Source organism: Ralstonia sp. NFACC01, from assembly GCF_900115545.1.
GTDB classification, from domain to species: domain Bacteria; phylum Pseudomonadota; class Gammaproteobacteria; order Burkholderiales; family Burkholderiaceae; genus Ralstonia; species Ralstonia mojiangensis.
Map to the genome: position 1 here is coordinate 626,729 of NZ_FOWV01000002.1, position 98,406 is coordinate 725,134.

The 98,406-nt window shown below is 64.0% G+C and carries 93 protein-coding genes (1 of these 93 running past the window's edge); 59 read left to right on the forward strand and 34 right to left on the reverse strand.

The features are described 5' to 3' along the window. The 5 genes from BM136_RS07505 to BM136_RS07525 form a co-directional block, all read right to left on the reverse strand. Positions 1-1,524: the 5' portion of an LVIVD repeat-containing protein gene (locus tag BM136_RS07505; protein WP_092971244.1), read on the reverse strand. Its footprint begins 291 nt before the window's first position; only the first 1,524 of its 1,815 coding nucleotides appear in the window; the start codon lies at positions 1,522-1,524; its stop codon lies off the left edge, out of view. A 28-nt stretch (positions 1,525-1,552) separates the two neighbouring features. Then, entirely contained in the window at positions 1,553-2,596 is a 1,044-nt protein-coding gene (locus BM136_RS07510; RefSeq protein WP_092971245.1) for a porin, read from the reverse strand. A gap of 240 nt (positions 2,597-2,836) precedes the next feature. Then, the gene (locus BM136_RS07515; RefSeq protein WP_092971246.1) at positions 2,837-3,856 is read right to left on the reverse strand and encodes a porin; all 1,020 of its coding nucleotides are present in this window, start codon (positions 3,854-3,856) and stop codon (positions 2,837-2,839) included. Positions 3,857-3,924: 68 nt separating this feature from the next. Next, on the reverse strand, positions 3,925-4,869 hold the full coding sequence (locus BM136_RS07520) for a 2-hydroxyacid dehydrogenase (RefSeq protein ID WP_254775634.1): 945 nt from the start codon (positions 4,867-4,869) through the stop codon (positions 3,925-3,927). Continuing rightward, positions 4,866-5,276: a VOC family protein gene (locus BM136_RS07525; protein ID WP_092971247.1), complete on the reverse strand. Its 411-nt coding sequence runs from the start codon at positions 5,274-5,276 to the stop codon at positions 4,866-4,868. The genes BM136_RS07520 and BM136_RS07525 overlap by 4 nt, the downstream gene beginning before the upstream one ends. Before the next feature lie 217 nt (positions 5,277-5,493). On the opposite strand from BM136_RS07525, the gene BM136_RS07530 reads away from it, so the two are divergent. Then, a complete protein-coding gene (locus tag BM136_RS07530) occupies positions 5,494-6,441 on the forward strand; it encodes an alpha/beta hydrolase (protein WP_092971248.1) in 948 nt (315 codons plus the stop codon). Between the two features lie 41 nt (positions 6,442-6,482). After that, positions 6,483-7,406, forward strand: a complete 924-nt coding sequence (locus BM136_RS07535; protein ID WP_092971249.1) for a dihydrodipicolinate synthase family protein — start codon at positions 6,483-6,485, stop codon at positions 7,404-7,406. 17 nt (positions 7,407-7,423) lie between these two features. On the opposite strand, the gene BM136_RS07540 is transcribed toward BM136_RS07535, so the two are convergent. Next, entirely contained in the window at positions 7,424-8,083 is a 660-nt protein-coding gene (locus BM136_RS07540) for a GntR family transcriptional regulator (RefSeq protein WP_092971250.1), read from the reverse strand. A gap of 278 nt (positions 8,084-8,361) precedes the next feature. Here BM136_RS07540 and BM136_RS07545 point away from each other — a divergent pair, with 278 nt between their 5' ends. The 17 genes from BM136_RS07545 (at position 8,362) to BM136_RS07625 (ending at position 24,297) form a co-directional block, all read left to right on the forward strand. Continuing rightward, on the forward strand, positions 8,362-9,252 hold the full coding sequence (locus BM136_RS07545) for a fumarylacetoacetate hydrolase family protein (protein ID WP_254775635.1): 891 nt from the start codon (positions 8,362-8,364) through the stop codon (positions 9,250-9,252). A gap of 54 nt (positions 9,253-9,306) precedes the next feature. After that, positions 9,307-10,308: an ABC transporter substrate-binding protein gene (locus BM136_RS07550; protein ID WP_092971252.1), complete on the forward strand. Its 1,002-nt coding sequence runs from the start codon at positions 9,307-9,309 to the stop codon at positions 10,306-10,308. A 67-nt stretch (positions 10,309-10,375) separates the two neighbouring features. After that, positions 10,376-10,966: a VOC family protein gene (locus BM136_RS07555; protein WP_092971253.1), complete on the forward strand. Its 591-nt coding sequence runs from the start codon at positions 10,376-10,378 to the stop codon at positions 10,964-10,966. Next, on the forward strand, positions 10,963-11,706 hold the full coding sequence (locus tag BM136_RS07560) for an ABC transporter permease (protein WP_092971254.1): 744 nt from the start codon (positions 10,963-10,965) through the stop codon (positions 11,704-11,706). The genes BM136_RS07555 and BM136_RS07560 overlap by 4 nt, the downstream gene beginning before the upstream one ends. Then, positions 11,706-12,557: an ABC transporter ATP-binding protein gene (locus BM136_RS07565; RefSeq protein ID WP_092971255.1), complete on the forward strand. Its 852-nt coding sequence runs from the start codon at positions 11,706-11,708 to the stop codon at positions 12,555-12,557. The genes BM136_RS07560 and BM136_RS07565 overlap by 1 nt, the downstream gene beginning before the upstream one ends. 72 nt (positions 12,558-12,629) lie before the next feature. Further along, positions 12,630-13,607 carry a LysR family transcriptional regulator gene (locus BM136_RS07570; RefSeq protein WP_092971256.1) on the forward strand — a complete coding sequence of 326 codons (978 nt, stop codon included), beginning with the start codon at positions 12,630-12,632 and terminating at the stop codon, positions 13,605-13,607. Between the two features lie 127 nt (positions 13,608-13,734). Further along, positions 13,735-15,225: a 2-hydroxymuconic semialdehyde dehydrogenase gene (locus BM136_RS07575; protein ID WP_092971257.1), complete on the forward strand. Its 1,491-nt coding sequence runs from the start codon at positions 13,735-13,737 to the stop codon at positions 15,223-15,225. Continuing rightward, a complete protein-coding gene (locus BM136_RS07580) occupies positions 15,222-16,043 on the forward strand; it encodes a 2-keto-4-pentenoate hydratase (RefSeq protein WP_217649348.1) in 822 nt (273 codons plus the stop codon). Before BM136_RS07575 ends, BM136_RS07580 begins: the two co-directional genes overlap by 4 nt. Next, entirely contained in the window at positions 16,040-16,981 is a 942-nt protein-coding gene (locus BM136_RS07585; RefSeq protein WP_092971258.1) for an acetaldehyde dehydrogenase (acetylating), read from the forward strand. The genes BM136_RS07580 and BM136_RS07585 overlap by 4 nt, the downstream gene beginning before the upstream one ends. Before the next feature lie 13 nt (positions 16,982-16,994). Beyond that, on the forward strand, positions 16,995-18,062 hold the full coding sequence (gene dmpG, locus BM136_RS07590; RefSeq protein ID WP_092971259.1) for a 4-hydroxy-2-oxovalerate aldolase: 1,068 nt from the start codon (positions 16,995-16,997) through the stop codon (positions 18,060-18,062). Further along, positions 18,059-18,823 (forward strand): 2-keto-4-pentenoate hydratase, encoded by a 765-nt coding sequence (locus BM136_RS07595; protein WP_092971260.1) that lies wholly within the window; start codon positions 18,059-18,061, stop codon positions 18,821-18,823. Before dmpG ends, BM136_RS07595 begins: the two co-directional genes overlap by 4 nt. Positions 18,824-18,862: 39 nt before the next feature. After that, on the forward strand, positions 18,863-19,294 hold the full coding sequence (locus BM136_RS07600) for a RidA family protein (RefSeq protein ID WP_045206472.1): 432 nt from the start codon (positions 18,863-18,865) through the stop codon (positions 19,292-19,294). Positions 19,295-19,350: 56 nt separating this feature from the next. Beyond that, the gene (locus tag BM136_RS07605; RefSeq protein WP_092971261.1) at positions 19,351-19,875 is read left to right on the forward strand and encodes a 3-hydroxyanthranilate 3,4-dioxygenase; all 525 of its coding nucleotides are present in this window, start codon (positions 19,351-19,353) and stop codon (positions 19,873-19,875) included. 45 nt (positions 19,876-19,920) lie between these two features. Next, on the forward strand, positions 19,921-20,931 hold the full coding sequence (locus BM136_RS07610) for an amidohydrolase family protein (protein ID WP_092971262.1): 1,011 nt from the start codon (positions 19,921-19,923) through the stop codon (positions 20,929-20,931). A gap of 46 nt (positions 20,932-20,977) precedes the next feature. Then, complete coding sequence (kynU, locus tag BM136_RS07615) at positions 20,978-22,216, forward strand: kynureninase (RefSeq protein ID WP_092971263.1); 1,239 nt, start codon at positions 20,978-20,980, stop codon at positions 22,214-22,216. Positions 22,217-22,299: 83 nt separating this feature from the next. Next, the gene (locus tag BM136_RS07620; protein ID WP_092971264.1) at positions 22,300-23,697 is read left to right on the forward strand and encodes an amino acid permease; all 1,398 of its coding nucleotides are present in this window, start codon (positions 22,300-22,302) and stop codon (positions 23,695-23,697) included. Between the two features lie 54 nt (positions 23,698-23,751). Beyond that, on the forward strand, positions 23,752-24,297 hold the full coding sequence (locus BM136_RS07625; protein WP_092971265.1) for an NADPH-dependent FMN reductase: 546 nt from the start codon (positions 23,752-23,754) through the stop codon (positions 24,295-24,297). A 22-nt stretch (positions 24,298-24,319) separates the two neighbouring features. Here the strand turns inward: BM136_RS07625 and BM136_RS07630 are convergent, their stop codons facing one another. The 3 genes from BM136_RS07630 to BM136_RS07635 are packed head-to-tail and all read right to left on the reverse strand — an operon-like array spanning position 24,320 to position 26,519. Beyond that, the gene (locus tag BM136_RS07630; protein ID WP_092971266.1) at positions 24,320-25,546 is read right to left on the reverse strand and encodes a CynX/NimT family MFS transporter; all 1,227 of its coding nucleotides are present in this window, start codon (positions 25,544-25,546) and stop codon (positions 24,320-24,322) included. Next, entirely contained in the window at positions 25,503-25,604 is a 102-nt protein-coding gene (locus BM136_RS25745; RefSeq protein ID WP_139219359.1) for a hypothetical protein, read from the reverse strand. The genes BM136_RS07630 and BM136_RS25745 overlap by 44 nt, the downstream gene beginning before the upstream one ends. A gap of 36 nt (positions 25,605-25,640) precedes the next feature. Beyond that, positions 25,641-26,519 (reverse strand): Rossmann-like and DUF2520 domain-containing protein, encoded by an 879-nt coding sequence (locus BM136_RS07635; protein WP_092971267.1) that lies wholly within the window; start codon positions 26,517-26,519, stop codon positions 25,641-25,643. Between the two features lie 159 nt (positions 26,520-26,678). On the opposite strand from BM136_RS07635, the gene yddG reads away from it, so the two are divergent. From yddG to BM136_RS07660, 5 genes are all read left to right on the forward strand, one after another. Next, on the forward strand, positions 26,679-27,599 hold the full coding sequence (yddG, locus tag BM136_RS07640) for an aromatic amino acid DMT transporter YddG (protein ID WP_092971268.1): 921 nt from the start codon (positions 26,679-26,681) through the stop codon (positions 27,597-27,599). Between the two features lie 172 nt (positions 27,600-27,771). Then, entirely contained in the window at positions 27,772-27,927 is a 156-nt protein-coding gene (locus tag BM136_RS07645) for a DUF3309 family protein (RefSeq protein ID WP_004634893.1), read from the forward strand. Between the two features lie 141 nt (positions 27,928-28,068). Continuing rightward, on the forward strand, positions 28,069-29,628 hold the full coding sequence (locus BM136_RS07650; RefSeq protein ID WP_092971269.1) for an efflux transporter outer membrane subunit: 1,560 nt from the start codon (positions 28,069-28,071) through the stop codon (positions 29,626-29,628). Further along, the gene (locus tag BM136_RS07655; protein ID WP_092971270.1) at positions 29,625-30,776 is read left to right on the forward strand and encodes an efflux RND transporter periplasmic adaptor subunit; all 1,152 of its coding nucleotides are present in this window, start codon (positions 29,625-29,627) and stop codon (positions 30,774-30,776) included. Before BM136_RS07650 ends, BM136_RS07655 begins: the two co-directional genes overlap by 4 nt. Beyond that, on the forward strand, positions 30,773-33,868 hold the full coding sequence (locus BM136_RS07660; protein ID WP_092971271.1) for an efflux RND transporter permease subunit: 3,096 nt from the start codon (positions 30,773-30,775) through the stop codon (positions 33,866-33,868). The genes BM136_RS07655 and BM136_RS07660 overlap by 4 nt, the downstream gene beginning before the upstream one ends. 54 nt (positions 33,869-33,922) lie before the next feature. On the opposite strand, the gene BM136_RS07665 is transcribed toward BM136_RS07660, so the two are convergent. Next, entirely contained in the window at positions 33,923-35,800 is a 1,878-nt protein-coding gene (locus BM136_RS07665) for an ankyrin repeat domain-containing protein (protein ID WP_254775636.1), read from the reverse strand. Positions 35,801-36,418: 618 nt separating this feature from the next. Next, on the reverse strand, positions 36,419-38,740 hold the full coding sequence (gene metE / locus BM136_RS07670) for a 5-methyltetrahydropteroyltriglutamate--homocysteine S-methyltransferase (RefSeq protein WP_092971273.1): 2,322 nt from the start codon (positions 38,738-38,740) through the stop codon (positions 36,419-36,421). A 124-nt stretch (positions 38,741-38,864) separates the two neighbouring features. Here metE and BM136_RS07675 point away from each other — a divergent pair, with 124 nt between their 5' ends. Beyond that, positions 38,865-39,782: a LysR family transcriptional regulator gene (locus BM136_RS07675; protein ID WP_027680114.1), complete on the forward strand. Its 918-nt coding sequence runs from the start codon at positions 38,865-38,867 to the stop codon at positions 39,780-39,782. Here BM136_RS07675 and BM136_RS07680 read toward each other — a convergent pair whose 3' ends face one another. Continuing rightward, on the reverse strand, positions 39,783-40,703 hold the full coding sequence (locus tag BM136_RS07680) for a LysR family transcriptional regulator (RefSeq protein ID WP_092971274.1): 921 nt from the start codon (positions 40,701-40,703) through the stop codon (positions 39,783-39,785). Between the two features lie 113 nt (positions 40,704-40,816). On the opposite strand from BM136_RS07680, the gene BM136_RS07685 reads away from it, so the two are divergent. Both BM136_RS07685 and BM136_RS07690 read left to right on the forward strand, forming a co-directional pair. After that, on the forward strand, positions 40,817-41,974 hold the full coding sequence (locus BM136_RS07685) for an acyl-CoA dehydrogenase family protein (protein WP_092971275.1): 1,158 nt from the start codon (positions 40,817-40,819) through the stop codon (positions 41,972-41,974). Between the two features lie 104 nt (positions 41,975-42,078). Further along, positions 42,079-42,717 carry an FMN-binding negative transcriptional regulator gene (locus BM136_RS07690; RefSeq protein ID WP_092971369.1) on the forward strand — a complete coding sequence of 213 codons (639 nt, stop codon included), beginning with the start codon at positions 42,079-42,081 and terminating at the stop codon, positions 42,715-42,717. Positions 42,718-42,756: 39 nt separating this feature from the next. On the opposite strand, the gene fahA is transcribed toward BM136_RS07690, so the two are convergent. From fahA to BM136_RS07710, 3 genes are all read right to left on the reverse strand, one after another. Then, positions 42,757-44,028, reverse strand: a complete 1,272-nt coding sequence (gene fahA, locus BM136_RS07695) for a fumarylacetoacetase (protein WP_092971276.1) — start codon at positions 44,026-44,028, stop codon at positions 42,757-42,759. A gap of 305 nt (positions 44,029-44,333) precedes the next feature. Then, a complete protein-coding gene (gene hmgA / locus BM136_RS07705; RefSeq protein ID WP_092971277.1) occupies positions 44,334-45,692 on the reverse strand; it encodes a homogentisate 1,2-dioxygenase in 1,359 nt (452 codons plus the stop codon). A 62-nt stretch (positions 45,693-45,754) separates the two neighbouring features. Then, the gene (locus BM136_RS07710) at positions 45,755-47,155 is read right to left on the reverse strand and encodes an MFS transporter (RefSeq protein ID WP_092971278.1); all 1,401 of its coding nucleotides are present in this window, start codon (positions 47,153-47,155) and stop codon (positions 45,755-45,757) included. Between the two features lie 133 nt (positions 47,156-47,288). On the opposite strand from BM136_RS07710, the gene BM136_RS07715 reads away from it, so the two are divergent. Continuing rightward, positions 47,289-48,206, forward strand: coding sequence for a LysR family transcriptional regulator (locus BM136_RS07715; protein WP_092971279.1), 918 nt, complete (start codon positions 47,289-47,291; stop codon positions 48,204-48,206). Positions 48,207-48,209: 3 nt separating this feature from the next. On the opposite strand, the gene BM136_RS07720 is transcribed toward BM136_RS07715, so the two are convergent. Genes BM136_RS07720 through kdgT form a run of 4 tightly spaced genes read right to left on the reverse strand, consistent with a single transcriptional unit; the run spans position 48,210 to position 51,373 of the window. Further along, positions 48,210-49,058, reverse strand: a complete 849-nt coding sequence (locus tag BM136_RS07720) for an ureidoglycolate lyase (RefSeq protein ID WP_092971280.1) — start codon at positions 49,056-49,058, stop codon at positions 48,210-48,212. A gap of 38 nt (positions 49,059-49,096) precedes the next feature. Beyond that, positions 49,097-49,855 carry an SDR family oxidoreductase gene (locus BM136_RS07725; protein WP_092971281.1) on the reverse strand — a complete coding sequence of 253 codons (759 nt, stop codon included), beginning with the start codon at positions 49,853-49,855 and terminating at the stop codon, positions 49,097-49,099. Then, positions 49,852-50,310 carry a nuclear transport factor 2 family protein gene (locus BM136_RS07730; RefSeq protein ID WP_092971282.1) on the reverse strand — a complete coding sequence of 153 codons (459 nt, stop codon included), beginning with the start codon at positions 50,308-50,310 and terminating at the stop codon, positions 49,852-49,854. The genes BM136_RS07725 and BM136_RS07730 overlap by 4 nt, the downstream gene beginning before the upstream one ends. A gap of 46 nt (positions 50,311-50,356) precedes the next feature. Further along, positions 50,357-51,373 carry a 2-keto-3-deoxygluconate transporter gene (gene kdgT, locus BM136_RS07735; protein WP_092971283.1) on the reverse strand — a complete coding sequence of 339 codons (1,017 nt, stop codon included), beginning with the start codon at positions 51,371-51,373 and terminating at the stop codon, positions 50,357-50,359. Positions 51,374-51,653: 280 nt separating this feature from the next. Here kdgT and kduI point away from each other — a divergent pair, with 280 nt between their 5' ends. From kduI to BM136_RS07755, 4 genes are all read left to right on the forward strand, one after another. Next, positions 51,654-52,490 (forward strand): 5-dehydro-4-deoxy-D-glucuronate isomerase, encoded by an 837-nt coding sequence (gene kduI, locus BM136_RS07740; protein WP_092971284.1) that lies wholly within the window; start codon positions 51,654-51,656, stop codon positions 52,488-52,490. A 4-nt stretch (positions 52,491-52,494) separates the two neighbouring features. Then, the gene (gene kduD / locus BM136_RS07745; protein ID WP_092971285.1) at positions 52,495-53,280 is read left to right on the forward strand and encodes a 2-dehydro-3-deoxy-D-gluconate 5-dehydrogenase KduD; all 786 of its coding nucleotides are present in this window, start codon (positions 52,495-52,497) and stop codon (positions 53,278-53,280) included. Between the two features lie 84 nt (positions 53,281-53,364). Then, entirely contained in the window at positions 53,365-54,204 is an 840-nt protein-coding gene (gene kdgR / locus BM136_RS07750; protein WP_092971286.1) for a DNA-binding transcriptional regulator KdgR, read from the forward strand. A gap of 102 nt (positions 54,205-54,306) precedes the next feature. Then, positions 54,307-55,359, forward strand: a complete 1,053-nt coding sequence (locus tag BM136_RS07755) for an aldo/keto reductase (RefSeq protein ID WP_092971287.1) — start codon at positions 54,307-54,309, stop codon at positions 55,357-55,359. Here the strand turns inward: BM136_RS07755 and prfH are convergent. The 5 genes from prfH to BM136_RS07780 form a co-directional block, all read right to left on the reverse strand. Beyond that, entirely contained in the window at positions 55,356-55,973 is a 618-nt protein-coding gene (gene prfH, locus BM136_RS07760) for a peptide chain release factor H (protein WP_092971370.1), read from the reverse strand. The genes BM136_RS07755 and prfH overlap by 4 nt on opposite strands. Further along, the gene (locus BM136_RS07765) at positions 55,973-57,100 is read right to left on the reverse strand and encodes an RNA ligase RtcB family protein (RefSeq protein WP_092971288.1); all 1,128 of its coding nucleotides are present in this window, start codon (positions 57,098-57,100) and stop codon (positions 55,973-55,975) included. Before BM136_RS07765 ends, prfH begins: the two co-directional genes overlap by 1 nt. Positions 57,101-57,360: 260 nt before the next feature. Continuing rightward, a complete protein-coding gene (locus BM136_RS07770) occupies positions 57,361-57,570 on the reverse strand; it encodes a DUF2783 domain-containing protein (protein ID WP_045206515.1) in 210 nt (69 codons plus the stop codon). 17 nt (positions 57,571-57,587) lie between these two features. Continuing rightward, the gene (locus BM136_RS07775; RefSeq protein ID WP_092971289.1) at positions 57,588-59,267 is read right to left on the reverse strand and encodes an FAD-dependent oxidoreductase; all 1,680 of its coding nucleotides are present in this window, start codon (positions 59,265-59,267) and stop codon (positions 57,588-57,590) included. A 2-nt stretch (positions 59,268-59,269) separates the two neighbouring features. Continuing rightward, complete coding sequence (locus tag BM136_RS07780; protein WP_092971290.1) at positions 59,270-60,229, reverse strand: MBL fold metallo-hydrolase; 960 nt, start codon at positions 60,227-60,229, stop codon at positions 59,270-59,272. Positions 60,230-60,507: 278 nt separating this feature from the next. Here BM136_RS07780 and BM136_RS07785 point away from each other — a divergent pair, with 278 nt between their 5' ends. From BM136_RS07785 to BM136_RS07800, 4 genes are all read left to right on the forward strand, one after another. Then, positions 60,508-61,392, forward strand: a complete 885-nt coding sequence (locus BM136_RS07785) for an IclR family transcriptional regulator (RefSeq protein ID WP_092971291.1) — start codon at positions 60,508-60,510, stop codon at positions 61,390-61,392. Positions 61,393-61,506: 114 nt separating this feature from the next. Next, the gene (locus BM136_RS07790; protein ID WP_092971292.1) at positions 61,507-62,559 is read left to right on the forward strand and encodes a branched-chain amino acid ABC transporter permease; all 1,053 of its coding nucleotides are present in this window, start codon (positions 61,507-61,509) and stop codon (positions 62,557-62,559) included. Between the two features lie 4 nt (positions 62,560-62,563). Beyond that, the gene (locus BM136_RS07795) at positions 62,564-64,390 is read left to right on the forward strand and encodes a branched-chain amino acid ABC transporter ATP-binding protein/permease (protein ID WP_092971293.1); all 1,827 of its coding nucleotides are present in this window, start codon (positions 62,564-62,566) and stop codon (positions 64,388-64,390) included. Positions 64,391-64,401: 11 nt separating this feature from the next. Beyond that, complete coding sequence (locus tag BM136_RS07800) at positions 64,402-65,145, forward strand: ABC transporter ATP-binding protein (protein ID WP_092971294.1); 744 nt, start codon at positions 64,402-64,404, stop codon at positions 65,143-65,145. A gap of 18 nt (positions 65,146-65,163) precedes the next feature. Here the strand turns inward: BM136_RS07800 and BM136_RS07805 are convergent, their stop codons facing one another. Together BM136_RS07805 and BM136_RS07810 are read right to left on the reverse strand one after the other, a co-directional pair. After that, on the reverse strand, positions 65,164-65,505 hold the full coding sequence (locus BM136_RS07805) for a hypothetical protein (protein WP_092971295.1): 342 nt from the start codon (positions 65,503-65,505) through the stop codon (positions 65,164-65,166). Positions 65,506-65,609: 104 nt separating this feature from the next. Further along, positions 65,610-66,119, reverse strand: a complete 510-nt coding sequence (locus tag BM136_RS07810) for a GNAT family N-acetyltransferase (RefSeq protein ID WP_092971296.1) — start codon at positions 66,117-66,119, stop codon at positions 65,610-65,612. Between the two features lie 165 nt (positions 66,120-66,284). Between BM136_RS07810 and BM136_RS07815 the strand changes: the two genes are divergently transcribed. Beyond that, a complete protein-coding gene (locus BM136_RS07815) occupies positions 66,285-67,157 on the forward strand; it encodes a D-amino-acid transaminase (RefSeq protein ID WP_092971297.1) in 873 nt (290 codons plus the stop codon). A gap of 65 nt (positions 67,158-67,222) precedes the next feature. Further along, on the forward strand, positions 67,223-67,777 hold the full coding sequence (locus BM136_RS07820) for a surface-adhesin E family protein (protein WP_092971298.1): 555 nt from the start codon (positions 67,223-67,225) through the stop codon (positions 67,775-67,777). 42 nt (positions 67,778-67,819) lie between these two features. Here the strand turns inward: BM136_RS07820 and BM136_RS07825 are convergent, their stop codons facing one another. The 3 genes from BM136_RS07825 to BM136_RS07835 all read right to left on the reverse strand — a co-directional run bounded on the left by BM136_RS07825 (position 67,820) and on the right by BM136_RS07835 (position 70,168). Then, complete coding sequence (locus tag BM136_RS07825; RefSeq protein WP_254775637.1) at positions 67,820-68,128, reverse strand: hypothetical protein; 309 nt, start codon at positions 68,126-68,128, stop codon at positions 67,820-67,822. Between the two features lie 87 nt (positions 68,129-68,215). Then, positions 68,216-69,166 (reverse strand): alpha/beta fold hydrolase, encoded by a 951-nt coding sequence (locus BM136_RS07830; RefSeq protein WP_092971299.1) that lies wholly within the window; start codon positions 69,164-69,166, stop codon positions 68,216-68,218. A gap of 81 nt (positions 69,167-69,247) precedes the next feature. Continuing rightward, on the reverse strand, positions 69,248-70,168 hold the full coding sequence (locus BM136_RS07835) for a LysR family transcriptional regulator (protein WP_092971300.1): 921 nt from the start codon (positions 70,166-70,168) through the stop codon (positions 69,248-69,250). Between the two features lie 106 nt (positions 70,169-70,274). On the opposite strand from BM136_RS07835, the gene BM136_RS07840 reads away from it, so the two are divergent. The 4 genes from BM136_RS07840 to BM136_RS07855 all read left to right on the forward strand — a co-directional run bounded on the left by BM136_RS07840 (position 70,275) and on the right by BM136_RS07855 (position 78,017). Then, positions 70,275-70,526, forward strand: a complete 252-nt coding sequence (locus tag BM136_RS07840) for a DUF2798 domain-containing protein (protein ID WP_092971301.1) — start codon at positions 70,275-70,277, stop codon at positions 70,524-70,526. Between the two features lie 401 nt (positions 70,527-70,927). After that, complete coding sequence (locus BM136_RS07845; RefSeq protein WP_092971302.1) at positions 70,928-71,911, forward strand: hypothetical protein; 984 nt, start codon at positions 70,928-70,930, stop codon at positions 71,909-71,911. A gap of 79 nt (positions 71,912-71,990) precedes the next feature. After that, positions 71,991-72,458, forward strand: a complete 468-nt coding sequence (locus tag BM136_RS07850) for a GNAT family N-acetyltransferase (protein ID WP_092971303.1) — start codon at positions 71,991-71,993, stop codon at positions 72,456-72,458. Positions 72,459-72,608: 150 nt separating this feature from the next. Continuing rightward, complete coding sequence (locus BM136_RS07855) at positions 72,609-78,017, forward strand: PIG-L family deacetylase (protein ID WP_092971304.1); 5,409 nt, start codon at positions 72,609-72,611, stop codon at positions 78,015-78,017. A gap of 31 nt (positions 78,018-78,048) precedes the next feature. On the opposite strand, the gene BM136_RS07860 is transcribed toward BM136_RS07855, so the two are convergent. After that, on the reverse strand, positions 78,049-78,585 hold the full coding sequence (locus tag BM136_RS07860; protein WP_092971305.1) for a hypothetical protein: 537 nt from the start codon (positions 78,583-78,585) through the stop codon (positions 78,049-78,051). A 293-nt stretch (positions 78,586-78,878) separates the two neighbouring features. Between BM136_RS07860 and BM136_RS07865 the strand changes: the two genes are divergently transcribed. The 14 genes from BM136_RS07865 to BM136_RS07930 all read left to right on the forward strand — a co-directional run bounded on the left by BM136_RS07865 (position 78,879) and on the right by BM136_RS07930 (position 93,017). After that, entirely contained in the window at positions 78,879-79,184 is a 306-nt protein-coding gene (locus BM136_RS07865; protein ID WP_092971372.1) for a recombinase-like helix-turn-helix domain-containing protein, read from the forward strand. Between the two features lie 79 nt (positions 79,185-79,263). Further along, positions 79,264-80,331 carry an aromatic ring-hydroxylating oxygenase subunit alpha gene (locus BM136_RS07870; protein ID WP_024979224.1) on the forward strand — a complete coding sequence of 356 codons (1,068 nt, stop codon included), beginning with the start codon at positions 79,264-79,266 and terminating at the stop codon, positions 80,329-80,331. Further along, complete coding sequence (locus BM136_RS07875; protein WP_092971306.1) at positions 80,324-81,097, forward strand: SDR family oxidoreductase; 774 nt, start codon at positions 80,324-80,326, stop codon at positions 81,095-81,097. Before BM136_RS07870 ends, BM136_RS07875 begins: the two co-directional genes overlap by 8 nt. Positions 81,098-81,129: 32 nt before the next feature. Next, the gene (locus BM136_RS07880) at positions 81,130-81,666 is read left to right on the forward strand and encodes a cupin domain-containing protein (RefSeq protein ID WP_092971307.1); all 537 of its coding nucleotides are present in this window, start codon (positions 81,130-81,132) and stop codon (positions 81,664-81,666) included. A 4-nt stretch (positions 81,667-81,670) separates the two neighbouring features. Continuing rightward, positions 81,671-82,573 carry an alpha/beta fold hydrolase gene (locus tag BM136_RS07885; RefSeq protein ID WP_092971308.1) on the forward strand — a complete coding sequence of 301 codons (903 nt, stop codon included), beginning with the start codon at positions 81,671-81,673 and terminating at the stop codon, positions 82,571-82,573. 12 nt (positions 82,574-82,585) lie between these two features. Further along, positions 82,586-83,413: an IclR family transcriptional regulator gene (locus tag BM136_RS07890; RefSeq protein ID WP_092971309.1), complete on the forward strand. Its 828-nt coding sequence runs from the start codon at positions 82,586-82,588 to the stop codon at positions 83,411-83,413. Between the two features lie 2 nt (positions 83,414-83,415). Next, positions 83,416-84,219, forward strand: coding sequence for an SDR family oxidoreductase (locus tag BM136_RS07895; RefSeq protein WP_092971310.1), 804 nt, complete (start codon positions 83,416-83,418; stop codon positions 84,217-84,219). Further along, positions 84,212-85,939 carry a thiamine pyrophosphate-binding protein gene (locus BM136_RS07900; protein ID WP_092971311.1) on the forward strand — a complete coding sequence of 576 codons (1,728 nt, stop codon included), beginning with the start codon at positions 84,212-84,214 and terminating at the stop codon, positions 85,937-85,939. The genes BM136_RS07895 and BM136_RS07900 overlap by 8 nt, the downstream gene beginning before the upstream one ends. A gap of 32 nt (positions 85,940-85,971) precedes the next feature. Then, positions 85,972-86,775 (forward strand): aspartate dehydrogenase, encoded by an 804-nt coding sequence (locus BM136_RS07905; protein WP_092971312.1) that lies wholly within the window; start codon positions 85,972-85,974, stop codon positions 86,773-86,775. Between the two features lie 16 nt (positions 86,776-86,791). Then, positions 86,792-88,294: an aldehyde dehydrogenase gene (locus BM136_RS07910; protein ID WP_092971313.1), complete on the forward strand. Its 1,503-nt coding sequence runs from the start codon at positions 86,792-86,794 to the stop codon at positions 88,292-88,294. Positions 88,295-88,329: 35 nt separating this feature from the next. Beyond that, entirely contained in the window at positions 88,330-89,292 is a 963-nt protein-coding gene (locus tag BM136_RS07915) for a VOC family protein (RefSeq protein WP_092971314.1), read from the forward strand. Between the two features lie 21 nt (positions 89,293-89,313). Further along, positions 89,314-90,264, forward strand: coding sequence for a PDR/VanB family oxidoreductase (locus BM136_RS07920; protein WP_092971315.1), 951 nt, complete (start codon positions 89,314-89,316; stop codon positions 90,262-90,264). A gap of 177 nt (positions 90,265-90,441) precedes the next feature. After that, positions 90,442-91,542, forward strand: a complete 1,101-nt coding sequence (locus BM136_RS07925; RefSeq protein WP_092971316.1) for a porin — start codon at positions 90,442-90,444, stop codon at positions 91,540-91,542. Positions 91,543-91,613: 71 nt separating this feature from the next. Then, positions 91,614-93,017 carry an MFS transporter gene (locus tag BM136_RS07930; protein ID WP_092971317.1) on the forward strand — a complete coding sequence of 468 codons (1,404 nt, stop codon included), beginning with the start codon at positions 91,614-91,616 and terminating at the stop codon, positions 93,015-93,017. Positions 93,018-93,083: 66 nt separating this feature from the next. Here the strand turns inward: BM136_RS07930 and BM136_RS07935 are convergent, their stop codons facing one another. Further along, a complete protein-coding gene (locus BM136_RS07935) occupies positions 93,084-93,962 on the reverse strand; it encodes a 2-hydroxy-3-oxopropionate reductase (RefSeq protein WP_092971318.1) in 879 nt (292 codons plus the stop codon). Positions 93,963-94,263: 301 nt separating this feature from the next. Between BM136_RS07935 and BM136_RS25680 the strand changes: the two genes are divergently transcribed. Further along, positions 94,264-94,395 (forward strand): hypothetical protein, encoded by a 132-nt coding sequence (locus BM136_RS25680; RefSeq protein ID WP_302848162.1) that lies wholly within the window; start codon positions 94,264-94,266, stop codon positions 94,393-94,395. On the opposite strand, the gene BM136_RS07940 is transcribed toward BM136_RS25680, so the two are convergent. Both BM136_RS07940 and BM136_RS07945 read right to left on the reverse strand, forming a co-directional pair. After that, on the reverse strand, positions 94,396-94,914 hold the full coding sequence (locus tag BM136_RS07940) for a cupin domain-containing protein (protein WP_092971319.1): 519 nt from the start codon (positions 94,912-94,914) through the stop codon (positions 94,396-94,398). It lies immediately after the preceding gene. Positions 94,915-94,931: 17 nt separating this feature from the next. Further along, entirely contained in the window at positions 94,932-96,137 is a 1,206-nt protein-coding gene (locus tag BM136_RS07945; protein WP_092971320.1) for a sterol desaturase family protein, read from the reverse strand. A gap of 300 nt (positions 96,138-96,437) precedes the next feature. On the opposite strand from BM136_RS07945, the gene BM136_RS07950 reads away from it, so the two are divergent. Beyond that, entirely contained in the window at positions 96,438-97,010 is a 573-nt protein-coding gene (locus BM136_RS07950) for a DUF4337 domain-containing protein (protein ID WP_092971321.1), read from the forward strand. A 109-nt stretch (positions 97,011-97,119) separates the two neighbouring features. Then, complete coding sequence (locus BM136_RS07955; RefSeq protein WP_092971322.1) at positions 97,120-97,839, forward strand: hypothetical protein; 720 nt, start codon at positions 97,120-97,122, stop codon at positions 97,837-97,839. Between the two features lie 196 nt (positions 97,840-98,035). Here BM136_RS07955 and BM136_RS25505 read toward each other — a convergent pair. Continuing rightward, positions 98,036-98,406, reverse strand: a 371-nt coding sequence (locus BM136_RS25505) for a hypothetical protein (RefSeq protein WP_217649349.1), incomplete at its 5' end; no start/stop codon positions are given.

Consider the following 98,406-nt stretch of genomic DNA (forward strand, 5'->3'; position numbering starts at 1 on the left):
AGGCTGGCCGATGGCATTGGCACGCTTCGGGCCGTAGTTGCCGCCGCGCTGGCAGAAGCTCGTGAATGGCGCACCCGGCGGAATCTCGGGCTCGGGCAGTTTGGTCGCGATCTTCAGATGCTTCGGGTCGCGCGCATCGACCACGAAGATGTCCTTGTACGGTTCATAGCAATCGCGGTTCATCGGATAGCCATTGGTGAACACGTAGCCCGTGCGCGCGTACTGGCTCACGTCGGCATTGTCGTACTCTGTGCCGGCAAAGCTTGGCGGTGTGTTCACGTTGCTGAGCATCTTCGGATTGGCCGGGTCGGACAGATCGAACGAATACAACCCGAGGCCGCCCATCGCGCCAAAGCCGATCTTGCCGCCCGCTTCCAGTGGCTTGGGCAGGAAGATCGGGTTGCGTGAACCCATCCATGACGTGCGGTTGCCCGCGCGCGGATTCATCAGATACGCCTGTTCGTGCTCAGGGTTGCCCAGGATCTGGCCCGGCACCGCAATTTGCGAGACGAACTTCGGATCGGCCGGGTCCGACATGTCCCACACCTGGTAGCCCGGCGAGTACAGATAGTTCGGATACTCCGTCAGCGCATAGCTGTCGTCCGGCGCGGACGACAGGATCATGTATTTGCCGCCATAGTATTCAGGCGCGTCCAGCGAACCGGAGCCCTGCTGCTGGCCGATCGGCGCGTTGGGATGCTGGTAGTCGGTCGTGCGGGTTGCGATCAGCTTCCATTGGTCCGGCAGCGGCCCGTCCATCTCGAAGACCTTGAAGCCCTTGAGCGAGTTGTAGCTGCGCTGTGCGGCCACCTTGTCAGGCTGGTCGATCTTTTCGGTCATGAGGCCATAGCGGCCGATCTCGAACGAAGCGACGAGCACCGGCTTGCCGAGCTTCTTGCTCCACGCGATGGTGGCGCCGCCCAGATAGTCCTGCACTGTGTTCGGATCGTACTTCTCGCTCGAACCCTTCGGACCCCACACGCCGCCCTTGGAAAATACGACCTTGCCGTTGGCCGGATCGGTCACGTCCATGATGCGCAAGTAGTCGCGGTCGTGGATGTACAGGTAACGCTTGCCCTGAAAGTCGAGGATGTTGTTCCACGCATGAAAGGGCGAGCCGACACCCGGATAGAACGCCAGCACCTTGACGTTCTTTGCGTAGCTCTTCTTGTCCCACGAGGTCATCTCGCCGGGGAAGCGCTTGCCTTCATGTACTTCCGGCGTGGCCTTCGGCCAGATGAACTTACCGGTGGCCGGGTCCATGCCGTAATCCACACCCGCCTTGAGCGGGGCCGGCTTGCGGTCAGGCGTCAGGCGCAGCCAGCCGGCCAGGTATGGGTCTTTCACGTTGGGCATGCCGGGTGTGCCCGAAGGTGCTGCTACCGGTGCCTGGCTGGGGGCTGACTCAGCCGTAGGTGTGGGGCCGGATGCCATCACTTGCGATGATGCCGTGGCCAGAATGAACGCGAGCGTCGCGCCCTGTGTCAGGGCTGTTTTCAGACGCGGATGTCGCGATCGAAGCATGGGGGTTTCTCCTTGGAATGAAGACGGATCAGAATGCGTGGCGGATGCCGATCTGGAAGCCGGTCGGGCTCTGGCCGGCGTTCGGGTAGGCCTGCCACGTCACCGGATACGGGACCGACACGTTGTTCTTCAGCTTGATGTGCGCGACGGTTGCGTACAGGTCGGTCCGCTTGGATAGCCCATAGATGTAGCCCGCTACGAAGCCCACGGCGTTGGAGACTTTCGTGTTGTTGTCGTCGTGGCGGTAGACGGCGCTTGCATAGACGCGGCTGCGGCCGTCGATGTTCCAGCGCGCGCCGAGCTGCGCGTCCCACCCGCGCGAGTTGAACGCAACGTACGGCGGGTAGGCGTAATAGCCGTTGTACGTGTGGAAGATGGCCGTGGGCTCGAAGCCGCCGATCTTGTAGACGGCAGAGAAATAGTTGTCGCGCGACGAGTTGATGCGGCTGCTGTTGAAGATGTCGCGCGTGTACTGCAGCTCGCTCACCGCACCCAGGAACAGGGGGCCGCTGCGGTACTCCAGGCTCGTGCTCAGGAAGCGCCCTGCACGCGTGGTGTCTTCCAGGCCCGTGGCGTACATCGCGCGGCCGGTAAAACCGAAGAAGCTCGGTGTCTTGTACTGGATGGCGTTGTCTACGCGGTACGACGCGTAGAAGAACTCCATGTTGTTGACCATGCTGAAATCAGCCGCCCAGCTCGGGTCGGCATAGCCGGCAATCCAGTACGACGGCGTGAACTGGCGGCCAAGCGTGATCTCGCCCAGTTTGTCGCTCTTCAGACCCACAAAGGATTGGCGAAACTGCGTCGCCTGCTTGCCGTCATCGGCCGAGAACATCGGCTCGATTGTGAACACGGCCCGGTTGCCATCCCCCAGATCCTCAACCCCGCTGATGTTGAAGCGCGAGTTGTTCAAGCCTCCACTCGACATGCGCGTGGTGGTGCCGTTGCCCGAAGAAATCAGGTGCGAGATGTTCAGATCGACGTAGCCGGACAGCCAGACGCGCGAGTCTGCTTGCGCAGCGCTGCTTACGCACAGCAGCATGGCGCCGGCGGCGAGTAGTTTCCTTTTCATTGGGTCTCCGAGTTTTTTGTGTGGTTGCTGCAGGGAGGGCGGCTTGTGCAGCGGCAGATCGTTTTGTCTGCTCGTCGCTTGCGTAGCCGGCTCTAAAGCCCTTCCTGTCTGTGTCGATGCTTTCGTGTATACACAGACGGAAAAAATTATACGTAGAGAATCATTTGGATTTAGAGCTTTATTTTTTTATACAAAACGCTGATTTGGTTATAGCGGGTAGACCCGGATAGCCGATGCGCGTCAGAACAGATGCCGCATGCCGATGGCGTAGGTCATGGCCGTTGCGCTGCCGCTTTGCCGGTCGTAGACGCTGACTGCATAGACATCGGTGCGCTTGGAGAAGGCGTAGTCGAGCCCCGCTGCCGCGGTATTGCGCGTGGTGGCTACGCCGCGCGGCGCCGTGCGGCGTGTGTTTGCCCATTCGCCCAACAGCGACAACTGCGCGGTCAATGGCACGGAAGCACCGACCTCATAGGTATGCGATCCGATGTCCGTGGCGTTTGTGCGCGTGCCCTGGACGGCGCCGTACAACTTCAACCAGGTGAAGTCGTAAGTGGCACCGGCCAGGTAGGCGTCCTGGCTTGGGGCGGCGGCTCCTGCAACGATCCGGTTGCGTTGCACGGTCGCGACGGCGGTGAACGCCGCCGACGTGTAGTGCAGCGACGCAGCAGTGTTGTAGACGCCCGGCGCGCCGGGTTTTCCGCCCAATGCATACACGGCCGTGGCCTTGAGGCCATTCAGGTTGGGGCTGCTGTACTGTATGCCGTCGTTCCAGACCGTGTCTCCTGCGATGGCACCGCCATATGAGGCGACGAACGTCCGCATCACCAGCGGCGAGAACAGGATCGACGCCTGGAACGGGTTGAGGGTTTGCTCACCGAGATACATCAGATTGGTGTGCCGCCCGAAGGTCAGCTTGCCGAATCTGCCTTCCAGACCGACGTAGCTGTTGCGGCCCCAGAACGGGTCGGCCGACGTGCGGCCCATACCGCCGGTGTCGGGTTGGAAGAAACTCTCCAACACGGCGATGGCGCGGGTGCCGCCGCCCAGGTCTTCGGTGGTCTTGACGCCCCAATAAGGTGCGGTCAGGCCGGGTGCTTGCTGCAGGAGCGTTGCGGGTGGGCCACCGCTTCGTTTGGAACTCGCCATGTCGAGCCCAACCAGGCCGTACAGCGTGACAGAGGTCTGCGCCCAGGCGCAGTGCGACACCGACAAGCCAGCCACGCAAAGCGCCAGCGCCGGCAACGAGCGAACGTGCATGAAGATCCCCCAGAAGTTGGGAGTGGGCAGGACGGCGCGGCGCAACTTGTGCTGGCCGCGCCGCGGGGTCAGGCGGTGGGCACAGCCAGTTGCACGCGCTTACGCGCGAAATGCTGCGACAGGCTGGCGAGCAGCGCATCCCGCTGTGCCAGCCAGGAAGCAGGCGAGCGTCCAGCCATGTGCGGCGTGATCAGGACATTGCGATGGCGGAACAACTCGGCTGGCACCTCGGGCTCGTTCTCGATGACGTCGAGCCCTGCGCCGGCAATCTCACCCGCATCCAACGCATCGAGCAGCGCCCGCGTGTCGAGCACTGAGCCGCGCGATACGTTGACGACATAGCCCGAGCTGCCGAGCGCCTGCAGGACCGAGCGATTGATCAGATGCCGTGTCTCGGGCCCACCATTGCAAGCGATGACCAGGAAATCGCTCGCGGCGGCCAAAGCGGCGGGGCTGGCGTAATAGCGGCCCGGCGCGTCGGCTTGCGCGCGGCGGCCGTGATAGCCCACCTTCATCGCAAAGCCGTGCGCGCGCGCTGCAATCAACCGCCCGATACGACCCATGCCGACAATGCCGAGCGAGGCTCCCGCCAACGTTGGCCGAGCCTGGCGCGACTGCTGCCACCGCCCTTGCTGCACGGCTGCGGTGAGCGGTGCATAACCGCGCGCCAACGCCAGCAACATGCCGAAGGCGTGATCAGCAACCGTTTCTGCATTGGTGCCGGGCGCATGCGTCACGACGATGCCACGCCGCGCCGCGGCCTCCACATCAACGTTCTCGTAGCCCGCGCCGAACGCGCAGACGATTTCCAACGCAAGCAACTGCGCCATCTGAACATCAGACAACCCCGTCGAGCCATTGGTGACAACGGCCCGGATCGTCTCAGCACATGGAACATTGGGTGGCATACCGTCTGGGCAGTAGTGCAGCGCGTACTGGCTGCGCAGCGCATCGACTGTCGATTCCGGCAATGCAATCAACGCAAGCACCGCGGGCTGTGCCAGGGCGCTCATGACTGCGAGGGCGCCACTTCCTTCACCGCGCCTTTCCAGCCGTTTTCCGTGATGTCGAAGACTGTGCCGTCCGGCATGCGGTACTTCACCTCGTAGAACACGTTCGGGTCTTTTTCGTGGCGGCCCGTCAGGTAGGTGCCGCCTGCGGCGACGACGCGCGCGGCAGTGTCTTCCACGCTGTCGACCCACATGCCGAAGTGGATCACGCCGCGCACGTCTTTCAGGCCGGCGTAGCCAGGCACGGTCTCGTCCTTGAAGTTGAGCAGCGCGACGTTCATGGTGCCGTCCGTCATGTAAATGCCGCGCATGGCATTGCCTGCGCGGCGCATACCGAAGGCCTTTTCAAAAAACTGGGCAGCGGCTTCCGGATCTTCAACCGAAAGCGCGATGTGGCGGAGTTTGTCCATGAACGTCCTCAAAGCTTGGCGACGTGCGCCGTGATGGAAGGTGGCAGGACTGTGACGCAAGTTCCCTCGAGAATTCACTAGGTATACTACTTATACATTGTGTATACACAAGGATGAATTTATATACCAGAATAGCTTCCAATCGCCGTCCGATGAGGTTGGCGCCAGTGCGCTTCGTCACGAACCCTGTTTTCGGGCGCTATGCAGGAGGCTGTGGATGCAGGTTTTGCAGGAACCGCTGGGCAATCTTTCCGCCGAGCTGAGGCAGCGCTTCGCGCAGATCGGCGCTGTCTGGGGGCGCGACATCAACGCGCATCGCGATCTCGTGATCAATGCATATACGCCGCTGGTGGCCGCTGCCGCCAATGACGCGGCCGATCGCTGTGAAGTCCGGCGCGACGTGCCGTACGGTCCGCATGAGCGGCAACGTCTCGATGTGTTCGTCCATACCGCCGCGCGCTTGACTGGCCACGCCGACGTGGTGGTGTTCGTGCACGGTGGCGCGTTCCTGCGTGGCAGCAAGAGCTTCAATGGGCTGATCTACGACAACGTGTCGCGCTGGTTTGCGCGGCAAGGGTGCGTAGCCGTCAATGTGGAATACCGGCTGGCGCCAGAGGCGCCATACCCCGCCGGGGCGGAAGACGTGGCCGCCGCGCTGGACTGGGTGCGCGCGCATGTCGCAGGGCTTGGCGGCAACCCGCAGCGGGTCTTCCTGGTCGGGCATTCGGCCGGTGGCGCCCATGTCGCCACGTATCTCGCCGATCCGGCATTGGCCGCGCGGCGCACTACCCACGTTGCAGGGGCGGTACTGATCAGCGCCCGCGTGGCAGCCGACGTATTACCCGACAACCCGAACGCCGCCGGCGTGCGCGCGTACTTCGGGGACGACACCTCGCTGTACGCACAGCGCTCACCGCTCACCCACGCACACCACATCGACGTACCGCTGATGGTGGTCGTGGCCGAATACGAGAACCCGTATCTCGATGCCTACGGGGCAGCGTTTTTCGAGCGCATAGCCCAGGCACGCCAACGCACGGGCCGCCCCGCGCAGGCACCGCGCTTCGTGCAGATGCTTCGGCACAACCACACCTCTGTGGTTGCGCATTTCGATTCCGGCGAGACGCTGCTCGGCAACGCGATGCTTGATTTCTTCCGCGCCTGACTGCTGCCGTTCCGCTTCGTTCATCCCCTTAGGAGATCTGCATGTCCGCATTTGGCAAGCCGCGCGTGTTCGCGCCCGTTGTCACGCCGTTCCGCTCAGACCTTGGTGTCGACACGCCGCGCTTTGTCGCGTTTTGCCGCTGGCTGGTCGGGCAGGGTGCGGGCCTGGCCGTGTTCGGCACCAATAGCGAGGCGAGTTCCCTGAGCCTGGCCGAGCGCCGCGCCATGCTCGACGCCGTGTTTGCCGCTGACATCGACCCGACGCAACTGCTGCCCGGCACCGGTGCCTGCGCATTGACGGAAGCGATCGAGTTGACGCGTCATGCTGTGACAGGTCATTGCGCCGGTGTGCTGATGCTGCCGCCGTTCTACTACCAGGGCGTAAGCGACGACGGCCTGTTCGCGTATTACTCCGAGGTCATTCAGGCCGTTGGCTCGGATGCCTTGCGCGTGCTCCTGTATCACATCCCGCAGTTCACGGGCGTGCCGATTTCGCACGCGCTGATCGAGCGGTTGGTTGCCGCTTATCCGAACACCGTAGTCGGCATCAAGGACAGCTCAGGTGATTGGGCGAATACCGAGGCGATGCTCAAGCGCTTTCCCGAATTTGCCGTGTTTCCGGCGTCTGAAGCGCTGCTCGGCAAGGCGCTACCGCTGGGCGCGGCCGGTTGCATTTCGGCCACGGCCAACCTGCAGCCGCATGCGATTGCCCGCCTGCTTGCCGCTACGACGGCTGAAGAGCGAGCGACCTGGGAAGCGGAGGTGACGGCCTTGCGCACCATCGTGCAGGCGCTGCCGATGATCCCAGCGCTCAAGGCCGTGCTGGGCCATCACATGCAGCACGAAGGCTGGAGCCGCGTGCGCCCGCCCTTGACTGCGTTCAGCGCAGAACAGGCGGGGGCGCTGCTGGCGCAGCTCGGTGCATTGGGGTTTTCGATGCCACAGGCCCAGCAGGTGGCGGCATGAGTGTTTTGGACGAAACCTCAGGCGCTCGCGCGGGCGCTGTGCTGCTTCTTCAGGCGGCCGAGCACGACGATCGACAGACGCGCGGTGTGATCGCGCATCGCGTTGTAGGCGCGCTCCGGATCTGCGCTAAGGATGGCGGAGACGATCTCGCGGTGCTCGTCGGTGGCGGCTTCAAAACGTGTGGGCGATGCCGGTTGCGCCGCGCGGAAACCAGCCAGCCGCTGGCGCTGTACCGCAATGATCGACGCCAGCGATTTGCTCTGCGCGCCCTTGCAGATGAGCTCGTGGAATTCACGGTTGAGCTCGAAGTAGAGCGCTTCGTCGCCGCGCGCGATGGCTTCGTTCATGTCGCTCTGGAGCACTTCGAGCTGCTTCTTCTCGACCACGCTCATGCGTTGCGCACTCAGGCGGCAGCACAGGGCTTCCAGCTCGCACATGGCTTCGAGCATGTCGGCCAGTTCTTCGATGCTGAATTGTGCGACCACTACGCCCTTGCGCGGCGTGAGTTCGACCAGTCCACGGACGGCCAGCTCGCGCAGAGCCTCGCGGATGGGCGTGCGCGACGCATTGAAGCGCTCGGCCAGCGCCGCTTCTTCGAGCTTCTGACCCGGCTCAAGCGTGCCGTCGATGATCTCGTCGCACAGCAGTCGATAGATTTTGGAAGAGAGCGTCGTCATCGTGTCAGCGGTGGGGTTGGGCGCAACGGTGGTCTACGCAGACGTGCGTCGCATTATGCGCCAGCAGCCCCGCAGGGCAACCCGATGCGATGCATCGCACGCTGTATCGGCAGTGCCGGCTTGCCTTGGGAGAACCCCACGGTCCGCCGGTTTTTCTGGAATGGGAGTATACGCTAGTTACATGTTGAATACATAGATTGGTATATGTATACAAAACAAATTCACTCATCACGACAGTGAGGACACAAGTGATCAGTTTCGGGATTGCAAGCTATGAAATGAATGGCCGCGTTGCTGCTGGATTGAGCGTGGGCGACGCGCTGTATGACATGCAGACCGTGTTGAAGCAGGCCACGGGAGCCACAACGCCCATAGACGTCGATGCCCTTGTCCGAGACTGGGACAAGAGCGGCGCGGCTGCCGTGCAGCAGTTCGAGGCGGCGGCGCGCGCCGTTGCCGACGGCACCATCACCGCCAAGCCGCTCATTGGCTACCGGCTGCGCGTGCCGTTCACGCCGCGCCGCATCTTTGCCGCTGCCTCCAACTATTACGAGCATGCCCGCGAGATGGGCACCGAGCTGGCCCCGCGCGAGGAAAGCACGCCCTACATGTTCATGAAGGCCGAGACCAGCGTGGTGCCGACGCTGGCCGAGGTACGCATCCCGCCGCACGCGGAGCGGGTCGACTGGGAGGTGGAGCTGGCCGTGGTGATCGGCAAGCCGGGCCGCCAGATTGCCATTGAAGATGCGCTGGACTACGTAGCCGGCTACACCGTGCTGAATGACGTGAGTGCGCGCGATCTGAACCGCCGGACGGACTATCCGTTCAAACACGACTGGTTTCGCGGCAAGAGTTTCGATACCTTCGGGCCGCTGGGGCCATGGCTGGTGCCCCGTGCGTGTATTGCCGAGCCGCAGAACCTGCGCATGCGGCTGACGGTCAACGGCGAGACCATGCAGGACGGCAACACGTCGGAGATGATCTTCAGCGTGGCCGAGCAGATCCACTACCTGTCGTCGATCCTGACGCTGCAGCCGGGCGACGTGATTGCCACCGGCACGCCGACGGGGGTCGGCATGGGCCGCGGCATTTACCTCAAGCCCGGCGATGTGATGGTGGCGTCCATCGACGGGATCGGGTCGATCGAAAATCCGCTGGTGCAGGGATAACGCACTTCGCGCACGGATCACAGTCCTGTCACACCATATCTTGACGGAGGAGACATGCTGGAGCGGTTAAGTGCCCTGGCCCGCGGGCTGGTGTTCGCGGCAGGCTTGGGGGCAGGGATGTTGTCGGCAGCGCATGCGGCAGATGCCGTGCGCGTCAATCTGGCGTGGCTGCCGCAGGGCAGCACGGGCGGCATCCTGGTTGCGCAGGCCAAGGGCTATTACAAGGCGGCCGGTCTGGACGTGACGGTCATGCGTGGCTATGGCGGCCAGCGCACCGTGAACGAGGTCGACGCGGGGCTGTTCGAGTTCGGTTACGGCGACCCCGTGAGCGTGACCCTGAACCGTGCCCACGGTGGCCACACGGTGATGGTGGGCGCGATCAACACGCGCTGGCCGGGTGCCATCTGCTACGTAGAGCGGCCGGGCTTCAAGGTGACCTCGCTCAAGGATCTGACCGGCATGACGCTGGGCGGGGGCGGGGCATCGGCGGTACAGAACATCGTCCCGGCGTGGCTGAAGCAGAACGGCATGGCGCCCGACGCCATCAAGCTGGTGCGGCTGGATCCGGCGGTGATCAACACCGCGCTGCTGCAGAAGCGTATCGATCTGTCTGAATGCTGGGAGGGCGCCAGCCTGGCTGTGCAGGAGGCTTTTGCACAGCGCGCGGGGCAGAAGCTGGGCAAGGTGTTCTACCGCGATTTCGGCCTCGACATGATGGGCAGCGGTATTGTCACCACTGACCGCTACATCGCGCAGCATCCGGATGTGGTCAAGCGCTTTGTCGAAGCGACGTACCGCGGCTACGCCTTCATGCGCGATCAGCCGAAGGCTGCCGCGGATGCGATCGTCGCGCAGCAGCCGCTGCTCGATCGCGCCATCCTGCAGCAGCAGATTGCGGAAACCAACAGCCTGATCTCGGACGAGCCGGACAAGCACAAACTCGGCTGGCTGCGACCCGAACGCATCAACGGGACCATCGATTTCCTGTCGAGAGCGTTTGACCTTCGCGGCAAGGTCAAGCCTGCCGACCTGTACACCAACCGCTTCGTTGAATGAGCGTCCATTGAATTCGGGGCTACGGCCCAACCCGCCCGCCACGTACGGGCACATTGGAGTGAGACAAATGAACAGCTTGCGTCCCAAGCGGCTCGGACACATGGTTTTGATGGTGCGGGACATCCAGCGCTCGGCCAAGTTCTATACGGAAGTCCTGGGCCTGAAGGTGTCGGACTGGATTGGCGATCAAATGGTCTTCCTGCGTGCGGGCTCTGATCACCATGACCTGGCGCTGTCCCAACTGCCGAAGGATTCGCCTGACTTCAACGACCTGCCGCGCTACTCGCGCCCCGGGCTGGAGCATTTCTCCTACCTGATCGACAGCGTTGAGGAGATGGAGCGCTCGGTCAAGGTGCTGCAGGAGCACGGCGTAGAGATCGTGCGTGGCATCGGCCGCCATGGCCCGGGTGACAACTACTTCCTCGTCTTCAAGGACCCTGACGGCAACAACGTCGAGGTCTACTGCAACATGGAGCAGATCGGCGAGCGCGACCCGCGCGAGGCACAGGTGTGGGAGCGCAGCATCGAGTCGTTCGATCAATATCGCTTCGAGCGCTTTGTGGTGCCGCCGCCACCGCACCTTGTGGCACAGAAGTCGGGCGCAGCAGCTCCAAAGGGCGAGTCTGCCGACAAGGATGCCCCCGGAGACAAGTCATGAAGCGCGCGCTGGAAACCGCCGCGTTCTGGATCGTCGTCGGGCTGGTGTGGGAACTTGGCGTGCGCTGGAGCGGCGCGCCCGAGTATGTGTGGCCATCGTTGTCGTCCGTGCTTTCGGCCGGTTGGGAGATGCGCGCGCAGCTAATGAGTGACACCGTTACCACTGCAGGAGAAGTGTTTGCAGGCTTCATGCTCGCGCTGGTGAGTGGGCTTGGGCTGGGGCTGCTGGCCAGCACCTCGGCCATCGCCCGGCGCACGCTATTTCCGCTCGTGACGGCCTTGCAGAGTATGCCGAAGATCGCGCTGGCGCCGTTATTGATCGTCTGGTTCGGCTATGGGTTTGCCTCAAAGCTGGCCGCAGCGGTGTTGTTTGCGTTCTTCCCAATCGTGGTAGCCACGATGGGCGGCTTGGCTGGCGTGCCGCAGAACCTCGACGAGCACTTCCGCGCGCTGGGCGCATCGGCCTCGCGCACGTTCTGGCATCTGCGTCTGCCCGCCGCCATGCCGGCGCTGATGGACGGCCTGAAGATCGCCATGCCGTTGGCGGTGATCGGCGCCATCGTGGGCGAGTTCATTGGTTCGGAATTTGGGCTGGGGCATCTGATCGTGTTCGCAACGTCGAATGCGCAAACGCCCCTGTGCTTTGCGGCGATCCTGATGGTGACGGCGCTGGCGATGGTGTTCTACGCCGCTGTCGATTGGGTCTCGCGTGCTGTCTGGTGGAGAGGAGTCACGGTCTGATGGCAATCGTCAATCTGTCGCGCGCCGTGCCGCGCGAAACCGCAGTGATCGCCGCTGCCAACCCCGCAGCGCAGGACATGACGGCCCGCGTGATGATCGATGTCGACAACGTGGGCAAGCGCTTTGCCGCGCGCGGCGGTGCTGCGGCGTTCAATGCGCTTGAGGACGTCTCGATGCAGGTGCGGCAGCGCGAGTTCGTCTCCATCCTGGGGCCTAGCGGCTGCGGCAAGAGCACGCTGCTGCGTATGGTATCGGGACTGGTGCCTTGTGATGCGGGTGAGATCCGCGTCGACGGCAAGTCGATTGCGGCGCCAGTCCCAGAGATCGGTGTGGTCTTCCAGACCAGCAACATGCTGCCGTGGCTTACGGTGGGTGACAACATCCGCTTGGGCGCCAAGCTGCGCAACCTCCCGAGCGTGAAGACCGAGGCGCGCCTGCCGGGTCTGCTCGATACGCTCGGACTCACGCAGTTTGTCGATCGCTACCCGCACGAGCTGTCGGGTGGCATGCGTCAGCGTGCGGCCATCGGGCAGATCCTGTTGCTCGAGCCGCGTGTGATGTTGATGGACGAGCCATTCGGCGCGTTGGATGCCCTCACGCGCGACAAGCTCAACGTCGAGTTGCTGCGCATCTGGCAACAGAGCACGCTGACGGTGCTGCTGGTCACGCACAGCATCCATGAGGCGGTGTTCCTGTCCGACCGCGTGCTGGTGATGTCGCCACGCCCCGGCCGCGTGCAGCACGATGTGAAGATCGACCTGCCTCGCCCGCGGCAGCCGGACGAGATCAAGCGCGACCCCCGCTACGGCGAATACGTCTCGGAACTGTCTCGCATGATGGGAGTGTTCTGACCTGAGTGTGGGTTCTGAACGGGGCGGGCGACTGCTACGATCGTGCATCGCCCGCCTTGAATGAAAACAGACATGCAAGCCAATCCGCTCAGCGAGATCTCTCTGATCCGCCGGCTGAAACTGAATCAACTGATGATCTTCGAGCGAGTGCTGGAGACGCGCTCGGTCGTGCGTGCCGCCAACGAAATGCGGCTGACGCAGCCCGCAGTGACGAAGGTCATTCACGAATTGGAATCGTGCTTTGACGGGGCGCTGTTCTCGCGCTCCAACCGCGGTGTCGTGCCAACGGAGCTGGGGCTCATGCTCGGCCGGCGCGTGAAGTCGCTCATGGCCGAGTTGCGCTACATGACCGATGAGCTGAATGACTTCCGGCTCGGCACCAGCGGACATGTGATTGTCGGTACGTTGATCTCGGCATCGGCACGGCTGCTGCCGCGTGCCATAGCCATGGTGAAGTCGCGCACGCCCAACGTGCTCGTCACCGTGCGTGAAGGGACGACCGCGCATCTGTTCCCGGCCTTGGCGACAAGCGATCTGGACATCGTCGTCGGCCGCTTGCCCGAGCGGGAGTTGCCGATTGCCAGTGCGTTTCCGCTGACGCACGAAGCGCTGTTCGATGAATCGCTGTGCGCGGTGGTAGGCAAGGGCTATGGCGCTTTGCCGGAGTGTGTGGCGCATCTGTCGGAGCTGGCGGGTTCGCCGTGGATTTTGCCGACACCGGACTCCCCGGCGCGGCTGGCGGCGGAGCATCTGTTCCGCTCCGCAGGCCTGCAGCTGCCGACCGATATTGTCGAGTCGCTCTCGCTGCTGACCAACATTGGCCTGCTGCTGGAGACGCCGCGCATTGCGCTGATGCCGCGCGTGGCAGCAAGGCAGTTTGCCGATGCTGGGTTGGTGAGCATTCTTGACCTGCCGCAAACAGCCGCGTTTGGCACCGTAGGATTTTCGGTGCGCTCAAACAAGGAGCAGAGCGCAGCGTGCGGGGTCTTTATCGAATGTCTGCGAGAAGCCGCGCAAGCAACCACACCCGACGCCGGGAAATTCGCCTGAAACCCAAGCAGGACTAGCCTTGCGCTGGTATTCCGGTTTGGGATACTCAGCGCCGAATGTTTCATTGTTCTTCTTCGCCGCGCATCCCTAGACTCCTGCCAACACCTCAACAAGAGCAGGAGACGTTGTGAACCAGGAACCGGCTGGCGCCGCGCACGCACCGCGGCTTTTACGGCACTACATCGATGGCGAGTTCGTGGCGAGCGCCACCACGTTTGCCGATGTCAGCCCTGTCGACGGCACGCTGGTCGCGCAGGTGTGCGAGGCCGATGCCGCTGCCGTTGATCGGGCCGTGCGCGCCGCACGCACCGCTCAACTCACGGGCTGGCGCGACACCGCCCCCGCCGAGCGCGCCGATTGGTTGCATCGCATTGCCGACGGCATCCAGGCGCGCTTCGACGACTTTGTGGCCGCTGAAGTGGCCGACACCGGCCGCCCGCTCACGCAGGCCCGCACGCTGGACGTGGCACGCGGCATCGCCAACTTCCGCACGTTTGCCGACCTGATCCGCACGGCCAACAGCGAGTTCTTCGAGACGCATACGCCCGACGGCAGCGAGTACATCAACTACGTGCGACGCAAGCCGCTGGGCGTGATCGGCATCATCTCGCCGTGGAACCTGCCGCTGCTGCTCTTTACGTGGAAGGTTGCGCCCGCGCTGGCCATGGGCAATTGCGTCGTCGCCAAGCCGTCGGAAGAGACGCCGGGGTCGGCCACGCTACTGGCGGAGGTCATGCACGACGTTGGCTTGCCGCCGGGCGTGTTCAACCTGATTCACGGCCATGGCCCGAACGCCGCAGGGGAGTTCCTCACACGACATCCGGACATCAGCGCCATCACCTTCACGGGTGAATCGCGCACCGGCAGCGCCATCATGAAGACCGTCGCCGATGGTGTGAAAGAGATCTCGTTTGAGCTGGGCGGCAAGAACGCCGCAGTGGTGTTTGCCGATGCGGATTTCGACGCCGCGGTGGAGGGCGTCGTCAAATCAAGCTTCACCAATGCCGGGCAGGTGTGCCTGTGCAGCGAGCGTGTCTATGTCGAGCGACCGATCTTCGATCGCTTTGTCGCGGCCTTGAAGGAGCGCACTGAGCAACTGTGTGTCGGCGCACCAGACGACCCGGCCACCACCATGGGCCCGCTTATCTCGCGTGGGCATCGGGAGAAGGTCCTGTCCTACTTCCGCTTGGCGGTGGAAGAGGGCGCCACGGTCGTCACGGGCGGCAGCGTACCGCAGTTTGGTGACGCCCGAGACGACGGCGCCTTTGTACAGCCGACCATCTGGACCGGTCTGCCCGACACTGCACGCTGCGTGAAAGAGGAAATCTTCGGCCCGGTGTGCCACATCGCCCCGTTTGACGCAGAGGACGAAGTGATCCGCCGGGTCAACGACAGCGCCTATGGTCTGGCCGCCAGCATCTGGACTACGCAGCTCGCACGCGGCCATCGCGTTGCCAAGCAGATCGAAACCGGCATCGTCTGGATAAACGCCTGGTTCGTGCGCGACCTGCGTACGCCGTTTGGCGGTGCCAAGCTCTCCGGCATTGGCCGCGAGGGTGGGCGGCATTCGCTCGATTTCTACTCCGAGTTGACCAACGTCTGCGTGAGGGTCGCATGAGCACCATCGATATGAACGCGGCCGTCGCGTTGGCGCATCAACTGTGGCAAGCCGAGCAGGACCGCGCCCCACACGCGCCCGTTCGTGACGCGATTGCCGCGCTCGGCGGCGATCCGCTGGAGGCGGCATATGCCGTGCAGCGCGTCAACACGGAACGCAAGCTCGCCAATGGCCGCCGGTTGGTGGGCCGCAAGATCGGTCTGACATCCAAGGCGGTGCAGGCTCAACTGGGCGTCGATCAACCCGATTTCGGCATGCTGTTCGACGACATGGCGATTGCCGATGGCGAAGAGATCGCGCTGTCTCGCACGCTGCAGCCGAAGGTGGAAGCCGAGATCGCACTTGTGCTGGAACACGATCTGCCGCACGAGCGCCACACCATTGCAGACCTCATTCGCGCGACGGCCTACGCGCTGCCCGCCATCGAGATCGTCGGCAGCCGCATTGCCAACTGGGACATCCGCCTGACCGACACGGTGGCCGACAACGCGTCCAGCGGCTTGTTTGTACTCGGCAACCGTCCGGTCAAGCTCGATGCGTTCGACGCCATGCAGTGCGGCATGGTGATGGAGCGTCGCGGCGATCAGGTGAGCGTAGGCGCTGGGGCAGCATGCCTCGGTAACCCGCTGTACGCCGCGCTCTGGCTGGCCAACACCATGACCCGTGTGAATGCACCGCTTCGGGCCGGCGACATCGTGCTCACAGGTGCACTCGGGCCGATGGTGGCTGTCACCCCCGGCGACATCTTTACCGCAGATATCGAAGGCCTCGGCAGTGTGAGCGCTTGTTTTTCCACCCAACCGGATCCCGTGCAATGAAGGGAAAATCCAAGCAGGCCGTCGCCATCATCGGCTCCGGCAATATCGGCACCGATTTGATGATCAAGGTGCTGCGTCACGGTCAGCATCTGGAGATGGGCGCGATGGTCGGCATCGACCCCAACTCTGACGGGCTGGCGCGCGCCTCCCGACTTGGCGTGCCTACCACCTCGGGCGGCATCGAAGGGCTGGTCGCAATGCCCAACTTTGGCGATATTCGGATCGCGTTTGACGCGACCTCCGCCGGCGCGCACGCCCACCACGTAAAGGTGCTGCGCCAGCATGGTGTTCAGGTGATCGACTTGACTCCCGCTGCCATCGGACCTTTCGTCGTGCCAGTGGTGAACCTGTTCGAGCATGTCGAAGCGCCCAATGTGAACATGGTGACCTGCGGTGGCCAGGCAACGATTCCCATCGTGGCTGCGGTCTCGCGGGTTGCTCCTGTGCACTATGCGGAGATTGTTGCCTCCATCGCGAGCCGTTCTGCCGGCCCCGGTACGCGCGCCAACATCGACGAGTTCACGGAGACGACTTCGAAGGCCATCGAAACCGTGGGCGGTGCGGCGCGCGGCAAGGCCATCATCGTGCTGAACCCGGCCGAGCCGCCGTTGATGATGCGCGACACCGTCTACTGCCTCACCGACGAAGATGCAGACACCGCCGCCATTGCAGACTCGATCGAAGCCATGGTGGCGGCCGTCGCCGGCTACGTACCGGGCTATCGGCTCAAACAGGCTGTCCAGTTTGACCGCTACACAGCTGACAGCCTGCTGGCACTCCACGCGAATGACCGCCGCGCAGGGTTGAAGGTGAGCGTCTTCCTGGAGGTGGAAGGTGCCGCGCATTACCTGCCGTCGTACGCGGGCAATCTGGACATCATGACCTCGGCAGCGCTGGCCGCTGCCGAGCAGATCGCGGCAAGCCGCGCAGCAGCCTGACGGAGGATCGGCCATGACCACGATTACCAAGACTGACGCCAAGAAAATCTACGTCTCGGACGTGACGCTGCGCGACGGCATGCACGCGATTCGCCATCAGTACTCGCTCGAACAGGCGGTTGCCATTGCCCAGGCGCTGGATGAGGCGGGTGTCGATAGCATTGAAGTTGCGCACGGCGACGGACTGTCGGGTTCGAGCTTCAACTACGGCTTTGGCGCACACACTGATCTGGAGTGGATCGCCGCCGTTGCCAGCGCCGTCAAACGCGCCCGCGTGGCGACGTTGCTCCTGCCCGGCATCGGCACCGTTCATGATTTGCGCGCCGCTTACGATGCCGGTGCGCGCGTCGTGCGCATCGCCACCCACTGCACCGAGGCGGACATCTCCAGGCAGCACATCGAGTACGCCCGCTCGCTTGGCATGGATACCGTCGGCTTCCTGATGATGTCGCACATGACCACCCCGCAAGCGCTGAGCGTGCAGGCGAAGCTGATGGAAAGCTACGGCGCGCAATGCGTCTATGTGGTGGATTCCGGAGGCGCGCTCAGCATGCGCGATGTGGCCGAGCGCTTCGACGCGCTAAAAGCCGTATTGGACCCCGCGACGCAAACGGGCATGCATGCGCACCACAATCTCTCACTGGGTGTGGCGAACTCCATTGTTGCGCTGGAACACGGCTGTGACCGCGTGGATGCCTCGCTGACGGGCATGGGCGCGGGTGCCGGTAACGCACCGCTGGAAGTGTTCATTGCTGCCGTTGACCGCATGGGCCTGCACCACGGCTGCGACGTGAAGAAGCTGATCGACGCGGCAGAAGACATCGTGCGACCGCTGCAGGAGCGCCCCGTACGGGTCGATCGCGAAACGCTTGCGTTGGGCTACGCCGGTGTGTACTCAAGCTTCCTGCGCCATACCGAAACAGCAGCGGCCAAGTACGGGTTGTCTGCGTTCGACATCATGGTCGAGCTGGGCCGCCGCCGCATGGTGGGCGGTCAGGAAGACATGATCGTCGACGTGGCGCTCGACATGCTGAAGGCCCGCGAGTCCGCGCTGAAGTTGCCGGGCAAGGAGGCCGCATGACCGATCTCAACGCCATTGCCGCGCGTATTGACGATGCAGCACGCTATGCAGAGCCCATTGCCCAGTTGACCGATGACGCGGGTTTTTCGCTGGACGAAGCCTACGAAATCCAGCGTGTGTCGATCGAGCGCCGCATCCATCGCGGTGAAAGCATGGTGGGCGTCAAGCTGGGCTTTACCAGCCGGGCCAAGATGGTGCAGATGGGCGTCGATAGCCTGATCTGGGGCTGGTTGACCGACTGCATGCTTGAAGAAGACGGCGGGCGGGTATCGCTCGATCGCTTCATTCACCCGCGTGTGGAGCCGGAAGTGTGCTTCCTGACCGGTCGTGAGATCGACCGGCCCCTCACATTGCTGGAAGCCGCGAGCTATCTGGAAGCCGTGGCGCCTGCCATGGAGATCATCGATTCGCGCTACCGCAACTTCAAGTTCACGCTGGAAGACGTGGTGGCCGACAACTGCTCGTCTGCGGGGCTCGTCATTGGACCGTGGTCCCGCCGTTTTGACACGCTGCGTAATGCAGGCGTGCTCATGCGTGTGGATGGACATGCCGTGCAGATGGGCTCCACTGCCGCCATTCTGGGTGACCCCCTGCGCTCGGTCGTGCAGGCATCGCGCCTGATCTCGCAGAGCGGCTTGGTGCTGCCGTCCGGCTCGCTCGTCATGGCCGGCGCGGCGACTGCTGCACACACGCTGCCGCGAGGCGCGCACGTGCAGTGCGTGGTCAGCGGACTTGGCACCACGGAATTCACGACCTATTGAGCCATGACCTATTGAGCGCCAACAGCGCACCAGATTGCTATGACCACTGAAACCAATCCGCAAGGACGCCTCGTTGATGGGAAGGCCAAGCCGCGTGGCCGTTTCCCGCACATCACGCGCGCAGGCGATTTCCTGTTCGTCTCAGGCACCAGCTCGCGCCGTCCGGACAACACGATCGCTGGTGCCTCGGCCGACGCGCTGGGCACGACTGAACTCGACATTCGCGAACAGACCCGTGTCGTGATCGAAAACATCCGAGACATCCTGCGCAGCGAAGGCGCAGATCTGTCGAACCTGGTCGAGATCACGTCCTTTCTGGTCAACATGAACGACTTCGCCGGCTACAACGCGGTGTATGGCGAGTACTTTGACGAGACCGGTCCGACGCGTACGACGGTGGCGGTACACCAGTTGCCGCATCCGCATCTGGTGATCGAGATGAAGGCGATTGCTTACGCGCCCAAGCGATAACGCAGGCGGCATCGCAAAGAACGATAACGACAACGCCCGGCAGCAAGGAGCGAGACATGTTGACGTACGGAAAGCCGTTCAACTTCCAGCAATGGATCGATGAACACGGGCACCTGCTCAAGCCGCCTGTCGGCAACCAGCAGGTGTGGCAGGACAGCGATTTCATCGTGACGGTCGTGGGTGGGCCGAACCACCGCACGGACTATCACGACGATCCGTTCGAAGAGTTTTTCTACCAGATGCGCGGCAATGCGTATCTGAACCTCTGGATTGACGGCAAACGCGAGCGCCTCGACTTGAAGGAAGGCGACATCTTCCTGCTGCCCCCGCACGTACGGCACTCGCCGCAACGGCCGGAGGCGGGCAGCGTCTGCCTTGTCATCGAGCGGCAGCGTCCGGCAGGCGCGTTGGATGGTTTCGAGTGGTACTGCGATGCGTGTGGTCATCTCGTGCACCGCGTGGAAGTGCAGCTCAAGAGCATCGTGCGTGATCTGCCGCCGCTGTTCGAAGCGTTCTACGCGTCCGAAGACAAACGTCGTTGCCCGCATTGCGGCCATGTCCACCCGGGCAAGGAAGCCTGACGCTCTGGCGCCCCTTCACAAGCAATCAAGAAATCGCAATAGACGATGACACTTCGAATCGACATGCATTCGCACTTCTTCCCGCCCATCACACGGGAAGAGGCCGCGCGGCTTGATGCAGAGACAGCCCCGTGGCTGCGCATCGATGCCGATGGCGAACGCGGCATGATCATGGCGGGCGACCGCGCCTTTCGCCCCGTTTACCGCGCGCTTTGGGACCCCGCCAAGCGAATCGAAGAGATGGACGCGCTGGGCGTGGACGTGCAACTGGTTTGTGCCACGCCCGTGATGTTTGGCTACGGTTACGACGGCGCTACCGCGCACGACTGGGCCATGCGCATGAATGACCGCGCGCTCGACCTTTGTGCACATGCGCCGCAGCGCCTGAAGGCACTGGCGCAGGTGCCGCTGCAAGACATCGACCTGGCCTGCTGCGAGGCGACGCGAGCACACCGCTCGGGCCATCACGGCGTGCAGATCGGCAATCACCTTGGGCCGCGCGATCTGGACGACGCCCACCTCGTCACGTTCCTGACACACTGCGCGGACGACGGCATCCCTGTGCTCGTGCATCCGTGGGACATGATGACCGACGGCCGCATGAAGAAATGGATGCTGCCTTGGCTGGTTGCCATGCCGGCAGAGACGCAACTGAGTATGGTATCGCTCATCCTTTCCGGCGCGTTCGAGCGGATTCCCAAGTCGCTCAAGCTGTGCTTCGCGCACGGCGGCGGCAGCTTCGCGTTCCTGCTCGGACGCGTGCAGAACGCATGGGAGCAGCGCGACATCGTGCGTGAAGACTGCCCGAATCCACCCGCCTCGTATCTCGACCGCTTCCATGTGGACAGCGCGGTGTTCGACCCGGGTGCCTTGAGCCTGCTTGTCGACACCATGGGCGAAGACCGCGTCTTGCTTGGCTCCGACTACCCGTTCCCGCTGGGTGAGCAAAAGATTGGCGATCTCGTGGCCAACCATGCAGACCTGAACGACGGCGCCAAGGCCAAGATCCTGGGTGGCAATGCCGCGCGCTTCTTCGATTTGCCCGATGCAGCCTGAGCCAGAACGGCCGCACCACGCTCCTTTCAATACACAGTAAGACACCATGACTTTGACGATCACTCGGGACGCGTGCGCCGCATTGGATGCCGCCGATACCCTGGCCCATTGCCGCACGCGCTTCAACCTGCCTGCGGACACGATTTACCTAGACGGCAACTCGCTGGGGGCCATGCCGGCCCATGTGCCGGCACGCATGAAACAGGCGCTGGAGCACGAGTGGGCCCATGGCCTGATCCGCTCGTGGAACGACGCCGACTGGTACCCCGCACCGCGGCGCACTGGCGACAGGATCGCCAAGCTGGTCGGCGCGGGGCAGGGCGAGGTGATCGTGGCCGACTCCACGTCGGTGAACCTGTTCAAGGTACTGGTGGCCGCCACCCGCATGCTGCCGGGGCGTAGGGTGATCCTGGCCGAGCGGACGAATTTCCCGACCGACGTGTACATCGCGAGCAGCGTAGCTGAAATGACCGGTTGCGAACTGCGCTGCGTTGATCCGGACGACGTGCTGGGCGCAATCGACGAGACCGTTGCCATCGTGTCGCTCACGCACGTGAACTACAAGACCGGCAAGCGTTACGACATGGAAGCCGTCACCCGCCGTGCACATGAAGTCGGCGCGCTGATCGTCTGGGACTTGTGCCACACCGCCGGCGCCATGCCCGTGCACCTGAATGCATGCGAAGCCGACTTTGCCGTGGGCTGCGGCTACAAGTACCTGAATGGAGGCCCCGGCGCACCGGCGTTCGTGTTTGTTGCGTCGCGCCACCTGGCGGCAGTCCGTCAACCACTGACGGGCTGGCACGGCCACGCCAAGCCGTTCGAGTTCACGCACGATTACGCGCCACATCCTGCCATCGACCGCATGCTGACGGGCACCGCGCCGCAGCTCGGCGTGATCGCGCTGGAAAGCGCGCTTGAAGCGTTCGACGGTGTGGATCTCGACACGTTGCGCGCGAAGAGCGTTGCGCTGGGCAACCTGTTCATCTCCCTGGCTGATCAGGAACTCGCCGGCCTCGGCTGCGGCCTGGCGTCGCCGCGTGATGCGGATCAGCGCGGCAGTCAGGTTTCGCTCACGCACGAAGCGGGCTACGCAATCATGCAGGCGCTCATCGCGCGCAACGTGATCGGCGACTTCCGGGCGCCCGACATCCTCCGCTTCGGCTTCGCGCCGCTCTATGTTCGCTACGTCGATATCTGGGACACCATCGCCGCGCTCAAGGACATCATCGCGACCGGCGCGTGGAACGCACCTGAATTCCTCGCGCGCAAGTCGGTGACCTGAGCCAACGGCCAGGCACCCCGGCAATCCAACGACAAACAAGCGGCCGCGCTGGCGCGGTGCCGGCCGCAGCAAGGAGACACGCCGTGAAGCTACAACACGGATTCAACGCGATTGTTGAGCGGGAAAAGGGGCTGCACCGAAGCCTGTCCACCGGTCAGCTTTCAATGATCGCCATCGGGGGTGCCATTGGCACGGGCCTGTTCCTGGGCAGCGGCTTCGCCATCGGATTTGCCGGGCCTGGTGTTCTGGTGAGCTACGCGATCGGCGCGCTGATCGCCTTGCTGCTCATGGGCTGCCTGGCCGAAATGACGGTCGCCCATCCGACCTCCGGCTCGTTCGGCGCCTATGCCGAGCACTACATCGCGCCGTGGGCCGGATTTCTGGTGCGCTATGCGTACTGGTCTTCGATCGTGCTGGCGGTGGGCGCGGAGGTGACGGCCATCGCTGTGTACATGAAGTACTGGTTTCCGGGGGTGCCCGGCTGGTATTGGATCGTCGGCTTTTCGGCGGCACTCATCGGCGTCAACGTGGTCAGCGTGAAGATGTTCGGCGCGGTCGAGTATGTGTTTTCGATGCTGAAGATCGTGGCCATCGTCGGTTTCATCCTGCTGGGTGCGTACGTGGTGTTCAACGCGCCGGCAGCGTCGGGCATTGGCTTGGCGAACTACCGGGTGCAGGGCGGCTTCTTTCCGAAGGGGGCGTGGGGCACGTGGGTGGCTGTGATCGTGTCGATCTTCAGTTACCTGAGCATCGAGATGATTGCCGTGGCCGCCGGTGAGGCGCGCGACCCGCACAAGGCGATCACGAGCGCCTTCCGGGCCACCATGATCCGGCTGGTCGTGTTCTATCTGCTGACGCTTGCGCTGATGCTCGCCATCGTGCCGTGGACAGACGCCGGTGCCAACGAAAGCCCGTTCGTGAAAGTGATGGCCGCGACATCGGTGCCTGGCGCTGCCGGCGTCTTCAACTTCGTGATCCTGGTGGCCGCGCTGTCGGCCATGAACAGCCAGCTCTACATCACCACGCGGATGATGTTCAGTCTGTCGCGCGCAGGTTATGCACCCAAGGCGCTGGGCCGTTTGAATGCGAGCGGTGTACCGACGGGGGCGCTACTGCTTTCGGCAGTCGGTATTGCGGTGGCCACCGTGCTCAATGCAATGTACCCGGACAGTGCCTTCCTGCTGATGATGTCGGTGTCGATGTTCGGCGCGATGTTGACATGGCTGATGATCTTCATCACACATCTGTTCTTCCGCCGCCAGCACCGCGGCCAGGTGCTGGCGTTTCGCATGTGGGGGTTCCCGGTAACGTCGCTGGCGGGCGCCGGGCTGATGGCGGCAGCGCTGGTTACCACCTACTTCACGCCCGAGTTCCGGATGACGCTGCTGTGCGGCGTGCCGTTCATGGTTGCGCTCTTGGCGGTGTATGGCGTGTGGTATCGCCGGCAAGCACATGCTAACCAGGCGCTGACCTCTTCTTGATCCGGCGAATGTCCGTTATTCTCGCCAATCCCAACATTGACGGAGTCGCTCTTCATGTCGCTGAATTTTCTCGGCATTGCCGGCAGCCTGCGCCGCAAATCCACCAACCAGGGCCTGCTGCGTGCGGCGTCCACCCGCGTGCCCGCCGGCGTTGAAATGGACGTGGCCGATCTGACGGATATTCCGTTCTACAACGCCGACATTACGGACAAGCCTGCTTCGGTGGTGCGCGTGCTCGAACAGATCGGGCGCGCCGATGCGCTGGTGCTGGCCTGCCCTGAATACAACTACTCGCTGGCGCCGGCGCTGAAGAACATTCTTGACTGGGCCTCGCGCGAACCCAACAACGCGTTGCTGGCAGGCAAGCCGGTCGCGATCCTGGGCGCGGGCGGCGGCATGGGTACGTCGCGCGCGCAGTATCACCTGCGTCAGGTGTGCGTGTATCTGGACCTGCATCCGCTGAACAAGCCGGAAGTGTTTGCCAACGCGTTTGCCGGCGGCTTCACCGCCGATGGCGATCTCACAGACGAGCGCATCGCCGGCCTGATCACCGAGCAGATGCAGGCGCTGGCCAACTGGACGTTGAAGCACAAGGCTTGATCGAGGCCTTGCGATAGCAGTCTCACTCGCCGGCGTGCAGCGTACGGTTGCGCCCGGCGAGTGAACCCGCCACCAGGGATGCGAGCGCAATAGCGCTGAACAGCCAGCCCATCACGGCCCAGCTGCCCGTCAGATCGTGCAGCACGCCCATGAGATACGGCCCCGCGGCAGCCATGGTGTAGCCAATGCCCTGCGTCATGGCCGACAGGCTTGCCGCCACGCGCGCATCGGCCGAGCGCAGCACGATCAACGACAGCGCCACGCTGAAATTGCCGCCCTGGCCGAGTCCCAACAAGACCGCCCACCACCACAGCGTCGACAACGGCGCATACAGGCAGCCCATCAGGCCGGCCCAGCACATCAGCATCATCAAGATCACGGCGGGGCGTTGGTCGCGGCCGAGCCGCGCCACAAAGGGCCCACCCAGCGCGGTGATGAGCTGCACGAGAATCGACACCGCCACCACCACGCCCGACTGCACGGCAGACAGCCCGCGGTCTTGCAGGATCACCGGCAGCCAGCCGAAGACGCAATACGCCAGCGACGATTGCAGCCCCATATGGAGGGTCACCTGCCAGGCAATCGGCTTGTTCCACAGTGACACACGCTGCAGCCGAGTGGCCGAGCCCTTGCCGTGCGCATGCCGCATATGCGGCCACCAGCCGACAAAAGCCAGCAGCGCGGGGAGAGCCCAGAACGCCAACGCAAGCTGCCAGCCGCCCAGCCATGCCGAAAGCGGCGCGCTGGCGCCGGCTGCCACCGCCGCACCAAAGCACAGCGCCATGGTGTAGACGCCTGTCATCAGGTCAGCCTGGCGGCCGAAATCCCGCTTGACGATGCCCGGCAACAGGACGCCCGTCACGCCAATGCAGGCGCCCGCCGCCAGCGTGCCGATGAAGAGCGGTGCAACGCCACCCGCGCTGCGCAAGGCAATGCCTGCCGCCAACGCAATCAGTAAGCCGCCCACGGCGCGTTCTGCGCCAAACCGCCGAGCCAGCACCGCGGCTGCAGGCGCAAACAGGCCCAGGCACAACACCGGCAGGGTCGTCAGCAACCCCGCCGTGGCGCCCGACAACCCTGTGCCAGCCGCCACCTGTTTCAGCACGGGCGACAGGCTCGACAGCGCGGGCCGCAGGTTCACGCCCACCAGCACCAGCCCGACAACGAGCAGGATCAGCGCGCTGGACGAACGGCGGTCTGCAGCGTCATGCGCAGCAGGAGATGGCGATGTGTGTGGACGTTGGGACATGGCAGAACGGGCATGCAAGCAAGCTGCCGATTGTAGGTCGCGCGCCGGATTGGTGCATGCGCGCCACCCAATGCCAATGATCCCGACTCCGTCATTACGTAGGATCAAGGCGCGCGGCGAGGTCGGACAGTACGTCTGCGGAAGGCGCGCCGCGTTCGGCCGCCAAGGTCAGCGCACGCCGTGTGAGCGCTGTGTAAAGCGCGGCATGATCGGCGCCCAGTGCATCCAGTGCGTGCAGATGTTTGTCGATGACGCCGCCGTCTCCGCGCGAGACTGGGCCTGCCAATGCGCCAGCCAGGCCACGTGCGCGTGCCGCGGCCAGCGTGCCGTCCACCAGCGGCCACATGGCAGCCACGGCGGCATCACGGTCGATGCCTGCGGCCTCCCACAACGTGGCGGCTTCATGGAGTGCGCACAGCAGGAAGCTGGCCGCGTAGTTGGCCCCGGCGTGATACAGGGCACGTTGCCCGGCACGCACTTTCAACGGCGTGCAGCCGAGCCGCAGTGCAAAGCTGGCGAGCGCCGCGTCGTGTGGGGCATCGGCGTCAATGGCGATGGACGCGCCGCCCAGACGTTCGGCATCGTCGGGCAAGCCGGCAAACAGAAACAGCGGATGAAAGCTGGCGGTATCCGCGCCGCACCGGCGAGCGCCCTCCAGCAAGTCGCGCTCGCCGGCACCGCTGCAGTGGATGACGAGTTGGCCGGGTCGCCAGCGGATGTTATCGACCACGCCCGGGATGGCGTCATCCGGCACGGTCACGAACACCCAGTCGGCAGCATCCGCCACGCCTTGCGCGTCGACGGCCTTGGCGCCTGTAGCATGCGCGAGCCAAGCGGCAGGTGCGCTTGAACGGTTGGCAACCGCCACGGTGCGTACACCGGCGCCGTGTGCCCGCGTGGCCAATGCCCGCGCCAGCCGGCCCGCGCCAATCCAGCCCACCGAAACCGGCGTTTCGATTGCAAACGACGTCATGGCAACCCTCGATTTTTCATGGTCTGCATCTTATAGCGAAGCCACGTCAGGTGATCGGGCGGTACGGCGGCCGGTAAACTGCACGCCTTCGCCTGCAGCGTTGGGCCGCGCGCGAACAAACGGTTTTTTTGGATGGACATGTCAGTGCAGGCAGGCGTTATGCAAAGCAAAAGTAGGGCAACCGTCATCGGGCTTATCGCGGTGCTGCTATGGAGTTCGATCGTCGGGTTGATCCGGGGCGTGAGCCAGCATCTGGGGGCCGTAGGTGGCGCTGCCATGATCTATACCGTCGCGTCGATGCTGCTCGTATTGACTGTCGGCTTCCATCATTTGAAGACGTTTCCGCGGCGCTATCTGGTGTGGGGCAGCCTGCTGTTCGTGTCGTATGAGCTGTGCCTCTCGCTGTCGATCGGCTATGCCAACAGCGGGCGGCAGGCGATCGAAGTCGGGATGGTCAATTACCTGTGGCCGACGTTCACGATGCTGTCTGCGATTGCCTTCAACAAGCAGCGGGCGAATGCCCTGATCATGCCGGGTGTCCTTGTTTCCATCATCGGGATTTGCTTCGTGCTTGGCGGTGATCAAGGGTTCGATATCGTCGGCATGGCCGAGAACATCAAAGACAACCCGCTCAGTTACGGATTGGCGTTCGCCGGCGCGGTGATCTGGGCAGCGTATTGCACGGTCACCAGCCGGATTGCCGAGGGCAAGAATGGCGCAACGCTGTTCTTCATCCTGACGGCGCTGGCCCTGTGGATCAAGTTTTTCGCCACGGGTGGCGGTGCAATGCATTTCAGCGTGTCGGCGATGATTTATCTCGCGTTGGCCGCGTCAGCAATGGGCTTCGGCTACGCGGCCTGGAATGTCGGCATCCTGCACGGCAATGTCACGGTGTTGGCGACCGCGTCATATTTCATCCCTGTGTTTTCTGCTGCCCTGGCCGCTGTGTTGTTGCATGCCCCGCTGTCGTTTGCGTTCTGGAAGGGCGCACTGATGGTGGTTGCGGGGTCGATCCTGTGCTGGCTTGCGACGCGTGGGGGTCGGGCAAAGACGTTGTCTTCGCCCAAGTCTTCGGCCTGACATAAGAACGGGCACACCCACACATCCGCGGTATTTAATATTCGCAATTAACCGCCAAGATGTAAGAAAAACCGCAGATATAGCCAGCACGGGAACGAGGCGTGCTAGATGCCGGGTAAGCCGCTGCGCCACGAGGGAACGGCGGCATACCAACACAGAAACAGGAGGCATCATGTTGAGCACCATTCTCATCATCGTTCTCATCTTGCTGCTGATCGGCGCGTTGCCGTCTTGGCCGTACAGCCGGGGCTGGGGCTACGGGCCGACGGGCGGCCTCGGGCTGATTGTGGTGATCGTGGTCATTCTCGTGCTGCTGGGCTATATCTGACGCCAGCCAACGCCGATGCACGCATGGTTCTGAGCATCGCCTGACCGGTTTCCGAGGGTTGGCTGAGCACCGTAGTGGGGCGAGTGTCTTGCAGACGCTTGACTGGGCATAATCCCAGCTGCGTTCCCGAAGGACACTTCCATGAAGACAGGTCGACACGCCGGCGTCCACGCGCCCGGCGGTCGCGCCCGAATCGCGCCGGTGTTGCTGGCCCTGCTGTTGGCCGGCTGCGCGGTCGGGCCCGATTACCACACGCCGCCCCTGAGCGGCCCCGAAGCGCCGCAAGGCTGGCACGCCACGCTGCCGCACCACGGCAACCGCATGGCGCTGGCGCACTGGTGGGAGCAATTTCACGACCCGGTGCTGACACAACTGGTGGAGCAAGCGGATGCGACCAGCCCGACAATCGCGCAGGCCGTCGGCCGCGTGCGCGAGGCGCGGGCGAGCGTTTCCGCCAGCCGGGCGGCGCTGTTCCCGCAACTGAAAGGCTCCGGCTCTGCCACGCGGCAGGGCGGGTTTGGTGGTAACCAGTTTGCCGGCGGCACGGGCGGGCTGTCTGCCGGTGCGCTGAGTCCCACGCTGGGCCTGGGTACGATCACCACTTTGGCGGCGCAGGCCGACGCGTCGTGGGAGATCGATCTCTTCGGCGGCAAACGCCGCAGCCTGGAAGGCGCCGATGCGCGCCTGACTGCCAGCGAAGCCGATTGGCACGACGCGCGGGTGTCGCTCGCCGCCGAGGTTGCCAATGCTTATTTGCAGCAACGCGAGTGTGAGGCGCTGGTCGACATCGGCGCGGCAACGTTGTCGTCCCGACAGGAAACGCTGCAACTGACCGAACGCAAATTCCGCGCTGGCTTTGTCGCGCCGGCTGATTTTGCGCAAGCGCAGGCCACGGTGGGAGATGCCGTCAATGCGCTGGAAGGCCAGCGTGCGCAATGTGCGCAGGGCATCGACAAGCTCGTCACGCTCACCGGCATGGACCACGATGCGCTGAACGGGCTGCTATCCAAGGCCAGCGCGCAGATTCCGGCGCCGCCCGATGCCGGCGTGCCCGATGTACCGGCGCAGGTGCTGTCGCAACGGCCGGATGTGTCGTCGGCCGAGCGCGCGGTGGCGGGGGCAAGCGCCGATATCGGGGTGGCGGTGGCGAGCCGATTGCCGTCGATCACACTGGCGGGCTCCATCGGCATCAATTCGTACCGCCTTGGCGGGCAATCGCTGACGACCAAGTCTTGGTCGTTCGGGCCATCGGTGTCGTTGCCGATCTTTGACGGTGGCTCGGGTGCGGCGCGCGTGGAAACAGCACGCGCCCGTTACGACCAGGCGCTGGCCAGCTACCGCAGCAAGGTGCGTCAGGCTGTGCAGGAAGTGGAGGATGCGCTGGTGCGCCTGGACGCTTCCGACCGACGTGTCGACGCAGCCACCATGGCCGACGCCCAATACGCAAAGGTGCTGGAAGCGTCCAACGCCCGCTATCGTCTGGGCGCGGGCAGCCTGCTTCAGTTGGAAGACGTGCGACGCACTGCGTTGCAGGCTTCGCAGTCTCTGGCGGCGGTCAAGCTTGAACGCGCGCAAGCCTGGGTGGCGCTGTACAAGGCCGTGGGCGGCGGCTGGCGCGACGATGCGCCCAATCCTCATCCCGATAACAAGACCACTGCGCCGACCGCTCAGGGCCGGACGCATACCGGAAGCGCTTCATGACAGGACAACGAGTTTGGATGGCCGCGCTGGCCGTGATGCTGGCCAGCGCGTTGGCGGCGTGCGGCAAATCTGCGCCCGAGAACAAGAAGAACGAGCAGACGCCTGCCAAGCCGGCGCTGGCCGTCAACGTCGCGCACCTCGCGCAGCAGGTGTGGCCGCGCATCGCCACGGCCAGCGGTGCGGTGCAGCCGTGGCAGGAAGCCAGCATCGGCGCCGAGGTGAGCGGGCTGAAGCTGGCGGAAGTGCTCGTCAACGTGGGCGATGTGGTGAAGCAAGGCCAACTGCTTGCCCGTCTATCGGATGAAACCGTGCGCGCCGATGTGGCTGCGCAACGCGCCAGCCTGGCCGAAGCCGAAGCATCGGCCGCGCAAGCCGCCGGCGAGGCGCACCGCGCGCATGAACTCGACAAGAGCGGTGCGATCAGCCAACAGGATCTGATCCAGTACGACACGCAGGCCAAGACGGCTGCTGCCAAGCTGGCCGCAGCCCGGGCGCAGTTCGAGAGCCAGCAATTGCGATTGCGCTACACGCGTGTGGTCGCACCCGACGACGGCGTGATCAGCGCACGCACGGCCACCGTGGGCGCTGTGGTGTCATCCGGCACCGAACTCTTCAAGCTCATCCGCAAGAATCGCCTGGAATGGCGCGCCGAAATGCACGGCGACATCCTGCCCCGCATCCAGCCCGGCCAAGCCGCGCGCGTGCGCCGCATGGACGGCGGCGTGGTAAACGGCCGCGTGCGCCAGGTCGCTCCCACGGTCGACGCCAACACGCGCAATGGCCTCGTCTATGTCGATCTGCCGCCGGAAGCTGCAACGTCCGGCGTGAAAGCCGGCATGTATCTCTCGGGCGATGTGCAGCTGGGCGATGCGCCGGCTGCGACCGTGCCGGAGACCGCCGTGTTCTCACGCGATGGCTACGACTACGTGATGGTGATCGGCCAACAAGGCCGTGTGCGCCAGACCAAGGTTACAGCTGGCCGCCGCCAGGACGGGCAAGTCGAAATCGTGCAGGGCATCGGCGCGAAGGACGGCGTGGTCGCCGCCGGCGCAGCATTCCTGAGCGATGGCGATGTGGTGCGTGTGGCCGCTGGCGGTACAGCCTCCGCGCCCGCCGCATCGGCGCCCGCAGCCGGAGCCAAGCCATGAACTTTTCTGCCTGGGCGATCCGCAAGCCGATCCCTTCGATCCTGCTGTTCATCCTGATCACGGTGGCAGGGCTGGTGTCGTTCAAGATGTTGTCGATCCAGAACTTTCCGGACATCGATTTTCCTGCCGTATCCGTGACGGCTAGCCTGCCGGGCGCCACGCCCACGCAGATGGAAACCGAGGTCACGCGCAAGATCGAAGACAGCATTGCGAGCATCGGCGCGATCAAGCACATCACGTCCACCATCAACGACGGCAGCTCGACCACGATGGTCGAGTTCCAGCTTGAGAAGGATGTGCAGGAAGCCGTGAACGACGTGCGCGATGCGGTCAGCCGTATCCGTGCGCAGCTGCCATCTGACGTGCAGGAGCCGGTCATCTCCCGCGTGACATTCGCAAGCCTCCCGGTGCTGACGTACGCCGTGGAAGCAAGCGACATGGACGCGGAGGACCTCTCCTGGTTCGTCGACAACACGGTCAACAAGCGGTTGCTGTCGGTGCATGGCGTGGCCAAGGTGACGCGCCAGGGCGGCGTGGACCGCGAAGTGCGCGTCCAGCTCGACCCCGTACGCTTGCAGGCATTGAACGTTTCGGCGGCGGACATCAGCGCGCAAGTGCGCGGCATGCAGCAGGAAGCGCCGGGTGGGCGCGGCAACGTCGGCGGGCAGGAACAGGCGGTGCGCACGCTGGGCACCGTGAAGAGCGCGCGCGAACTGGCGCAGATGGACATCCCGTTGTCGGACGGCCGGCGCATTCGCCTTGCAGATGTCGCAGACGTGCGCGACACCGCGGCGGAGCCCCGCCAGATGGCGCTGTTCGACGGCAAGCCCGTCGTCAGCTTCCAGGTGTTCCGCTCGCGCGGTGCGAGCGAAATCTCGGTGGCCAAGGGTGTGCGCGACGCGCTGGCCGCATTGCAGGCCGAACGGCCCAATGTGCATGTGACCGAGGTCTACAACATGGTCAAGCCGGTGTCGGATGCATACACCGCCTCGATGCACGCGCTGTACGAAGGCGCCATCCTGGCCGTGATCGTGGTGTGGCTGTTCCTGCGCGATTGGCGTGCCACGTTCGTGTCGGCCGTGGCGCTGCCGCTGTCGATCATTCCCACGTTCGCGGCCATGCAGTTGCTCGACTTCACGCTCAACGGGATCACGCTGCTGGCCCTCACGCTGGTGGTCGGGATTCTCGTCGACGATGCCATCGTGGAGGTGGAGAACATCGTGCGCCACCTGCGCAATGGCAAGAAGCCGCTGGAAGCCGCCATGGAAGCCGCGCAGGAAATTGGCCTGGCCGTGGTGGCGACATCGCTCACGCTGGTGGCGGTGTTTCTGCCGACGGCGTTCATGGGCGGCATCTCGGGCAAGTTCTTCAAGCAGTTCGGCTGGACGGCATCGCTGGCGGTGCTGGCCTCGCTGCTGGTGGCGCGGCTGCTCACCCCCATGATGGCGGCCTACATGCTCAAGCCGCAGGATGAGCCCAACCGCGACGGCTGGATCATGACGCGCTATCTGCAGGCGGCACGCTGGTGTCTCGTGCACCCCTGGAAAACGGGCGGTATGGCAGCGGCGTTCTTCGCTGTGTCGGTCGCCATCATCGGACTGATTCCGGCAACGTTCCTGCCGCCAGAGGACTGGGCGCAGCTCCAGATGACGGTGGAAAGCCCGCCCGGCAGCACCATCGCCCAGACCCGCGACAACACCGAGCGCGTGCGCAAGATCGTGATGCAGCACAAGGAAGTCCGTCACGTCTATACCGCCATCGGCTCGGGCGTGATGGCTGGTGTGCCAGGTTCCAGCGGCGGTGAGGTGCGCAACGGCACGCTCACGATCTCACTCACCGACCGGCATGATCGGCACGTCAAGCAGCAGGACGTCCAGCGCCAGTTGCGCGAAATGCTGGAAGGCGTGCCGGGCGTGCGGATCTCGTTCGGTGCGGTGGGCTCTGGCGAGCAACTCCAGGTGGTGCTGACCGGCGACGACCCCGCCACGCTTCAGCAGGCCGCGCGCGATGTGATGCGCGATCTGCGTACCGTGCCGGGGCTCGGCGCGGTCACATCGTCGGCGAGTCTGCTCCGGCCCGAAATCGTCATCCGCCCGGACTTTGCGCGCGCGGCACAGCAAGGTGTGACAGCCGCCGCCATCGGCCAGGCCGTGCGCGTGGCCACCGCCGGCGACTACGACGTCAACCTGCCCAAGCTGAACCTGCCGGAGCGGCAGGTGTACATCCGCGTTGAACTCGATCCGAAGGCGCGCAACCAGATCGATACGATTCGCCAGTTGCGCGTGCCGGGCCGCAACGGCGCGGTGCCGCTGGAAAACATCGCCGATATTTCCATCGGCAGCGGCCCCGCGCAGATTGACCGCTATGACCGCAGCCGCAACGTCACCATCAGCGTCGGCCTGGAGGGGCGCGCGCTTGGCGACACCAACATGGCGGTGGAGGCGCTGCCGTCCATCAAGAACTTGCCGCCGGGCGTGCGCCGCATTGCCTCGGGGGACGTGGAGGGCATGCAGGAGCTGTTCAGCAGTTTCTTCCTCGCCATGTTCGCGGGGGTGCTGTGCGTGTATGCCGTGCTGGTGCTGCTGTTCCACGACTTCACGCAGCCGGTGACGATCCTGGCGGCGCTGCCGCTGTCGGTGGGCGGAGCGTTCGGGCTCTTGGCGCTGTTTGGTTTCAGCTTGTCGCTGCCGGCGTTGATCGGCTTGCTGATGCTGATGGGCATCGTGACCAAAAACTCGATCCTGCTGGTGGAATACGCCATCGTCGCGCGGCGTGATCTTGGCATGTCTCGCACCGAGGCCATCATCGATGCATGCCACAAGCGCGCACGCCCCATCGTCATGACCACGGTGGCCATGACGGCCGGCATGGTACCAATGGCGCTCGGTCTGGAGGGCGATGCGGGTTTCCGGGCGCCGATGGCCGTGGCGGTGATCGGCGGCCTGCTGACTTCCACGCTGCTGAGCCTGCTGGTGGTGCCGGTGGTGTTCGAAAAGGTGGATGACTTCAAGGAGTGGACGCTGCGCAAGTTCCGTGGCGTGCGCCATCACGGGCACAGCGCTGAGCCTGTACCGCAGCAGGAGCAGCGATAACGGTGGCGTCGCCCCGGCCTCACGGAGGCCGGCGAAGCGGCCGCCTCCGGGGCGCTACACGGAAGCGTCGCCGTCTTCGGCAATCGATTCCATGGGGCGGCGGCCTCGACGTGCTACGGCGGGTAGCGTCGCGGAGGTCAGCACTGGACCTTGTTGTCGCGCCCAGCGCGGCGCGCGCACTGCGTCAAATGCGGGGTTGTCCATGACTGCATTCTCGCGATCTACCGAGAAGCGCGAGAGCGCGGCAGCAAACTGCGTTGCGTCTGCGTGATAACCGAGTCCGGGCGGGCCGCTGGTTTGCGGGCGTTTGCCGTTGTGCCCGTCAGTGTCCGTCAAGCCAAGTTTGAGTTGTACGAGCCCTGGATATCGGTACCCGCCCGGGCCCTTCATGACGCCCATCAGCCCGCGATGTGGCGCCCGGGCATAGTCCAGCGTGAGCGCCACGCCACGGGGCTTGCCGTAATCGACATCGAGCGGGCCGCCCTTGGTGGCGCGACGACCCTGGTTGTTGTTCAGCAGTTGCGGGTCCATCAAGATCATGGACGGCTGCTTGGGCAGCAGAACACGGCTCTCGACCGTCGCACGGAAGCTTTGTGCCATGGCGCCGCCCATTGACGCGCCAGAAATGAAATCGAGTTCGACATGGTTGGGCCGGGACAGGATCTTTGCGAACAACTCGCCCGCCCGCTTGGTCGCACGGTCAACATCGCCAATCCGGCCGAAGGCGCTGCTGATGTCTTGGCGCACATCCCGGAAGTTTTGCGTGCCGCCGAAGAACATGCGCATGCGTTGCGGCCCTTCAGCATCGTTGGCGGAAGCAGGCTCCAGCGCAACACTGATGTGGGCGATTCTCATGGCCTTGACCAGTTCGGCGTGCTCGCCCTCTGTCAGGGCTCCAGACAGGGCGGGATGCTCCAGCGCTGAAAGGCCGTAATTCGCGAAGTTGCCGCCGATTTCCTTGGCAAACTTCGAAAACGTCTCGCGTATGGCGGCCCGCTGCTGGGCGCGCACGTTTACATCTTCCGACGACAGGGCGCCGAATCCCAAGGCCTCGGAAAGCGCGCTGGCATCCCGATCTGGCAATTCGTCGAACGTGCGCAGCGCGTCGTGGACGAGGTTGATCTTGTGCCCCGATTTCAGCGTGTTGATTGCAGGCTTGGCCGTGCGTGCTGTCGCTGGCGACAACCGGAGTTCGGGCTCCACCCGCAACTCAGCCAACGGGGTCGCAGACGGTCCTACGCGCCGCGTATTGGCCGCTGCTGCATCGGTGGGCAGGGGCGTTCTGTCACGAAGGTTGCCGACCAAGGTCTCGCGTTTGGCAAGTTCCAGAAACGCCTTGGCCGCCACGCCCGTCTTGGGGATGGTGTCTGGCGATCCGCCAAATCGCATCGTCAACACGCGCGCGAATGTGCGGCCCGCTCCGTTCGGGGTGCGCAAATCAGGGTTATGCGCCAGCATGGCAAGCACCGTGTCTTTGTTCGCAGCCTGGGCGAGCCGCATGACGGCCGTATTGCCGCGCGCGTCGCGGGCATCGATTGGCGCGCCCGCACGGACGAGCAGATCGACGGCATGCGCAGAGCGGGCGTTAAAAAGCGGCGTTGCGCCCTGATTGTTGGTCGCGTGCACGTCGGCACCGGCTTCGAGCAATTGCTCCAAGAGCGCCGTGTCGCGTCCTGCCACGGTATGCAGCGGCGTATTGCCCACGCCGTCCTGTGCGTTGATATTCGCGCCGTGCGCGACCAGCGCCTTGGCCAACCTGAAGTTGTCACAACCCAGCGCGCTCACGAGCAGCGGGTCGCCATGGTGGTCAACGGCATTCACGAGGTCGGGATGCTTGGCGAGAATCTCGTCGAGCCGCTCAGATGAAAAATCGTGCTGCCACACCATGTCGAGCACCTCTGCGCGATGCTCGGCCTGGTGCAGAAAGGTCATCCCCCAGCCGTCACCAGATGGAATCGACGGTGCAGCGCCAGTATTCTTTGGCGACGTTGCGGACGCCGCTTCCCGGCGGCTCGTGCTTGGCGACCACTGCGCGCCGGAGCGAATCGCCTTGATGGCGTCGTGCAGTTCCGGGTCGGCGGACGTGCGCCCAGCGGCTTTTGGGCTGCTTGTGGAAGCGGCACTAATGGCAGGCAGTGTTCCAGTGTGCTTGCGTGCGGGCAGCCGGCTGAGTTGAGGCGCAACTTTGCGAGGGCTACGCCCCGTGCTGCTGCTCGTCTGCTCCGGCATCTGCCGGGCATCGGTCACGCGGTTTGTAGGCGCGGACGAACCGAGCCAAGTGCGAACAAGGGAGACCGGGCTTTTCATGGGATCGTCCCATCGATATTAGAAAACACGAATCACTGGATTCAATATTGTTTTCTGCACGTGTCAGCCGCGTACCGTGTTGCGAAATGGTGAGCGCGTGTGCGAAGCGACGCTGCCTTGTTGGTTGACAATCGCTCTGCTGCGACAGCGCTGTGGCACCTGGTGCACGTTGTGGCAAGAGATGACGAAAAAAAAACGCCAGCTGGATGGCTCCAGCCGGCGTCTTTTGGGGGCGCGCAACAATCAGGCCGATGCGGTTTCCGCGTGAACATGCTGGCTGCCAGCATGTGCCGCGTTTGCGTGTTTGGCACGCAAGCGGCGCGTGGCTTCCACCATGCCTTGCAATGCCGCTTCCACTTCCGGCCAGCCGCGTGTTTTCAGGCCGCAGTCGGGGTTCACCCACAGGCGTTGCACCGGCACGACTTGAGCCGCCTTGTCGAGCAGCGCTTCCATCTCTTCCACGCGCGGCACGCGCGGCGAATGGATGTCGTACACGCCCGGGCCGATCTCGTTGGGGTACGCAAACTCGCCAAACGCGTCGAGCAGTTCCATGTTCGAGCGCGACGTCTCGATGGTGATCACGTCGGCATCCATCGACGCAATAGCTGGCAGGATGTCGTTGAACTCCGAATAGCACATGTGCGTGTGGATCTGCGTGTCGTTGCGCACGCCGGAGGCCGACACGCGGAACGCACGCGCCGCCCATTCCAGGTAGCCTGGCACATCAGATGCGCGCAACGGCAGGCCTTCGCGGAAAGCCGGCTCGTCGATCTGGATGGCGGCAATGCCTGCGGCTTCCAGATCGCACACTTCGTCGCGCAGGGCCAGGGCGATCTGCAGCGCGGTCTGCTCGCGCGGCTGGTCGTCGCGCACGAAAGACCATTGCAGCATCGTCACGGGGCCGGTCAGCATGCCCTTCATCGGCTTGGCGGTCAGGCTTTGCGCGTACTTGGACCATTCGACCGTCATGGCTTCGGGGCGATACACGTCGCCGTAGATGACGGGTGGCTTCACGCAGCGCGAGCCGTAGCTCTGCACCCAGCCGTTGACGGTGAAGGCGTAGCCCCACAGCAGCTCGCCGAAGTATTCGACCATGTCGTTGCGCTCGGCTTCTCCGTGCACGAGCATGTCGAGGCCCAGGGCTTCCTGGCGGCGCACGACATCGGAGATCTCAGCCCGCATGCGTTGCAGGTAATCCAGTGCGGGCAGTTCGCCGCGCTTGTGCTGTGCGCGTGCCTGGCGAATCTCGGCCGTCTGCGGGAACGAGCCGATGGTGGTGGTCGGCAGCAGCGGCAGGTTCAGGCGGGCTTGCTGTGCTTCAGCGCGAGTCGCATAGGGCGCGGCGCGGTCGGCATCTTCTGCGCGGATCGCGGCCACGCGCTTCTTGACGCTGGCGTTGTGCACGCGGCGCGATTCGGTACGCGAGGCGATGGCGGCACGGTTGTCATCGAGCGCCTTCTGCACGGCAGCGGGGCCTTCGACCAGCGCGAGCTTGAGGATCGCCAGTTCGTCCAGCTTCTGGCGCGCGAAGGCCAGCCAGCCCTTGAGTTCGTCGTCGAGCTTGGTTTCGGCAGACAGATCCACCGGCACATGCAGCAGCGAGCAGCTCGGCGCCACCCACAGGCGATCGCCAAAGGCCTCGGCCAGCGGCGCCACGCTTTCCAGCACGCGTGCCAGATTCGAACGCCAGATGTTGCGGCCATCCACCACACCAATGGAGAGGACCTTGTCGGCAGGCCACGGCGCGAAGGCGCCAAGCTGTTCCGGTGCACGCACCAGATCCAGATGCACGCCATCGACCGGCAAGGCTTTGATCAGTGCTGCGTGGTGGGAAGCGGCTTCAAAGTAGGTCGCAAGCAGCAGCTTCGGGCCCTTGGCGGCGGCCAGCGCCTGGTAAGCGGGACCGAATGCATCTACCCAGGCTTGCGGCAGATCCAGCACCAGCGCAGGTTCGTCAATCTGCACCCATTCGACATTCAGTGCGGCCAGGCGTTTGAGCACGGCCGTGTAGGCCTGCAGGATTTGCGGCAGTAGCGTGAGCTTGTCGGTCAGGCCGTTGCGGGCCTTAGCAAGATGCAGGAACGTCACCGGCCCGATCAGGGCAACCTTCACGCGGTGCCCGGCGGCCTGCGCTTCGCGCACCTCGTCGAACAGCCATTGGGTGCCGGGTCCAAAGTGCAGGTCCGGCGTGAGTTCGGGCACGAGGTAATGGTAATTCGTGTCGAACCACTTCGTCATTTCCATGGCGGCATGGTCGGCATTGCCGCGCGCGAGCACGAACGATTGCGCCAGCGTCAGCTGTGCGGCGTCAAAGCCATAGCGTGTGGGAATGGCGCCGAGCAGCGCGGCCGTCTGCAGCATCTGGTCGTACCAGGCGAAATCGCCCACGGTCACAAAATCGAGGCCGGCATCGCGCTGTGCCGTCCAGTGGCGCTCGCGCAAAGCGCGGCCGGTGGCGCGCAGGTCATCTTCGGACGAGGCGCCTTTCCAGAACGATTCGAGGGCGAACTTCAGCTCGCGTTGTGCGCCGATGCGCGGGTAGCCGAGGGTATGGATGGTCGTCATGGTGGTCGCAGGAGAGGCGATTCGTTTTTCAGTCCTGCGATGATCGGCGACCCTACGTCATGAATCAAATGATATTATTTTCGCCAAAGTTGAATCATATTCATACATTGGAAGCCGCACCAACATGCTTGAAATCCGCCACCTACGCACGCTGATCGCCCTGGCCGACGGTGGCTCCGTCTCGCGCGCCGCCGAGCGGCTGCACCTGACGCAGTCGGCGCTGTCGCATCAGTTGCGCGCGCTGGAGTCGCACTATGGGCTGGCCGTCGTGCGCCGCAAGGGCCAGACGGTGGAATTGACCGAAGCGGGCGAGCGCATGCTTGAACTCGCGCAAAAGGTCGTTGCCGACATCCAGACCGCCGAGCGCGACCTTGAACGCATCAAGGGCCGCGCGGCCGGCACGCTGCGCATCGCGCTTGAATGCCACACGTGCTTTGACTGGCTGATGCCCGTGATGGACGCTTTCCGCCAGCGCTGGCCCGAGGTCGAGATGGATCTTGTGTCGGGGTTCCATACCGATCCGCTGGCGCTGCTCAAGGACGGCCGTGCCGACGTCATCATTGGCTCCGATGCCAAGATGCGACGCGGCGTGGTGTTTGCGCCGCTGTTCCGCTTCGAGATCCTCGCCGTGCTGCCGGTTGACCACGCGCTGCGCAACAAGAAGTGGCTGGAGGCAAAGGACTTTACGGACCAGACGCTCATCACGTACCCCGTGCCCGAAGAGCGCATCGATCTGATCCGGCAGGTCCTGACGCCGGCCGGGATCGCATTCAACCGCCGCACGGCGGAACTGACCATCGCAGTGCTGCAGCTCGTCGCCAGCCGACGTGGGCTTGCCGCGCTGCCGAGCTGGGGCATCAAGAATTACGTCGATTACGAATACGTCGTGGCCAAGCGTGTCGGCAAGGAGGGCCTGTGGAGCGATCTCTACGCCGCCATGACGCGCGACTATGCGCAGGCGCCGTTTGCGCAGGACTTTATCGAGACGGCCAAGTCGATCTGCTTTGCGCAGTTGCCGGGCTTGATGCCGCTGGAAGCGTAATCAGGCGTGCCCCTTGCGGGGCAGGCGCGGCAACTTGCCTTGCAGACCGTCTTTCAGGAAGTCCAGCAAGTGCCGCGTCGCGAGCGTCCGGTATCGGCTGGGCATCGCTAGCATGTAAAGGCGGCTGCCAAACACGCTGAACCGATACCCCGGCAGCACGCGTTTGACGTGCCCGTCGCGCAGATCATCAGCCGCGGCGTAATAGGGCAGGATTCCGAGCCCATTGCCCGAACGCACGGCGGCTTGAAGGAACAGGTAGTTGTCGGACGAGACGCCCGGGTCCAGCGTCACGAGTGTCCGTTCATCGCCCAGTTGCGCCGATAGCCGCAGCGGTTGCCCAACCGCAGGCGCGCTGACGATGGTGTGTTCGCCTAGCGCGTCGAGGGTTTTTGGCATGCCATGCGCGGCCAGGTAATCCGGCGCCGCGCACAGCACCCAGTCAACCTCATCGAGCAGCGTGGCGACGAGCGATTCCGGCGGGTTCGAGACGATGCGCAGCGCCACATCCACATCTTCGCCAATCAGGTCGGACACCCGGTTGTCGAACCGCACGTCTAGGCGGATATCCGGATACGCACGCTTGAAGGCCACCAGCAGCGGCGACACCAGCAAATGCCCCAACCCCGTCGGCACCGACAGCCGCACGCTGCCTTGCAGTGATTTGCCGAGCGACGAGACCAGCGCGTCGGCGGCGGCCATTTCGCGCAGGATGCTGCGGCCGTGTTCGTAGATGCCGGCACCCACCTCCGTCGGTTCCACGCGGCGCGTGGTCCGGCGCAGCAATTGCACGCCCAGTGCGCGCTCAAACGCCTTCAGCCGGTGGCTCACGTTCGAGCGCGTGGTCTGCAGCCGGCGTGCCGCCGCCGACAGGTTGCCCGCATCGACGATTTCCACGAACAGCTTGAGCGCATTGAGATCCATGGCGGCCCGCCAGATTGGTGAATTGAATTCGACATTCTGTTGATGCGGGCGCGGATTGTCAAAACACGCCAACCCGGTAACATCCCCCGGAATATCCCACAGGAGCAGGTGACATGGCGCTCGACGACGAATCCTTCGGCCTGCTGCAGCAATCGGTGCAGCGATTCATCCAGGAACGGCTCGTGCCGGCGGAAAACATTCTCGAGGAAGAGGATGACGTGCCCGCCGACATCGTTGCCGACATGAAGGAGATGGGCCTCTTCGGCCTGTCGATTCCGGAAGAGCACGGCGGGATTGGCCTGGCGATGGCGCAGGAATGCGAGGTGGCGTACGACCTCGGGCACACGGCGCTGGCTTTCCGCTCGGTGTTTGGCACCAACGTCGGCATCGGCTCGCAGGGCATCCTGATGGACGGCACCGATGCGCAAAAGGCCAACTACCTGCCGCGCATTGCCAGCGGCGAGCTCATCATCTCGTTTGCACTCACGGAACCGAACGCGGGGTCGGATGCTGCATCGCTGCAGACGCGCGCCACGCTGGAAGGCGATCACTACGTCATCAACGGGACCAAGCGTTTCATCACCAACGCGCCGCGTGCCGGGGCATTTACGCTGATGGCGCGCACGGGCGACGAAGGCGCGGGCGGCATCTCAGCCTTTATCGTGCCGGCCGACACGCCGGGCATCACGCTCGGCAAGCCCGACAAGAAGATGGGGCAGCGTGGCACCAAGACGTGTGATGTGATGCTCGATAACGTGCGCGTGCCGGCAGCCAACATCATTGGCGGCGTGGCAGGGCAGGGCTTCAAGACGGCGATGAAGGTGCTGGACCGCGGCCGCCTGCATATCTCGGCGCTGGCATGCGGCATGGCGCACCGGCTGATGACCGACGCGGTGGCCTATGCCAAGGAGCGCAAGCAGTTCGGACAGCCCATCGCAGACTTTCAATTGATCCAGGCCATGCTGGCCGACAGCCAGGCAGAGCTGTACGCCGGCATGTCGATGGTGCGGGATTGCGCGCGCCGGTACGACGCCAAGCCCGTCGGCAAACAGGACCACGAAGTCAGCATGCTGGCCTCGTGCACCAAGATGTTCTGCACGGAGATGGTCGGCCGCGTGGCGGACCGTGCTGTACAGATTCACGGTGGCGCGGGCTACATCGCCGAATACAAGGCCGAGCGTTTCTACCGCGATGTGCGCCTGCTGCGTCTGTACGAGGGCACTACGCAGATCCAGCAGCTCATCATCGCCAAGAACCTGCTGCGCGACTAGGCTGGCTCTAACAATCTTCCAGGATATGGCTCTGTTTTGGAGCCACGTTCTGGTTCAGAATGGGCGCATTCCTGTTCGATTGCACGGTTGCTGCCGGAGTTGCCATGTACGTTCCCGCCCACTTTGAAGAATCGCGCCCTGACGCGCTGCACGACCTGATCGCGCAGAACCCGTTCGGGACGCTCGTCACGCATGGCGAGCATGGGCTGGACGCAAACCACATTCCGTTTTTGCTGCTGCCGGAAGAGGGCAACCTTGGTGCGCTGCATGCCCACGTGGCACGCGCCAATCCGGTCTGGAAAGACGTGGAAAATGGCGACGAGGTGCTGGTCATCTTCCGAGCGGGCGATGCGTATATCTCGCCAACGTGGTATCCGAGCAAGCACGAAGCCCACCGGCAGGTGCCGACATGGAACTACCGCGTCGTGCATGCGCATGGTCGTATCACCGTGCGTGACGACGAGCGTTTTGTGCGCGGCGTGCTGGCACGCCTGACGCGCACACATGAGGCATCGCAACCCACGCCGTGGAAGATGTCCGACGCCCCGGCCGACTACATCGATGACTTGTTGAAGATGATCGTGGGCATCGAGATCGAGATCACGCGCCTTGAGGGCAAGCTCAAGCTCGGCCAGAACCGGGAAGCGCGCGATGCACGCGGCGCGGGCGAGGCGCTCAAGGCCAACGGCGCGCATGTCATTGGCGACGCGATGCTCGCTGCGCTGGCTGCAAAGACGGAATGATGGGAGCGGCGGACTGTTAATCCGTCGCTCCACACCGCATTACTTCACACTGCGCGCCGGCAGAATCTCGCCGCGCACTTCCCCAAAGCCCACGCGATAGCCATCGCCCTGGCACCAGCCGGTCATGGTGACTTCGTCGCCGTCTTCTAAGAAGGCGCGCGTGGTGCCGTTGCCGAGGTCCAGCGGCTGCTTGCCGTTGACGGTCAGCTCCAGCAGGCTGCCGTAGGAATCCGGCGTCGTTCCGCTGATGGTGCCCGAGCCCATCAGGTCACCCACGCGCACATTGCAGCCGGACACGGTGTGGTGTGCAAGCTGCTGGGCCATCGTCCAGTACATCGCGCGGAAGTTGGTGCGGGCGATCGTGGTGCGCTCGCCGCCGTGGGGCCGCAGCGCAGTTTCGAGGGCAATGTCGTAGGCGTTGGGACGGCTCTGCCGCAGGTACTCCAGCGGCTCGGGCGATTGCGCCGGGTTGGCCACGCGGAACGGCTCCAGCGCCTCCATCGTCACGATCCACGGCGAGATCGATGTGCCGAAGCCCTTCGAGTTGAACGGGCCGAGCGGCACGTATTCCCATTGCTGGATGTCGCGCGCGCTCCAGTCGTTGAGGAGCACGACGCCGAACATATGGTCCGGTGCCGCGTCGACAGAAACCGGCTCGCCGAGCGCGCTCGGTTTGCCGACCACAAAGGCCATCTCGAGTTCGTAGTCCAGCTTGCGGCAGGCCGTGAAGATCGGGCGCGGCTGATCGGGCAGCTTGATCTGGCCCATCGGGCGGTGCAGCGGTGTGCCGCTCACCACCACGGAGCTGGCGCGGCCGTTGTAGCCGATCGGGATTTCCAGCCAGTTGGGCAGCAGCGCGTTCTCGGGATCGCGGAACATGCGGCCGACGTTGGTGGCGTGCTCGCGCGACGAATAGAAATCCGTATAGCCGGGGATGTCGATGGGCAGGTGCATCACGGCATGCACTTGCGGCACCAGCGCGCGAGCGTGCAGCGTGGCGTTGTCGCGCACGTGCGTGTCGGCCACGCTGAACAGCGCTTGCAGCTTCTTGCGCGTTTCCGCCCAGATGGGCTTGCCGAGGGCGATGAAGGTGTTGAGCTTGCCGGTGCGGAACGCGCCGCGTGTTGCTGCGGGGAGCAGGCCAGCGTCATCCAGGGCGCCGAGATCGATGACCTGATCGCCCAGTGCCACACCTGCGCGTGGCGACGGGTTTTCCTTGGTGGAGAAGATGCCGAAGGGCAGGTTTTCCAGGGGGAAATGGGTGTCTGGGGTGTTGGCGGATTCTAGCCAGCTTAGTTGGCGGGTGGTCATGATGGGGCGGTGGTTTGTTTGTTGAGTCGGTTATTGCTTGACGTTGCTGGTGCATCCCTTGTTTCACCCCCTGCCGGGGGCGACTTACTTTCTTTGTCTTGCCAAAGAAAGTAAGCAAAGAAAGGCGCGCCCGAGATGGCGACTTCCCCTTGAATTTATGTCGCAGGGAGGGGAAGGAGCCAAACTCGCTACGCTCAGACAGGGCTCCTTCCTTTTTCCTCCCTGCAACACAAATTCAAGGCGCCATCTAGGGCAAGGTACGGCCACACCTTCTGGATGCTCGCGTTGGCGCCAAGGCGAAGTTCTTAGGGCTTGGTCGGGTCGAAATGCTTCTTCAGGCCTTGCCAGCATTCGAAGTACTTGGCTTGCAGTTGCGCCGATTCCGCCGCGAAGCGCGTGGGGCGGATCACCGCCGGCGTTTCGAACATGAAGGCCATCGTTGCGTCGACCTTGTGCGGCTTGGTGGTGTCGCCGTTGCTGGCTTTCTCGAACGTGTCGGCATCTGGCCCGTGGCCACTCATGCAGTTGTGCAGGCTGGCGCCGCCCGGCACGAAGCCTTCGGCCTTGGCGTCGTACACGCCCTGGATCAGGCCCATGAATTCGCTGGCGACGTTGCGGTGGAACCAGGGCGGGCGGAACGTGTTCTCGGCGGCCAGCCAGCGCGGCGGGAAGATCACGAAGTCGATCGTGTCCACGCCCGGCGTGGCGGAGGGGCTCTGCAGCACCAGGAAGATCGACGGGTCCGGATGGTCGTAGCTGATCGAGCCGATGGTGTTGAACAGGCGCAGGTCGTACTTGTACGGCGCGAGGTTGCCGTGCCAGGCAACGACGTCCAGCGGCGAGTGGCCGATCTTCGCCGTCCACAAGCTGCCCTGGAATTTTGCGACGAGTTCAAAGTTGCCCTCGCGGTCTTCATACCAGGCGTGCGGCGTGAGAAAGTCGCGCGGGTTGGCCAGGCCGTTCGAGCCGATCACACCCAGGTCCGGCAGGCGGAACATCGCGCCGAAGTTCTCGCAGATGTAGCCGCGCGCGTCGCCATCCGGAAGTTCGACGCGGAAGCGCACGCCGCGCGGGACGACGGCAATCTCCAGCGGTTCGACATCGACCACGCCCATCTCCGTCAGCAGGCGCAGGCGGCCTTGCTGAGGGACGATCAGCAGTTCGCCGTCGGCGTTGTAGAAGAAGCGATCGGTCATCGACGCGTTGGCGGCGTACAGGTGGATGCCGCAGCCGGTTTGCGCGTCCGGCCCGCCGTTGCCGGCGAAGGTGACGATGCCGTCGATGAAATCGGTGCCGGCCGCCGGTGCGGGCAGCGGGTCCCAGCGCAACTGGTTGGGTGAGGGCGGTACCTCGTTGAAGTTGCTGTGGAAGCGGCCTTGCGCCATGGCTTCGAACGGCAGATGCACGGCGCCCGGACGAATGCGATACAGCCACGAGCGGCGGTTGTGCGCACGCGGCGCGGTGAATGCCGTGCCGGAAATCTGTTCCGCATATAGGCCATACGGCGCCTTCTGCGGCGAGTTCTGGCCGTGGGGCAGCGCGCCGGGCAGTGCTTCGGTGGCGAACTCGTTGCCGAAGCCGCTTTGGTAAGGGGGCCGGTCCAGCGACGCGGGGGTGAATGCGAAGGGGGACGCGCTCGGGGCCGTCGGGGCGAGCATGTTCATGGTGAAGTCCTTGGAGAAAAGTCAGGAGCGTCTTCAGGGAAAGCGTAGTCGTTACCAGACCATCAGGCGGGCTTGCCGGTTGCGCGACCTGAGGCAAAGCGTGCGGCGTCCGCGCCACTGGCGGCCAGCGTAAGCACCAGCACCATGCCGAACGACACCAGTGCCGGCACCGCCGCGGCCGAGAACAAGGCCGGGCTGCTCCATTGCATGGCAATCAGTTGTCCGCCGATCACCGGGCCGATGACGGAGCCGATGCGGCCCACGCCAAGGCTCCAGCCGATGCCGGTGGCGCGCAGCGTGGTGGGGTAATACGTGGCGGCCAGCGCATTCACCGCGGGCTGTCCGCCGACGATGCAGAAGCCGGCCACGAACACCACCGCCACCAGCATGGGCAGCGCAGCCGCCACATGGCCGATCAGCCCGACCGTGACGCAGGCGATCAGGAAGCACACGGCCAGCACGCGCACAAAGCCCAGACGATCGATCAGCCGGCCCAGTGTGAGCGTGCCGATCACGCCGCCCACCTGCAGCGCGGTGGCTACCAGCACAGCGGTATCCGTCGGATACCCCGCATCGCGAATCAGCGTCGGAAGCCAGTTCGACAGGAAATACAGGTCGATCAGGTTCATGAAGTTGATGACCCACAGCACGAGCGTGACCTTGGCGCGGCCTTCCGTGAATAGCGCCGAGACTGGCATGCCCCGTGCGGGCGCCTCGGGCACCACGAATTGCGTCTGCGCGTTCACTAGGAGTTGCGGCGCGAGCTTGCCCAGCCAGCGAGCCAGACGTTGATGGCGCGTTTGTGGATCGCCCTTGAGCACCAGGTATTGCAGGGATTCCGGCAGCCACAGCACCATCATCACGCCAATGGCGAGGGGCACCAGCCCGCCCACCAGGAACACTGCCTGCCACCCAAAGCGCGAGAGCAGCGCCGCGCTGACAAAGCCGCCAAGTGCCGCGCCCACGGTAAAGCCGCACGACACCAGCATCATCCACGTGACGCGAGAGCGCGCGGGGCTGAACTCACCGGCCAGCGCCATCGCGTTGGGCATGATGCAACCCAGGCCCAGGCCTGTGATGAAGCGCAAGACGAGTAGCGCCTCCACCGTTGCCACCTGCGTGGTGGCCAGCATGCAGGCCGCAAAGAAGAACGTGGCGACGATCAGCACAGGCCGACGTCCGAAGCGGTCGCCCAGCACGCCAAACACCAGCGAGCCGACCAGCATGCCGAACAGCCCCGCGCCAAATACCGGCCCGAGGCTTGCCTTGGTGATACCCCAATCCTTGATGATGGCCGGCGCCACATAACCCATGGCCTGCACGTCAAAGCCGTCGATGATCAGGCACAGGCCGCAGATGGCAAGCAACAGAATCTGAAAGCCGCCAACCTTGCCCTGGTCGATCAGGCGGGCGAGGTCGATGGGCGTGGGAGGTGTTTCATGTGCGGCGGGGGCAGGGCGCATGGTGGTCTCCGGTGGCGGCGTTGCCGCTCTGTTCTGGATTTTTGGTATGCGCGTATTGTCCGGATTGGATGAAAATTTGAAATATCAATGCGAGAATGCGTGCTATTGATTTTATGAATGTCGAGGCGCCGCCATGCTGAACCTGCGGGATGTCGATCTGAACCTGCTGGTGCTGTTTCAGGAAATCCTGCGCGAAAAGCGCATTTCCGTCGTGGCCGAGCGGCTTGGCCTGTCGCAGCCGGCAGTGAGCAACGCGCTCTCGCGCCTACGCCAGACCTTCGACGACGAACTCTTCGTGCGCACGCCGCGCGGCATGATGCCGACCGCACTTGCCGAGCAACTGGCAGAACCGGTCGCCACGGCGCTCGACACGCTGCAACGCGCCTTCGGCCAGCGTACGCACTTTGAAGCGGCGACCTCCACGCGCACCTTCACACTTGCCATGAGTGACGTCGGCGAGGTGTATTTCATGCCGGTGCTGGCGCAGTTATGTGCCGAGCAGGCGCCCGGCGTGCGCCTCGATACCATGCGGGCCGGCGGGTTCGACATGAAGGTCGAAATGGAGGCCGGCGCCATCGACCTCGCCATCGGCGCGTTCGATGATCTTTCCGGCGAGAGCCTCTTCCAGCGCCGGCTGTTCCGGCAGGATTACGTGACGATGTTCCGGCGCGGCCATGCGCTGTCGGAGGGCAAGCTGACGCTGGAGCGCTTTCGCGCCGCGTCGCACCTCGTGGTGGCAAGTTCGGCCAGCCCTTACAACGCGATCGGGCCGCTGCTGGACAAGGCGGGGATCACGCAATCGGCGCGTTTTTCCGTGCCGCACTTCGTGGCAGTGCCGTATATCGTCAGCACGACCGACCTGGTGGTGACGGTGCCGCGCAAGCTGGCCGAGCGCGCGGCGCCGCCGTTTGGGCTGGAGTTCGTTGCGCCGCCGCTCAAGCTGCCGGCATTGCAGACCAATGTGTTCTGGCACCGGCGCTTCCATCAGGACGCCGGCAACCAGTGGCTGCGCAACGTGGTCGCGCAGCGCTTTGCCGAGCTGGAGAGCTAGGCCTCAGCCTGCCGAGACCGTGCGCTGCAGTTGTTCGCCCAGGCCGGCAATGCCCAATCGCACGGACTGCCCCGGCTTGAGATAAACCGGGCTGGGTTTGATGCCCAGCCCCACGCCCGGCGGCGTGCCCGTCGAGATGACATCGCCCGGCTGCAGGCTCATGCAGCGGCTCAGATACGCCACGAGTTGCGCCACGCCAAACACCATCGTCCGTGTATTGCCGTTCTGATAACGATGGCCGTCCACTTCCAGCCAGAGGTCCAGCGCCTGCGGGTCGGGCACCTCGTCACGCGTGACGAGCCACGGGCCAAGCGGGCCGAACGTGTCGAAGCCCTTGCCCTTGTCCCACTGGCCGCCGCGCTCGATCTGCCATTCGCGTTCGGAAACGTCGTTGACGATGCAATAGCCCGCCACGTAGTCGAGCGCGTTGGCTTCGTCGACGTACTTGGCGGCTTTGCCGATCACCACGCCCAGTTCAACCTCCCAGTCGGTCTTAACGGAGCCGCGCGGGATTTCGATGTCGTCGTTCGGGCCGCAGATGGCGCTGGTCCACTTGTTGAAGACGACCGGCTCGGCCGGCACCGGCAGGCCGGATTCGGCAGCATGGTCGGCGTAGTTCAGTCCGATGCAGACAAACTTGCCGACACGCCCGACGCATGGGCCAATGCGGGGTTGTCCGCTGACGGCCGGCAGTGTTGCGGGATCCACGTCGCGCAGCTTGGCTAGGAATGCGTCCGACAGCACGTTACCGGCAATGTCGTCGACGATGCCCGACAGATCGCGGAGGGTGCCGGTTGCATCGAGCAGGCCCGGTTTCTCTTGGCCGTGGGGGCCGAAGCGCAGCAGTTTCATGAAAGGCTCAAATCGGTTGGGGGAAAGGCATCAAGGTATCAATTTGACCAGCCGCCGTCGATCAGGTGGACTTGCCCCGTCGTAAAGGCGGCTTCGTCGGAAGCCAGATAAGCGGCCAGCGCGGCAATCTCTTCCGGTTGCCCGAGGCGCCCCATCGGCTGACGTGCGACAAACGCCGCTTCCACTTCCGCACGTGGTTTGCCTTGCGTGCGGGCTTGTTCATCGATGCGCTGGGCGAGCGATGGCGACACCACCGTGCCTGGGCAGATCGCATTGCAGCGGATGCCGCGCGCCACAAAGTCTGCCGCCACGGATTTGGTCAATCCGATCACCGCGGCCTTCGATGCGCCATACACAAAGCGGTTCGGCACGCCCTTGATGCTCGACGCGGCGGACGACATGTTGATGACACTGCCGCCACCGCGTTCCAGCATGCCCGGCAGAAACGCGCGGATGGTGCGGTACATCGACTTGACGTTGAGGTCAAACGAGAAATCCCACGCATCCTCATCGCACTCCAGCACCGAGCCGGCGTGCACGAAGCCTGCGCAGTTGAAGAGGATGTCGATGCCGCCAAGCTCGGCAGCGAGCGCATTCACCTGCTGGGAATCGCGCACGTCGAGGCGGCGGACGTCGAACGGCACATCGTTCAATGCATCGATGCGCAGGTCGGTGGCGATGACGCGGGCGCCTTCGCGGGCGAAGCGCTCGACGCAGGCGCGGCCGATACCCTGCGCAGCGGCTGTCACGAGCGCCGTCTTGCCCGCCAGGCGGCCGGGGAAAGCGGCGCCGCTCATTCTTTGGGCAGCAGGTAGGCCTGACGCGCAAACAGGCGCCAGCCGTCCGGATGCTTCTTCCACACCTGCAGCACGCCGATATGCGCGGTGCTGGTCTTGCCGTCGGGCAAGTTGTTGACGGAGTCGAACACGTGGCGCACCCACGCGTTGTCGCCGTTGACCTGCACGGTCTGATTGGTCAGCGCAATCGACTTGAATGCATTCGTGCCGTCCAGCGCCTTGAGAAAGGCTGCGTGGTCTTCCAGCTTGCCCGACGAGTGGCCGTAGGTCAGGTCGTTCTCGATCAACTTGGTGAGCGTGGCGCCGTCGCTGGCAACCATGGCGACGCGCATGTGCTCCACGGCCTGCGCAACCGTGTCGGCATCGGTGGCGGCATGGGCGAGGGCGCTGCCGGCAGCGAGCGCGGCGGTCATCGCAACGCCTGCAATGCGGCGGACAAACGTGTGCAACAGCATGGGCAATCTCCTCTCTGATGGTGTGTGCGCTGCATCGCAGGCGGAGTCAGAAATGGGCTTCGCGGTGCGCAGCCTGTGGCGGCAGGCTTGCGGTTTCCGGCTCGGGCAACGGGGCCGCGCGGCCCACACGCCGCACCCACATCGCGGTCAGGATCGGCACGAGAATCGCCGTGACGAGGCACGCCGTGGCCACCAGCGCCGTGGCAGCCGGCACCATGGGTTTGAACTTCGGAATCATCTCGCCGATGATGGCCGGGTTGGCGACCGCCGCGCCGGCCGTGGACGATGCCGCCAACCCAGCGGCGCCATTGCCGCCGGCGATGAGCCTGTCCGCCAGAATGAGCGGCACGCCTGTGATGACGATCACCGTCAGGCCGAGCAGCAGGCCCGGGAGGCCGCTGTTGGCAATCACGTGCAGGTCGATGCCGTTGCCCAGTGCAAAACCGAAGAACGGAATGAGCGGATGCACGCAGCGGCCGAACAGCTCGCGCAGCTCACCGTCGAGATTGCCCAGCGTAAAGCCGATCAGGAAGGGCAGCACTGCGCCCACGAACAGCCGGGGTTCAAACACGGCAATGCCCGTCGCACCCAAAATGAACATGCTGACCAGCGGTCCGGATTCGATCGACATCAGCACGAACGCACCCGCTTCTTCCTTGGTGCCGTACTGCTGCATGACGGCGGCGTAGAGCCCGCCGTTGGTCATGTCCATCGACGTTGTGATCGCCAGCACCGACAGTCCGGCAAGGATGCCGGTCTTGATGCCCTCGTCTGGAATGAACTGCGCAGCCACCAGCGTCGCCAGCCACGCCACGGCAATCTTCGTGACGAGCAGCGTGCCCGACTTGCGCAGCACCACGCCGGTGGCATGCAGGTCGATGGTCGCGCCCATGCAGAAGAACCACACCGCCAGGATCGGCACCGTGCCGGTGATCAGGCCGTTGGTGAACGAGCCGAAGTACTTCCCGGCATCGGGCGCGAACGTATGCACGCATGCGCCCAGCAGCAGTGGCACGAGCATCAGCCCGCCCGGAATGCGGTCAATCGCCTTCTTGATCTTCACGTCTCCTCCATGAGCCTCTATGGGCTCGGTTGGTCAGGGTCCAACATCGTGGAGTGACTATAGCGGATGATGTGGAACGATGTTCCATGTTTTTGATTTCGCGGATTTATCGTTTACCCTCGGACGCAAATGTGTGCGGTGCAGCGCTACCCAGCTTGATGCCGACCTCATCTCAAAAATATGGATCGACGTTCCGTATTTTTGTTTTTTGTGCTTCAATCCAACCCAGAACGGCCGGCGGCGCAGTACATGCCGGTGCATCCCCCAACGGAGAAACGGCATGGAAGTGCGGCAAGGAATCCACAGCGAACACGCAAAAACCCTCGACACGGCGGGGCTGCGCCGGCAGTTTCTGGTGGAACAGGTGTTCGAGCGCGATGCGCTTCAGCTCACGTACAGCCATATCGACCGGATCATCGTTGGAGGCGCGTGGCCGGCAACGCGGCCGGTGGAGGTGCCGGCATCGCTGGCCAAGTCGATGGGCGTGAGCCATCTGCTGGAGCGCCGCGAGCTGGGCGCGATCAACATTGGCGGCGCGGGCTGGGTGGAAGTCGATGGCACGCGGCACGCCGTTGGCAATGAAGAGGCGATCTACATCGGCCAGGGCGGCCAGAACGTCGTCTTCGGCAGCGACGATGCGGCGCGGCCCGCCAAGTTCTACATCAATTGCGCGCCGGCCCATACGGCGTATCCCACGCGCACGATCACACTGGCGCAGGCGTCGCCCGAAACGCTGGGCGATCCGGCCACGAGCAACCGGCGCACGATCTACAAATTCATCGTGCCCGACGTGCTGCCCACCTGCCAGCTTTCGATGGGCATGACCAAGCTCGAGCCCGGCTGCCTGTGGAACACCATGCCGTGCCACACGCACGAGCGCCGCATGGAGGTCTATTTCTATTTCAACCTGCCCGACAACGCCGCCGTGTTCCACATGCTCGGCGAGCCGCAGGAGACGCGCCACATCCTCGTCCACAACGAGCAGGCCGTGATCTCGCCAAGCTGGTCCATCCACTCGGGCGTGGGTACGCAGGCGTACACCTTCATCTGGGGCATGGTCGGCGAAAACCAGGTGTTCCACGACATGGACCACATCGCCATTGCCGACCTGCGCTGACACCATGCGGCTCGAGAATCCCTATCTCCAGAGCGCTAGCCTGTTCGACCTGACCGGCAAGGTGGCCATCGTCACCGGCAGCAACACGGGGTTGGGCGCGGGCATGGCGACGGCGCTTGCGGCGGCCGGTTGCGACATCGTCGGCGCCAACCGTTCCGACCCGGCGGAGACGGCCGCGCGCGTGGAAGCGGCCGGTCGCCGGTTCGTCGACGTGCGAGCCGATCTGTCTTCGCTGGAGCCGATCGGCAGCATTGTCGAAGCCGCGATGGACAACTTCGGTCGTGTCGACATCCTCGTCAACAACGCCGGCATCATCCGCCGCTGCGACGCGCTGGAATTTTCCGAAGCCGATTGGGATACCGTCATCGACGTCAATCTCAAGGGCGTGTTCTTTCTCTCGCAGGCAGTGGCGCGGCAGTTCGTGCAGCAAGGCGGGCGCGGCAAGATCATCAACGTGGCGTCGATGCTGTCGTTCCAGGGCGGCATTCGCGTGCCGTCTTACACGGCGTCGAAGAGCGGCGTGCTGGGTCTCACCCGGTTGCTGGCCAACGAGTGGGCGGGGCGCGGTATCAACGTCAACGCCATCGCACCCGGCTACATGGAAACCGACAACACGGCGCAATTGCGCGAAGACCGGCAGCGCAGCGAAGAGATCCTGGCGCGTATTCCGGCCGGGCGCTGGGGCGTGCCGGATGACCTGGCGGGCGCGGTGGTGTTTCTCGCTTCGGCGGCGTCGGATTACGTGCACGGCCACACGCTGGCAGTGGATGGCGGCTGGCTGGCGCGGTAGGCAAAGTCGGCAGGTGGATTGATGGAACGCGCTATGAGACCGGTTATGCTCTCTCCAGATTTTGAAATCACGGAACCACGAGAGATGAAAGCCACACCCCGGCAACGCAAGCCGGAAGATCTGTCCGCCAATGAACCCGTTGATGCCGGTGGCGATAAGGCCGAATCGGTCTCGGCGGTCGACAAGGTGTTCACCATCCTGGCCGCGATGGGCGAGCTTGGCGCCGTCGGCCCCAGCGAACTGTCGCAGCGGCTGGGCATGTCAAAGACGACGGTTCACCGCTTCCTCCAGACGCTCAAGGGTCTCGGCTATGTGGCGCAGGAAGGCGACACCGATCGATACCGGCTGACCATCCGCCTGTTCGAGCTTGGCGCGAAGGCGCTGGAAAACGTCGACCTTGTCCGCGAAGCCGACACCGAAATGCGCCGCATCGGGCAGCTCACGCGCGAGGCCGTCCACCTCGGCGCGTTTGACGAAGACGCCATCATCTACATCCACAAGATCGACGCCGATTACGGCTTGCGCATGCAGTCGCGCATCGGCCGGCGTAATCCGCTGCACAGCACGGCCATCGGCAAGGTGCTGCTGGCCTACATGCCGCCGGAAGAAGCGCGCGAGGTGCTGTCGAAGGTCGAGTTCAAGAAGTCCACGCAGAAGACGCTCGCCTCTGCCGAGGCCGTGCTGAGCATCCTGCCGCGCGTGCGCCAGCAAGGTTTTGGCGAAGACAACGAAGAGCAGGAAGACGGGCTGCTGTGCATTGCCGTGCCGGTGTTCGACCGCTTTGGCCGCGTGATCGCGGGGCTGTCGATCTCGTTCCCGACCATGCGTTGCGGCGCCGATACCAAGGCGCATTACGTTGCGCTGCTGCAGCAGGCTGGCGCGGCCATCTCCTCGCGCCTGGGTTATCACCCCGCATCCCACTGAGCGCTCTGCAGGATCGGCCGGTCCGTCCTATCCTCTGCGTTGTTTCCCGCATCTGAGCCTGTGCGCTCAGCATTCCATTCCCACCGTATTGGAGTCGATCACATGCGTTACAACCAGCTGGGCCGGACCGGCCTGTTCGTTTCGGAGCTGTGCCTCGGCACGATGACCTTCGGCGGCAACGACGGCATCTGGCAGCACATCGGCGATTTACAGCAAGCCGATGCCGAGCGCCTCATCGGGCGCGCACTCGACGCCGGCATCAACTTCATCGACACGGCCGATGTGTACGCCAACGGTGTCGCTGAACAGATGACAGGGCAGGCGCTCAAGAAGCTGAAGGTGTCGCGCGACAGCGTGGTCGTCGCCACCAAGGTGTTCGGCCAGACCGGTGAGAGCGTGAATGCGCGCGGTGCCTCACGCTTGCACATCATGGACGGCATCAAGGCGAGCCTGAAACGCATGCAGCTCGACCATATCGATCTCTATCAGATCCATGGTTTCGACCCGGCCACGCCCATTGAGGAAACGGTGCGTGCGCTCGATACGCTCGTCCAACACGGTCATGTGCGCCATGTGGGCGTATCGAATTGGGCGGCGTGGCAGATCGTCAAGGCGCTGGGGATTGCGGAACGCCTCGGCTGCGCGCGCTTTGAAAGCCTGCAGGCGTATTACACCGTGGCCGGCCGGGACCTCGAGCGCGAACTCGTGCCGATGCTCCACAGCGAAGGCCTCGGCCTGATGGTCTGGAGCCCGTTGGCCGGAGGCCTGCTCAGCGGCAAATACACGCGCGAGCAGCACGGCGAACAGGACAGCCGCCGCAACAAGTTCGACTTCCCGCCGGTGGACCGGGCGCGCGCCTACACCTGCGTCGATGCCATGCGCGTCATGGCCACGGCGCGCAGCGTGTCGGTCGCGCAGATTGCGCTCGCCTGGCTGCTGCATCAACGCGCGGTCACCACCGTGATCGTCGGTGCGAAGAAGATCGAGCAGCTCGACGACAACATTGCCGCCACCAAGGTCGAACTGACGGCAGAAGAGCTGTCGCAGCTCGACGAACTGAGCAAGCTTCCGCCCGAATACCCGGGTTGGATGCTGGAGCGGCAAGGCGAGTACCGGCGCGGGCAGCTTGCCGGAACCCGGCACGCTGCGCGCTAATCTGCCGGCGCAAAACCTTCGCCTTTGAAAACGCGGCGCGGGTTGCCGCGCTCCACCTGCAGATGGAGCGCGCGCCGCTGCGCACGCTGTGCCGCATCGGCAGCCGCATCGTGGTCCGCCAGCTTATGAGCGAGCAGCAGCACGGCCAGCCGCTTGTTGGCGTGCTGGCTGCGCTCGGTCTGCACCTTCACGCTGATGCCCGTGGCGATATGCGTGGCCCGCACGGCCGATTCCGTCTTGTTGACATGCTGCCCACCGGGGCCGGACGAACGCGTGGTCTCGAAGTGGATCTCGCTGGGTAGCGTTGCCGACGGCGCCGCACAGCGCGCCACCCCAAAGAACCAGTTCTTGCGCGCGTGCCGTGGCCGATACGGGCTCGGGCATGTCCACTGGATTGTGCCTTCCCATGCGCGAGCCACTGCGTTCTCGGAGTCGCCTTCCAGGCTGATCAGGGCGGAGCGCAGCGTGCCGGCGCGCTCCCCATCCTCCTGTTCCAGCAGTTCGAGTTGGACGCCGGCGGCTGCGGCTTCGCGTTGCAGCCGCCCAAGCGCTTTCGCCACGGCCAGCTCGCATTCGCCCGGACCCTGCGCGGAAGAGAGTTGCAGTAACACCATCAGCAGCACTCCCCACGCGTCTTGTACGTCAATACCGGGCGCAGACGTGCGAGCACTTTCACCAGGCCGGCCTCCACCAGCGGCGCGATCACGCTCTCGATCGGCTTGTAGGCCTCGGGCGCTTCTTCGTAGATCAACTGCTTGTCTTCACAGATGACGTGGCCGCCGAGCTTCGTGCGATTGAGCTGCGCGGGCGTGAAGCGCCGGACGAGCCGGTCCTTGCACTCGCTGCGCATCCACTTGCGGCCCGCGCCGTGCGCGAGCGAGAACAAGCCGTGCTCGCTCGGGCGTGGCGCGACGAGGTAGCTGTAATCGCCACGCGAACCCGGGATGACGAGCACGCCGGCATCCGACGGCGTCGCGCCCTTGCGATGCAGCCAGCCGCGTTCGCCAAACACGGTGGCCGGTGCGACAAAGTTGTGATGCACGTCGAGCAACACCTTGCCCTGAGCGTGCAGACGGTCGAGCATGCGCCGCGCGATGAGTTCGCGGTTGGCCTTGGCAAAGTGCAGTGCCGTGTCGTGGCGCGTCAGATAAGCGGCGCACGCCGCGTCATCCTGCGCGAGCCCGGCGTGCCCATACGCGCGCACGTGCTCATCGAGGATGGCTTGGCCGAGCCCGCGCGAGCCGCTATGCACGAGCAGCAGAAGCTGGCGTGGGTCCAGCGGCAGTTCCTCTGCATCGTAGATCTCATCGATGCGCTGCAGCTCCGCAAAGTGGTTGCCGCCGCCGATGGTGCCGAGTGCGGCATCGAAGCCGGTACCAGCCGGCGCCAATGCTGCGACAAGCTCGCTCCAGCTTTCGTCGAGTGGCGCATCGATGTTGCCAAGACGCTTTTCAAGCTTGTCCAGGCTGGCCTTGTTGGCATCGAGATCGGTGGCCCACAGCGTCATGCCGCAGCCGATGTCGTTGCCGATCAATGCCGGATATAACCGGCCGACCGAGAAAAACGCCGCGCCGACTGGGTAGCCGCGACCCGGGTGCAAGTCGGGCATGCCGGCCACATGGCGCATGCCGTCGAGTGCCTTGGTGGTTTGAAGTTGTCGGATCGCGTCGCCTTCGATCCAGGTGTCGTCCGAGGCGATCAGCGAGACGCCGTCGAACAAATGCAAGATGCAATTGCCCATGAACTATCCATATCAGGTCTGAAAAAAAACTGATGTGGCAGGCCGAAGGCCGGGCAATGCGAAGACGCTGCGAACGACAGCGCGAGAGATTCGATCAACCCAGGCAAGGGCCTGCAAAGGGGAAAGCAAGGTGACGCATGATGTTTTTTCCTCCTATGCAAAATGGTTGATCGGTAAGCGGGGCGGATACTAGCACCGCGCTTTGCGCACTCGCAAGTACGATCAAACGTAAGTGTTGGATTGTTGAAACGCGATGGCGCTCAGGTTGCTGTTGCCGCCGGCAATGCAAGTCGCGCCGCCGCCAGCGCTTCACGCAATACCGCCATGTCGCCGATATGGTTTGCGAGCAGCAGGATGAGCTGTGCATTGAGCATCGCGCTGTGCTCGTCGTCCAGGTTGCGATGCGCGTCGATCAGCGCTTCGTAAAAATCATCGGGGCGCGGCAGATTGGGTTGCGTGTTCAGCGGCATGGCGGTCGGTATTCAGCTCAGGCGGAGACAGTGGCGTGCGGCGTTGCCGCAGGCGTGGTTTGCCCGGTGGCACGAAGCAACGCAGCGGCCAGCTTGGCAGGCTCAAGCGTGCGCCAGCGTGCGCAGACGTGCTGATCTGGGCGGATCAGGTAGGTGGTGCCGGGGCGCGCGTCATAGCGTTGCGCGACCAGGCCGTCGATGTCTTCCAGCGCCGTCACGTTGGCCGAGACTGTGCCCATGCCGCCGGCCGGGAAGATCGCCAGCGTCGGCAGCGGCAGCGCGTCGACGTGTTCTCCCGCGCCGCAGAAGCGCAACGCGGTGAAGCTGCCGTGCAGATGGCTGAGCAGCCAGTCGGCGCGGCCATCGGCATGGCGTACCGGTGCATCGAGTGCGACAGCACCGGGCGCGAGCGTGCAGGCGAAAGGCGCTTCATCCGCTGTCTGCAACGGAGAACCTTCAAGCACCGTCGGCATCGAGAGCCGCCCGCTGTTGACCAGCGTCCGCGCAAACGGGTAGTGCTTGGCCAGGCGCAGCGTGGCATCGCGAAAGAGCCGGCTGACGGCGCTTTTGGGCGTGATGAAGTCGGTCGAGCGGGTGGAGTGGCGGATGTTGTCGTCGGCGGCGAACTCGCGCTCGCTCGCGTAGGTGTCGAGCAGCGTGTCGGGCGCGTCGCCGGCCAGCACCATGCGCAATTTCCACGCGAGGTTTTCGGCGTCTTGCAAACCGCTGTTGGCGCCACGTGCGCCGAACGGCGAAACACGGTGTGCCGCATCGCCGATAAAGAGCACTCGGCCGTGGCGGAAGCGGTCCATGCGTTCGCACGAGAACGTATAGACGCTGACCCATTCCAGTTCGAAATCGACGCCTTCCCCCAGCAGCGCGCGCACGCGTGGGATGACGCGCTCGGGTTGCTTCTCGGCCACGGGGTCGGCGTCCCATCCGAGCTGGAAATCGATGCGCCAGACGTTGTCGGGCTGATGGTGCAGCAACACCGATTGATTCGGATGGAACGGCGGATCAAACCAGAACCAGCGCTCGCTCGGGAAGGGCGCATCCATGCGCACGTCGGCGATCAGGAAGCGGTCTTTGAACGTCTGGCCGCGGGCTTCGAGGCCCATCATGTGCCGCACTGGGCTGCGCGAGCCGTCGGCGGCGACCACGTATTGCGCGCGCTGCTCATACGTGCCGTCGGGCGTCTCGATGCTGAGCGTCACGCCATCGGCATCCTGCGTGAGGGACGTCACCTTGTTCTTCCAGCGCAGCTCGATGTTCGGCAAGGCTTGCGCGCGTTCAACGAGAAAGCCCTCGACGTAGTACTGCTGCAGGTTGATGAACGCCGGCCGGCGGTGGCCGGTTTCGGGCAGCAGGTCAAAGCTGTAGAGCAGTTCGTCCTTCAGGTAGACCTTGCCGACGTTCCAGCTCACGCCCTTGTCGACCATGCAGTCACCGCAGCCGAGCCGATCGAAAATCTCCAATGACCGCTTGGAGAAACAGATCGCGCGCGAGCCGGTCGAGAGCGTGCAATCGTCGTCGACAACGACCACGGCCACGTCCTGCTGTGCGAGATCGATGGCCGTGGCCAACCCCACCGGCCCTGCGCCGACGATAACGACGGGGCGAGCTTCAGTTGCCGCTCCGGGTTGCTGTTCGGCGCACGGCGTGTACGGGAAGACGCGGTTCTGGAAGTCGGGGTTCATGTTCAGCCTTGCAGGGCGGCCCACATTTCCTTGTCGCGCTCGGCTGTCCAGATGCGCGGGTGCTTGATGCCGCTGGCCTCATCAAAGGCGCGCGTCACGTCAAACGGCAGGCAGTGCTCGTAGATGAAGACGCTGCCGAATTTCGGGTCCATGGCCGCGCGGGTGTGCGCCATGGCGGCTTTCAGGTCCATCTTCTGCGCGACAGCTTCCTTGCCGCGCTGGAGCAAGGTAGACACGAAATCGCGTGTATAGGCGAGACCCTTGTCGACTTCGACCGGATTGAGCAGTGCCGGGCCGCGGCCCGGCACAAGCTTGTCGGCGCCGAGCGCGCGCAGCGCATCGAGTGTGGCGGGCCATTCTTCGAGCTGGGCATCGCCGCAGTAGCAGGCGGCGTCGTATTCGACGAGATCGCCGGAGAAGAGCACTTTCTGTGAGGGAATCCACACCACGGTGTCGCCCTTCGTGTGGCCGGGGCCGAGGTGCAGGATCTTCACTTCCAGCTTGCCCAGGAACAGTGTCAGCTCGCGCTCGAACACCAGCGTGGGCCACGTCAGGCCCGGCACGGTTTCCACGCCCGCGAACAGGCGCGGAAAGCGTTCGATTTCAGACTTCATATCCGCTTCACCGCGCTCGACGATCATCTCGTACGTGCCGCGGCTGGCAATGACGTTCTGCGCGCCTTCGGCAAAGTAGGCCGACGCGCCGAGCACGCGCACGGCGTGATAGTGCGAAAGCACCACGTGCTTGATCGGCTTGTCGGTGATGGCGCGGATGCGTGCGATCAGGTCTTGCGCCATTGCCGGCGTGGCGGTGGTGTCGACGATCAGCACCGAGTCGTCGCCGATGATGACGCCCGAGTTCGGGTCGCCCTCGGCGGTGTAGGCGTACGCGTTGGGGGAGAGCTGGGTGAAGGTGACTTGTTTGGCCTCGAGGTCGGCTTGCGAGGCGAAGGCTTTGGCCATTCTGTCACTCCTGGTGTAGTGAGTTACGGTTGGGGGAATTTTTATTGAGCGTGCTCAGGCTGAAAAGCTTGGGCTGGGGCGTGCTGATACCAAGCCATGCCGAACGCTGGCAATCATAGACCGCAGGGTCTGGGGATGCGCCTAGGGTATACGTGAATTATGATTAGAAGCATTGTTTCTACAATGCATAAAAATCAAAAACTGGCCGTCGAGGCGAAGCTGCGTGCTACGCTCGCAGCACTTTGTCGGCTCAGCCCCAGCCAATGCGCCCCCAAGACATGGAGACTCCGGAAGTCGAAGACGACCTGCCACCCGACGGCGATGCAGAAGACGCGCGTGCAAGCCGTGACCGCTCGGGCATCCAATCCATCGAAGTCGGCTCTCAATTACTGGTGGCGCTGACGTGTGCCATGCGTGCGATGGCGCTGGGTGATTTGGCGCGTGCGGCGGGCATGCATCCGTCCAAGGCGCATCGCTACCTGGTGAGCCTGCAGCGCGTGGGCGCGGTCTCTCAAGACCCGCTGACCGGGCGTTACGAATTGGGCCCGTTTGCGCTGCGCCTGGGTCTGGCCAGCCTCAACCGTTCCGATGCCATTGTCCGCACGCGGCCGTTGCTTGCCGGCTTGCGAGACCAGACCGGTCACACGATTGGCATTGCCGTCTGGAGCGATCGTGGCCCGACCGTTGTGCATTGGGAGAAGGCCGGTGGTGCGCCTGGCGTGAACCTGCGCATTGGCGACGTCTTGCCGATGCTCAATTCCGCCACTGGCCGCCTGTTCGGCGCCTATCAACCGATGGAGCAGACGCTGCCGCTCGTTGAACGCGAACTGCACGAGCGTGCCAGCGACGACCTGCCCGGCCTGCCGCGTTCCCTTACCGATTACTACCGTCTGTGTGAAGACGTCCGGACCGAAGGCGCATCGTGGGTCACGGGTAGCCTGCTGCCGGGGGTGAATGCCCTGTCGCTGCCGGTGTTCGGTGCGCGCGGGCAGCTTGTGCTGGTGTTGATCGCGCTGAACTTGCAACCGCTGTTTCACGCGCAGCGCGGTGGCGAGCTGGAGCACACGCTGCGCACGTTCGTGATGCGCCTGTCTGCCATGTTGCAGGCGCCCGCGATCAGCCCCGCCAAGGCCAGCAACCGGCGGAGCAGGGCGACGCGTTAGGGTTGTCGCCAATTTCATCCTGTCGTAAGAAATTTACTATCTCGTAACTCGTGGCGCCCCCTCGCCCGGTTCACATCCGGCGCGAACTCCACGACTACAAGAACGAGGAGCTTCATGGACTTGTCGATTGCCGCCATCCTGGCGCAAGACGGCGTGACATCGGGCGCGATCTACGCGCTGCTGGCACTGGCGCTCGTGCTGGTGTTTTCTGTCACGCGCGTGATCTTCATCCCGCAGGGCGAATTCGTCGCGTATGGCGCGCTCACGCTGGCGGCCATCCAGGCCAACAAGGCGCCGCTCTCGGCCAGCATGCTCGTCGTGCTGGGCGTGCTGACGTTCCTCGTCGAGATGGGACGCACGTTGCTGCAACCTGAACTGCGTCTGCATGCGCTGCGCACGGGTGCCATCTATGCCGGCAAATACCTTGTCTTTCCGGTTGCCGTGTACATCGCCGCCCGCATGCTCGCCCCGATGACGCTGCCGATGATTGCGCAGGTCGCGTTGACACTGCTCATCGTCATTCCCATGGGCCCAATGATCTACCGCCTGGCCTATGAGCCGTTGGCCGAAGCCACCACGCTGGTGCTGCTGATCGTTTCGGTGGGCGTGCACTTTGCGATGGTGGGCCTCGGTCTTGTGATGTTCGGCGCGGAAGGCTCGCGCACGGATGCGTTTTCCGATGCGCGCTTTGACCTGGGCGCGCTCAGCGTGTCAGGCCAGAGCCTGTGGGTGGTGGCCGTGTCCGTGTTGATGATCGTGGCGCTGTACTTCTACTTTGGCCGTACGGTGTCGGGCAAGGCGCTGCGTGCAACGGCGGTGAACCGGTTGGGTGCGCGGCTTGTTGGCATCGGGACCACGCAGGCGGGGCGATTGGCTTTCACGCTGGCGGCGGCGTTGGGCGCGCTGTGCGGCATCCTGATTGCGCCGCTCACCACGGTCTACTACGAGTCCGGTTTCCTGATCGGCTTGAAGGGCTTCGTGGGCGCGATCGTGGGCGGGCTCGTGAGCTATCCGGTGGCGGCGCTGGGTGCACTGCTGGTGGGGCTGCTGGAATCGTATTCGTCGTTCTGGGCGTCGGCGTTCAAGGAGGTGATCGTGTTCACGCTCATCATTCCCGTCCTGCTGTGGCGATCGCTCACCACCAAGCATGTCGAGGAAGAGGAATAAGCCGATGAACACGCTGACCAAATCTTCCGAGGGCACGGCGCAGCGCAGCTGGCTTTCGCGCAATCGCGTGCTGACCGCCTTGTTTGTGGTTGTGCTTGCGTTGATTCCGATCGTGCCCACGCCCGAGTTCTGGATCACGCTGCTGAACTACATCGGGCTCTATAGCCTCGTCGCGCTGGGGCTGGTGCTGCTGACGGGGGTGGGTGGGCTGACCTCGTTCGGGCAAGCGGCGTTCGTTGGGCTGGGCGCGTACAGCACTGCGTACCTGACGACGCAGTACGGTGTTTCGCCGTGGATCGGCTTGCTGGCCGGGCTGGTGATCACGGTGGTCAGTGCATATGTGATCGGCCTGATCACGATGCGCATGTCGGGCCACTACCTGCCGCTGGCGACGATTGCGTGGGGCCTCTCGTTGTTCTTCCTGTTTGGCAACCTTGAATTTCTGGGCAAGTACGACGGGCTGAACGGCATTCCTGTGCTGAACGTGCTCGGCAAGCCGTTGCAGACCGGCCGTGAGATGTTCTACCTGATCTGGGCTGTCGTTATCGTTGCGGTGCTGGCGGTGCAGAACCTGCTGAATTCGCGCCCAGGCCGCGCCATCCGCGCGCTCAAGGGCGGTGGCACGATGGCCGAGGCGATGGGGGTGAACACGGCCTGGATGAAGGTGGTGATCTTCGTGTTTGCGGCGGTGCTGGCGTGCATTTCGGGCTTTCTCTACGCGCATCTGCAGCGCGCGGTGAACCCAACGCCGTTCGGCCTGAACTACGGCATCGAATACCTGTTCATGGCGGTGGTCGGTGGTGTGGGCCACGTGTGGGGCGCGGTGCTTGGCGCGGGTTTGCTGACCATCCTGAAAGACAGCCTGCAGAGCATCCTGCCGAAGTTGCTGGGCTCCAATGGCAACTTCGAGATCATCGTGTTCGGCGTGCTGCTGGTGCTGTTGCTGCAGTACGCGCGTGATGGCGTCTGGCCGTTCATCCGCAAGCTGTTTCCGTCGGCCCCGACGGCGCGTGCTCCCGACGACGCACCGGCACTCAAGCAGCGCGAGAAGCCGCAAGCTGGCGAGCTGATCCTCGACGTACGCTCCGCGCGCAAGGAGTTTGGTGGCCTTGTTGCCGTGAATGACGTCAGCTTTCAAGTGAAAGCCGGCGAGATCATCGGCCTGATCGGCCCCAATGGCGCGGGCAAGTCGACCACCTTCAACCTGGTGACCGGCGTGCTGCCAGTCACGCGTGGTGAGGTGCTCTACCGTGGCGAGCACATCAGCGGCAAGCCGTCGCGTGAGATCGTCAAACGCGGTATCGGCCGCACCTTCCAGCATGTGCAATTGCTGTCGGGCATGACCGTGCTGGAAAACGTAGCGCTCGGCGCCCACCTGCGCGGCGACTTCGCGGCGCAGGGCGGCGTGCTTGCCAGCGTGGTGCGCATGAACCAAGCCGAAGAGCAGAAGCTGCTGTTTGAAGCGCGCCGCCAACTGGAACGCGTGGGCTTGGCCGATTGCATGTACCAGGAAGCCGGCAGCCTGGCACTGGGCCAGCAACGCATTTTGGAAATCGCCCGTGCGCTGTGTTGCGACCCGGCGCTGCTGCTGCTCGATGAGCCGGCCGCCGGCCTGCGCTACAAGGAAAAGCAGGCGCTTGCAGCGCTGCTCACCAAGTTGAAAGCCGAAGGCATGAGCGTGCTGCTGGTGGAGCACGACATGGACTTCGTCATGAACCTCACCGATCGGCTGGTCGTCATGGAATTCGGCACGAAGATCGCCGAAGGGCTGCCGCAGGAAGTGCAGCAGAATCCCGCGGTGCTGGAAGCCTACCTTGGCGGCGTGGAATAAGGAGAGCGCGCATGTCGATCATCCTCGAAGTGAAGGACCTGCACGTCCGCTACGGCAAGGTGGAGGCGCTGCACGGCGCCAACCTGAAGGTGGGGGCGGGCCAGATCGTGACCGTCATCGGCCCGAACGGCGCGGGCAAATCGACCATGCTGGGCGCCATGATGGGCGCGCTGCCGACCATCGGGTCGGCCAGCGGCGTGGTCTCATACCTCGGTCACAACCTGACCGGTCTGCCGGTGGAAAAGCGCGTGGCACGCGGCATGTGCCTAGTGCCGGAAAAGCGCGAGCTGTTTGCCACCATGAGCGTGGAAGACAACCTCGTGCTTGGCGCGTACCGCCGCAAGCGGGCGGGTGAGCGCAACTACCTCGATCAGATGGAGGTGGTATACGACCTGTTCCCGCGCCTGAAAGAGCGTCGTGCGCAGGAAGCCGGCACGCTTTCCGGCGGCGAGCGCCAGATGCTCGCCGTGGGCCGCGCGTTGATGGCCAAGCCGCAGTTGCTGATGCTGGATGAGCCGAGCCTGGGTCTCGCGCCGCTCATCGTCAAAGAGATCTTCCACATCATCAGCGACCTGCGCAAAACCGGCGTGGCAACGCTGCTGATCGAGCAGAACGCACGTGCCGCTCTGCAAGTGGCCGACTATGGTTACGTGCTGGAGACCGGCGATATGACGCTCGAAGGCCCCGCGCAGGAGTTGGCCGTCAACCCGCGTGTGATCGAGACCTATCTGGGCCTGGCAAAAAAGGCCGCGTGAGCGCAGCCGGGTGCAAGATCAATCGTCGTAGTCGTGACGATGGTGCCTGCGCCATTCACGCTCACGCCAGCGCTGTTCGCGCCATTGGCGTTCCTGCCACTCGCGGCCGCGGCCATCGTCGTAGTAGCCAGGCGCAACGATGACCGGCTGCGGCGCGACATAGACCGGTGGCGGCGCGTAGTAGGCCGGCGGCGGGGGCGGTGCGTACACGGGAGCGGGGGCATAGACCGGCGCCGGCTCGACATAAACGGGCGCGACAGGCACGCCGATTCCAATGTCGACATTGACGCGGGCGAGGGCCGCCTGCGACGACAGCGCCGCTACGGCTGCCAGCACGTACAGCGCGAAGTTCTTATGCATGTGGAAATTCCTCAAGACGACGCACTGTAGTTGAACGGGGCGCGCGCAGTCTTACAGAAGATATACGGGTGTTGCAAATTGTAACGGAGTGACGCGATGGCCGCTCACGGCAATGCACGTTCCATCAATTCAGCATCCTCGCCGTAGATGGCGCGCAGGGCTCCCAACGCGGCGCTATCCATGTCGACGGACTGATAACCCAGGCGGCGCCAGAAGACATCCGCGCCTTGCACCGCTACCAGCCGGGATTGGTCCAGCCCTTGCGTCTGGGCGCGGGCGCACGCCATGGCGTAAAGCCGCTCGCCCAAACGCTGGCCGCGGCCCTCCGGCGCGATAGCCATGTCGTGCACGAACCAGAGAACATCGGCTGCATCCGTGTCGGGCAGCGGCACGTGCAATTTGGGCGGCGTCCATGCGTGCCACGCATGCGAGAGCAGGTATCCCACTACTTCAGACCCACGCAGTGCGACCAGGCACATGGCCGGGCTGCGCGCCCAGCGGCTGGCAAGCGCATCGCCCGGTTCCAGGAACCCGCCGCCGTAGCACGCCTGCTGCACGGCGAGGATGCCGGGCAGGTCGTCTGCAACGATCGGACGGATGGTGAGTTCGGACATGGGCGCGCGACTGGCCGAGAAACGACAGAGTTTACCGGACGTGTCCCGCGCATCATGCTGTTTTCGCATAATGTGGGCACACATCGGTATTCGCGGCATGGCGCACGTATCCTGTAAATTCGTTGGCAGGGCAGTCCCGCCCGCACTTGAATCCCCTCGCTCAGCATGTCCCGAATCATCTTCCTGAACGGCCAATACGTGCCGGCCGCCGAAGCCACCGTCTCCGTCATGGATCGTGGCTTTACCTTTGCCGATGGCATCTACGAAGTGACCGCCGTGGCGCGCGGCAAGCTTGTCGACAACGATGCGCACCTCGCCCGCTTGACCCGCTCGCTTTCGGAGATCAGCATCGACAACCCATACACCGCTGCCGAATGGACGCGTGTGTGCGAAGAGCTGGTGGCGCGCAATGGGTTGGAAGAGGGCGTGGTCTACATGCAGGTCACGCGGGGCGTGGCCGAGCGTGATTTCGGCATCCCGGCAGACATCACGCCGACGGCCGTGGCCTTCACGCAGGTCAAGTCCATCGTCAACAGCCCGCTCGCAAAGAAGGGCGCAGCCGTGGTGACGGTGCCCGATCTGCGCTGGAAGCGTTGCGATATCAAAAGCGTGGGCCTATTGCCGCAGGTGATGGCCAAGCAGATCGCCGCCCGCGCTGGCGCGCACGAAGCCTGGATGACCGATGGCGACCGCGTGACCGAAGGCGCGTCGTCGACCGCGTTCATCATCACCGCCGATAAACGCTTGATTACGCGTCCGCTGTCGAACGCTGTGCTGCCAGGCATCACGCGCGTGTCGATCCTGGCGCTGGCGCGCGAACATGGCCTGACGCTGGAGGAGCGCACCTTTACCGTGGCCGAAGCCCAGCAAGCGGCCGAAGCGTTCTACACGAGCGCGTCGACGTTCGTGATGCCGGTGGTGTCGATTGACGGCGAGCAGATCGGCAACGGTCAGCCGGGCCCGCTCACGCAGGCACTGCGCACCTTGTATCTGCGCTTTGCCGGCGTGGACGTTGCCGAGCCCGTCGGCCAGATGTGATGTAAGCGGTTGCGCCAGCACGGTAGAATCGCCCGCTGAGTTTTTGTAGCAAGGCGAGACATCCCATGAAAACAGGAGGCTGGCGCTGGCAAAGTGCCATCGCGGCGACCGCTCTGGTTGCCGCGCAGTGGGCAGCGATGCCCGTATCCGCACAAACCGTGTCTGCGTCGGCCGCTGTGCCGACAGCGTCCGCGCAAGCCGTTACGGGCGGTGTGGCTCCCCCGCTCGAATCGGCCAGCGCCGATTCCCGCTGGCGCCGGTTCGAGAGCATCAACGGCATCGTGTCGTATATCGATCGGCAATCGGTCAAGCCAGAGCCAAGTGCTGAGGCGGATGCCGATTCGCATACCGTGCACTTCCGGCTGCTGCGCAACGTGCTGCCCGACTTCACGATCAAAACGGCAGATGGCCAGCCGATCCGCTCTTCGGTCAAGCAGGTGGTGCTCGATTGCGCGCGACGTAGCTACACGGTGATTGCGCAAACGCTCTATCGCGCGCGCAATGCCAGCGGCAAGCCGCTCTACCAGATCCACTACGGCGACGAGGCGCAAAGCCGCTCGCTGCGCGAAGGCAGCGTGTTCGAATGGATTGCCGGCCGCTTTTGCGGGGCAGGCCGCTAACGCTGTGGTTAGCAAGGGCGGTATCAATGCCGCCCGGCGTGGTCAGATCGGCGCTGCTTCCCGGCTGTCGCTTCCGTCCTCGCTTTCTTCGCGGCCTCGCGCGTAAGGCTGCCGCTCCTGCTCAAGCTCCGGATATCGGCGTGAAGCGAAACCCATGGCGGCTTCGTACGAGCCAAACTGGTTGGATTCGGCGGCCACACCGTCGTTGACCAGGATTGCGTACCACTTCCCGTAGAGCGGGCCGTACACCACGACCTTGCTTTTCATTGTCTTGTCCCTGTTTCTTGTATCGATGGCCGGCGACGCGGTTTGCGCGAAGCGGCGGCTCGAGCCGTCCGGGCGCCAGGTCATGGCGCGCCGTCAGCGTTGTGGCGGACGATGATTACAGTGTGTTACACGCGCGTCAACGTTTGCGTTGGGCGCAATGCTCTAGTTGCGTCAGGTCGTTGCCAGGGTGCCGGCCACGCGGGCCTGCCGCAATTCGGCAGGTTCGTGGCCGGATTCGACATAGTCGGCAAAGCGGCGGATGCGGTCCGCAACCCAATCGGGGCGACGCAACGGCAGCCAGTGACCCGCGTCGACCTCGTGGCGCCAGTAGTGCGATACCCAGGCTTCCACCGCGCGTGTAACGGCGGGGCTGACGTAGCGGTCGCGCGTTGGCACGATCAGTTGCACGGGTGCATGCGGTGCACGTGCCTGGGGGCGCGTGAGGCGGTCGCGAAAATTTGCGCGATACATGCGCACGCCATTGCAGGCATCGCGCACAAGCGTCGGTCGCTGGGCTTCGATGCGGATGCCTTCCGTTTTGTGCAGCCACCATGGCCAGGCGCGCGCGACCCACAGCCGCCACGACCATTCCGGCACCAGCGGCAGGTGGAAATACCCCACATACCAGGATTGCAGCCGCTGCTTCCACACCGCACGTTTGGCGGTCCATGTGCCGGCATCGAGCTGCGCGCGCATCCAGTGGCCGACGTGGTCCAGGCACGGGCCCGAGATCGACGTGTATGACGCGATGCGCCCGCGCAGCCGATCGGTCGTCACCGATTCCCAACTGTGGATGGAGCCCCAGTCGTGCCCGACTAGATGAAAGCGCTCGCCGGGCAGCAGCGCATCAGCCACGGCGGCAAGGTCGTCGACAAATTGGGGAATGCGGTAACCGGTGGTGTCTGCGGGCGCATCTGACAGGCCGGCACCGCGCACGTCGAAGGTGAGCACCCGGCGGTCGCGCGCCAGGGTATCGCGCACGCCGTGCCAGACGGAACTGTCGTCCGGATAGCCATGCACAAGCACGATGGCAGGGCGCTGCCGTGCGGATACGTCGGCGGGCAGGGTCATGCGAGCATGCAGGCGAAGGTTGCCGGAGCGCACCACGTGGCTGCTGTGCATCGGGCCTCCAGTGAAATCGGTGAGGGAATCTCCAGCCTACGGGGTGATCGGCTGATGCGGCAACGCGTGTTTTTACCCGTTTCAAGCAGTGTGGGAAGCACTCGGTACGACATCGGCCTGCAGCAAGGGCGTGGCCGCGGCGAAGGCCGCCAGATGCTCCAGCAACGTACGCACCTTGCGTGGCAGCTGTTGCTGCGGCCACACCGCGTAGATGGGCCGCTGCGGTGTCCGCCATTCCGGCAGCAGGCGCACCAGCCTGCCTGCCTCCAGCGCCGGATGGCAGAGCGTGTGCGGACAGTACAGCAGGCCGAGGCCTGTTTCGGCCAGCGTCACGCCAAGTTCGATATCGTTCAGGTCGCAGCGTCCTCGAGGCTGCAACTCGATGGTTTCCTCGCCATCGGGTGAGGTGAAGCGCCATGTCGAGAGTGGCGACGACACCAACAACTGGTGCGCCTGAAGCTCATGCGGATGTGTCGGCGCGCCATGCTCGGCCACGTACGCGGGCGACGCCGCCAGCACCATCCCGATGACACCCAGCCGGCGTTGTCGCAACTTCGGGTCGTCCTGCTGGCCGACGCGGATGGCAAGATCGGCGCCATGCCGCCACACGTCTTCATTGCGGTTGCTCAGCGATAGCTCCAGGCGAATCTCGGGCCACGTCGCCATGAAGCTTGCGTACGCAGGTGCGAGAAGCCCGCGCGACAGATTCAGTGGCGCCAGCACGCGCAGGGTGCCCTTCACCTGGTTGAGATCGTCGTCGAGTGTGGCCGTGGTTTGCGCAAGCGCGGTCAGCAGCGGGCGGCATTGCTCGTAGTAAAGCTGGCCTTCCGGCGTCGGCTTCAGGCTGCGGGCGCTGCGCAGCAGAAGCTGGCAACCAAGCGACGTCTCGAGCTTCTGCAGGCGCCGTGTCAGCGTGGCGGGCGGCAGATTGGCATGACGGGCTGCGGCCTGCAGGCTGCCGTGGTCCACGATGGAAACAAAGAGGGCAAGATCGTCGAGCATGATTCCATTTTTGGAATTTAAGTTTCAATAAACGTCTATAGTTTCTTGAAACGCGGTTGTCTAGCATACCGTCAATCACATTTGATGGCTTGCAAGGAGAACCGCCATGTCGATGCCCGTCTCTACTCCCACACGTCTTCGTGTCATTTTTGCGTGGCTGATGTCTGGCCTGATGTCGCTGCTCATGACTGGCTGGATCGGTTGGATCAACGCCGGTATCAGCCCTGACTTTCTCGCCCGCTGGGCGCATGCCTTTGTGCTGGCCTGGCCGGCTGCGTTCACCATCGTACTGATCGCCGCGCCGACGGTGCAGCGGTTGACGCAGCGCCTGGTGTTGCCCACCCCCGCGCAACCCTGAAAAGAAAACAGCCCACCGGGAGGACGGTGGGCCGCAAGGTTGACAGCAGGAAAGACCGATTGAAGCGGACGCCGGACTGACATCCCGTTGGGTCCGGCGATATGGCTGGTACAACACCCGACCCTTATCGTGGTGACGCTGATGTGCGTGGAGATCGCACTGCCCGATACTGGGTCGTGACCGGGCCATGGAGCGCACTGTAGAGGGTCGATGCTTTCATCAAACTTTCTTTCCCCGGCGGTTCTGCTGCGGACAATCCCTAGGGTATGAGCGCGCACGGACGTTCCAATGGCGTGGGCAGCACATGGCAGCGGACAAGGCGCGCAGGCACGAGTTGGCGTAGTCAACATCAGCGCGCGGTGCCTTTACGCTGATCTGATTCTCAACGCTAAGGAAACAGCATGACGATGATGATCGACGGCCACGGCCCTGGGTATCAGGCAGTGCAAACGCGGCCCAGCATCCAGGATTGCCTGGAGACGCTAAAGAAATTTGTGAATGAAGCTGCTTCGCCAACGGTGAGCGTGCAGGATCTGGTCGTGGCCAGCCGGGCCACCAAAGACAGCAACGCGCAATGGTGGGATCAGGATCGCCTTAATCTACCGGCTGATCCGAGCGACACCGATATTGATGCAGCTCGCACGCGAGTGGGCCGCGCAATGGTCGACGAGCAGGACGCCACGGTCGCGCTACGTAACCTTGACTCGTATCTTGAGGACGGTGCGCTGGGTGATGTTGGCAAGAGCGGCGTCAAAGCTCTCGTGGATGACGTCACGACAAAAATCGGCGCTACCAGCCGCACGGTACAGGATGCCAATATTGAGGTGTTCTCGGGTGACTCTTCTCGGACTGACTGGGGCCAGTATCTGGAGTACCACCAGAGCGAGGCGGCTGCGGCGGAGAAAATTGCCGACCCGGTTAAGCAAGCGTTTGACCGGGGCGGCAACCCCGGATTGGACGCTGACCGTGCTGCACAGACAATCAGCGTCGTGACCGGGCAGTTCATCGATGCCGCCGTCGCGGCACAGGCGCTGCGCGAGGCTGGCTTACCGGTCAATGCGCCGCAGCGACAGGCGAATGCACAACAACTGCAGACGGAACTGGTCGGCGGCATGACCCGCGTTAGCGACGCTGCACGCGTCCTGGACACCGCGGACGATACGTCGACGGCACTGCTCAACGGCGACCGTGATTTCTCTTACTTGTACAAGACCAGCGTGTTGGACGCAGCGGACAAGCACACGCAGGAGTTTGTGCAGCAACACATACCGCCGGGGCTTCACACCGTCTTCGGGTACGGCTCGCCGAACGACGCGGCCCAGCACAAGGTCCAGGACGAGTTGGTGCAAGACGGGGTCGATCTTTCGGCGCTCGGCCCGCGCTAAGCCATCAGTAGGAAAGCCGGCTGCATGTGGAGCAGCCGGCTGGCAGAATGCCGGAGCGTTGCCACCCATTCAGCCCACCATGCCCACGCCCGACGACCTGCTGATCCGCCACATCCACCAAGACGACTTTGCCGCCTGGAAACCCCTCTGGGATGGCTACAACGCCTTTTACGGCCGTGCGGCCGAGACCGCCTTGCCCGACATCGTCACGCAGACGACATGGCAGCGCTTCTTCGACGAAGCGGAGCCTGTCTACGCGTTGGTGGCCGAGCGTGGCGGCGAGCTGCTCGGCATCGTGCACTTCCTCTACCACCGCAGCACCACGCAAATCGGCATGAGCTGCTATTTGCAGGATCTGTTTACGGCGCAGGCCGCGCGCGGGCAGGGCGTGGGCCGGGCCTTGATCGAAGCGGTGTACCGTCGCGCGCAGGCCGACGGCTTGCCACGCGTCTATTGGCAGACGCACGAAACCAACGCGACCGCCATGCGGTTGTATGACACGTTGGCGGACAAGTCGGGCTTCGTGGTTTATCGCAAATTGTTCTGAGCGGCTACGGCATCCAGTAAGGCCTGAAGTGCGCGTGCGGCACCGGCCCGCGCGCAACTGGCATATGTGCTCGCTGCATTAGCAAAATCCGGAACACCGCATGTGCGGGCGGCACGTAAGGTCGCAGCATCTGACCTTACGTGCTGCTGTATGCCTGTCACCTTGCCTGCGTTGGTGGACGCGTCCACTGCGTCGTCTTCTCTCATTTTTTCTTCGGATCAGCAGGCGCGTCTGCGCGACCTCGCAACACAGATTCACGACGCGCAGCGCGCGGTGACAGCGGCGCAGCCTGCTCAGTCCATCGACTCCGAGACGACCGACCCCGCACGGCAACTGGCGCAGGCGGCTTACCTGGCCGCGCAGTTCGCCTTGCAGGCGCTGCAGGCCGAGCGCGCGGCATTGATCGCGCAGTCACGTGGCCAACACGCCGAAGAAGCGGCCGCCCAAGCAGCGTGTCAGCAGGCGCAACGCAATGGGCAACTGGCGAACGACATGGCCGCCGCTGCCCGAACGCATCTGCAGGCCGCTGTGGTGGCCGCGGCACAGCCCGGCGGCCATGTTCAGACGGTGATGACGGTCCAGCAGAAGCAGCGCCAGGAGGCTGCGGTGCCCGCGCTGGTGCTCGCGCGGGCACAGGCCGACGAGGCCGACGCACGCGTTGCACGGGACATGGCGCAGCGCCAGCTCGACGATGCGCGGCAAGTGCTGGATTCAGCCGAGGCCAGTGACCGCGCCGCGAGGCCGTCGGCGCGCAACCTGCCCGACGAACCCTCACAGGCCACGTTGGATGCGCGCACGCAATGGAGCGACGCTCAGGCAACTGCCCGCAATGCCACGCTCGTCCTTAACCACACGCACGACGCGGTACATGCCGACGCATTGGCCGTGCTTTCTGACGCCGCCCATCGCGGCGACTGGCACACGTACCACGATGCCGTGGTCGCCGGGCGCGCCAGCGGGGCCATCCCCGACGACGAAGCGCAGAACCTTCAGCAGGCCGGCGACGATGCGCTCGTCAAGGCGCAAGCCGACGTCGCTCCGGAGCAGCGCGTTGCCGACGCACAGTATGCCGATCAGCAAGCCCGGCAGCAGCAGATTCTGCAGTGCCAGCCGCGCACGCAAGCGCTGCCCACTACGGCGGCGCTTGCGCAGGCGCGTCAGGATGCGGTGCCGACGTGGACGGCCGCCTTCCTGGCTGCCGACAACGCCAAGACGCTCACCGGCAAGTTGGCGGGCGACGCGCAGCGACAGGCTGCGCACTCCCAGGCCACAGCCGACCGTGCACAGGCGGAGCTGACGCGGCAGACTGCACAGCGCACGCTGCATGGCGCCGAGCAGGACTTGCGCATGGCTCAAGCCACCGGCGCCGATGCGAAGACGCTTGCCGGACTGCGCGCGAAGGTCGACAGCGCCCGACAAGGCACGCAAGACGCCACCCGCGCGCGTCTGCAAGCCCAGACCGACGAGGCCGGCGCGCACGCACAGGATCTGCTTGCTGCCCTGTCACCAGCCCGGCAGGACGACGCGGCCGCGCGTTTCGAGCTGTTCCGAACGCACGGCGAGGAGTTGGCCCGACCGTATCTCCAGCAGTTCTTCCTGCAGTTTGGCGATCAGGCCATCACGGTGTCGTCGGCCGATCAATTGACGAATCTCGCGGGCCTGGCGTTCGGCATCCTGCCCGTGACCGATCTGGATGCACCCACGCCGCAGGCACTTGTCGAGGCTGCCCGGCAGGGGCGCTGGTTTGCCGAGGCACCGGCCGATGTGCGGGCGCAGCTTCAGCGAATCGTTGATCGCGCATATGGCGATGCCGATCGCACGCGGCCGCTGCAGGTGAACTTCCTGCCGTTTGTCACGGCCATCAAGCCTGGCTCCGAACTGATACCTGCCGACAGCGTGATCCAGGACGGCGCGCTGATGCAGTTCACGCGCGCCGATGGCACGACCGGCTGGGTGGATGCCGGCGCCAACCGCACCTACGATTCGCTCGACGATTTCCGCCACGCGTGCGACTTGCCCGTTGGTGGCGAGGCCGCATTGATGGTGGCGCCGGACTTCGCCCCGCAAGGCGCCGATCGCTTCGATGCCGATGGGCAACTGCGTCTGTTCATGGGCGAGGCGCGCATCGAGAGTGTGTTCGAAGCGGCGAACCGTACCTTCCATCTGGACGCCGTGCTGGCGGGCGGTTTGTTGGCCGCGGGTGTGCTGACCGACGGCATCGTGCCGTTGCTGGCCGGTGCGGCGGGCCTTGTGTATGGCGCCGCACGCTCGGATCTGCCTCAGATGATCTCGCACGACGAAGACCTCAACCCGCTGACGAGCGGCCACGCACGCCGGGTGTGGGGCACCGTGCTGGCCGAAGGCCTTGGCGGCGCAGCGACTGTTGCGCTGGGCCGCGCGCTCGTGCTCGGTGCGCGGGCGGCGGCGGAGGGTGCGGAACTGGAGGCGTCGGCCGCATCGGCGCTGAACACGTCGCTTGCCCGCACGACCACCGTGGCCCGGGCGCTCGGCAGGGCCGCGGGCGTGGCGGGCGGCGTCAACCTGGCGGATGGCGTGGCCGAAGCCTTGCCGCATCTTGACGAGATGAGCGAGCACGATCGCGATGATTTGTGGGCACAGCTCGTTCCGGACGTGGCGACCATGCTGCTGACGCATGCAGTCGACTACGTGGCACCGGTGGAGCGCACAACACCGGCAGCGTGGTTGCATCCGGATTTTGGGACGACGCGCGTGCCGCGCAGCGGGACCGGCGCCACGGAAATGGCCGTGGCGATGACAGCGGCCGAGTGGCGCGCAGGCGGCATGCCGCGTACCAAGCGCCAGCGTGCGGATGCGCAGTCGGTCGGTGTGAACAAGATGCTGGTGGTGCTGGCGCACCCCGACGACGACACCATCATGGCCGGCATGCTGCGGCGGGCCATCGCGGCAGGCACAGAGATCCACGTGGTGTACATCACGCGTGGCAACGGCGGGACGATCTTCAGCACGGAGTCCGGCATTCCACTGCCCGTGTATGGCGGCGACGGTGCGGAATTTGCCGAACCCGGCGCACTGGGCCACTTGCGCGAAGAGGAACTGCGCGCGTTCTATGCACGGCTGGGTGGTGGCGCGCGGGTGAAGGTGACGGTGCTGCACGGCAATGCCGACATCAACCCATGGCGCCGGCCCGGCGAGCGCGTCCTGCGCTACAGCATTGTTGCCAGATGGAACATGCGATTCATCGTGCGCTACCTGGCCGAACGCATGCGCACGGAGCAATACGATCTGGCCGTCGGGCTGCGTATCAACCGCAACGTGCATCCGGCCCACGCCGAAAGCAGCCGCCTGATGCGCCAGGCTGCGCGGGCTTACCAACGTTCCACAGGTCAGGCGATGCCCTTGATGTGGGCGAACGAGATCGGCTGGTATCCGACCTCCGTGCTGAATCTGCGCGGGCGTACCTGGACGCTGCAGTTGAACGATGCGGAGCGCAGGCTCAAGGCCGATGCCATCGCTGCCTATGCCTCGCAGCCGCCCGCACATGCCTACCACTTCGGCAACGAGCGGCCTTACGAACAATTCACCTTTGCCGCTGGAACACCGGCCCAGGCGCGGATCGACATTCAACGGTATTTCCTGCGTCGAGCGGCCGACCGTGATGCCGCGCCGGGAACATCCCCCGCCTTCGAAACCGTGACCACGCCGCCTTTGCGATACCGGAAGGACTGGGGTTTCGCGCGCGTGGAAACCGTTGAACCGCCGTTGCCGTTACTCAAGCCGGCGCTGCCCGATCCGTCCGTCGATGCCGATGCTGCCGTGGAGCGCGCCACTGCATTTGCGCTGCGCGGCGAGGGCGTTGACCCCGAGCACATTTCCGACGAGCAGGAAGCGTGGCGCATGTTCTTGAGCAACCTTCAGCCGCGGCCGCTGGAGTGGCAGCCGCTTTGGCGCCGTCTGCTCAATGGCTTCTCGAACGAGCCCGGGCGTTTCTGGGCTTCCCGTCAGCCGGAGACCGCGGTATTCGTGACAACCTCGCGGCCGCCGCAAACTGTTTTTGGCGAGCAGGGCATCGGCCTGGCGCTGGACGCTTCCGACACGCAGGTGTGGTCGTCGATCACGGCGGCGCGCGGCGATGCGGCGCGCCAGATCGCGCAGGCTCCGGGCGGGCGAGGCGTGCGGTTTACGTACCCCGTCGTGATGGGTGCGCGCGATCTGGGCCACATGCTCAAGGTGGGCTGGCTGCCGCCCGAGGCACCGCAGGGGGCCATCGTGACGGTAGACGCCAACAGCCGGCGTCATCACGAGAGCATTCCCAACCCGCGCAACGCCTACGGACCCAAGCCCGGTGAGCCCTACACGCCGCCGACCGTTTCCGGCGGCATGAAGATCCGTGGTCCGGTGTTCCGCGCGTTGACGTCGACGGCCACGATCGCGTCCGCCACTTACGCCGGCGTGCGTTACGGTCTGCCGACTTTCACGCTGGCGGACTGGAACGCTTTGGGGCTCGGCATGCTTGGCCTGCGGTCGACGTTGGGGATGGTGTCGGATGGCGTGCGCGTGCGCATCGCGCGTCAGGCCGATGCCTCGCCGGCTTCTACGTGGCGCCTCATGACCGGCTGGCGCGGCACGTTGCGCGGTGTATCGAAAGCCGACCGGGACCGCTACCGCACGCTCGGCATGTTGCTCAAGGTAAATCCACGCGACAGCGATGCCCTGCGGCAGGTGGACGCCGCGCCCGGGCAGGTTCTGTCGGCCCGCAGCGAGCTTGGCTGGCTGCTTGAGATCATCCGCATATGGAGCTACGGCCCGAACGATGTTTCCAACCTGTTGCACCTGATGCATCCGGGCTTTTTCGACCCGTCGTTCGCGTCGTTGCGGGCGGCAGGCGATACGCTGGCGAACCTCGCGACGCTGATCTTTTCTGCTGTGCATCCGATGGCCAGCATCAGTGCTCGGCTGGGCCGCACGTTGAGCCTGCGGGCGGATCGGTTGCAGCAGGACCCGACCGTGCGGCCGGCGGGCGCAAGACTGCCCTCGATGTTCGGCGGAACAGAGCATCTGCCCCGGCCGCTGCAATGGCTGGTCGCCCTCGGGCATCGTCCGCTCGTCGTGTATCCGTTCCTGCCGGAGGTGGGAACGCCTACCGGCAAGCCGGTGCCTGTGACGTTGCTGCAGGAGTGGTCCAACAAGCTGGCCACGCTCGGCGTCTTGCCATTTGCCGGCGCCGACGCCGCCCATCTGCTGTTGGCAGCCGGCAGCAACCAATGGTCATCAGCACTCGTCGAACTTGGAAAGGTATCGGCGGACTGGTGGTTCTTCCGCGCGTTTCAGCAGATGCATGTCGATGCCTACCGCGCCCGGCGTGATCTGGGCCGGGTGGTGCGCCACAACAGCTTGCTGCCGTGGTGGCGCATGCCGGCCGGCGGTGCGGTCAAGGGGCCGAACGTGCCTGCAGCGGACGACTTTCTACTCGACAAGGGCGGGCTGTCGACGTTCCAGCCGGCGCTCGTGCTGGGCGTCGGCATTGGCGCGCGGGCGCTGCTCGGCCTGTTGGTCCCCTGGACTGACGGCAATGGCTAGCCGTCTTGCTGCGTCCGCGCGGTGAGCAACCTCAGCAATCGAATTTCGGCACGTCGAAATGGCTCCAATCGCTACCTCCCTCGGCGCCGTAGCTGATGTGCTCATCATTCGGACCCGTAAGCTCGACGCTGGTCGTATACGTCGGTGGATTGTTGCCGAACATCGACAGCAACTGATGTTCGTCGATGGTCTTGTCGATCTTGACGGAATAGCCGTCGCCGAGGTCCAGCGAGGTTGATGTACCGTGTCCTAAAACGTCGAACCACGACGTGTGCGAGTCGATCCTCAAGTCTTTGGCATCCGTGCCACCCACGATCTTGAGGGCGTCTTCGACACCGCCGAGATCCAAGTCGGCCACAGTGGTCTGCTGGCCGTCAGGCCCGACCTTGTCGACCTTGATGTGGTGGCCATCCTGCTGAATGACGGCAATCTTCTGGGCTTGATCCGTTCTCACCTCCATCGTGGCCTGGTTGGCCAGGGTGGGGGCGTTGATGGGTTCGCGGCCGTTGCTGTATGCGATATAGAAATTGGTTGGCGGTGTGCAGGCCAGGGCGTTCACGCTGTTCATGGTCGGACAAGTGCGGGTTGAAGGAACGTCGATCGTAAGACGACATTGCCGCAACAGCGGCCACGCAGCTTCGTAGGTCCGTCGTCGCACCGCAGCGCGGGCGCGGTACCAAGACCGTTGTCCAGTGCGCGATCCGGCGGAGGCGCCGTCCACCGCCGACGCATTTTTCCGCAAACCATAGGGTAATCCCGCATCTGCGATTTCGAAGACGCGGTCTATAGTTGCACCTGTGTTCCAGATATTAACAGACGTTTCATAGGTAAAACAAGTGAAACGTGATGGAGTCGACAGAAATGCAATCGCAATACAACCCCGACCTCGCTCCGTGGGAGCCGATTTCTCCGAACAACGTCGCCGGCAAGGGCCGTGTCGAGCGCCCCGGTCACGTCGCCAATCTGGTGTGGCAAACACGCACCGCCGAGCCGACAGCCTATGAGAACCAATTGGCCGATTCGCTGGAAGCGGCATTCCTGGGCGGTGCGCAAACGCCGGCCGACATCGTGGCTGTGCTGAATGAGCGCGGCCCGCGCAATGCCGCTGGCGGAGAGGCCTGGACGGAAGACACGTTCTTGGCCGAGATGCGCCGCCTGGGCGCCTGAACGGAGCCGGCTCCAACACGATTCGACGCCGCATCGCCCGCAGAGGCGCCCGGCTCAACCCCATCAGAAGAGGCAAGCAATGGAAGGCAACAAGGAAGCGCAGAAGGAAGCGCGCATCAACACCGGTCTGCGCAACTACTGGTATCCGGTGGCGGCGTCGTGGAATGTGAAGAACGCGCCGGTGGGCATCACGCGCCTGAGCCAGAACATCGTGCTGTGGCGAGATACCGCAGGCCAGGTGCATGCGCTGGAAGACCGCTGCCCGCACCGTGGCGCGCGCCTGTCGATGGGCTGGAACCTGGGTGACCACGTGGCTTGCTGGTACCACGGCGTTGAGGTGAACGGCCAGGGTACGGTAACGAGCGTGCCGGCTGTCGACGCTTGCCCGATGGAAGGCAAGACCTGCGTGCGCAGCTACCCGGTGCAGGAGCGCGCCGGTGCCATCTTCCTGTGGTTTGGCGACAAGGCCCCGTCCGAGTTCGACGACGCGGTCGGCACGCTGCGCTTGCCTGAAGAGCTGACCAGCGACGAGCACAGCCACTTCCTCTGCTTTGCGCATTGGAACGTCAACTACCGCTATGCCATCGACAATGTCATGGACCCGATGCACGGCGCTTACCTGCACGCCGTGTCGCACTCGATGGCCAGCGGCGAGAAGAAGGCCGTGATGGAAGTGGTTGAAACCGACCACGGGATCATGTTCCAGAAGACCGGCCAGCGCGGCGTGAACTTCGATTGGACCGAGTTTGGCGAGACCGGCACGATGTGGCTGCGCCTGTCGATTCCGTATCAACCGAAGGTCGGCCCAGGCGGCCCGTTCACCATCATCGGCATCGTGACGCCGGTGGATGAGGAGCACTGCATCGTCTACTTCTGGCGCACGCGCCACGTGCAGGGTTGGCAGCGCGACGTGTGGCGCTTCCTGTATCGCAATCGCCTGGAAGGCCTGCACTGGGATGTGCTGGAACAGGATCGCGTGGTGCTCGAATCGATGGCCCCCGAGGCGCGCGATCACGAAACGCTGTATCAGCACGACATCGGCATCACGCGTATCCGCCGTGTGCTTGCACGCCGCGCCGCCGCTGAACTGGCCGACGCGCCTGTCGCCATGCTCAAGCCCGTTCCCACGGAAGCTCAACATGCCTGAGCGCCATCCAACTGCCGGGCTGCTGGCTGGCCGCAAGGTGCTCGTGACGGGCGCTGCGCGCGGTCTCGGTCTGGCCTTTGCCAAGTCGATCGCCGAAGCGGGTGGCGCCGTTGCGCTGGCCGACATTCTTGGCGAGCGCGTTCAGGAAGAGGCCGCAGCGCTGCGTGCGGCAGGCTTTGATGCGCATGGCTTCGCGCTTGATCTTGGCGATCCGGCTTCCATTCAGGCATGCGCTGCTGCGGCTGCACAGGCACTGGGTGGGCTCGATGGGCTTGTCAACAACGCGGCCATCACGAACTCGGGCGGGCGCGACGCATCGTCAATCGACGTCGAGACCTGGGACCGTGTGATGAACGTCAACGTGCGGGGCACCTGGCTGATGACGACCGCCTGCCTGCCAGCGCTCAAGGCATCGGGCCGCGGCGCCATCGTCAATTTGTCGTCGGACACACCGCTGTGGGGCGCACCGAACCTGCTGGCTTATGTGGCCAGCAAGAGCGCTGTCATCGGCATGACCAAGTCTCTGGCGCGTGAATGCGGCGCTGACGGCATCACCGTCAACGCCATCGCGCCGGGCCTGACGCTGGTGGAAGCCACCGAATACGTGCCGGCGCACCGGCATGCGCTGTACCGCGACCAGCGCGCCATTTCGCGCGATCAGGTGCCCGACGACGTGTGCGGCGCCGTGCTGTTCGCGCTGTCCGACCTTTCCCGATTCGTGACAGGCCAGACGCTGGCCGTCAACGGCGGTTTTGTCATGCAGTAACGCATCCACACACCATTCAGAAGAGGTATTCAATGAGCGATCTCTCCGAACAACAGCAAGTGCAACGCACGTGGGACCGCCCGGAAGGCGCGTCGTTTGAAGACTGGATGAACAGCCGGGTCGCGCGTTTTTCCACCCGCCGCTATGACTGGGACGCCCTCAAGTTCCAAGCCGACTTCGACCCGAAATACCGCCGTGCGCAAATGCGTTACCTCGGCACGGGCGGCACGGGCGTGGCGGCTGACACCAACACGGTGCCGGCCGAGCACTTCACGTTTTCGACCATGGTCATTCCGGCTGGCCACGAAGGCCCGTCGCACCTGCACACCGATGTGGAAGAGGTGTTCTTCGTCATTCGCGGCAAGCTCAAGCTGGTGCTGGAGAAGGACGGCGAACGCTACGAAACCATCCTGACCGATCGCGACCTCGTGTCGGTGCCGCCCGGCGTGTACCGCGAAGAAATCAACATCGGCGATGAAGACGCGCTGATGTGCGTGATGCTCGGCGCCAAGAAGCCGATCACGCCGACGTATCCGCCCGAGCACCCGCTCGCCAAGATCAAGCGTTGATGCCATGAGCGCGCAGGCTGTCATGTCTACCCATCCGTTCCGTGTTGCCGATGCGCTTGCCGCGCTCGGCGACGGGTTTGCCGAACATAGTGTTGCGATCAACGTGCGCGGTGATCGCATCGGCTATCGGCAATGGGGCGAGCGTGGGCCGGTGGTGGTGCTGTTGCACGGCATCAGCTCCAGCGCTGCGTCATGGCTGCCTTGCGCGCAGGTGCTTTCGCACAACATGCGCGTGCTGGCATGGGATGCGCCGGGCTACGGCAATTCCACGCCGCTCGAACAGGCTGTACCGCGCGCCGCGGACTACGCGGTGCGGTTGGAGGCATGGCTGGCTGCGCTGCATGTGACGCCGGATGCGATCGTCGGCCACTCGCTGGGGGCGTTGATGGCATCGGCATATGTGGCCCATGCGCCAACGGCGATGCAGCCCAAGTGCCTGCTGCTTCTGAACCCTGCACAGGGCTACGGCCAGCCGGGGCAGGAAGACAAGTCGCTGGCCGTGCAAGCGCAGCGTCTTGCAACGCTGGACCAGCTCGGCATCGACGGCATGGCGGAGTCGCGCCACGCGCACCTGTTGCGCCCGAATGCCACCGATGAAGAGCGTGCCTGGGTGCGCTGGAACATGAAGCGCCTCAACGATGGCGGTTACCGCCAGGCAGTGGCGATGCTCAGCGGCGACGACATCAGCGCCTATCTGAGCAAGCGCCCCGCATCGACGCCGGCACAAGTCGCTTGCGGCGATGTGGACGGCATCACGCCGCCGCAAGGCTGCGAAGCGCTGGCCAAGACGTTCGGTCTGCCATTTGCGCTTGTACCGTCTGCAGGGCATGCCTCCTATATCGATGCGCCTGATGCTGTCGCAGGCTGGATCGAACAAGCCGTTCTCTCCCAATCTCAAAACGCCTAAGCGCCAAGACGTATGAGCAACGACCTCATTTCAGAAGACGTGCAGGAAAAGTACATCGTGCCGGGCCTCGAACGCGGCCTGCGCCTCCTGTGCGAATTCAGCCACAAAGACCGCGTTCTGTCGGCGCCGGAGCTGGCACGCCGGCTGAAGGTGCCGCGTTCGACTGTATTCCGCCTGCTCACGACGCTCGAAGTGATGGGCTTCATCGAGCGCGTGGACGGCGGTCGCGATTTCCGTCTCGGCATGGCGGTGCTGCGCCTGGGCTTTGAGTATCTCGCCTCGCTGGAACTGACCGAGCTGGGCCGTCCGCTGCTCGATCGCTTGCGCGATGACATTCATTACCCATGCAACCTCGTCGTGCGCGATGGCCGCTCTATCGTTTATGTGGCGAAGTCGGTTGCTCCCACGCCGTTCACCAGCTCGGTAAATGTTGGCACGCGCCTGCCGGCACATGCCACGGTGCTGGGTCGTGTGCTGCTGGCTGACCTGTCGCTGGCGGAATTGCGCCAGCTTTATCCGGAGCCGCAGCTGGAGGTGTTCTCCGCCAACACGCCGCGCACGGTGGAAGAACTGTTCGAGATGGTCCAGCGCGACCGCGAACATGGCTACGTGCTGCAGGAAGGCTTCTTTGAAGCCAACATCTCGACGATTGCTGCGCCGGTGCTGGACCGCGCAGGCAAGGTGGTGGCAGCGCTCGGCACGACGATTCCGTCGCCGCGCATTGAGCCCGCACAACTCGATCTGATGATCGACAAGGTGCGCGCTGCCGCCGGCGAGCTGTCTTACCTGCTGGACTACCGGCCCGCCAGCGGCAAGGTCGTCAACCTGTTCCGGGAATGACCATGCCGATGATCGACCTGACCGGCAAGACCGCCGTTGTGACCGGAGGCTCCTCCGGCATCGGCCTGGCCACCGTTGAACTGCTGCTGGAAGCCGGCGCCGCCGTGGCGCTGTGCGGCCGCAATGCCGAACGTCTCGCGCAAGCCGAACAAGGCCTGCGCAGCCGCTTCCCGAACGCTAGGCTGTTTGCCGCAACGTGCGACGTGCTCGACGCCGCGCAGATGGCAGCGTTTGCCGATGCGGTGGAGCAAGCGCTCGGCCCCGTCGACATGCTGGTCAACAACGCGGGCCAAGGCCGTGTCTCGACGTTTGCCGATACCGACGATGCCGCGTGGACGCAGGAGCTGCATCTCAAGTTCTTCTCCGTGATTCATCCCACGCGCGCTTTCATGCCGCAACTCGAGCGCTCGGCGCACGGCGCGATCGTCTGCGTGAATTCGCTGCTCGCGCAGCAGCCCGAGCCGCACATGGTGGCCACCTCTGCCGCGCGTGCGGGTGTGCTCAATCTTGTGCGTTCGATGGCAACCGAATTTGCACCGAAGGGCGTGCGCGTCAACGGCATCCTGATCGGCCTGGTGGAGTCCGGCCAATGGCGCCGCCGCTTCGAGGCTCGACCCGAAGAAGATCGCCATCTCGACTGGGCCGCGTGGACGCGCCGCTTGGCCGCACAAAAACATATTCCCCTTGGACGCCTGGGTCTGCCCGAAGAAGCAGCCCGCGCCATTCTGTTCCTTGCCTCGCCGTTGTCTTCGTACACCACGGGCAGCCACATCGATATCTCCGGAGGACACTCCCGTCATGCTTAATAGACAACAACAGGAACAACGGCTGGTCACGGTGGGCCACGCGATTGCAGCCTTCCTGGAGGCTTGCGAGGTCAAGGCCGCCTTTGGCGTTATCTCGATCCACAACATGCCCATCCTCGATGCGATGGGCGAGCGCGGCAATATCCGCTTCGTCATGGCGCGCGGTGAAGCCGGCGGCGCCAACATGGCCGACGCTTATGCCCGTACCACAGGTGGCCTGGGCGTCTGCCTAACCAGCACCGGCACCGCGGCCGGCAACGCGGCGGGCGCAATGGTCGAAGCCCTGACCGCCGGCACGCCGCTGCTGCACATCACGGGCCAGATCGAAACGCCGTACCTGGACCAGAGCCTTGCCTACATCCACGAAGCGCCGGATCAGCTCACGATGCTCAAGGCCGTTTCCAAGGCGGCCTTCCGCGTGCGCAGTGCCGACACGGCCATCAGTACGATGAAGCTGGCCGTGCAGACCGCGCTGACTGCACCGGCTGGCCCGGTGAGCGTGGAGATCCCCATCGATATTCAAGCCGCGCTGATCCCGATGCCGGACGATCTGCGCCCGCTGCAGGTGCCGCAGCATGTGCCGTCGGCCCACGCGCTGGACGAACTCGCTGAGCGCCTGTCGCGCGCGCGCCGTCCGATGCTGTGGCTCGGAGGTGGTGCCCGCCACGCTGCGAAGCAGGTCAAGCGCCTGATGGATCTGGGCTTTGGCGTGGTCACCAGCACGCAGGGCCGCGGCATCGTGCCGGAGGATGATCCGCGTTCGCTGGGCGCCTTCAACCTGCACAAGCCGGTCGAAGCGTTCTATCAGACGTGCGATGCGATGGTCGTGGTCGGCTCGCGCCTGCGCGGCAACGAAACGCTTAAGTACGAACTGAAACTGCCGCGCCCGCTGTACCGCATTGATGCAGATGCATCAGCAGAAGGCCGTTGCTACGCCAGCGACTATTTCGTATGCGGCGATTCGGCCCTCGCGCTGGAGGGCCTGGCGGATCGGCTCGAAAAGAAGATGCAAATCGATGCGGCATTCGCCGGCGACCTGCGCGCCGCCCACGAGACGGCGGTGCACGGGCTGATCGATGGCCTCGGCCCGTACGCAAAGCTGGTGGATGCGTTGCAAGCCGCGGTGGGTCGTGAGTTCAACTGGGTGCGCGACGTGACGGTGTCGAACAGCACGTGGGGCAATCGTCAGCTGCGTATTTTTGATTCGCGTGCTGGCGTCCATGCGCTGGGTGGTGGCATCGGACAAGGTTTGGCGATGGGCATTGGCGCGGCCATCGGCTCGGCCGCCACCGGCTCGGGCAAGACCACGTTCTGCCTGGCCGGCGATGGCGGCTTCATCCTGAACCTTGGTGAATTGGCGACTGCGGTGCAGGAGCGCGCCAACCTCGTCATCGTGCTGATGAACGACAAGGGCTACGGCGTCATCAAGAACATTCAGGACGCGCAGTACGGCGGCCGCCGCCATTACGTGGATCTGCACACGCCGGACTACACGGCGCTCGCGCAGTCGCTGCAACTGCGTCATCGCCGCGTCTCGGATCTGGCAGACGTGAGCAGCGCGCTGAAAGAAGCCACCAGCGGCGAAGGCCCGTTCCTGATGGAGATCGACATGCTTTCCATCGGCAGCTTCAAGACGATCTTTGCAGGCCCGCCGGTCAACCAGCAGGCCAAGGACGGCCAGGGCGAGCGCGCAGCCGAGCGCACGACGGTGGTGGCGTGAACCTGCAACCGAGCCAATTGAAGGAGCCGGACATGCTGCATGTATCGATGGTCGGGTGCGGAGCGATCGGGCGGGGCGTGCTGGAACTGCTCAAGAGCGATCCGGATGTGTGCTTTGACGCCGTGATCGTGCCCGAGCACGCGATGGACAAGGCGCGCGAGGCCATCGCCCCGTTCGCACCGAATGCGCGCGTCACGACGCATCTGTCGGCCGACGCGCATCCTGATCTGCTCGTCGAATGCGCTGGCCATGATGCGCTTGAAGAGCATGTGTTGCCGGCGTTGGAGCAGGGCATTGATTGCCTGGTGGTATCGGTGGGTGCGTTGTCCGAACCTGGTGTAGCCGAACGGCTCGAGGCAGCGGCCCGGCGTGGCAACGCGCAAGTGCAGTTGCTGTCGGGCGCCATTGGCGCCATCGATGCACTGGCCGCTGCGCGTGTCGGGGGGCTGGATGCCGTGATCTACACCGGCCGCAAACCGCCGCGTGCCTGGAAGGACACGCCGGCCGAGCAGCAGTTCGACCTCGATGCGCTGCGCGAGCCGACCGTGATCTTCGAAGGCAACGCCCGTGAAGCTGCGCGTCTGTTCCCGAAAAACGCCAACGTGGCGGCCACGCTGTCGCTGGCGGGCCTCGGGCTTGAGCACACGCACGTCAAGCTGCTGGCCGATCCAACGGTGGACGAGAACATCCATCACGTCGAAGCGCGCGGTGCCTTTGGCGGCTTCGAGCTGACGATGCGCGGCAAGCCGCTTGCGGCCAATCCCAAGACTTCTGCGCTGACGGTGTTCAGCGTGGTGCGTGCGCTGGGCAACCGCGCGCACGCCGTTTCGATTTGAGCGAGGCCATTGCGCCATGACTGTTTCCAACCCGAACGCAACCGCAACGTCCGTGTTGCCCATCTGCATTGCCGGCGATTGGCGCCTCGGCACGGGCGAGCGCTATGCCACGCGCTACCCGGCCACGGGTGAAGTCGTTGCAGAACTCAATGCCGCCAGCGTCGCCGATGTGGAAGAGGCCGTGGCGGGCGCCTACCGCGCCTTCCTTTCCAGCGGCTGGGCGCAGCGCAAACCGCACGAGCGCGCCGCCGTTCTGTATCGCGTGGCCGAGCTGATCCGCTCGCGCAGCGAGGCGCTGGCCCAACGCCAGCGCCTGGACAATGGCAAGCCGATCAACGAAACGCGCGCCCTGGTGGCAAGCGCTGCGGCCACGTTCCAGTTCTTCGGTGCCGCATGCGAGACGCTGGAAGAGTCGCTCACGCCTGCGCGTGGTGATTGCCTGACGATGAGCGTGCATGAGCCCATGGGCGTGGTGGCGGCTATCACGCCATGGAATTCGCCAATTGCCAGCGAAGCGCAAAAGATGGCGCCCGCGCTGGCCGCAGGTAACGCCGTCGTCGTCAAGCCGGCCGAAGTCACGCCGCTGATGGCGCTGGAACTTGCCGCCATTTGCGAAGAGGCGGGCGTGCCCAAGGGCATGATCAGCGTGCTGCCGGGCAAGGGCTCTGTCATTGGCGATGCGATCACGAAGCATCCGCTGGTGCGTCGCGTGTCGTTCACGGGCGGCACGAACACCGGCCGCCATATCGCGCACATTGCCGCCGACAAGATGATGCCGGTGTCGCTCGAACTCGGCGGAAAGTCGCCGACGATGGTGTTTGAGGATGCCGACCTCGACCACGCGGTCAACGGGGTGCTGTACGGCATCTTCAGCTCGTCGGGCGAGTCGTGCATCGCAGGGTCGCGCTTGTTTGTGGCGCGTTCCTTGTACGAGCCGTTCATGGATCGCCTGGCCGCTGCCGCAGCACGGCTGCGCGTCGGCAATCCGGCCGATGAATCCACGCAGATGGGCCCGCTGATCACCGATCGCCACCGCGAGACGATTGAGTCGTACGTCGCGATGGGCGTGGAAGACGGTGGCCACCTGCGCACAGGCGGTTTGCGCCCGGCAATCGCCGGCTGCGAGTCGGGCTACTTCTATACGCCGACCATCATCGAAGGCCTCACCAACAGCGCACGCATTTGCCAGGAAGAGATCTTCGGCCCCGTGCTCGTTGCCATGCCGTTCGACGATGAAGACGAACTGATCGAACAAGCCAACGACAGCGTGTACGCACTGGCCGCCGGCATCTGGACGCGCGACTACAAGCGCGCATGGCGCGTCGGCCGCGCGGTGCAGGCCGGCAACGTGTGGATCAACACATACAAGCAGTTCTCGATCTCGACGCCGTTTGGCGGCTGGCGCGACAGCGGCCTAGGCCGCGAGAAGGGCCGTCTCGGCATCCTGCAATACATGGAGCAAAAGAGCCTCTACTGGGGCTTGAACGAACAACCGCTGGCCTGGGCCAACGCCAACTGAAGCCGAAGCAACCGCCTGGACCACAGGAGATGAAGATGAACACGATTCGAGGCATCGACGAAATTGTCTACGGTGCCGACGACCTCGGTGCCTGCAAGCAGTTCTTCCTGGATTGGGGCCTCGCCCTGCAATCGGAAGACGCCAGCGGCCTGCTGTTCGAAACGCTCAACGGCTGCCGAGTGCGCGTCAAGCGCAGCGACGATGCCACGCTGCCGCCGGCCATGGAAGCCGGCCCGACGCTGCGCGAGGTGATCTGGGGCACCGATTCGCAGGCTGTGCTCGATCGCCTCGTCGACACGCTGGCTGACCAGCCCGGCTATGTGCATGCCGACGGCCGCGTTGGTTGCACCGACCCGAACGGCTTGGCAGTGCGTGTGCAACTGACCACCAAGCGCGATGTCGACGTGCAATGCGCTGCCATGAACACGTGGACGGACAAACCGCGCCGCAACCAACCGAGCCCGATCTACGAGCGTGCTACGCCCATCGAAGTCGGCCACGTGGTCTTCTTCGTCAAGGACGTGGTGGCCACGGAGCGCTTCTATGTCGACAAGCTCGGCTTTGTGCCGTCCGACCACTACCCGGGTCGCGGGGCGTTCCTGCGCTGCGAGCCCGAAGGCGGCCATCACGACCTGTTCCTGCTGCAGACGCCGCAGGCAAAGAGCGGGCTCAACCACGTGGCTTTCACCGTGCGCGACATCCATGAAGTGTTCGGTGGCGGCATGCATGTGTCGCGCTGTGGGTGGGATACGCAGCTGGGCCCGGGCCGTCACCCGATTTCGTCGGCGTACTTCTGGTACTTCAAAAACCCGGCGGGCGGCCTGATCGAGTACTACGCCGATGAAGACCAGCTCGACGCCGACTGGCAGCCGCGCGATTTCGAGCCCGGCCCGACCGTGTTCGCCGAATGGGCCATCGACGGCGGCATTGACGGCAACACACGCCGGCAGAAGAACGTCGCCGGCCCCGAAGGCAAGTTCCTGACGGAAAAGCGCTGAAACGTTGCAGAGAGACGTGCTATGAATTCCCCCCTCAACCTGCGCGTGCATGCCATGCGCTACGAAGCCCAAGGCATCGTGAGCGTGGAGCTGCGCGATGTCGACGGCAAGCCTTTGCCCGAGTACGCACCGGGCGCGCATATCGAACTGCATCTCGGCAACGGGCTGGTGCGCAGTTATTCGTTATGCGGCGCGCCAGAGGTGCGTGACCGTTACGTAGTCGGCGTGCTGCTCGACCGCAACAGTCGCGGCGGCTCGCGCTATGTGCACGAGCAGTTACGCGTCGGTTCGACGCTCAAGATCGGCGGCCCACGCAATCACTTCGAGCTGGACGAAACCGCGCCGCGCACCGTGCTGGTTGCAGGTGGCATCGGCGTAACGCCCATCGTCTGCATGGCGCGTCGCCTGGCCGAGCAAGGCAAGACGTTCTCGATGCTGTACTGCGCCCGCTCGCGTGCCGAAGCGGCCTTTGCCGATGAGCTTGCCGCGCATGGCGATGCGGTGCGCTTCCACTTGGATGCTGAAGCAGGCGGCCCGCCCGATCTGAAAGCGCTGCTTGCAGGGCATCCGGCCGATACGCATTTCTATTGCTGCGGCCCTGGCCCGATGCTGCGGGCATTCGAGGCGGCCTGCGAAGCGCTGGGCTACACCAACGTCCATATCGAACGCTTTGCGGCCGACCCCGGTGTGGAATCGGTGCAGGAGGGCGAATACCAAGTCAAGCTCGCGCGCAACGGTGCCGAGTTGTGTGTACCGGCGGGCAAGTCGCTGCTCGACGCGCTGTTGGAGATTGGCGTCGAGGTGGAACACAGCTGCAAGGAAGGCGTGTGCGGCTCGTGCGAAACGCGCGTGCTCGAAGGCGAGCCCGACCACCGTGACAGCGTGCTTTCCAAGAGCGAGCGTGCATCCAACCAGACGATGATGGTTTGCGTATCCGGCTGTAAGGGCAAGCGCCTAGTGATCGATCTGTAAGCGCAAGATGGTTTAGGCGCCGGCCTGACCAGCCGCGCCGTCTTTTTTTTGCGCCGTGTTTTTCTTTTAAACGACGTTTCGCATACGAAACAAAGCAAGAGCCACAACCAGCTCGTCCACCAAGACGGCGATAACAACTGGCGGGGCGGACACCTTGTCCAGTGGAGGAAACTGCAAATGAAGACAACTTTGTTCGCCCTTGCGGCGATGAGCCTGGCCGGCACGGCGGCGGCCCAGAGCAACGTGACGCTGTACGGCAGCATTGATGAAGGCGTGGCCTACATCAACAGCCTGAAGAGCGGCGCGTCTAGCGGCTCGGCGCTGCGCATGGACCCCGGCACGATGCAGCCGGACCGTTTCGGCCTGCGCGGCTCGGAAGATCTCGGCGGCGGTACGCAGGCCATCTTCCAGTTGGAATCGGGGTTTCTGGGCGACACCGGCAGCAGCGTGGTTGCGGGCAAGCTGTTCAACCGCACGGCGTGGGTCGGCCTGACGAACGACCGCCTGGGCAACATCCAGCTTGGCCATCAGGCGGACTTCATGTTCGATTACCTCGGCCGCCTGAGCAACGGTTTCCAGCTCACCAACTTCTACCTGTTCCACCCCGGCAACTTCGATAACCTAGCCAACCAGTTCCAGATCGACAACGCTTTGCGTTACGTCTCGCCCATCTTCGGCGGGCTGCAGCTGGGCGGCATGTACGGTTTTGGCGAGGTGCCGGGTTCGCCGTCGAAGAGCCGCAGTTACAGCCTCGGGGCGTACTACACCAATTGCGGTTTCCGAGCCGCCGCGGCCTATACCGCGTCCAATGATCGCGCGCTGGATATTGCTGGTCGCCTGGGGATCACCAACACGCTGGGCACGACGCTGGTGCCGGGCGTGATGACGCCGATGAGTTCGGTCAAGTCGTTCGGTACCGGCGCGCTGTATCAGTTTAGCGGCCTGCCGGTCCAGATCAACGCGGTCTATACGCAAACGCGCATCACCCTGGGCGGCGCCAACGCCCGGGCACAGAACGTCGACCTGGGCACTGCATGGCATTACAGCGCCGCCAACACGCTCAACGTGGGCTATATCTTCAGCAAGTACGAGGGGGCGCGTTGGAACCAGTTCAGCCTGGGCAACGTGTATGCGTTTTCCAAGCGCACGCAGGTGTATGTACAAGGCACGTATCAGCGTGCGTCCGGCGATGCGCGATCTGCCGCTATCAACGGCGTGGGTGTGGCAGCGCAGCGCAACCAGTTGGTTGTCAGCACCGGGGTGCATCACTCGTTCTGACGTCCTGACCCAACGCGCGCCGCTGGGCAGCGACCCGGTGGCGCATCAACTTCCTCCGGAAGGAGCTTCACATGAAGCCAGGTGTTTTGATTGATAGCGGAATTGACCACGATGCGTCGCGGGGCGCGATGAGCCTGGGCAAGATCGTTGCCCGCATCGAGCGGCTCAAGAGCAACGGCATGCATGTGCGTGCGCGTCTGTTGATCGGGCTCGCGACGTTCTTCGATGGTTTTGACGTGATCGTCATCGCGGCCACGCTGCCGCTGCTGATTGCACAGTGGCATCTGACGCCGGCGCAGATTGCGTTTGTGATCGGTGCCCCCGGCATCGGCCAATTGATCGGCGCGTTGGTGTTTCCCATGCTCGCCGAGCGATTCGGCCGCGTGCGCATGATCGGCTATAGCGCGGGCATCATCGGCTTGATGAGCCTGCTGTGTGGCGTGGCGCCCAGTTTTGCCGTGTTTGCAGCGCTGCGTATCGTGCAAGGCGTCGGATTGGGCGGCGAGCTGCCGGTGGCGGCCACGTACATCAACGAAGTCACGCGTGCGCACGGACGCGGGCGCTTCGTGCTGCTCTATGAGGTGGTGTTCCCGATTGGGCTGCTGGTATCCAACGCCTTGGGCGCATGGCTGGTACCGCATTTCGGCTGGGAGGTGATGTACTTTCTCGGTGGTATTCCGCTGGTTCTGTTCTTTACGCTGCCCAAGGCCGTGCCGGAGTCCCCGCGCTGGCTGGCCACCAATGGCCGCATGGCTGAAGCCGACGCTGCGCAGGCTCGCTTTGAAGCCAAGGCGAAAGAGCCGCTGCCTCCGCTGGGCGATACCTCGGCCTTCGAGCAGATGTCGCACCGCCACCCGAAGCGCGGCATGCGCGATCTGTTCGGCCCCGTGTATATCAAGCGCACCGTGGTCGTGGCCATGCTGTGGGCGACGTGCGGTTTCATCCAGTATGGACTGTCGACATGGTTGCCGACGGTCTACAAGACGATCTATCACGCGCCGCTGCAACTGGCGCTCAACTTGGCGGCGGTCGCTTCAGTGCTGGGTGTGATCGGCTCGTTGGTCTGCGCGATGATCGTCGACAAGGTGGGCCGCAAGCCGGTGATGGTGGTGTCGTTCGTGCTGTGCGGCGTGTCGCTGGCGCTGGCTGGGCTGCTGCACGAGCAATCGCTTTATGTGGTGGCGGGGTTGTGCTCGTTGGCGTTGGGGTTGATGGCGTGCGGCTTCATCACCGCATATGTCTATACGCCGGAGCTTTATCCGACCAACATCCGCGCGATCGGTTGCGGCATGGGCGGCGCGTGGCTGAAGATTGCCGCCATCTTTTCACCGATGCTGATCGGTTCGACCATCGGCTCGGGCAACGTCAGCAATGCGTTCCTGCTGCTGGCATTGGTCCCCATACTGGCCGCGATCACCATCTACTTCCTCGGCATCGAGACCAAAGGGAAAGTGCTCGAACAACTTGAGCTGTAAGCCGATGCCGTCGACGGTCGTAAAACGGGTGGGTTGCGCGCGTGGGCACGCCCCCCCCCGTTTGCTTCAGGCAATGGTGTGATCCGCCATCAGTTCCAGTGCGCGAACCATGGCAGAGTGGTCCCATGCCTTGCCGCCGTTAGCGGCGCACACGTTGAAAAGCTGCTGTGCAGCGGCGGTGTTCGGCAGGGCGATGCCGAGCTTGCGAGCGCCTTCCAACGCCAGGTTCAGATCCTTCTGGTGCAGCTCGATGCGAAAGCCCGGGTCAAACGTCCGCTTGATCATGCGTTCGCCATGCACTTCGAGAATGCGCGAGGAGGCAAAGCCCCCCATCAACGCCTCGCGCACCCGTGCCGGATCGGCCCCTGCCTTGGATGCGAACAGCAGCGCTTCGCCTACCGCCTCGATGGTCAATGCCACGATGATCTGGTTGGCCACCTTGCATGTTTGCCCAGCACCGGAGTCGCCCACGTGCGTGATGTTTTTGCCCATCAAGGCGAACAGCGGTCTGGCACGCTCGAACGCGGCTTCTTTTCCGCCAACCATGATCGTGAGCGTCGCATCGCGCGCGCCGACTTCACCGCCTGAAACGGGCGCATCGAGGTAATCCGCGCCCAGCGCCTCGACGCGCTTGGCAAAGGCCTGCGTTTCAATCGGCGAGATCGAACTCATGTCGATGAAGAGCTTGCCTGCAGCCAAGCCCTGCGCAACACCCTCTTCGCCAAACAGCACATCGGCTACGTCCGGCGTGTCCGGCACCATGGCGATGACGATGTCCGCGGCTTGCGCCACCGCCGTTGAGCTGGCGACAACCGTGGTGCGCGACCGCAGATCTTCCGGCACAGAATGCTTGCCGCTGACGATCAGTGTGTGGTCGCCCTTGAGCAGGTTGCGCGCCATGTGAGCGCCCATGATGCCAAGACCGATGAATCCGATGGTAGCCATGATGTTCTTCCGAAGGCGTCTGTGTGATGTGGATGGGGAGCGTGCGTCACGCCACAGCGCGTCTCACAAGCGTAGATCGACGGACCGGTGAAGACTAGCCGGCGCCGTCATGCTGTGCGCTCCAAGATGCATTAGAGCTGCGCCCAACGGGCGTTTGCGACGCGCGATGCCCATACGGAGACGAGATCCGGAAATAAGGGCCGAGAAGCGTCATTGCTCGTGCAATGGTTTGGGGGCCCCCTCTCATAGACTGAAAACGTGCCGATAAGACAGCTATCGGGCAGGCAGAGAGGGAGGGAATATGTCCACCACAGCCACCACAGCAGCCAACTGGATCGTCGTCCTGACATGCGCGTACATGGAGTACAGCACGTGGCGGGGTGTAAACGTCTACCGCCGCACGGTCGGCTATGAAAGCGTGGTGTGGTGCTGACTAACCTACCGCAGGCTTGGGCAGCAACCTTCGGATGAGATCGCCATGTGCCGAGTACTTTGCCAGCAGCGCGCCATCGTCGGCCAGTTCGAACTCGCTGAACTCGAACCCCGGCGCAACGGTGCAGCCGACCAGCGCATAGCCATGTTCACCCGGCACGCGCTCGGCCGCAAACCAGCAGCCCGCCGGAACCACCGCCTGGTACACCGCCATCGCGTCGTGGGCCGCATGGCCCAGACGATGCGTGCTCACCGTACCGTCGTTCTCCAACACATGCACATTGAGTGAGTCCCCCGCATGGAAGTGCCACAACTCGTCCGACTGGATCCGATGCCAGGCGGAATATGCATCATCCGCCAAGAGGTAATAGATGGCGGTGGCAGCCGCACGTTCGACGGGCGGGATGCCTCGCTGGATGCGTTCCTCACTGCGATAGGTTTCGCGATAGAAGCCGCCTTCCGGGTGCGGTTCGAGACCGAGGCGGGCAATGAGGTGCTGAGCAGCGGCGGTGAGCGGCATGATGAAAAACCTTCGACTCAGTTCTGCTGACGGCGGAACGGAAAGCGCTGCTGGTTGACGAAGCCGTCGGGCATGTAATCACCCACTACGCCGTACTTCTCCGGGAAGGCCTTCTTCGATTTCACTGCGGTACCGAACAGGTAGTCGATGAAGGCGAAGTGCGCGGCGTAGTTCTTGTCGATCGCTTCGTCTTCCGACGAGTGATGCCAATGATGGAAATCCGGCGTCACGAAGATGTACTTCAACGGCCCCCACGGCAAATGCACATTGGCGTGATTGAACACCGCCTGGAAGCCCACGATGATGATGTAGACATCGACCACGGCCTTGTCGAAACCCAGCACGAACAGCGGCCCTAGCACTGCCACCCGGGTGACGACCAGTTCAAGAATGTGCTGACGCGAGCCGGCCAGCCAATCCATTGTCTTCACGCTGTGATGCACCGCATGGAAGCGCCAGAGGAACGGCACCTCGTGATATGCGCGGTGCGTGACGTACTCCATCAGGTCTGCCACCAGCATGCACAGCAGCAACTGCGGAATGAACCAGATGTGCTGCACCATTTGCTGGAAGTCCGCATGCACCATCCACCCGAACACGCGGTGGATCAGGAAGTTCACCACCAGCAGCACCAGCCCCACGATGAAGTGATTCACCGCAAAGTGCACCATATCGGTCTGCCATTCGGCGCGGAACACCGGCTGCTTCTTGTAGAGCGGGAATAGCTTCTCAAGCAGCACAAAGATCGCCGTCGAGCCGAGCAGGTCGAGAATGAACCAGTCCATGCCGATGTACGGCGTGTGATCCGGAAAATCACCCACCGGCACGCGCGAGCCGCCCAGCGCAACGGCAATCACCACAAACAGGAATGCCAGGCCGTTCAGGCGACGGCGGTTATCCAGCACGATATTCGCCAGCGATAACCCGCCTGAGATCAACAGAGAGACAAACAGAATCTGCCGAATTACGTCCACCGAATACGCACGCCGTAATTCGGGTGTTGTCAGATATTGCGGAAAGTGAAACGCCAACACGCCCAGCAAGCACAGAAAGCCCAGCACCAACGCCAGGATGGTGCCGATCATACCCCGGCCGAACTTCAGGCCGCCGTTGGCATGCAGCAGCGCATTGGCATCGCGGATCGTCGCGTCGGCCACGCGGACGATGGCGGGGTGGTGTTCCTCTTCGGGCAATGGCGCCAAAGGCTTTTGGGACGCATCCATGGGTGTGACTCGCAGTATTGTTTTGTTTTATTAACAATGCAATTGCCGAGCCGAATATTGGCTCGGGTTCGCATTGCAGCGCGATTATACGGACCGGTTTCACGTATTCAACGGTGCAATTCTTCTGCGTATAAATGATTTGCTATTGCTGCTCGCGTGCCCATTGTGTGACAGCGTCAGCAAGCTGCATCTGCACGTTGGATGTGCGCCGCAAGGCGTTGCCTTTCCGCGCAAGGCCATGCATTGTGAGGCCCGCGCCTGAAGGGCGATCGAGGATATAAGACTAGAAGGGGAGCAACCATGTCAGAAGGATTTCACGTGCACGGCGCGCATGATCACGCGCTCGAGCACGCAGCAGAAAGCGGCCACGCCGACAGCTTTGCCGGGCGTATCGCCGTCATGACGGCGATTCTTTCGACGGCCGGCGCCATCTTCGGTTACCAAGGCGGTGCCACGCAAAACGCGGCGCTACTTGCCAAGAATGAAGCCGCCATCCACAAGACCGAGGCAGCCAACCGCTGGGCGTACTACCAAGCCAAAGGTCAGAAGCAAGCCATTGCCGAGCTGACCGCCCAGTTGCCCGGCACCGATCAGGCCGCCGCCAAGCGCGAAGCCCAGCGCTACGCCGCCGAGAAGGAAGACATTCGCCGTCAGGCTGAAGACCAGGAGCGCCTGGCCAAAGAGGCCGACGATGCCAGTGAGCTTGCCGTGCACCATCACCACCGGTGGGCGCAAGCCGTGGCCGCCATCCAGGTGTCGATCGCCCTGGCAGCCATTACGCTGCTTTCCCGCCGGCGCTGGATGCAGGTGCTTTCGTACGGGGTAGGCGCTGTCGGCGGTGTCGTGGCCGTGCTGGCGCTGTTTCACATCTGATTGCGCTACGGCGCCGTCCGTCAGGACGGCGGCGTGTCGATATATACCCAGCCGTCAGAATGGCGCGCTTGCAGGAGGCATCCCGCCTCCATGAATCAGGAATGAACAGATGACACGTGGAATGTGGATGCGGCACACATTGATGATCGCAGGCTTGTTGGCCAGCGCATGGGCCATGGCGGCCGGCCCGGCCGTCGAGTCGGGCGAGTATGTCTACATCCTGGGCGGCAGCGCGAGCGGCACGATGACGGTCAAGGGCAGCAGCTTCAACATCACGACGATTGGCGGCAACTGCCACACGTGCGCGATCGAAGGCACATTCCGTGGCCGCGTTGGCGTCGACAAGGATGAAAGCACGTGCCGCATCGCCGTGTCAGGTAATAAGGATGCGCTCAAGCTGGATTCCTCCGCCACCGCCGAGGCCTGCCGAGGTTTCTGCGGCATGCGCGCCATGTTTGATGGCGACTACCGCCGCGCGCCCGCCGCCTGCACCGACCGCCAGCGACAAGCCCGCATCGGCCAGGCCCACAAGCAATATGCCGCCAAGGACTACGACGCAGCACGCACAACGCTGCGTTCGCTGCTTTCCGAGTGCGATCTCTTCATGGACTGGATTGAGCGCGACAAGGCCCGCAGTGATCTTGCCGTAACTGAATACCATCGTGGTGACAACGCCCAATGCCTAGCCGTGCTGTCCGAGACGATTGCCGTCAAAGCTCAGAAGGACGCATCACTGTTCCTGCCGCCGTGCGACGCTGACAACTACGCATCGACCAGCAAGGCGATTCTCTACAACCAGGGGCTATGCAAGGCGCCGATCAAGCATTGATGCCAATGGCTTCTCTATAAGTAAGAAGGGCGTTCCGGGACCAATGGCCTGCATCCCTGTCGCTGGCAGGCCGGGCGAGGCGTGCAGCACCGCTCCAACCTCGCCGTAACAGGGCCTCATCGCGCAGTAGGCGGGTGCTCAACGAGTTTTTTTTGCGAGCAGCTCACAAAAAGCTTGCCAGTCGCGCATCCGCACATTAGTATTCGCCCCTCGCTACAAACGACAGCGCCGAAACGAAAGCGACGGCGGGGTGGTTGAGGCGGTGGAGAAGTAGTGGTGGAGCGGGTTTGCGGTCGATTGAGTGGTTGGTGATTGGCTGGAAATTCAGGAGTAGTTGGCGGCGAGTTGATGATAAAAATTCTTCGACGAGTTGTTGACAGCGACGAAAAAGCTCTGCATAATCTCGTTTCTCTGCTGCAGACAACGCAGCGACGCGGTGAACAAAGTTGATCGCGAAGTTCTTTAACAAGCAAACAGCCGATAAGTGTGGGCGCTTAATACTGGGTGCGGCGGATTTCGATTCGCTAGCTAACAAGTAATGAAGTGCTCGCACAGAAGTAAGGTTTG

Coding starts and splice junctions, on each gene's coding strand:
- BM136_RS07850 (WP_092971303.1), top strand. CDS start 71,991: ATGCCCACGCCCGACGACCTGCTGATCCGCCACATCCACCAAGACGAC.
- BM136_RS07835 (WP_092971300.1), bottom strand. CDS start 70,168: ATGCTCGACGATCTTGCCCTCTTTGTTTCCATCGTGGACCACGGCAGC.
- BM136_RS07515 (WP_092971246.1), bottom strand. CDS start 3,856: ATGCACGTTCGCTCGTTGCCGGCGCTGGCGCTTTGCGTGGCTGGCTTG.
- BM136_RS07925 (WP_092971316.1), top strand. CDS start 90,442: ATGAAGACAACTTTGTTCGCCCTTGCGGCGATGAGCCTGGCCGGCACG.
- BM136_RS07730 (WP_092971282.1), bottom strand. CDS start 50,310: ATGCTGTTGCACACGTTTGTCCGCCGCATTGCAGGCGTTGCGATGACC.
- BM136_RS07940 (WP_092971319.1), bottom strand. CDS start 94,914: ATGCCGCTCACCGCCGCTGCTCAGCACCTCATTGCCCGCCTCGGTCTC.
- BM136_RS07770 (WP_045206515.1), bottom strand. CDS start 57,570: ATGCCGCTGAACACGCAACCCAATCTGCCGCGCCCCGATGATTTTTAC.
- BM136_RS07595 (WP_092971260.1), top strand. CDS start 18,059: ATGACCGATCTCAACGCCATTGCCGCGCGTATTGACGATGCAGCACGC.
- BM136_RS07680 (WP_092971274.1), bottom strand. CDS start 40,703: ATGGATCTCAATGCGCTCAAGCTGTTCGTGGAAATCGTCGATGCGGGC.
- BM136_RS07685 (WP_092971275.1), top strand. CDS start 40,817: ATGGCGCTCGACGACGAATCCTTCGGCCTGCTGCAGCAATCGGTGCAG.
- BM136_RS07885 (WP_092971308.1), top strand. CDS start 81,671: ATGAGCGCGCAGGCTGTCATGTCTACCCATCCGTTCCGTGTTGCCGAT.
- metE (WP_092971273.1), bottom strand. CDS start 38,740: ATGACGACCATCCATACCCTCGGCTACCCGCGCATCGGCGCACAACGC.
- BM136_RS07825 (WP_254775637.1), bottom strand. CDS start 68,128: ATGACCTGGCGCCCGGACGGCTCGAGCCGCCGCTTCGCGCAAACCGCG.
- fahA (WP_092971276.1), bottom strand. CDS start 44,028: ATGACCACCCGCCAACTAAGCTGGCTAGAATCCGCCAACACCCCAGAC.
- BM136_RS07930 (WP_092971317.1), top strand. CDS start 91,614: ATGAAGCCAGGTGTTTTGATTGATAGCGGAATTGACCACGATGCGTCG.
- BM136_RS07875 (WP_092971306.1), top strand. CDS start 80,324: ATGCCTGAGCGCCATCCAACTGCCGGGCTGCTGGCTGGCCGCAAGGTG.
- yddG (WP_092971268.1), top strand. CDS start 26,679: ATGCAAAGCAAAAGTAGGGCAACCGTCATCGGGCTTATCGCGGTGCTG.
- BM136_RS07550 (WP_092971252.1), top strand. CDS start 9,307: ATGCTGGAGCGGTTAAGTGCCCTGGCCCGCGGGCTGGTGTTCGCGGCA.
- BM136_RS07905 (WP_092971312.1), top strand. CDS start 85,972: ATGCTGCATGTATCGATGGTCGGGTGCGGAGCGATCGGGCGGGGCGTG.
- BM136_RS07775 (WP_092971289.1), bottom strand. CDS start 59,267: ATGAACCCCGACTTCCAGAACCGCGTCTTCCCGTACACGCCGTGCGCC.
- BM136_RS07625 (WP_092971265.1), top strand. CDS start 23,752: ATGTCGCTGAATTTTCTCGGCATTGCCGGCAGCCTGCGCCGCAAATCC.
- BM136_RS07530 (WP_092971248.1), top strand. CDS start 5,494: ATGCAGGTTTTGCAGGAACCGCTGGGCAATCTTTCCGCCGAGCTGAGG.
- BM136_RS07690 (WP_092971369.1), top strand. CDS start 42,079: ATGTACGTTCCCGCCCACTTTGAAGAATCGCGCCCTGACGCGCTGCAC.
- BM136_RS07890 (WP_092971309.1), top strand. CDS start 82,586: ATGAGCAACGACCTCATTTCAGAAGACGTGCAGGAAAAGTACATCGTG.
- kynU (WP_092971263.1), top strand. CDS start 20,978: ATGACTTTGACGATCACTCGGGACGCGTGCGCCGCATTGGATGCCGCC.
- BM136_RS07635 (WP_092971267.1), bottom strand. CDS start 26,519: ATGACGTCGTTTGCAATCGAAACGCCGGTTTCGGTGGGCTGGATTGGC.
- BM136_RS07605 (WP_092971261.1), top strand. CDS start 19,351: ATGTTGACGTACGGAAAGCCGTTCAACTTCCAGCAATGGATCGATGAA.
- BM136_RS07810 (WP_092971296.1), bottom strand. CDS start 66,119: ATGTCCGAACTCACCATCCGTCCGATCGTTGCAGACGACCTGCCCGGC.
- BM136_RS07795 (WP_092971293.1), top strand. CDS start 62,564: ATGAACACGCTGACCAAATCTTCCGAGGGCACGGCGCAGCGCAGCTGG.
- kdgR (WP_092971286.1), top strand. CDS start 53,365: ATGAAAGCCACACCCCGGCAACGCAAGCCGGAAGATCTGTCCGCCAAT.
- BM136_RS07755 (WP_092971287.1), top strand. CDS start 54,307: ATGCGTTACAACCAGCTGGGCCGGACCGGCCTGTTCGTTTCGGAGCTG.
- BM136_RS07715 (WP_092971279.1), top strand. CDS start 47,289: ATGCTGAACCTGCGGGATGTCGATCTGAACCTGCTGGTGCTGTTTCAG.
- BM136_RS07870 (WP_024979224.1), top strand. CDS start 79,264: ATGGAAGGCAACAAGGAAGCGCAGAAGGAAGCGCGCATCAACACCGGT.
- BM136_RS07665 (WP_254775636.1), bottom strand. CDS start 35,800: ATGACCTTTCTGCACCAGGCCGAGCATCGCGCAGAGGTGCTCGACATG.
- BM136_RS07950 (WP_092971321.1), top strand. CDS start 96,438: ATGTCAGAAGGATTTCACGTGCACGGCGCGCATGATCACGCGCTCGAG.
- BM136_RS07545 (WP_254775635.1), top strand. CDS start 8,362: ATGAATGGCCGCGTTGCTGCTGGATTGAGCGTGGGCGACGCGCTGTAT.
- dmpG (WP_092971259.1), top strand. CDS start 16,995: ATGACCACGATTACCAAGACTGACGCCAAGAAAATCTACGTCTCGGAC.
- BM136_RS07830 (WP_092971299.1), bottom strand. CDS start 69,166: ATGCACAGCAGCCACGTGGTGCGCTCCGGCAACCTTCGCCTGCATGCT.
- BM136_RS07845 (WP_092971302.1), top strand. CDS start 70,928: ATGACGATGATGATCGACGGCCACGGCCCTGGGTATCAGGCAGTGCAA.
- hmgA (WP_092971277.1), bottom strand. CDS start 45,692: ATGAACATGCTCGCCCCGACGGCCCCGAGCGCGTCCCCCTTCGCATTC.
- BM136_RS07800 (WP_092971294.1), top strand. CDS start 64,402: ATGTCGATCATCCTCGAAGTGAAGGACCTGCACGTCCGCTACGGCAAG.
- BM136_RS07610 (WP_092971262.1), top strand. CDS start 19,921: ATGACACTTCGAATCGACATGCATTCGCACTTCTTCCCGCCCATCACA.
- kduD (WP_092971285.1), top strand. CDS start 52,495: ATGCGGCTCGAGAATCCCTATCTCCAGAGCGCTAGCCTGTTCGACCTG.
- BM136_RS07630 (WP_092971266.1), bottom strand. CDS start 25,546: ATGTCCCAACGTCCACACACATCGCCATCTCCTGCTGCGCATGACGCT.
- BM136_RS07805 (WP_092971295.1), bottom strand. CDS start 65,505: ATGCATAAGAACTTCGCGCTGTACGTGCTGGCAGCCGTAGCGGCGCTG.
- BM136_RS07915 (WP_092971314.1), top strand. CDS start 88,330: ATGAACACGATTCGAGGCATCGACGAAATTGTCTACGGTGCCGACGAC.
- BM136_RS07540 (WP_092971250.1), bottom strand. CDS start 8,083: ATGACGACGCTCTCTTCCAAAATCTATCGACTGCTGTGCGACGAGATC.
- BM136_RS07555 (WP_092971253.1), top strand. CDS start 10,376: ATGAACAGCTTGCGTCCCAAGCGGCTCGGACACATGGTTTTGATGGTG.
- BM136_RS07785 (WP_092971291.1), top strand. CDS start 60,508: ATGGAGACTCCGGAAGTCGAAGACGACCTGCCACCCGACGGCGATGCA.
- BM136_RS07645 (WP_004634893.1), top strand. CDS start 27,772: ATGTTGAGCACCATTCTCATCATCGTTCTCATCTTGCTGCTGATCGGC.
- BM136_RS07945 (WP_092971320.1), bottom strand. CDS start 96,137: ATGGATGCGTCCCAAAAGCCTTTGGCGCCATTGCCCGAAGAGGAACAC.
- BM136_RS07580 (WP_217649348.1), top strand. CDS start 15,222: ATGAGCACCATCGATATGAACGCGGCCGTCGCGTTGGCGCATCAACTG.
- BM136_RS07585 (WP_092971258.1), top strand. CDS start 16,040: ATGAAGGGAAAATCCAAGCAGGCCGTCGCCATCATCGGCTCCGGCAAT.
- BM136_RS07880 (WP_092971307.1), top strand. CDS start 81,130: ATGAGCGATCTCTCCGAACAACAGCAAGTGCAACGCACGTGGGACCGC.
- BM136_RS07655 (WP_092971270.1), top strand. CDS start 29,625: ATGACAGGACAACGAGTTTGGATGGCCGCGCTGGCCGTGATGCTGGCC.
- BM136_RS07820 (WP_092971298.1), top strand. CDS start 67,223: ATGAAAACAGGAGGCTGGCGCTGGCAAAGTGCCATCGCGGCGACCGCT.
- BM136_RS07535 (WP_092971249.1), top strand. CDS start 6,483: ATGTCCGCATTTGGCAAGCCGCGCGTGTTCGCGCCCGTTGTCACGCCG.
- BM136_RS07570 (WP_092971256.1), top strand. CDS start 12,630: ATGCAAGCCAATCCGCTCAGCGAGATCTCTCTGATCCGCCGGCTGAAA.
- BM136_RS07660 (WP_092971271.1), top strand. CDS start 30,773: ATGAACTTTTCTGCCTGGGCGATCCGCAAGCCGATCCCTTCGATCCTG.
- BM136_RS07855 (WP_092971304.1), top strand. CDS start 72,609: ATGCCTGTCACCTTGCCTGCGTTGGTGGACGCGTCCACTGCGTCGTCT.
- BM136_RS07780 (WP_092971290.1), bottom strand. CDS start 60,229: ATGGCCAAAGCCTTCGCCTCGCAAGCCGACCTCGAGGCCAAACAAGTC.
- BM136_RS07910 (WP_092971313.1), top strand. CDS start 86,792: ATGACTGTTTCCAACCCGAACGCAACCGCAACGTCCGTGTTGCCCATC.
- BM136_RS25680 (WP_302848162.1), top strand. CDS start 94,264: ATGTCCACCACAGCCACCACAGCAGCCAACTGGATCGTCGTCCTGACA.
- BM136_RS07935 (WP_092971318.1), bottom strand. CDS start 93,962: ATGGCTACCATCGGATTCATCGGTCTTGGCATCATGGGCGCTCACATG.
- BM136_RS07840 (WP_092971301.1), top strand. CDS start 70,275: ATGTCGATGCCCGTCTCTACTCCCACACGTCTTCGTGTCATTTTTGCG.
- BM136_RS07895 (WP_092971310.1), top strand. CDS start 83,416: ATGCCGATGATCGACCTGACCGGCAAGACCGCCGTTGTGACCGGAGGC.
- BM136_RS07955 (WP_092971322.1), top strand. CDS start 97,120: ATGACACGTGGAATGTGGATGCGGCACACATTGATGATCGCAGGCTTG.
- BM136_RS07790 (WP_092971292.1), top strand. CDS start 61,507: ATGGACTTGTCGATTGCCGCCATCCTGGCGCAAGACGGCGTGACATCG.
- BM136_RS07565 (WP_092971255.1), top strand. CDS start 11,706: ATGGCAATCGTCAATCTGTCGCGCGCCGTGCCGCGCGAAACCGCAGTG.
- BM136_RS07600 (WP_045206472.1), top strand. CDS start 18,863: ATGACCACTGAAACCAATCCGCAAGGACGCCTCGTTGATGGGAAGGCC.
- BM136_RS07900 (WP_092971311.1), top strand. CDS start 84,212: ATGCTTAATAGACAACAACAGGAACAACGGCTGGTCACGGTGGGCCAC.
- BM136_RS07725 (WP_092971281.1), bottom strand. CDS start 49,855: ATGAGCGGCGCCGCTTTCCCCGGCCGCCTGGCGGGCAAGACGGCGCTC.
- prfH (WP_092971370.1), bottom strand. CDS start 55,973: ATGGTGTTACTGCAACTCTCTTCCGCGCAGGGTCCGGGCGAATGCGAG.
- BM136_RS07860 (WP_092971305.1), bottom strand. CDS start 78,585: ATGAACAGCGTGAACGCCCTGGCCTGCACACCGCCAACCAATTTCTAT.
- BM136_RS07815 (WP_092971297.1), top strand. CDS start 66,285: ATGTCCCGAATCATCTTCCTGAACGGCCAATACGTGCCGGCCGCCGAA.
- BM136_RS07865 (WP_092971372.1), top strand. CDS start 78,879: ATGCAATCGCAATACAACCCCGACCTCGCTCCGTGGGAGCCGATTTCT.
- BM136_RS07675 (WP_027680114.1), top strand. CDS start 38,865: ATGCTTGAAATCCGCCACCTACGCACGCTGATCGCCCTGGCCGACGGT.
- BM136_RS07560 (WP_092971254.1), top strand. CDS start 10,963: ATGAAGCGCGCGCTGGAAACCGCCGCGTTCTGGATCGTCGTCGGGCTG.
- BM136_RS07650 (WP_092971269.1), top strand. CDS start 28,069: ATGAAGACAGGTCGACACGCCGGCGTCCACGCGCCCGGCGGTCGCGCC.
- BM136_RS07920 (WP_092971315.1), top strand. CDS start 89,314: ATGAATTCCCCCCTCAACCTGCGCGTGCATGCCATGCGCTACGAAGCC.
- BM136_RS07510 (WP_092971245.1), bottom strand. CDS start 2,596: ATGAAAAGGAAACTACTCGCCGCCGGCGCCATGCTGCTGTGCGTAAGC.
- BM136_RS07525 (WP_092971247.1), bottom strand. CDS start 5,276: ATGGACAAACTCCGCCACATCGCGCTTTCGGTTGAAGATCCGGAAGCC.
- BM136_RS07720 (WP_092971280.1), bottom strand. CDS start 49,058: ATGAAACTGCTGCGCTTCGGCCCCCACGGCCAAGAGAAACCGGGCCTG.
- BM136_RS07765 (WP_092971288.1), bottom strand. CDS start 57,100: ATGGGCAATTGCATCTTGCATTTGTTCGACGGCGTCTCGCTGATCGCC.
- kduI (WP_092971284.1), top strand. CDS start 51,654: ATGGAAGTGCGGCAAGGAATCCACAGCGAACACGCAAAAACCCTCGAC.
- BM136_RS25745 (WP_139219359.1), bottom strand. CDS start 25,604: ATGCACCAATCCGGCGCGCGACCTACAATCGGCAGCTTGCTTGCATGC.
- BM136_RS07710 (WP_092971278.1), bottom strand. CDS start 47,155: ATGCGCCCTGCCCCCGCCGCACATGAAACACCTCCCACGCCCATCGAC.
- BM136_RS07520 (WP_254775634.1), bottom strand. CDS start 4,869: ATGAGCGCCCTGGCACAGCCCGCGGTGCTTGCGTTGATTGCATTGCCG.